We start from the raw sequence: 93,811 nt of genomic DNA, 5'->3' as shown, positions 1-93,811 counted from the left end.
AGGAGTACAGTCAACATGCCGAAAATGATCATACCGATCTCACCCCCTTTCATGAGGGGATGAGCCGACCGCCCTTGAGGAGCCTATTCAGTTGTGCTGATTGTATTCTATCATAGGAGATTTAATGAGGGAACGCTTGTTCTTGAGACCGAGATGGAAAATGTCGTCGGTTGAAGGTTGTGTATTACTTGTGATACGGTGAACCTTATCATCGTTAAGTGCGAAATATGTAGTAGAGGGGAGACCTCAGCCAACAGCTATGTCCTGTTGGCTGAGGTCTTTTTCTGTTGGGGTCTTGTGTGGGATTTCTATATTGAAGTTGATCTCATCGAGCGTGCGTTGCGGGGTTAGTGTAGTGTCCTTGACCAGTGTCTTAAGGAACATCTTTTTCCTGTCTGGGTCTTCTTGCAAGGAGCTTTTCAGCTTCGTTTACGACCAGCGTCCCTTCTACATTGTCGTAGCCGAGGATAGTTCGGCCGTTCCATTCATCTTCCTTAGCTTTTTGCTTCATCCCCTAGCCTGACGTTTTAACCAAGGGTTTCCCGCTCCAATTGGGCAAACGTACCGAGCAAAGAGAAGAAGGCACGACCGTTAGGCGTAGTGGTGTCAAATTGCTCGGTGATTGAGCAAAATTCCACGTTGTGACGTTGAAGCTGTTTCACGATTGTCCATTGATCGTGCTAGTTACGGGAAGGCGAGACAGTTTCCAGCAGATAACTTTGGAGAACAACCGTTATTCAGGGCTTCTTTTTTGGAACTGACTATGCTGATCTGGTATTCACTTGTAGCGGGCTTGGCAGGGGCAACGATAGGTTCAACTTCTCCAACGTCACCGAGTACCTTGATAAAAGGGCTTTTGAGGAAGAGTTGGAAGAAGATCGGGGAGATGACCGCGCCCTCGACTGGTGCCGGAATCATAGGTCATGTCATCGACGATGATCTTCAACAGAGTCGATTTGCCAGCCCCGATGACGCCGATCAAGACGACGCGCTCGCGGTCTTGCACGATGATCGACGCCCCGTCGAGGATGACGTCGGTGCCGTAGGATTTTTTTTATGTCGTTCGCTTGCATGAGTATCATCTTGGTATCACCTTATCTCCTAAAACTAGTTTTTTTAGTGTACCGTACAAGGGGGGGAGTAAAGAAGGGCGGCCTTTTTGGCTGACCGTGTAACCAATAAGCATTGGGATACGTCATATCCTATAGAAAACGAAATGGAAAAAGTTATCTGAAGTATATTTAAATTGAAATCTCTATGTTACTATATGAAAGGGGTGTTAAATCTTTTCATAAGGAGTAAGAGACATGAAAAAGGGATTCTTAGCGGTCGTGGCTTCTGCCTTGATTGGGTTCGTTCTCGTCGGTGATGTGCAGGCGGCGTATGGGTACAACCTGTTTGGCTACACTCTGAACGGCGGCGTCGGCAGTTACGGGAACGCCAAGCGGTATTACTTCGTGGATTCCTCTGCATCGGGAAGTTCCAGTGTTATCGACACCGGGATGAGTGAATGGGTCAACTCGACGGCGCGGACGGGGGTGACCACTTCGGTTTCGTACCGAAGCACGACCACGCAATCATCGAGTGTGATGGACTGGTATGCGGGGAACTACTACGATGCGTCTCAGGGTGTCATCGCGGAGACGGAGTTCTGGATATACAGCACGAAAGTCGCCCCCACGGCGCAAAACTGGGGTTGGAACAAGGAAAAAATCAACTCTGTCACATACAGCCCGCTGTCCGATTGGGACGAGCGCGGTTCCGTCGCCCATGAAATTGGCCACGCCTTCGGTCTCGCGCACAGCAACAGCAATCCTTATGCCATCATGTGCCAACTCTCAAATGGGCGTCAAGTGCAGTCGGCGACGGCAGATGACCTGAACGGGGTCAACGCTCTGTACCATTAATTGAAGGGAGATTCAAAAAATGAGCAAACTTCTCCTCGCCGTATTGGTCGTTGCTGCGATGGGTGCTGGCGTGTACTTTACAGGAGCCCACACGAAGGCTTCCCCCAACGTGCAGCCGGCGGTGACTGCTGCGTCCGCGTCGTCGGTCGCTTCGCAAGAGCAGGGGCAAGACATCGAGCGTGTCGAATCCCAAGCGGATTTTGCCAAGCTGTACAACTCGTACGAAGATCTGGCACAAAACGCGGAGATCATTGTGGTCGGCAACGTGCTGGAGACGAAATCTGTAGATTACACGCCGCAGGGCTTGAATGAGGCACAACCGCAGACGGTCTCGTACGTGAAAGTCACGAAGTCCTTCAACTCCAATGCCAAGGAGGGCGATCTCTTGACCTTCGTGGAAGCGGGCGGCGTCACCACGAAGAAAGCGGTCGGCCTCGACAAAAAAGTCGACCTGCCAAAAGAGAAGTGGAATGACAAAATCCAGATCGACTTCAACGGTGTTCCGGCGATGAAACCCACTGAAACCGTGTTGTTGTTCGGGGTGAAGCCGCAAAGCGACTTCCGTGTGATCGACGAGCCGTACTACTACGTGCTGGGTGCGCACCAAGGCAAGTTTTTGATCAAGGGCAATTCGGTGGAACGTGCGGTACCGGGCCACATGAAGGACGAACTGAACCCGTTGTCCGCACAGCTCTCCGATCTCGACGTCAAGCTGAAGGGCTTGGCGGCAAAGCAAGGCCTGAACTAAGTTTCGAAAAAATCCTCTGCCTTTTTGTGGGCTGCGCCCATCTGACGGCACAAAAAAGGAGCCTGTCCGCCCCACGGGCAGATTCGCGTTTATCACGTAGAGCGATACGGTGAGCCTTATTACAAATAGGGAAACGGTGGCGTTGAGAAGTTGTCGCAACATGTGGTAGAATAAACTCACATGAAACGCATAGAATAAAAAGGGACCGCAGGTGCTGGAAACACCTACGGTCGTTTGCACAACTGATACCCATCAAGGGTGTCGACTCAGGTTACTAAGAAATAGATCTCCTAAGCCGCCAAGCTCAAGGGAGGTCTATTTCTTTTTTGTCAGGTTGAGTATGGCCAGGAGTACAGTCAACATGCCGAAAATGATCATACCGATCTCACCCCCTTTCATGAGGGGATGAGCCGACCGCCCTTGAGGAGCCTATTCAGTTGTGCTGATTGTATTCTATCATAGGAGAATAAATGAAGGAACGCTTGTTCGTTAGACCGATATGAAAATGTCATTGGTTGAAGGTTGTGTATTGCTTGTGATACGGTGAGCCTTATCATAATGATATTAGCAACTACTGCGATACATTGTATCTCATAACTATTAGAAGTATAATAATTACGGAAGTATATTATTATACAACTGGGAGTTGTGTGTGAATGTTTACTGATATTGCTAAATTATCGTGCGGAGCGTATGAGCAACATGATAACTGTATTGAAATTTTCACAAACTTATATAACGTGATTTGTAACTTTGAGGACCGTATATTAGAACTCCCACATGAGGATGATGAAACAATACGACTCCTTGGCCCTTTTTATGGTAGGTCATTACTAGAGAATGTTTGTACAACTATCGTGGGGAGATTTGATCCATTCAGAATACTCTTTGTTGGGGAAGTGCAAAAACAGGACAGTTTCGGAATAGCTAGTAGGTCAAAGTCTGCTATTCAATGGTTCGGTGACATTTACGAGAAAGGACTCGAAAATGCAGAGCTAGTTCCCGAGAAAATGTGGAGTTCTAATAAGGATTTTGGTAAGGTTGGAAGGGGACTACTTGGAGATTATTATGGAGAGCTTTACTGGCGGCCAGCTTTCGTTTCATTACTTGACGATACAAATGATTATATCGGAAAACCATATTTATCTGACGAAATTCGAAGTATACCACCGGAACACTTCGTAAAACAAACTAGAGAAGGATTATCTAAACTTTATTCCAAATTAAGTAAGGGAGTCCATAGTGAATTAGTTATTAGATCAGAGTTAGTTTTTGATAGGCCAACTGTTCTACTATTAATGAGCGAAGTAATGCAGTATTGTGCACTTCTTTCATTGTTAAGCCACAAAGTAAAAACAACAATTGGTGCAATGGAATTTGAGGACGCAGTTAAAAGATACGACTCAATTATGGAGCGGAGTGAGAGATATGGAGGATAAATATTTCGATAGTTCACTAATCTTGGCAGCAGAGGACTTTCCAGATGATGAATTTGAAAAATACCATACATTTTCGGAATATGAAAACAAGATTTTAAGAAAATTGATCGCTCATGGTCCAGTCTTATTAAGAGGTGGACGTGGGAGCGGGAAAAGCACGTTAATGAAAGAGGCTTACTTTCGAACCAATAGAGTGCCTGTTTCAACTTCAACACTCGGAGTGTATCTTAGCTTAAGATATCTCCCCTTATTAAAATCTGAGGGTCTAGAATATGAGAAGATATTTTGCAAATTGTTAATTGAAAAAATAAAGAATGTTATCCAAAAGTATATTGAAACAGAGGTTTTCTTTGAACCTGAGCCTAATGTAGGAAATCTCCAACAAGCACTTTTTGATTTATCATCGAAAATCAATAAGAGATTTGTGCTATTTTTCGATGACGCAGCCCATATTGGACGTGAAACACCTTTGAAGGACTTTTTTGATATATTTAGGACGATTTCTAGTAGTTATGTTTCATGTAAAGCCGCAATATACCCGGGCGTAACAGAGTTCGGTACACGTTTTGATTTGTTTAACGACGCTAGTGTAATTGATATAGCTAGGAATGAAGAGGCGAATTCTTTTACTCCATTCTTCGTAGAGTTACTAAAGGTGAGGTATCCAGTTTTAATCACAGATTACGCCTTGAGAACTATTAGTTTAGAACATTTTGCAAGGTTTATGGGTAGAGCTGTAACAGGAAATGTTCGGGCATTTATTTTTGCGTGTAATTATCTTTTGGATATAAAGTATAGTGAAGTTATAGCATTAGCTGACATTGAGGCTACATTAAAATACCTTGCCTCAGAATACTATTGGCCATTATTAGAGGAACTTGAACCTAAGTTAGGTGGTTACGAACCTTTAATTGAACCTACAAGAATTTTAGCTGAAAAGTTATTTCATCTTGTTTCCGAAACACTAGATAAGCCTGATTATGGCCCGTCTTGCCTTGTGCATCGTGAGCATGTCGAGAGATTAAAGAAATTATTTGAAATAATGGAATACGCTGGTTTTATAGTCAAGCGTGATGCTTCTAGAGCGATGAAGTCAGGGGGACGAGGGACTCGCTATATATTGAACTTATGTAATTTAATAGAGGTTATACCCAATAGTAGGCTAACACATGACCTAGTAGAGAAATGGGCTAGCACAGAGAAGGAATATTGTCAAATATTTAGAGGTGGAGAACTCGATAAAATAATTTTGCCAGAAACCAGCGAGAAGAAGGATTTGGGCATATTGGAAATGTCTGTTGAAGTACTCAAGAAGTCAAAGGTCTATCCGTATGGGTTAACAGACCATAAAATCGATATCCTTAAAGAAGGGGAAATAGTAACAGTAAGTGATCTTGCAGAAGCATCAGACGATAAATTATATAGCTTACCTGATATCGGTGAGTATTGGGTTAATCGAATAAGAAGCGTATTAGGACAAGCGATCTGGATGTAAAGGAATCCCGGATCGTCTACTTAGAGCGTCCTTCCAGGATTTCATGCGTGGTGACGGCGCACTCGTCAATATTGTTGATCTTAGTACCTCTTGCTATACACAATCTTACACGCAGCTAACCGTCGAAATAAGCGGTCTACGCGTGGACGACCAACCTATTACCGCTGCAACAGGCGCGATAGAACGGGTTCGATAGGGCCAATTCAATTGTGCTTGTTGTATTCTATCTAGAGGAATTTAGTGTGGAGCGCATGTTCTTTAGATCGAGAGAAAAACTTTACCTGTGTGCCCGAAAGTTTGTGCTTGCTACCACCACAGTGAACCTTATCACAAATAGGGAAACGGCGGCGTTGGGAAGTTGTCGCAACATGTGGTAGTATAAATTCACATGAAACGCATAAAATAAAAAGTGACCGCAGGTGCGGGAAACACCTACGGTCGTTGCACAACTGATACCCATCAAGGGTGTCGGCTCAGGTTACTAAGAAAGAGATCTCCTAAGCCGCCAAGCTCAAGGGAGGTCTATTTCTTTTTTGTTAGGTTGAGTATGGTCAGGAGTACAGTCAACATGCCGAAAATGATCGCGGTAACAAACCAAAGCCTTAACTCTTGCAAGAAACTGAGTTAAGGCTTTTTGTGTGTACGCCCTTGCGGACGGAGTCATCACCCTTCTTACCATCTTAAAATATTTTATAATTATTATATAATAATATATATTAGAATCTAAAGAAATTACAATAAGCAATGATATGGTATAATCGAGATAGAAAAAGGTGTGTTCCAAGGTGGCGCCTTGCTTTTTGTAATCCCTAAGCGGCAGCGCCTATTCTTTTTTTCAAATATTGGAGAAATGGAGAGGTTAAAATGAGCAACATACAGAGAAAAACAGACGTTATCCTAATAGGGGCCGGAGTCATGAGCGCGACTTTGGGAGCATTACTGAAAGAGTTAGCACCGGAATGGGAAATCAAAGTGTTTGAGAAACTCGCAAACGCAGGGGAAGAAAGTTCTAACGAATGGAACAATGCAGGTACGGGCCATGCTGCACTGTGCGAGCTTAACTATACATCCGAAAAAGCTGACGGATCTATAGATATTAGCAAAGCTATAAACATTAATGAACAATTTCAGATTTCAAGACAGTTTTGGGCTTATCTTGTAAACCACAACCTGATCCGTAATCCGCAGGACTTTATCATGCCGTTGCCTCATATGAGTTTCGTACAAGGTGAAAGTGATGTAACGTTTTTGAAAAAACGTTTTGAAGCGTTGTCACACAACCCTCTATTTGAAGGAATTGAATTTTCCGATGATCCTGAAAAACTGAAGGAATGGATGCCGCTTATCATGGAGGGCCGTACATCGAATGAACCGATCGCGGCAACAAAAATCGACTCTGGAACAGATGTCAATTTTGGCGCTTTAACCCGCATGCTGTTTGACCACTTGCAGACTAAGAACGTTGAGATCAACTACAAGCATAGTGTTGAGAATATTAAACGTACTAGCGATGGCTCGTGGGAACTGAAAGTGCATGATATCGATAACGGGAAAATCGAATACCATACTGCAAAATTCGTCTTTATCGGGTGTGGGGGCGGAAGTCTTCCTTTGCTACAAAAAACCGGTATTCCTGAGTCAAAACATATTGGAGGATTCCCGGTAAGCGGACTCTTTATGGTTTGTAACAATCCGGAAGTGATTGAGCAGCACCATGCAAAAGTATACGGGAAAGCTAAAGTTGGTGCTCCTCCCATGTCTGTTCCGCATCTTGATACACGATATATCGACAACAAAAAAACATTGCTATTTGGACCGTTTGCCGGTTTCTCACCGAAGTTCTTGAAGACAGGTTCGAATTTTGATTTGCTAGGTTCTGTAAAACCCAATAATGTCGTCACAATGTTGGCAGCAGGCGTAAAAGAGATGGCACTGACCAAATACCTGATCCAGCAAGTTCTCTTATCGAACGAAAAGCGCATGGAAGAATTGCGCGAGTTTATTCCGAACGCCCAAAGCGGGGATTGGGAGATCGTGATGGCGGGCCAACGTGTGCAGGTGATCAAAGATACTGACACCGGCGGTAGAGGAACACTTCAATTTGGTACGGAAGTTGTTAGTGACGCTGATGGCACGATCGCGGCCTTGCTCGGCGCTTCTCCAGGTGCGTCCACTGCCGTTCACGTTATGCTTGAGGTATTAGAGAAATGCTTCCCACAACATATGATCGAGTGGGAACTGAAAATAAAAGAAATGGTTCCTTCTTATGGCATGTCACTCGTGGAAAGCCCTGAGCATTTCCAAGAAATTCATACTTCCACAGCGCAGACGCTTGGTCTATGCGAAAAAGAACTGGTTTATTAATGAATTATATTATTGGATGACAGTATACATTCGGAATTCGGAAGGTCACAGAAAGTAGTTTAGACATTGGTGTTGAGACAAAGCCACCCTATATAGGAGTGGCTTTTGTGTGTATAAACTGTGGTTTCATCCACTCATTTCGACAGAGGTCATTTTCGTATTGACTATTTCTTTGTCCATTATCAACCTAACAAAAAAACAGACCTCCCTTGAGCTTGCACGCCAGAGAGAGGTCTATTTCTGATTGAACCGAGCATGCAACCTTCATAGGAATCAGTTGTGTAAACGACCGTAGTTGACCAAAACCTACTGTGTTTCCCCCACTGTAACAAGTGAACCGAATGCTTTTGTCAGGCGATGGCCACGAATACGTCTGTGCGAAGTACCTCGGCGGTGAGTTCATCCATCAACAACTGTTCTTCTTCTGCCTAGATGTGGCGTAGAAGAGACTTCAAGTAGCTCAATGGCACGACAGACTTTCCTTGTCCGTAGGAAGTACACGGAGGAAAGAGAGGAGGAGATGAGGGAAGCGGTCAGGCTGAAATATTCGCGGTCCTCCTCCAGCACGAAAAATCGGATGTAATTCTCATCGAGAGAGAACAAATCATGTGCAGTTTCGGAACTGAAAGCTGGCATTAGGAACTGGAAGTCTGCTTCAATGATGTCCGCCAGTACCATAGGCAATTTGTTACTCATCATTAACTCTTTGGATTGGGCATGCATAGAGATGATATAAAATTCGGAGGTGCTGTTATGTTGGACAAGTTCGAGAGGTTTGTGGCCGAACCGGAGATTGTCGAGATGAAGGAGAAAATGCTTGTGATCGAAGCAAATATCAAGGAAGCGGCTGAGGAATTGACATGGGGTGCGTTTTTGGAATGGGAGTTACTATGGGCGGGCAGGTAGGGCTTTGTATAAGAAAATTTCTTATAGTAAAGGAGTATCTTTAGTAATTGAGATTCCTATGTTATAATACTCAAGGAGAAAATAGATGAACATAAGGAGTTTTATTAATGAAAATAATATCTTTGTTTAATAATAAGGGCGGTGTGGGTAAGACTACTCTTGCTTTCCACCTTTCCCATAGTCTCTCTGAGATGGGCTATAAAGTATTAATGATTGATGCGGACCCACAATGCAATCTTACTATTAGCTCTTTGTTTGATGACAAAATAGCAGAGATTTGGGAAAAAGAGGACCAATTTATCGAGGATTTTAAAACAACCAAAGAAAAAATAGGTATTGATAAATTTGATGAAATCAACAGCGAGCCAAGAACGATTCATTATCTACTAAAGACAACGGAGGAGGGGACAGGAGATCTCGAAGTTTTGCCCCCTCCAGTTCAGGTTACTGCAAACTTAGGTTTAATTCCTGGTAGATTATCAATGCATATGTACGAGGATAAAATTGCGGAAAGATGGAATGGGGTTTATCGAGGGGATCCTCTTTCTATAAGAACAATCACCAAAATTCGAAGTTTGGCTGAAGACTATGGCTCAGAGTATGGTTATGATTTCGCTATCATCGATACCTCTCCTAGTTTAGGGATCCTAAATAAAGTAATCATTTCAACAGTCGACGGCTTTCTTATTCCTTGTCTACCAGATATGTTTTCTTTATATGGAATTCGAAATATTGGTGATTATTTATCGAGGTGGAAGAAGGAGTTTGAAACGATTTACAGTTTGATATCAAATGAAAAAAGGGCTCAATTCCCGAGCAGTTTCGTTAGTTTCCTAGGCTTTACAATCTATAATGCAAAAAAATATACGGCTGTAACACCACTTGATCTTGCGCAGGCACACTATAGTTATGCGCTCCAGATTCCAGAAACAGTAAAGGGTTATATCCAACAAGATGTTAGAGCGCATTTAGATGAAACGATGCTTAGCACACCAATTGGCGGAAAAGCAATAATGCATACTCATAATACATTACCTAATATTACTCAGAAGTATAAAAATCCAATGTGGAAAGTGCCCTCTCTTGAATTTTTAGAACAGGAGGATATCGCTACAATTCGTGGAGGCAGTAGAGCTACTTATGAAGGGACAAGGGGTAAGTATATTGAATTTACAGAAGATTTATTGCTAAGAATAGGTACTTTGGAGGCGTAGGGAAAACGATGAGTAAAGAGGTGGCAATTCAAAGCTGTGTGGATGAATACAGTCGGATTCATCATAGGTTTAATCAATTCCTGAACGGCGTTAGAGATTTTTTTGAATTAGAACCTCCATTTAACGATAAGCACACATCAGTGATACATTCAATTAAATATAGACTAAAGGATCCTGATCATCTCAGAGACAAACTTGATAGAAAATGGAAAGACGAAGACCCAATTGTTATTGAAAATCTATTTACTAGAATCACAGATTTTGCTGGGCTACGCGTTCTGCATCTGTACCATGATCAATTTCCAATAATACACGAAAAAATTATTGAAAAAGTAACGTCTAGAGATTGGGTATTTGCAGAATCACCTAAGGCATATACATGGGATCCGGAAATGGTGAAGTTTTATGAAACTTTGGGAATTACAAGTCAACACAAAGAAAGTTATTACACAAGTATACATTATCTTGTAAAGCCTCGTGAGGATAGCTCGATTACATGTGAAATTCAAGTCAGAACACTATTCGAAGAAATTTGGGGTGAAATTGATCATACGATAAATTATCCCCATCCAATTGATAGTGTACCTTGTAAAGAGCAAATCAGAGTTCTATCAAAGTTAGTATCAACTGGGACAAGGCTGGCTGACTCAATATTCAGAACCTACAACAATCATTTAGAAATAAAAGGAGAATGACTTTTCGAATATGTAGACGGGTTATTCTATTAGACATACAGTAAAAGCGATATGGTGCCCCTTACCATAAGCAATATAAGACTAATGAAATAGCCTCTCCGAGACGGTTCAAGGGAGAGGCGTTCTCTATAAGAATTCCAAATATGAAGAACACCCTCACGTAATGTGAGGGCATGCGCTGAGATCATATTGGGCTTTGGCTGGTAACTTTCAGCAACTGCTCCACTTTGTCTTTTAAAAGGCTAAGAACGATCCCCCTGAAATTAATTGCACAAACCAACACCTGAATTTGTTGATCAGGTGTTAGTGCATGAAACCTTGGCTCGTTTTTCAGGAGGTTTTTAATTATTTTCAAACTATCCTGGGACAATCGTTTTGCATTGCCTTTCTCCAATCCAGCCCTTTCGAAAAGAAAGTATTTAACATCGGTGCTGACTGGTAAGCTCTCGATCCAGTTCATAGTTTTTTCTGAAGTATTACTGTTAATAAACATGGCGGGTATATTGTTGTCATATTCGTAGTTGGTGCGGAGGAATTTGATCGAAAAACCAATTTTCTTTCTGTGGGCATCAAGTTGAACTTGAGCTTGTTTTAGCAAATCTAGAACGGATTGCCTGTTTGGTTTTGTCGAGTCGCCTCTGTTGGACAGACGATGCAGTAATTTAAACAATCGTTGATTTCCTAGTTCACTGTCATCTTCAACAATACAGGGAGCTAGTTTTTTATTTGTGTGGTTACAGAGAAAGTCATAACGATCATAACCACCAACAAGGTAGAAGAAATCCTCGTTCTGATCTTTCTCAACAGCTAGCAAGAGATCGTAATCAAGCAAGTCTTTTTTCAATTTACTCATTCTTTTGAGGTAAGCTGCTGTGGTTTCAAGTTGAAAAATAGGTCTTATTTTATCTAGAGGAATATATTGGATTCTGGTATTCATCAAACATCCCCCCCTTTAAGGGATGTATATGATTAGAATAAATTGTCCAATTCCCTTGGATATTGATATTCTAAATAACAAATGTACACACAAATTCATGGTGGAACTTTGGTAGGGAAAAAGAGAATACAATGTGGATTCAGGAGGACAGAACTTACATGTACGATGGCAAATACATTAAACTATATCATTACATCAAACGAATAGATGACGAAGTAGATGCAATCACGTTGACGTGCAGACAGATTGAAGAAATCCTTCAGTTTAAACTCCCAGCTTCAGCCTACAAACATCGAGCTTGGTGGGCGAATGAACAAAAGGGGACTCACACGCATTCCCGTGCGTGGAGGTATGCGGGGTGGAAAACCACTGACGTAAGAATTGGTGAAAAAATTACATTCGTTAGAGAATGATAATAAGAACGTGCGTTCTGTTTTTCTGTATGCTACAATAGCAGTATGAAGGAGGCGGGGAGAATGGTAACGATTTTTGATGTAGCGGATTATTTTCGGTCGCGTGTCGACTATGAGGCCGGTGACAACATCACTCCTTTGAAACTTCAGAAGTTGTGCTACTACGCGCAGGCGTGGCATGCGACTTGGAACCAGGGTGAACGTTTGTTTGAGGAAGATTTTGAGCACTGGGAACATGGACCTGCGAACTATACCTTGTACGATAAATATCGAGATTATAAATGGCAACCGATAGATCCGTCTGACTTGGTCGATTTTAACCCGGCTGAGACGTTTACATTGCAACAATTGGAAAGCCTCGGGGAAGTGTGGGAAGCCTATGGTGACTATACGGCCAAGCGGCTTGAGAACCTGACGCATCAAGAAGACCCGTGGCTGAACACAGCATCGAATGAAACGATTACAGTTGAATCAATGGTTGAGTACTACTCCCAACTGACCGAGGACTAACATGGGAAAGATCAAGCAACCACTCAACAAGAAAGGGAAAGTTCCATCCAGCGCCACCGTCGTGAAAACGACTGCCAAACCGTCTGTGGGATGGGAGCTTTTGGACGAGACTGTGGTTGCGCTGACTGATGTGGAGCGGGAATTTTTCCAGACGATGGTCAAGACGCTGAAAATTCTCTGCAGTCTACCTTGGACTGACGTATCCAGTTACAAAGGACTTGGTTTGGATCGAGTACCTGAAAGTTCGATGAAGTTTCCTATCCCGGCGAAACTGAACAAAGACCATCTTTATCACATCAAGGTGAGCCGTGGTGGTCGTCTGTGGGGATATCGGGATGGGGATGTATTTGAACTTGTTTGGCTTGATCCGCTTCATCGGGTAACTCCGGAATAACCGACGACCGCACCCGGTCGTCTCTTTTTTTACCTAGCTCATTTCCAATTTGAGAAACGAGAACTTGTCAGATACAATACTTATAGGCTCGACGCTGAAGCATGCAGTGAGGGTGGCCTACCCTCCGTCTAATAAATGACACATCCAAAGAAATGGCTCTCACTGAAGGGGAATAGTTGAGATGAATGTGAATCAAAACGTAGCAACACCTCGTTCCAAGGGAGCGCGCATCCTGATCATGGTCGCTGTCTCCGTTGAGCGAGATGCGATCCTGCGCGGACTCCAAGGCGACACCCGATTCGATGTCCAACTAGCCGGCGTCGGTCCCGTCGCCGCTGCCGTCAACACCACCAAAATTCTCGCGACAACTCCATACGACCTCGTCATCAGCGCGGGCATCGGCGGTGGATTTCCGAGTCAGGCAGAGGTGACTTCCCTCGTCGTCTCCACCGAGATCATCGCCGCCGACCTTGGGGCCGAAACCCCAGACGGCTTCAGCTCTTTGGACGAGCTGGGCTTTGGTTTCACCCGCATCCCGGTGGACGCAAGCCTCGCGAACCAGCTAACAGAGGCGCTACAACTTGCGGGCCTGCCTGCACACAAGGGCCCGATCCTCACCCTCGCCACCGTAACCGGCACCGCCGAAACCGCCGCTGAACTCCAGAGACGAGTCCCCGGTGCCACCGCCGAGGCGATGGAAGGTTTCGGCGTCGCATCTGCCGCCCACGATCTCGGCATCCCCGTCCTCGAAATCCGCGCCATCTCCAACGCAGTCGGCCCCCGTGACCGTTCCGCCTGGCGTATCAAAGACGCACTAGACGCTTTAGAAAAAGCCAGCACAGTTCTCCTGGAGGTCCTCTAAATGAAAATTGCCTACTCTCCCTGCCCCAACGACACGTTTGTGTTTCACGCATGGGCACACGGACTGATCCCAGATGCACCCGCACTTGACGTCACCTTCGCAGACATTGACATCACCAACGGTTTGGCAGCCAACTCCAATGAGCTGGATGTCCTCAAAATTTCATACGCAGCCCTACCCTACATCTCCTCCGAATACGCCCTGCTCCCCTGCGGTGGCGCATTGGGTCGCGGCTGTGGTCCGCTGGTGCTCACCAACCAAGCAGGCACCCAAGACCCCGCCGCTCTCGCCGGGAAAAAAGTAGCCGTGCCGAGCGAACGCTCCACCGCCTACTTGCTGTTCCGCCTCTGGGCTGCACAAAACATCCCCGGTGGCGTTGGCGAGATCGTCATCCTGCCCTTCCACGAGATCATGCCCGCCGTTCGCGATGGCAAAGTCGATGCCGGGCTCGTCATCCATGAAGCGCGCTTCACCTACCCAAACTTCGGCCTGACGCTCATGGCCGACATGGGCAACTGGTGGGAGTCGGATACGGGCCTGCCGATCCCACTGGGCGCGATCATCGCCCGCCGCTCCCTCGATCTGCAACAGATCGCCGCGTGGATTCGCGAGTCTGTCGAGTACGCATGGGCACACCCGGAAGCTTCGCAAGACTACGTGATGTGCCACGCCCAAGAACTCTCGCCCGAAGTCGCCCAACAACACATCGACCTGTATGTCAACGAGTTCACCGCCGACTTGGGGGAAGCTGGGTTTGCGGCGATCACCGCCTTGCTCAGCCGCGCTGCCGAGGAAGGTCTCGTGCCTGAGATGGACTTGGCAAGCCTTCGATTCTAATCCCCCTATGAAAAAAGCGACCGGTACGCATGCGCACCGGTCGCTTTTTATTATCTTAGTAGTTGCCATTGCGGAGCTTCACCATCAGAGCGGTGACGATGAGGGCACCTACAACAAATACGGACAGACATGCAGCTGTGAAGAAAGTCATTACAATTCACCCCCTCATGAAAATTTTACACCATACCGTCAGGATTGTCTTGGTGTAAACGATGGGTTTTTCGCCTTATTTCTGGTTGGCGTAGGCGACGGCGATCTGCGCGCCGACGAGGGCGTTGTTTTTGACCAGCTCGATGTTGGTTTCCAGCGACTTGCCGCCGGTGATCTCCTTCATTTTTGCCAGCAGGAACGGGGTCGCGTCCTTGCCTTTGATTCCTTGTGCCTTGGCTTCAGCCAGCGCGTTGTCGATGTGTGCCTCCATCTCCTCGTGCGGCATGGCATAGGCTTCCGGCACCGGGTTCGCGATCACGGCACCTCCACGCAGGCCGAGGCCCCACTTGGTGTGCAGGAAGCTGGCGATCTCCTCCGGTGCATCGAGGCGGTAGTCCACGCCGTGTCCGCTCTGGCGGGTGTAGAACGCCGGGAAGTCGGAGGTCTGGTACCCGATGACCGGAACGCCCGAGGTTTCGAGGTATTCCAGCGTCCGGCCGAGGTCGAGGATCGACTTGGCACCAGCACAGATGACGGCGACGTCCGTTTGCGCGAGTTCGGTCAGGTCAGCCGAGATGTCCATCGTCAGCTCGCCTTCGCGATGCACGCCCCCGATCCCACCCGTGACGAACACGCGAATGCCTGCCAGTTGTGCGCAGATCATCGTCGCGGCGACGGTGGTGGCACCGTGTTTTTTCGCGGCGACGACGTAGGGGAGGTCGCGGCGGGAGACTTTATGTACGTCAGACGTTTGGCCGAACGATTCCAGTTCGTCGTCGGTCAGGCCGATTTTGATCCGACCGTCGATGATGCCGATCGTCGCCGGCGTCGCGCCTTGTTCGCGGATGATCGCTTCCACCTCACGAGCCGTCTGAACATTTTGCGGGTACGGCATGCCGTGCGAGATGATCGTGGATTCCAGAGCGACGACCGGACGGCCTTCGCGCAGGGCAGTTTCAACGTCTGGGTGGATGTCTAAGAAGTTTTGCATGGTGTGTGGAGCCCCTCTCTAGATAAGTGCGTCAAGTTTGGCGGGCGTGAGGTCTGGGTGGACGGTCTCCGCCGATTGGATCGTGATCGTGGCAGCTGCGATGCCAGAGCGAATCGCCACCTCGACCGATTGCGACCGGCTGTAGGCATAGAGAAACCCTGCGATCAGCGAGTCGCCGGCACCTGTCACATCGCGGACGGTGGTCGGCAGGGCAGGGAAGTGACCTGTAAGTTGCTCGCCAGTCACGTACACGCCAGCCGCACCAAGGGTGAGGATGACGTTTTTGACCCCGCGTTGGCAGATGCGTTCAGCAGCGCGGAGCAGGTCGTTCTCGCCGGAAATGGGGATGCCGCTGAGAACTTCCGCCTCGTCCCGATTGGGGAACAGAAAGTCGATGCCGTCGAGCAGCCCGAGCAGTTTGTGTGACTTCGGGACGGAGACGGGATCGAGGAGAACGCAATGCGCAGCGGAGCGTTTTTGCAAAAGCGCTCGCAAGGTGGCTTCCGGCAGGTTGGTGTCGAGAAACCACAGCGGACGATCGAAAAGCGGCGCCGGAACGTCCGCGAGCACCTCCGGTGTGAACTCGTCGTAGATGTCCATATCGGCCAAGCCGAGCACCATCTCGCCGCTCCCGTCGAGCAGTGCCGTATAGGACGCTGTGCTACAGGTCGTCGAGCGGGTCAGGCCGCTGATGTCCATCCCGAGCTCTGTACTGTGGGTATGCACCCAGTCGCCCTGTGGATCTGCGCCGAGGCGCGAGACGAGCGCGACGGGGCAATGCAACCGCGCCAAGTTCTCCGCGACATTGCGTGCGACGCCGCCCAACGTGTGATGCGAGGAGACGGGGATCGAGGTGCGTAGTTGGATGTCCGTCTTGGCCGCAGCCTTGCGGTCCACGTGCGCCGCCCCAATGCACAAAATACCCTGCGACATGTTCCTTCCTCCCAACGTGTGGTGCAGTCTATGACTAGGATGAAGGTTTTTGTGGTGGATTGCAAGATCGTGTTTTCTGGTACAATAATTCCCAAAGGAGGGGAACGCTATGACCTCTGCTGGGGAACATCCCGCGTTTCGACGGATGTATGGACAGGATCGCTTGACGCTGGGCGTGTTCATGTCGATCGAGGCATTTGACGGCGACGAACGGAAGCGGGAGCAACAAGAGCGCCTCGCACGCTACGCCGATGACCGAAATTTCGCGGCGCTGTGGTTTCAGGATGTCGCCGTGCGCGATGTGGAGTTTGGCGATGTCGGCACCAAGTACGATTCGTTTGTCTACCTCACCTACATGATGGGCCTCACGCGCCGCATCGCACTCGCCACCGCCTCGACTGTGCTCACCCACCGACACCCGCTGCGCTTGGCGAAGGAGGTCAACACGCTGGACCAACTCTCCCGTGGACGCTTCGTGATGGGCATCTCATCGGGAGACCGCGTGATCGATTTCGAAGGCTTCGGGGTGGCGTGGGACGGGCGAGGCGAGCGCTTCCGTGAGTCTTTTGAAGCATACCGGCGCTTGACGGAACCCCCGCATCCGGGCGTGACCTCTGCCCTCTATGGCACTGTGCCCCCAGGCGTGATGGTGCCGCAAGCGAGCATCCCTGTGCCGAACATCGTCGTCGGGATGGCGCAACAATCGATGGAATGGATCGCCGAGCATGCGGATGGCTGGCTGAATTACTCGCGCCCCGCCTACATGCAGGAGAACCTCGCCCAGCAGTTCCGCACGCATGTCGAACAGGTCCACCCGGGCGCGTTCAAGCCGTTCTCCCAACCCCTGTTCGTGAACCTGCTCGAAGATCCACAGGCCCAACCGTTGTACGTGCGCGGCGGATTCCACGCGGGCCGTGAGTTCCTGCGCGAGTACTTGGAGCAGTTGCGTCAGTATGGCGTGAACCATGTGCTGTTCGGCCTCAACTCGACGGAGGAGCAGACGCGCCCTGTGCTGGAGGTCTTGCAAGAGATTGCAGAGGAAGTGCTGCCGTACTTCCCGACATTGGAGGTTGAGGTGTGAGGTCAAACGGGTGCAAGGAATTTCCAGCGCTGAGTTGCAGACGATCGTCAATGCTGGGCATCTTTCGAACCTCGAACAGCCTCATGAATTCAGCCGAATTTTGGAGCACTTTTTGCAAAAGACTCTCTAGCGTCGAAAAAAGACGGTTCTCGCGACCCACGCGAAACCGTCTTTTTTTTGATACATTGGTGGAAGTCTAATGGAAAAAGGAGGACCCTGCATGTTTAGGAGAGGGCGACTCTTTCTGGTGGTCTTGTGTTTCGCGATGATTGCCCTGACCGGGTGTGATCTACCGCTGACCAGCAAGCCGGACAACTTCATCGCGTACGAACTTGTCAAAGGCGATGACGCTGTCACCGACGACCAGCAAGCGCAAGTGCAACGTCTGCTTGAAGACGGCAACCTGCTCCAGAAAGTCGGCAGTGAGTACGGCTTTACCTATCAAGAAACCATTCGCGTCCAGCTCGCATCCGGGGATGACGGCTATCGCAGTTTGCTGACCCGCGAAGGCAAAAGCTCCGAAACGTTGGACAACGAAGTCAAATACACCGATGCCTCCGTCTACCGCAGCAACATCACGATCAACCTCGCCAAGCGCAAGACGGACGGGGAACTGAGCTCCACGCTCGCCCATGAGTTGACGCACATCCTGTTCAACCAAAACGCCTTGCGCGTCCCCAGTTGGATCAATGAAGGTCTCGCTCAACGCATGGGATTTGCCGAGGATGCGCGTGACCAGAGCCCGCTGATGAAAAAGTCCGAGCGGTTGAAGGTGTACAGCCACGTCTTGAAAAACAAGCAAGAACAAGGTCACTTAGAACTGCTCGTCGACAACCTCGAAACCATTCACACGATGACCAGCACCTACAACGTCGAATGGCTCGACTATCTCGCCGTGCAATGCCTCTGGGATCAGCAGGGCGCGGAGAAATTCCGCCAGTATCTGCAGAAGATCAAGGACAACCCCCTCAACAAAATAGACCCGTTCGAAGAAAGTTTCGGCGTGAAGCAGACCGACTACGAGTCCACGTTTAACCAACGGCTCGCCGGCGACCTCGCACACCCGGACAAAGGCGTGACGATCTCCTACACGCTCCATGAGGATAGCCCAGGCAAACTGTTGATTCGCCAAGCAGGGGCGGAGGAGTACAATATTCTAGCCCTGGAGCAAGGGTCGCATCAGCTGACGGTGTTGCCAGATAACACGGTGACCGGTCTGCCTGTTGCTCGCATGGTGAAGGGCAAGTCTGAAGTGCGGCCGAACGTGCTGTTTTTCATCGTGTCGCTCGACAAGCCGGAGGAGATCGAGGGACAGATGGTCAAAACATACGGATTTGCAATTGCACGGTATTTTGGGAGATACTATTATATGAACAGCTTTTTGAACACCGAAGACGGTGCTTCGAGCACCCACCACGACCTGAAACTTCCTAGTTTGGAGTTAACAGGTCTCGAAGTGCCTTCCTAAATTGAGAAAAACGTAAGGGCCGTTACTTTCGAAAAGCAACAGGCATTCTAAAATAAAGTATTCAAGTCTGATCGAAAGGACGGGACCTAGATGATGCAGCAACAGATCAGCGATCGAATTCAGGAAGTCTTGCCTGTGGACGTCGCCAAGTGCTTGGAACAAGGGGATCGCCCGAAGATCATCGACGTGCGCGAGGACTTCGAAGTCGCGGAAGGGATGATTGACGGGGCTTTGCACGTGCCGATGCGCGACCTCTTGGAACGCTACCAAGAGTGGAAACCAGAGGAGGAATTGATCTTCGTCTGCCGCTCAGGTCGTCGCAGCCTCGCCGCCTGTCAGGTGATGAAGATGATCGGTTATCACAATGTGAAGAATCTCGCGGGCGGGATGCGGGCGTATGGACAGTAAAGTGAGGAGACCGTTGCGTAGACAGTAGACGCAATGGTCTTTTTTACGGAGAGGGCGGGTGCGGGTCTTGATGAGGAGAGTAGTGCAGGTGGAGGACGGGCAGTTCCTCGATGTGGAACGGTGCTCGCGGGTAAAGCGGAAGCGGAAGCGGGAGGTTGGGAGATGACGCTGCCTCTCGTTCGCACGGTGTTACAACGGAAGGGTTGGCGTCTGATCGAGGCGCAACCAATGCTCGGCGGGTATGCGGCGACGCTGTATCGGTTGCGTGTCGTCGATGAGCAGGGGCAGGCGCGCGAGGCGATCTATAAACGCTTCGATCCAACGCGCACGGCGGAATTGGAGCTGTACCGCACGGTGTTGCCAGAAGTGCCGCATGCGATTCCTGCGCTGTATGGCATCGTGGACGAGGATGGCGAGCAAGGCTTGATCCTCGAAGCGGCAGGCGTAGCGGTGAAGACCGTTTTTGCCGGGGAGCGGGAGATGTTGCACGAACTCGTGACCTTGTTGGCGCGTCTGCACAGTGCGCTTGCAGAAAAAAGTCAGCAGTGGCTTGCGGAGGGACGGGCCTCCGCGTATCCGTTCGAATCCTCCGCAGCGTGGGCCGATACGGCGCTGGCGGAATTGACGTGGCTGGCGGGGCAGGAACGGATGCATCTGCATCCACAACGCGTTGACGAAGTGCGGGACATGGCGGCGCAGTTCTACCCTCGCTATCCAGAGTGGGCCGTCGGACGCACGACCTACACGCATGGCGACCCGCATCTGGAGAATGTGCTGGTGCAGGCCGCCGGACAGTATCGCTTGATCGATTGGGAGTGGGCGTGTGTGTCCCTGCCACAGCGGGACTTGTCGATCCTGTTGCAGGATGTGTTGGAGGAGGAGTTGCACGAGTTTGCCTACGACGCGTTTCAAACTCGGCTCGTGCAGCAGGGCTTTGCCATCCCCGATCCGCTTGCGTTCCGGCGGGCGTTTCGCGCCTGTCTGTTTGACAACACGCTGATGATGCTCGGCTGGGAGATCGGCAAGTACCGCAACGGGTTCTTGACGGAGAGCGAGATGGAACGGATTCTGACGGCGAAGTTGCGGTGGTTGCACGAGTGCCATCGGGAATTGCTCACCTAAAAAAACGACTCGGGAGTTGGGCTCCCGAGTCGTTTTTTTACAGATAATCGCGCAAGGATTCGCAATGATGCCCGTCGCGTCCCGTCACCGGATCGGCGGCGACGAGGGAGTTGAGGATCGCTTCCTCCGTACACTCAGCAGCCGCACGGAAGGCGGGGTCGAGAAAGTGATCGTGGAGGAGCGGGAGCATGAGGATCGGCTCTGGCGACTCATGCGGAAATCGCGTCGCCGTCGAGAACGCCAGCACCAGATCACCACTGCCATGTCCAATGTAAGAGCCTGTCCGCACCAAGCCCACACCTGCACGGGTGGCGACGCGCTGCAATTGCCGATCGCTCAGCGGCAGATCGGTTGCCATCACGATGATGATCGAACCTTGATCCCGGTCGGGAACAGGGGGGAAATCGCACGTGTCCGTCGAATTCGTCGAAGTAGAAGCTGCGGGGGCAGCCTGTTCGGTCGTAGTTGTCGACTCGGGTCTAGTTGCGTTTGCCACCTGCTCACGAATTCGCGGACCCACAGACTGACCTGCAACCTGCAAATCATCCAAGCGACCGAAGTTGGACAGCACCAACACGCCAACCGTGTACGATTGCTCACCGATCCGCACCACCCGCGAGGAGGTCCCAATCCCGCCCTTCAATCCATAACAGGTCATGCCCGTCCCGGCACCGACCGCGCCTTCCTCCACAGCCTCACCTGCACGCTTCAGCGCCGCCTCGACATGCTCCGCCTGCACATGCAGTCCACGGATGTCATTCAGCCAACCATCGTTGCACTCACAGACCACCGGGTTCACCGTCCCTGTCGTCACGCCGATCTCCGGGGTCTGCTCCAGCATGTAACGCACCAACGCCTCGCTGACCGTCCCTACGCTCAACGTATTCGTCAGCAGGATCGGCGTCTCCAACGTGCCCAACTCTGCGATCTGCACCGTCCCGACCGTCTTGCCAAAGCCATTGATCACCTGCACCGCCGCCGCGACTTTTTCGCGGAAGAGATTTCCCGGATGCGGCACGATCGCCGTCACGCCGGTCTGCACCGAGCCTGCACGCAGGGTCACATGCCCCACGGTCACGCCGGGTACGTCTGTGATCGCATTGCGCACGCCGGGCTCCAGACTCCCGATCTGCACGCCAAACTCACGGATACGCTTTTTCACGGATACCACCTCACTATTCTCTAGTATAGGCAAAATACAGCGCCTCTGAATAGTGTGTCTATACCTAGTCTTGCCTTAGAGAGGAGATCTGAGATGGCTGTTGGAATCGTAACACCCCAGAGCTTATACGTTCGCATCGCCGATGGAGAGGAGTTGTTGATCCTCGACGTCCGCCTGCTGGAGGACTTTGAGAGCTGGCATGTGGAGGGGCCGACGGTGACGTCTGTCAACATCCCGTACCTAGACTTTCTCACGGAGGAAGCGGCGCCTGCTTGGAAAAAACTCCTCCCGGCCGACCAGCCGATCCTCGTCAATTGTGCGCGCGGACGCAGTGCTCAACTCGTCGCAGAAGTCCTCGACCGCCACGGCTACGAAGTGGCCTACCTCGAGGGCGGCATGAGCGGCTGGAGCGAAGTGTACGCGCCCGTCACGGTGATCGAGGAGCCCGATTGGAAACTGATCCAGCTCAACCGCGTCGGCAAAGGCTGTCTCTCCTACCTGATCCACTCTGGCGGTACGGCGCTGGTCGTCGACGCCGGACGACATGTCGAGCAGTACCTTGCACTGGCCCGAGCGGAGGGGGTGAGCATCGTCCATGTGGTCGACACGCATCTGCACGCCGACCATATCTCGGGCAGCGTGGAACTGGCCGCACGCACCGGGGCGCACTACTACATCTCCGGCAGTGAACTGCAAGGCTCGGACATTGCGCATACCGCGCTGGAGGATCACCGCATCTGGACATTCGGCGCGGTCACGGTCTGCGTGCTGGCGATCCCGACGCCCGGGCACACGCCAGGCAGTGTCTCGCTCCTGTTGAACAACCAGTACTTGTTGACGGGCGACACGGTATTTGTCGGGGGCTTGGGTCGACCCGACCTCGGGGGCAAGTCGCGGGAGTGGGCGCAATTGCTCTACGACACCGTGTTCACGACGCTCGCACCGCTGGCGGACGATGTGTTGGTTTTGCCAGCCCATTATGCCAGCCGTGCGGAGTACCATGCGGACGGGTATGTCGGCGCGAAGCTCGGTCTGATCCGCGAGACCAACGACGCCCTGCGACTCACCGACCGCGAGGCGTTCGTCGAGCGGTTTGCCTCCGAGAGCGGTGCGACCCCGCCCAATTACACGGAGATCACCTCGATCAACCGGGGTGACAAGCAAGTCGATGCCACCCGCGCCTTGGAACTGGAAAACGGACCGAACCGCTGTGCCGCCAAACATGCCAATCGATAGCAAAAAAGACTTCACCCGCAACCGGGTGAAGTCTTTTTTGCTGCCAGCAGGTCTGCCCAAGGCTCACGATCGTTTTCGCTTGCCCTTCCCACGCGGGCGCAAAGGCCAAGCGATCACCGCGACGGCGAGCGATTTCAACACATCGCCCACGAGATACGGGATACACGCCGACTGCCAGGCTTGCACGAGGCTCACGTGTTGGAGATGTGCGAACCAGAGCAGACCTGTCGTGTAATCGAGCAGACTGCCAAGCCCGAACGCGGCGAGGAACAGCAGCCCCACGGACGCCAGATCGCGTCCTGTAATCCGTGACACGGCCAGACCCAGCAGCCCAGCGCACACCGGGTACATCCAGAGAAATCCCCCTTGCGCCCCGAGCAACAAATCCATTCCGCCCTGTTGCCCGAGCAGCGGCAAACCGACCGCCGTCAGCAACACCACAGAGAGCACGCTAAAAAAACCGTAACTCGCTCCTAACAGCGCCCCAGCCAGCATCACGGCGAAGGTCGCGAGGTTGACCGGCACGCGGGAGAGCGGTGCGAGTTGCAGAAACACATTGCTCAGAATCACCAGCAGCACCGCACTGAGCAGGGCGAGCGCGAGTTTGAGCAGAGTTGGTTTGGCTATCATGCTGTCCACACCTCGATACATCAAAGACTCTGTGCAAAAATCGCTACAGAGCCTTCGGTTGTGCTGCTTTGACTTGTCGGTAGTACTCCGCTGCTTTTTGGAACTCGCCTTGGTCGAAATAGACGTCGGCCATCCGGCGCAACACTTCGTTGGCGAGCAACGGATAGTCGTGCTTGGCGAACAGGTCGAGCGATTCGGTGAAGTTCTCCAGCGCTTTTTCCAAATTCCCACGCGTGACTTCGACAGAACCGAGAATTTTGTTCGCGGTGCCCTTGTGCTTGTACTCATGCTTCGCGGAGAGGATCTGGTAGCAGTACTTCGCCGCTTGGTCATAGTCCTCATGGGCAAAAAACGCTTCGGCGATCTCGGCTTTGGCGTTGACCAGCTTTTCTTCCTTGTTCAAGCCTTCATAGAGGTGAATCGAGGTCAACAGCGCTTCGATCGCTTTCGGGTAGTCCTGCAACGTGACATACAACTTGCCGAGGTTGGTGTACACACCTGCTTTGTTGTTGAGGTTCTCTGTCGCTTCGTGGATCGCCAGCGCACGGTGGTAGTAGTGTTCCGCTTGGCCGAGGTCACCGATCTGGAAGTAGCAGTTGCCAAGCCCCATCACGATGTGCCCTTGACGATAGAACGCCCGCATCGTGTGATTCAGATCGTTCGCCTCTTGCCAGAAGCGGATCGCCGAGTGGTTCTCACCGAGCTTGCCATGAGCCATCGCGAAGTTGATCAACAGCGAGACTTTGGTCAGGCCGCCGATCTGGTAGTGAATCAACGTCTGGTAGGCTTCGTTGAGCGTGACCAGCGCTTTGTCGTTGTGATTCATCAGCAAATAGACATACGCCAGCGAGTCCATCGAGCGGATGCGCTCCCGCACATAGTTGTTGTTCTCCAAGTGCAGGATGCTTTTTTCAAAAAGTTCGGCGGCCGCAGCGCGGTCACCACGCTGCTCTGCCAGGCGGCCGTTTACCCAGGCCAGCAGACCGTGATCGTATTCGTTGAGCTCATCGGGCGAATCGATGTTCGCGTTGTCGAGCGTTTTTTGCGCTTGATCAAAATGGCCGGACTCGACGTGTTGCTCTGCGAAGCGGATGAATTTCTTCCACTCCGAGACGAGCAGTGCTTTGTTTTCCGGTTCTTTAAAGAAGTCCTCTACGGTGCAATCGAGCTTCTTCGAAAGCTTATCCAAAGTATCGTAAGAGGGCTGGATCAGACCTTTTTCTATCTGACTGATATAGCTCCGCGTGACGACTCCTTCGGCCAGCTCTTGCTGAGTCAGATTTGAAGCCTTCCGCAGTTCTTTGATTCGTTGTCCTACAGCTCCCATAGTGTAATTCTCTCCCATTAGTTGACTATCTAATTGTTTCGAATCTTGCAATTCGAAAACAACCCACTTTAGAAGCAGTATACCATAACCGCAACTTATTGAGAGCACCCCTTGAGCTTAATAGGCGCGTAGTCCTAGAGGTTTCGTGCAGGTGACGATTTTCTTGTTGTGTAAAGTCAGTGAAATCTATGCTTTCTGGAAAATTAGGGAAGCGAATTGAGAACGTGAGTAACTAAATTGAACTAACCAAATGCATTTTGCGTAAAAATGTTCACGAATGTTATTGACGTGGAGGGAAATGTGATTTACCATAGGGTTAACAAAGATGCACAAAACGCTTCAAGCGAAATAAATGTGCATACATAACTAGGAGGTAATCACATATGAAAAAGAACATTCTCAAAGCAGTAATCGGCGGTTTTGTAGGGACAGCACTGGTAGCAGGTCTGTTTGCGGTCGTGGCTCCGTCCGTACAACAGAACGCGGATCTGGTCTGGCCGGAAAACTCTCCGGTCTTCGCTCGCTAACCAGCCAGCACCTAACATATGCATACAAAAAAGGACGGGGTAAGTACTCCGTCCTTTTTTGTGTCTGCGTGAAAAATGTAAGTGACATTGTAATTGCAGTTCCGCGGCAAAATTGAGTCTAAAGGCTCAGAGGAGATGATCGATTTTTAAATAGAAGTCAAAGAGGGTCAAGTTTTACTCGTGTAGTAAGGTTGCAATAAACGAAGATTGGGTGCGATTTTCATGAAATAAATGTCGAATAAAAGGTTCAGAAGATTTGCAGGAATTGGGAAGCCATGCGTCTAATATGATCTAGCAGATAGCTGAAACCGCTTTCGAACCCATGAGAGGATGCTGACCCATGATCACAATCTATGACATCGCCAAACGTGCGAACGTCTCCCCAGCCACTGTGTCTCGCGTCCTGAACGGATACCCAGATGTGTCTCAGAAAACTCGTGAGAAGGTGCAACGCATCACGACCGAGCTCGGCTTTCAGCCGAATGCGGCAGCGCGTGGCCTCGCCACGAAGCGTTCTTGGACGATCGGTGTGTTTTTCCAAGACCATGTGAACAGCGGCTTTAAGCATCCTTTTTTGCAAGACGTTTTGAAAAGTTTCAAGGACGTGATGGGTGCCAAGGGCTATGACTTGCTGTTTTTTGCCAACCACATGTTGGAGAAGGAACATGATAGCTTCGCAGCCCGTGCCCGTCACCGCAATGTAGATGGCGTGTTATTGCTCGGCGTACCGCGCACCGAACCGACGCTGAACTCCTTGGTGAGCACGGGTATTCCTTGCATGTCGGTCGATCTCGATCTGCTCGGCCCGCGCGCTGGGTACCTCTGTTCGGATAACAAAGGGGGCGCGCTCAAAGCGATGGCGCATCTCGTCGAGATGGGGCACCGCCGGATTGCGTTCATCGGCGACCGCTTCTCCACCAAGCCCGGTCATGACCGGTTGCTCGGGTATCAGGAAGCGTTGTCCCAGCACAGCCTCACGTTTCGCCAAGAGTGGATCGCCTACGGGGACTTCACCGAGGAGGGCGGCTATGCAGCGATGCAACAACTGCTGAGTTTGGAGGAGCGTCCGACAGCCGTATTTTGCGCCGGGGACATGATGGCGATCGGCGCGATGTCTGCGCTGCGTGAAGCAGGACTGCAACCAGGGCCGGACGTTTCGGTCATCGGTTTTGATGACATCGCGTATGCCAAGTACCTTGGGTTGACCACGGTTGCCCAACACAAGGACCAGATGGGCATGCAGGCAGCCCAAGCGCTGTTGCAGTTGATCGACGATTCTGCCCAGTCGCCGGCGGTGCTCACGATCGGGACAGAGTTGGTTCTACGCCAGACGGTTCATGCGATTTGACCGTCTGGAAGCGTTTTTTTCTCTCATTTCCGAAACCGGTTTCGGAAATGGAGGGTATCGTCCTTGGTAGTACTCGATTTTTACCAAAATTACCGGAACCGATTCCGGTACATCAGGGGGTCACTCATATGTCGATTTCGAAAAAAACGATCACCACGGCAGCGGCAGTCTCGATTGCACTTACCACCGTCTTGACGGGATGTTCGGATGACAAAGCCACCACGGCGACAACGGAAACGGTCACGACCGACAAGCCGGTCACGCTGACGGCGTGGATCATGCCCAATAGTCCCAAGCCAGACGCAGATTTTCAAACGCTGATGAAGCCCTATCTCGACAAGCACCCGAACGTGAAAATCAATGTCACCGTACTCGACTGGGGTTCTGCATGGACCAAGATCACGACAGCTGCGACGTCGGGGACGGGCCCGGACATCATGCAACTGGGCACGACGTGGGTTCCGGCGATCGCGGCGATGAACGGCATTGACAAGATCACGGATAAAGTGGCAGACGTCGGCGGTGCCAACGCGTATCTCCCGGCAAGTTGGAAGACGACGCAGATCGAGGGACAGCCGGACGTGTATGCGGTGCCGTGGTTCGTAGACGCCCGTGCTGTGTATTACCGCACGGACGCTTTTGCCAAAGCGGGCGTCGATCCGAAGGAAGCGTTTAAAACCTGGGATAGCTTCAAGGCCGCTCTGCAAAAAGTCAACAAGGTCAACATCGACGGACAAGAGATGGCGGCGTTCACGATGCCGGGCAAAAACGACTGGAATGTCGCGCACAACATCTTCCCGTGGATGTGGGAAGCGGGCGGCGAGGTGCTGTCCCCGGATAACAAAAAGTCGGTGTTCAACTCCGACCAAGCGCTCAAAGGCTTAACGTTCTACACCAGCCTCGCCCGCGAAGGTCTGGTTGACAAAAAATCGTTGGAGGAGAACTCGTCGCAAGTCGAAGGCGACTTCGCAGATGGCAAAGCGGCGGCGATCATCGACACCCCGGTGCTCGTCAAAAGCTTCACCACCTCCAAAGCGGATGGCGGGTACGCGGAGAAGCTCGCTGCGAAAAATTATGCGGTCGCTCCGTTGCCGGCGGGCCCGTCTGGACAAGCGACGTTTTTTGGCGGCAGTGACCTGACCGTGTTCGCAGGGTCGAAGAACAAAGGCAATGCGTGGGATGTGATCAAGTACCTGTCCGGCGACGATGCGCAATTGGAGTACGCGAAACTGTCGGGCATGATCCCGGCGAAAAAGACGGTGCTCGACTCCTCCTACATCAAGGACAACCCGAACCTCGCGCAGTTCAAGGCGGCGACCGAATCGGGCCGCTCCTACCCGTCGATCCCGCAATGGGGTCCGACCGAGACGGTGCTCGTCAAGCATTTCGGCAACATCTGGGACATCGTAGCGGGCGTCAACGGCACCTACAGCGATGCGTCCGTGAAAAAAGAACTCGATGCAGCGGCCCAAGAAGTGGACGCGATTCTGAAGCAATAGCAGCGCTGAACCCGTAGACGAAGGAAGGGATGACGATGCAAGAACAACCGCAGCTCCACCACGCTCCGCATCCTCACCCGCCTGTCCGCCGCCCCACGCGTTGGGCGCGGCTGCGACGGGGGTGGCGGGAATACCGCTTCGCCTATGCGCTGGTGCTGCCGGCCCTGGTGTTCATGGTGGCGATTCACTTTTTCCCGATGGTCCAAGGGATTTGGATGTCGTTTTTGAAACTCAACCAATTTACGCTCGCTCAGTATCTGAACGCGCCGTGGGTCGGTTTGCAGAACTACAAGGATGTGCTGTTCGACCCGGGCAATCCGGTGCGGGCGGGACTGGGCATCGCGGTGCGCAACACCGTGCTCTACAGTTTCGCCGTGACGATCGGGACGCTCGCGGTGGGGATGATGGGAGCCCTGCTGATGAACCGCAAGTTTCCGGGGCAGGGATTTGCCCGCACCACGCTGTTGCTGCCGTGGGTCGTGCCTTCCTATGTGGTCGGGATTCTCTGGGGCTTCATGTGGCAGAAGGACAATGGCGTGATTAATACCTTGCTGGTCGATGTCCTGCATCTCGCCAGCGACAAGCCGTTCTGGTTGATCGGCTCCAACACGCTGTGGGCGATCATCATCCCGACGATCTGGCGCAGTTGGCCGTTCCTGATGGTGGTGTTCCTCGCCGGGTTGCAGACGATCCCGGAGGAGCTCTATGAAGCGGCGAAAATCGACGGAGCGAATGTTCTGCGGCAGTTCTGGCACATCACCCTGCCTTTGTTACGTCCGATCATCGCGATTCAACTGCTGTTCCAGATCATCGCCAACGTGTACTCCTACAACATCGTCGCGATGATGTTTGGCAATGGAGCCGGGTATCCCGGTGAATGGGGCGATCTGCTGATGACCGCGTTGGTGCGGCAGACGTTCGGATACTGGGCATTTGGCACGGGTTCTGCGGCATCGTTCATCCTCATGCTGTTCATGCTGATCGTGGTGAGCATCTGGTACCGCGCATTCCGAAAGGAGATGATGATGCAATGAACACCTTGACGGCAAAACGTGCGCGGAACCTGACGCTCAATGTGGTCACCTGGCTGTTCGTGCTGGTCAACCTGTTCCCGATCCTCTGGATGGTTTGGACGTCGATCCACTCCAACGAGGAGATCCTTGGCGGCGTGCGCGCGATGACGCTCGATCACTTGCAATGGGGGAACTACCTGCAGCTTTGGCAGACGATCAATTACTTTGGGTATTTCAAAAACAGCCTGCTGATCTGCGGCGCGACCACGATCCTCTCGACCGCCTTCGCGGTGATGGCCGGCTATGCGCTGGCACGCTTCAAGTTCCCCGGTTCCAATCTGTTTGGCATGAGCGTGGTCTCGACACAGATGATCCCCGGTATTCTGTTCTTGGTTCCGATCTATCTGCTGTTCTGGCAAATTGATAAAAACATCGGCCTGCCGATGATCAATACCTACTGGGGCATGATCTTGATCTACACGGCCTTCTATACACCGATGAGCATCTGGATCATGCGGAGCTTTTTCGTCTCGGTGCCCCGCGATCTGGAGGAGTCGGCGCTGATCGACGGATGCACGCGCTTCCAAGCGTTTCGCAAAGTGATCCTGCCGCTCTCCGTGCCGGGCATCATCGCCACTGCTGTGTACGTGTTCCTCACCGCATGGGATGAATTGATGTTCGCGTGGGTGATGACGACGACTTCCGATGTGCAGACCATCCCGGTTGGAATCCGACTGTATGTCGGGCAGTACCAGAACCGTTTTGACCTGTTGATGGCGGCCGCCGCTGTTTCGACGCTGCCGGTGCTGCTGACGTTTTTCCTGACGCAGAAGTACTTCATTCGCGGGATGACAGCAGGGGCGGTCAAAGGCTAGTTTTTTGAACTGATCGAGAAGGAGTGTGGCCGTCATGAAACAATTTCCGAAGGATTTTCTGTGGGGTGTGGCAACCGCCAGCTATCAAATAGAAGGAGCGGCGCAGGAAGGGGGTCGCTCACCCTCGATCTGGGATGACTTCGCACGCACACCGGGCAAGGTGTTCGAAGGTCATACCGGTGACGTGGCCTGCGACCACTACCACCGCTATCCAGAAGATGTGCATTTAATGAAGGAACTTGGCGTGCAAGCGTACCGTTTCTCGATTTCGTGGTCGCGTCTGTTCCCGGAGAAGGGCGTGTTCAACCAAGCGGGCTTGGAATTTTACAAGCGGCTGATCCGCGAGCTGAAGGCCAGAGGCATTCAACCTGCCGCCACGATCTACCACTGGGATCTGCCGTCCTGGGCGCAAGCAGAGGGCGGGTGGGCCAATCGCGATACGGTCCTGCACTTTGTGGACTACGCGACGACGCTGTTCCGCGAGTTGGGTCGGGATGTTGGAGTCTGGATCACGCACAACGAGCCGTGGTGTGCGGCATTTCTCGGCTACGGGGAAGGCGTCCATGCGCCAGGGCATCAAGATTGGCGAGAAGCGTTGATCAGCTCCCACCATCTGCTGCTCTCGCACGGGTTGGCGGTGCAAGCGTATCGCGACATGGGGCTGACGGGCGAGATCGGGATCACCTTGAATTTCACGCCGACGGATGCGGCGAGCGACGCTCCGGCAGATGTGATCGCGGCCTCGCGTTGGGATGGGTATGCCAACCGTTGGTTCCTCGACCCGCTGTTCAAGGGGCACTATCCTGTGGACATGATTGAGTGGTTCGGGGAGCAGTTCGGGCCGTTAGCTTGCATCCAACCGGGTGACCTCGAGACGATCGCGGTGCCGATCGACTTCCTCGGCGTGAATTTCTACAGCCGCAACATCTCGAAGGCAGGCGCCGACAACGCGCTGCTCGGCATCTCCTTTGACGAAGCCCGCGGGCCTGTCACCGACATGGGCTGGGAGGTGCATCCTGAATCGTTGTATCGTCTCTTGAAACGCTTGGAACAGGAATACACCGGACGCCTGCCGTTGTACATCACGGAAAATGGTGCGGCGTATCCGGATCAGATAACCGGCGATGCTGTGCATGACCCCGAGCGGGTGCGCTACTTGCATGAGCATCTCGAAGCTTGCCAGCAGTTTGTCGCGGAGGGCGGCAATCTGAAAGGCTATTACGTCTGGTCGTTCCTCGACAATTTCGAATGGGCATTTGGGTATTCGAAGCGATTTGGCATCGTGTATGTGGATTATGAGACCCAGCGACGCATCCCGAAGGACAGCGCGCTGTGGTTTGCGCGAACGATTGCGGACAACGGAGTCCAACCAACCAGAGCGACATCGGACGCGCCATCCTCTTGAAAGGGGTGATGCTGTGATTGATGCCGGGGCAAGGCGGATGTGAACATAAATAGAAAAAGGGAGGATTTCACATGAAAAAGAAAACGCGCAACTGGGTGGGAGTCGGTACGTCGTTGATGACGGTGGCGGCGCTGACGCTGCCAACAACAGGAGCATGGGCCGGAACGGTCACGGTCGGAGCTGGGAGTTACACCAACACGCTCCCCGCTGGACAGACAGGCGTGCAAGGCGCGATCTACAAGACGGCCAATGTCACGGGCGCGATGCCGACCAACGATTGGTGGAGTTCGGTGGCATGGGAGCAGTACTCAGATGCGATGTTCCCACACCCGCTGTCGGTGCAAGCGGCGCAAGCAGGCTTGAAACTGGGCTATCCCACACAAGTCGGATCGACGAACACGATGTTCGGCTCGATGGCGAATGACCTGACGCTTAGCTCCTCGGCGGGGACGTATCCAGACACCAAAGTCGATGGCTATTCGGACTGGACGGTCTCGATGTTGTTCAGCAACGGCACCAACTCGATGCGTGTGACGTCGGGACACGGCTTGCCGTTCGTCTACAGCACGTTCGTGAACAGCACGCCGAAGCTCACCTTTGCCAGTGCGCCGACCGTCTGGTCGGGAGCCAACGGTTCGAACGTGCTCGGGATCACCATCAACGGTCATCACTACGCGCTGTTCGGCCCGACCGGTTCGGCTTGGTCGGGGGTCGGCACATCGACTTTGAGCAACAATTTGGGTGGCAAAGACTATCTCTCGATCGCCCTGCTGCCCGACAATACGGCGGCGACCTTGAATGCGTACAAAACCTACGCGTACTCGTTTGTCACAGACACCAAAGTCAACTGGTCGTACAACGCCGCCACGTCGAAAGTCAACACCACCTACAACATCACGACGACAGCCAAAGAAGGCACCCAGACCGGCACGATCATGGCACTCTACCCGCACCAATGGAAATCCGCGACCACGCCGCTGTCCAGCTACACCTATGACAGCATCCGAGGCACGCTGAAGACGATCACCGGTTCCTCCTTCAACACCGCGCTGACCTACCAAGGGATCACCCCGTACTTGCCACCCGTCGGCACGTATGACAATGCCACCCTCAACAGCTACGTGGAACAAGTGCGCACGGAAGCGAACAACCACAACGCAGGCACTTCGCCCGACACGTACTGGGGCGGTAAATACCTGCAACGCATCTCCAACCTGATCCCGGTCGCGCAACAGCTCGGCAATACAGCGGCGGTCAGCAACTTCGAGTCGTTCCTCGAGAGCACGCTCAGCACGTACTTGAAAGCGACCGACAGCAGCGGGGCTGCCAAAGCGAACAACCTGTTCTACTACGACAACAACTGGGGCACGCTGATCGGCTACCCAGCAAGCTATGGATCGAACAACGAATTGAACGATCACCACTTCCATTATGGCTACTGGATTCGCGCGGCGGCCGAAGTGGCGCGCAACAACCCGAGCTGGGCGACAACTGCCAATTGGGGCGGCATGGTCAATCTGCTGATCAAGGACTTCGCGAACTGGGATCGCACCGATACCTCGTTCCCGTTCCTGCGCAACTTTGACCCGTATGCAGGTCATTCGTGGGCAGCGGGACACGCGATGTTTGCAGATGGCAACAACCAAGAATCCTCTTCGGAAGCAGCCAATGCATGGGCGGCGCTCATCCTCTGGGGCGAGCAGACCGGCAACACGCAGATTCGCGACCTCGGGATCTACCTGTACACGACGGAGACCCAAGCGATCAACCAGTACTGGTTCAACATCGACGGCACGAATTTCAAGCCGGGCTTCAACCACAACTACGCTTCGATGATCTGGGGTGGCAAGGCCGACTATGCAACCTGGTTCACCGCAGACATTCAGAAGATTCGCGGCATCAACGTCCTGCCGGTCACACCTGCGTCCAACTACCTCGGGTACTCGCCCGCGTACTCCAGCAACTGGATTACCCAGTTGAAAACGGAAAACGGCAACTCCAATGCGTGGAGTTCCTGGGCCGACATCCTCTGGGAGTACCAAGCGATGTACGATCCGGCAGGTGCGATCGCGCTGTACAACGCCAATCCGGGGTACATCCCGGAAGAGGGCGAATCGAAGGCGCACACCTACCACTTCCTGCATGAGATGAACGCGCTCGGACAGATCGATACCTCGGTGACGGCGAACACCCCGCTCTATGCCGTCTACAAAAAAGGCACCACCCGCAATTACGTCGCCTACAACGCCAGCAGCACGGTAAAAACCGTCACGTTCTCAGACGGGAAAACGCTCAGCGTCCCGGCGAATTCGATCGCGACATCTGCGGCTGTCAACGGTGGCGGTGGCGGCGGTGGTACCACCACGGGCAACGTGCTGTATGTAAAAAGCGGCGGTGTGCTCAGCACGACCGCCGGGTCTGGCGCATCGTCCGACACGATCGCCTCGGGTGGCGGGGTCAACCACGATGGCACGCCGACCAATCCTTCGATCTACACGATCACCGGTCTGAACGGCACCTACGATTCCACCAAATCCACCGGGTTTGACCTGTTCGTCGATGCTGGCGTGAACATCGCGGACGGTGTACAGGCACAAGTTCAGTATGATTTCACTGGCGACGGAACGTGGGATCGCACGGAAACGTTCCAGTACTTCCCGACCAATGACGTGGCAAACTGGGAGGACTACACGCAAGCCCAAGGTCTGAAGTCCGCGACCGGTGCCTTCTCCAACCTCAGCAACGGCAAGGTTCGCGTCCAAGTCTGGAACGCGATTGGCAACACGGCGACCTCCTTGCGCGTGAATGCAGGCACGACGGAAGGCTCCGTTTCCAAAGTCAACATCCCGTTCAACTAAGCGCAGAAAAAAGGGAAGTTCCCGCACGCGGGGACTTCCCTTTTTCGAGGAGGAGTGTGATACGATGGAGCCATGAGCCTGACAGCAGGAGAGGGATGAACAGGATGGAGCATCTAGTCAATCAGCATGTGCGGGAGATTCAAGTCTCCGGCATCCGTAAATTTTCAATGCGCGTCGCCGCCTACGAGGACGCGATCTCGCTGACCCTTGGGCAGCCGGACTTCCCGACGCCTGAGCATATCAAGGAAGCGGCGAAGCGAGCGATCGAGCAGAACCAAACGGTCTACACGCTCAATGCGGGCCTGCTCGATCTGCGTCGCGCCGCTTGCCAGTTTGTCGCCACGCGCTATGGTCAACACTACGACCCGGCGACAGAGGTGATCGTGACCAATGGAGCTTCGCAAGCCATCGACGTCACGCTGCGCACCATCCTCGAACCAGGGGTGGAAGTGATTCTCCCCGGGCCGGTCTATCCGGGCTACGAGCCGATCGTCAAGCAATGTGGTGCGATCCCCGTCTATGTCGATACGCGGGAAACCGGGTTCAAGCTGACAGCGGAAGGGATTCGGGCGAAACTGACCGACAAGACCCGCGCTGTGCTCCTGCCCTATCCGTCCAATCCGACGGGTGTGGTGCTGGAGCGCGCTGACTTGGCAGCGATTGCAGACCTGTTGCGCGACCGCGAGATTTTCGTGATGTCTGATGAAATTTACAGCGAGTTGGTGTATGGGGAACAGGGTCATCATTCGATTGCCAACGAGCCGGGGATGCGGGTGAAGACGATCGTCATCAACGGGCTCTCCAAGTCACACTCGATGACCGGCTGGCGGATCGGGTTCACATTGGCCCCGGCAGAGATCTCGCAACATCTGATCAAAGTGCATCAGTACAGTGTCAGTTGTGCGTCCTCGATCTCGCAGTTTGCCGCGTTAGAGGCGCTGACGAACGGTGTGGATGACGCGCTTCCGATGCGTGCGGAGTATCTCAAGCGCCGCGACTATGTGTATGACCGTCTGCTTGCGATGGGGCTGGCGTGCGAGAAGCCGGAGGGGGCGTTCTACTTGTTCCCATCGGTGCAGGAGTTCGGTCTGCCGTCATTCGAGTTCTGTCTGCGCATGCTGGAGACGGAGAAACTGGCCGTGGTGCCGGGGGATGCCTTCTCAGATTATGGCGAAGGGTACATCCGGTTGTCCTATGCGTACTCGATGGAAGCGTTGCAGGAAGCGTTGGATCGGATGGAGCGATTTGTCCAGTCGTTGCGCTAGTGGAAAAAAGGCTCGACCCTCGATGCGGGTCGGGCCTTTTTTTAGGAAGAGGAGCCTTGTAGGTACTGGAAGATTCCTGAGGTGATGCAGGCGAGCAGGATCACTTGCAAGACGGCGATCTCGACGAACAATTCATAGAGGGTGACCGCTGCTAGGGCATACGCGACGGTGTACCAGATTTTGCGATGGCGTTGGTGCATCCGTTCGGCGACGAGGCGTTGGAAGGCTTCGTAGATGTCTTGGAGGTTGAAGCGCAGGTAGGGCGAGAGGAAGTCGCTGCGCAGGGAGTTGCGCGTGATCTTGATGTTCAATTTCTGGGTCAGCTCATAGAGGATGTCGAGCGTCATTTTTGGCTCGGGCGCGATGTCGTGAACGAAGGTGACCGGTTGGAGGTCGAGGGAGCGCAGTCCGTAGGCCGCGCGGCGTTCGTTGAGCAGGTCGAGAAACCGGACGAGCGATATGTTTTTCATCAGCGGAGCCTCCTTAGCATGTTCAGAAATGTTGTATAATTTGACCCAGATGGGACAGAGTGGTTACAGGGGAATGATTGCAGTTCTGTGACAAAATTGACAAGTGTGTGGGGAAGGCATATGATCGATTTAGATGATTCTCTAAATGTCTAAGGGAGAGGGATCGTATGAACGAGTCGTTCAAGGCGTTGTCCGACCCGACTCGCCGACAGATTATCAAGTTGTTGCGGGAGCGGGATCTTACAGCGGGCGAGATCGCGGAGCAGTTTTCGATGACGAAGCCGAGTATCTCTCACCATTTAAATTCTCTCAAGTCTGCAGGGCTCGTCCTCGATGAGCGACGCGGGCAGCACATCGTCTATTCGTTGAACACGACGGTGGTGCAGGAAGTGGTAGGCTGGTTTTTAGAAGTTCTGGGTACTGATGATGAGAAGAAAGGGGATGTGAGCCGATGAAGTCGCAGATGAAGTGGGGCGTCACCGACATCATGCTTGCCGTGATCGGGCTCCTGCCGTTTGGATATGGAGTGCTGGTCTATGATCGACTGCCCGAGACGATGGCGACCCACTTTGGCATGCAGGGGGAGGCGGATGGGTGGCAGGGGAAGGGCTCATTTCTCGCTCTGATGGCGTTGTTGACGTTGGGGTTGCCGATGTTGATGAAGGTGACGCGACGGATTGATCCGCGTTCGGAAAACTATGAGAAGTTTGAACATGTGTATGATATTTTTCGACTCGGGATCACCTTGATCCTGTCGGCGGCGATGGGGGCGACGATTTTTTTCAATCTCGGGTACGCGTTCTCGATGCAGATGTTCGCGCTGGTCGGGCTGGGGTTGTTTTTTATCGTGATCGGGAATTACATGGGGCAGGTTCGCTACAATTATTTCATTGGGATCAAGACGCCGTGGACGCTTGCTGATGAGGAGGTCTGGCGCCGGACGCATCGGGCGAGCGGTCCGTTGATTGTGGTGACGGGGTTAGTCTCGGTGATCGCTGCGTTCCTGCCGAATGTGGTGGCGGCGTGGGTGTTTGGGACGGTGTTTGCCGGGTCGATGTTGGTGTTCCCGATGGTGTATTCGTATCTGCAATTCCAACGGTTGCGGGGGGATGGGAAGTAGCATGGGCATTTTATTTGTCGTCGGTTTGTTTGCGGTGTTGAATGTGTATTCGTTTGTTTTGATGGGCTATGACAAGCGGCAAGCGAAACGCCACGGGCGGAGGGTGCCGGAACGGACGCTGTTCTTGCTCTCGTTTGTCGGCGGGTGTATCGGGATCTCGCTCGGGATGGAGAAGTTTCGGCACAAGACCCAGCACAAGTCGTTTCGGATCTTGGTGCCGCTGTCGTTTGTGGTGGTGGCGTTGGTTTATGGGTCTTTGTTGAAGTTGATGTTTTAAAGGGGATTGGGGGAAAAGCCTGCCGAGCAGATGTGTCTGCTTGGCAGGCTTTTTTAGTGATGGAGCAGGTGGTGCAGGGCGGGTTCGAGGGTCGGGTAGCGGAATTGAAACCCGTGGTCGAGGAGTTTCTGGGGCAAGACTTTCTGCCCTTGGAGCAAGAGGACGGATAGCTCGCCGAACAGCAGTTTCATCATGAACGCGGGCACCGGTAGCCAGTGCGGTCGCCCAGCTACTTGGCCTACGACCCGGCCGAAGTCGTCGTTGCGCAGTGGGGTGGGGGCGGTTCCGTTGACAGGGCCGGTGATCTGCGGGTTCTCGATGCAGAACTGGATGAGGCGCACCATGTCCTCTACATGAATCCATGACAACCACTGGCGACCACTCCCGACTTTGCCGCCGACGAACAGTTTGTAGGGCATAAACATTTTGGGAAATGCTCCTCCGTCCATGCCGAGCACGATGCCAACTCGCAAGGTCACGACGCGGGTAGCTGGGATCTGGTGGGCGGCTTGTTCCCACTGCTCGACGACGTCGGAGAGGAAGTGGTCGTGGACATGCGGGCTGGTTTCATCGAAGGTCGCAGTTTCGGAGAGGCCGTAGATCGACATGCCGGATGCGTTGATGATCACTTGTGGTTTGCGGGTTAGTTTCGCGACGAGGTCGGCGATCTGCCCGGTTGTTTCGAGTCTGGATTGCAGGATACGGTGTTTCGCGTCGGCTGTCCAGCGCTGGTTGATCGACTCGCCGGCTAGGTTGATAATCGCGTCAACCCCTTCGAGGAGGTGCGGGGTTAGTGCGAGGTCGCTCCAAGTGAGGGAGGTGAGCGAGGGGTCGTGGGTGGGCTGTTTTTTACGCGAGATGAGGTAGATTTCGTGCTGGTCACGCAGGAAACTCTCGATGAGATGTTGGCCGATAAAGCCACTTCCACCTGCTATGGCGATTTTCATGGGGGGGCTCCTTTGCAGTTTGTGTGTTTGGGTTGCATGGGGGCTTTGGTGGACGGGTGCGTTGCTTGGGTGGTGGCTCCGGGCGGGGATATCGTTGCCCCGCTCAGACACCCCAATGAGGAAAATCACCTCATTGGAGAACTCGCTCCTCCAACGATATCCCCACCCTCCGCAAAGGTGGCCTGTTCGTTGGCGATCTAGCGAATTAGCGGAGTAGGCGCAGGATTTGTTCGGTGCGCTCGGTTGCCCAGACTGCAGCATGTTGCAACGCTTCGTCGAGGGTGCATGGGCCGGGGACGAGGGAAAATGCGGCCTGCAGGCCGAGTTCATCCATCTCCCCACCCGTCAGGATGGCACTTCCACAGAGGGCAATCACCGGGACTTGAGATGTCGCAGCCGCTTGGCAGACACCGGCAATCGTCTTGCCCGATAAGGTCTGGGCATCGAGGCGACCCTCACCCGTCAGGACGAGGTCCGCATCTTGCAGGTGCTGCTTGAAGTGCCCTGCTTCCAGCATCACTTCAATGCCAGAGCGCATCTCGCAGGGGAAAAAGGCCAGCAGTCCGGCGCCAGCGCCGCCTGCTGCTCCTCCACCAGGGTGGGTGTGCAGGTCTTTTTTGTCGGTGGTGTTTTGGTGTTGGGTGGTGTGGTTGAGGTGGTTGGCAAAGTGCCAAAGTGCCTCATCTAGTTGGGCGACCTGCTCTGGGGTCGCCCCCTTTTGGGGACCAAAGATAGCAGAGGCTCCGGTGGGGCCGGTCAACGGGTTCTGGACGTCGGTCGCGATTGTGAAAGTGGACTCTTGAAGGCGCGGGTCAAGCCCGCTCGCGTCGAGCTGCTGCAAGCGGGCCAATGCCCCGCCTCCGCGCGGGAGGGGCTGACCCTGTGCATCCAGCAAGCGCAGTCCCAACGCTTCCAAGAGTCCTGCCCCACCATCGTTGCTCGCACTTCCTCCGAGCCCGATCAGGAAGTTTCGATGCCCAGCATCCAACGCATGCCGGATCAGCTCCCCCGTCCCATACGTGGTCGTGACCAGCGGGTTCCGCTCCTCTGGAGCCAGCAACGGCAGCCCCGAGGCTTGTGCGAGTTCGATGACAACCAGACTTGGGTTGGTGTGGGCAAGCCCATTGCTACTGTCGCTGTTGTTGCCGTTTCGGGCAGTGAATTCACCGAGTGCGCCATAGTGGGCCTTGAGGGGCCGCCCGAGTGGGTCGGTGACCTCGACTTGTACGGAATGGCCGCCTGTGGCTAGAATCAGCGTCTCCATCGTACCTTCGCCGCCGTCCGCAAGCGGCAACATGACGACGTCGGCATCTGGGAAGACGCGCAGGATTCCAGTGCGCATCGCTTGGCAAAGTTCACGGGCAGTGAGCGACCCTTTGAAGGAGTCGGGGGCGACGACGACTTTTTTCATGGACGAAGCTCGCGGGTGATCAGGTTGATGTTGTCTTGGTGGAAGCGCGGGAACGTGCGCGCGAATGTCCAGTGCTCAATCATGGTGCGCAATTCCTCTGGACGGTCGTGGAGGATGCAATCCCGGACTTGGGCGATGTAGGAAAGTGACTCCTGTTGACGGCGGCGAATCTCGCCGCAATCCTCGGTGATGGAACCGTGTCCAGGGACGAGCAACGAGACTTCGTGGTGCTGGAGGATGTGCTCGACTTTGTGCATCGTGCGCTCGTAGTCTGTACTGCTGTAATAGATGAAGGGAAACTCCGCGTCCGACAAATAGTCGCCCGCGAGGAAGACACCAAGCGGCTCCACGATGGTGAACAGTCCATCGAATGTATGTCCGTGTGCATGGTAGAAGGTAATCGTCGTCTCCCCGATCGTCAGTTGCTGACCCTCGTGTTCGATGATATGATCGACGGTCGGGAATTCGACCGGATAGGGCGGGACGATGTAGTTCTCACTGTAAAAGTCTTCGATTGCGGAGAGTTTGCGTTGGCGCTGGGCTTCTGGATAGGTATGTACGGCGGCGCTGGCGATGACGAGCGCATCCGGGAAGGCTCGGTAGCCGATGATATGATCCCAGTCCGCATGGGTGAACAACAGGTAGAGCGGGCGCGTACCACGGATCGCTTCCACGTGTTGACGAATCGTCTCGACTTCCTCGGGTAACCAGCAAGGATCGACGACGAGCACGAGGTCTGGTGTGACCAGTACGGTGGAGGTCGTTTGTTGCAATTGGCTTTGGAAAACGGTGATGTCTCTTGCGCGATAGGAAATCATAAGTCTCCTCCTCACGTGGTTTCTTGTTAGTTTCATCTTAGGGTACGTGGAAGATTGGTGCAAGACCTACAGGTTTTTACAAAAAATTACGTTCCCTTATTTTTCATTTTCTACGATTGAAGGAATGGTTAAAGGAAAGGTATAATTAGAGTGTAGGAGTATGATCGTTATTCTAAAGTCTTTTAGGAGCGTGAACTTATGAAGATACAAATGGCAAAATGGCTGGTGGCGACGCTTGTGCTGACCACGACGATGAGCCCGTCCGCAGCCTTGGCTGAACATACATCAAAATCGAGCTCGTTTGTGGATGTAGGGGATGTCGCAAAAGCCAAGCAGGATGCAATCCTCCAAGCGTCGCAACAAGGTCTGCTCGATGGCGACCCGAACGGACAATTCCGACCGAGGGAGACCTTGACTCGTCAAGAATTGGCGGCGCTGTTGGTGCGAGCACTGAACTTGCCGCTGCCAGCAGGCCCGAAGTCGTCCTATCAGGACGTTGCACAAGGAGATTGGGGCAGTGCGTACATCGAAGCTGTGAAGCAAGCGGGGCTGATGAACGGTGATGGCGGGTCGTTCCGCCCGAATGATTCGTTGACTCGTGAAGAGCTGGCGACCGTGTTTGCCCGCGCTGTCCATGCCGTTGGCACGCATGGCGGTCTTGATACGCAGTTGCGTGACCAAGGCAAGGTCAGCTCGTGGGCAGGGGACGCGGTCGATGCGGCGGTACGGCTCGGTTTGATCGACACGCCCGATGAGCAGTTGAATCCGACCGGCTTGGTACAACGCCAAGACATCGCGGGCTTCCTGTTGGACATCTTCCAATCAGGGGAACGCTCGGCGACGATCACCAAGGTCGAGGGCGATGTGGTCACGATCGATGGCAAGCCGTTTTTGGTTGACGACAAGCTCAAGAAGTTGTTGGGGGATCGCAATCAGCAAGCGCTGGTCGGGGCGGTTCTGAAGTACAAATCCACCAACCGCAGTGTCGGCGACCTTTCGGAACTGGAGATCGTGCAGAGCGGGGTCACGCTGGACACCAGTGGGGCCACTTTTGACGGAAGTTTGCGAATTGCGGCTGACAAGGTGGCGGTCAAAGGGAACGCCTTGCAACAAGTCGTTTTGAAAAAGGGCGTTTCCAGCGTAACTCTGGATTCGGCTGTCAAACAGGTCGTGCTCGACACCGATCAAAAAGTCACGTTGAACGGAACCGGGAAACTGCAAGAATTGCAAGTCACGAATATCCATGCGCAAGTGGTCGTGGGCAACTCCGTTTCCATTGAGAAAATTCAACTGCCGGACAATGTGAAACTGTCGCAGGTGATTCAGAATCTCGATCAGGTGAAGCGACAGATCAAGGACGTTCAGGGTGGTGTGGATGATCGTTCGAACCAGACCCCATCGCCAACCCCGACTCCTGCACCGACGCCGGTCAATCATAAACCGACTGTGGTCACCCAACCGGGCGATCTGACGAAAGTGGTAACAGGCGGCCCGATGACGGTGAGCGTCGCGAACGTATTTGCTGACGCGGACGGAGATGCGCTGACGTATACGGCTGTGTCCTCGGCCACCAATGTTGCGACGGTGGTTGTGAACGGAAGTCAGTTGGTGATCACGCCGGTCAACGCGGGCACTTCCGAGATTGCGGTCACTGCGGATGATGGCAAGGGCGGTACGGAACAAGTGAAGTTCCATGTCACCTTCGAACCGGTGGTGCTCCCTCCAGTCAACCATGCGCCGACGGTGCAAAATGTGATCACTCCGGTCACGGTGACGGTGGGGGATAACTCGCAGTCGGTCAGCCTCGCGAATGTGTTTACAGATGCAGATGCCGACATGTTGACCCTCGATGCGGTGTCCTCCGCAACGGACGTCGCAACGGTCTCCGTAGATGGAAACGACTTGGCCATCACTCCGCTTCAAGCAGGCACGACAACGATCACCGTCTCCGCTAATGACGGCAACGGTGGCGTTGTACAGACCACGTTCACGATCACGGTCGAAGAGATCAAGACTCTGTTCTTCTCCGAACTCGTCTGGGGTCAGGATGACCCCAATCTGCAAATTATTGAGCTGTTCAACCCGACAGGCCAGCCGCTCGATGCCTCGAAGATTCGCATCGAGCGCATGAACGGTGGCGCTCCCATCGTGATCGAGAATTCGACGGTCCCTGCTAGCGGTACGTTCACGATCGGTGAATCCTTCTATTTTGGCGACGTAGCTGTGGATTACAATTCGATGATGAATTTCTACGAGGATGACTCCCAACCGGTTGAACTTCATCTCTTTTATGATAACGTGCTTGTCGACATCGCGATCTTCACGCCTCACAAGTCCCTGGGTCGTGTCAGTGGCACTGTTCATGGAACTACGTCTGCCTATGATTCGGCGCAATGGAACGATGAAGGGGTCGACAATGTTGATGACCTCGGCCAGTACACCCCCTAAGTCCGCAAGCCACTCTCTTTCAAAAAGTACAAGTTGGGGTGAGGAATCTCTATGAAAAATCAACGAACCAACTGGCTGATTGCAACTCTCGCAATGAGCACGATCTTGGCACCGAACAGTTTCGTATCCGCCGCCTCGGCGGCAACAGATGCCACGCAGAAAACGGTCACGTCCGCCACACCTAGCCTGTTGTTCCACGACCTGCAAGGCGTGTCAGCCGAACGTCAGGACAGCATCCGACGCGCGGTGCAAGCGGGCCTCCTGCACGGTGATTCGTCCGGCAGTTTCCGCCCTGCTGACACTCTGACCCGCGAGGAGATGGCGGTCCTGTTGACCCAAGCGCTGCAACTTCCGCTCGGCTCGACAGCATCCACCTACTCGGACGTTCAGCCGAACGGGTGGGCAAGCCGCTACATCGAAGCGGTGCGCAACGCGGGCATGATGGTCGGTGACGGCAACGGCTCGTTCCGTCCCACAGACTTCATCAATCGCGAGGAACTGGCGGTGCTGCTCATGCGCGCCGCCCAGCTCCCGCTGTCCGCAGACGCTACCGACAGCTCCTCCATCAAGGATTGGAACGGCATCAGTCCTTGGGCCCAACCTTTCGTCAACACCGCGCTCCAAGCAGGTGCGATGCAGGCGGTAGAAACTGGCTTCCAACCGAGCACGCCCGTACAACGACAGGACATCGCGGAGATGCTGCTGGCGACGTTTTTCCCCACCGAACGTCCCGCGTTTCTACAGCGCGTGGAGGACGGGAAAGTCTGGATCAACGGTGTGGCCTACCAGCTCTCCGACTCGGTAAAAGGCGTGTTGCACCCGGAGAATTCCGCCATTTTACAAGGGGCCAAGGTACAATTCACAGCCGTTGACCGCACGATCAAGTCGATCACCAAATTGGAATTGCACGCCAGCGGTCAGGCAGCAGCCGCGCAATCCGCCGAATTCAGCGGCAACCTCACGCTGGACGGTCACGGTGCAACCCTTGACGGGGACTTGATTCTGGCCGGGAATTACCTGACTGTCAGCAACCTAACCGTAGCCCACGACTTCCAGATCACACCGGAACTCACCAACGATTTCTCCGCCCATCATCTGCAGGTGCAGGGCAAGACCCTGATCCAAGGGGGCGACCAAGATACCGTCCTGTTCGAAGCTTCACAATTGCAGAGTGTCGAGGTCTCCAAGCAGGATGTCCACGTGGTGGCACTTGGAAACAGCTCCGTGCAACAGATGACACTCTCCTCCGATGCCACGATCACCAACGATTCCACTTCGACCCTGCAACAAGTCACCCTCGCCACGGGAGCCCAACAAGTAAACTTGCAGGGCTCCGTGAAACAGGTTGTGATCAACAGCGCACAAGCGACCACGCTGACCGGACAGGCGGAGATCGGCAATGTCGTCGTCAACAGCTCGGCTCCGGTGACTCTGAACAGCACAGGAACCGTCGGAAACCTGCAAGTGAACAACGCGGCCTCCTCTGTAAAAGTCAGTAGCAACACGAAGGTGTCCAACGTTTCGCTGGCGGCCGGCGTACCAGCCGCTGCTGTGAGCGGCGCAACACCTTCTGTTGGAATCACCAACACCGCGCCGATTTTGCTCTCGTCGATTCCCAATCAGTTCTTCACGGTAGGAGACAGCGATCTGCAGATCGATGCCAGCGCCTACTTCACCGATGCAGAACAAAGCGCCTTGTTATACGGGGTGTCGCCGACGAACAGCACGATCTGTAAAGCAACCGTCACTGGCACGATCATCAACTTGACCGCACTCAGCAAAGGCACCGTGACGATCTCGGTCATCGCCGACGACCAAGTCGGGAAGAGAACGGGCACGAACTTTAAAGTGACGGTCAACGCGCCACCTGCGTCTGCCGGAATTCTGGATCAGACGAAAATCCTCGGCACGGGCGATGTCTCGCTATCGTTGAACACGCTGTTCACGGATGCTGACAATGACCCCCTGACTTATCAGGTCACGGTGGCAGACCCGACGATCGCGACGTTCAATCTGACAAGTGATCAACTCACGCTCACTCCAGCACAGGTGGGCTCCACGGCCGTCACGGTAAAAGCGACCGACGGTCGCGGCGGTGTATTGACCAAGACGTTCCAACTACAGGTCGCCCCCGTTCCGAACCAACAACCGGTCGTCCAACAAACACCGAGCAACCAAGCGCTCACCGTAGGCAGCGCAGACTACACGCTGGATCTGGCTCCGCTGTTCCAAGATCCAGACAACGACGCGCTGACCTACGAAGTCGTTTCGTCCGACCCGACGAAAGCAACCGTCAGCGTGACGGGCACCCAAGCCACTGTACACGCGCTGACTTCCGGCACGACCACGATCCAACTGAAAGCGAAGGACGGTCGCGGCGGAGAAGTCACCACTTCGTTCGATGTGACGGTCAATGACGTTCCAGCGATCAGCGCGCTCCCTGCACAAACGCTGCAAGTCGGGGATGCACCGACCGTTCTGGACTTGAGTTCCTACCTGTCTGACCCGGACAACGACACATTGACCCTGTCGGCAGTTTCTGCGAACACCAACATCGCGACTGTCTCTGTCACGAACCAACAACTGACGCTAACTCCGCTGGCTGCAGGTCAAACGACCGTGACGGTAACTGTCGACGATGGGCACGGAGGTGTCACCTCGGCACCGATCTCCGTGACCGTCACGGCTGCACCGGGCCCCGTCGGCAACAACCAAGCGCCTGTGGCGGTCAGCACAATCTACGAGCAAGTCTTGACCAGCGGCGTGACCAACGCCCGTAGCTTTGACCTGACGAATTTGTTCCAAGATGGAGACGGTGACACGATGACGTTCACCGCCATAGCAGACACGCCGCAAATTGCCAACATCAGTGTCGCGGGCTCGATGCTCACGCTCACACCGGATAGCGTGGCAGGCAGCACCACCGTCACGATCACGGCCGACGACGGACATGGTGGCACCGCGACGTACAACTTCGCCGTGCGCAACGCTCCCACCGTATCCAACGGCTACATCGAAATCGCCACCAAGCAAGGTGTGGCAGATGTGAGCTACGACCTGTCGACCCTCTTCCCCGGACAAACGTCCTTCAAAGTGTACGAAGGGACTCCCGATTCCACGTTCACCGGGCCGACGACGTTGAGCGGCAAGGTCTGGACAGGCACCGCTGCCATGCCGTATGTCTGGCTGGTCGGTGCGGACGGCAGATCGGTCGTCCTCCACGTGACTTCGACACCACAAGGCGCGCCAGAACTGTTCTTCTCCGAGTATCTCGATGGGGGAGACGGGCGCATCGCCATCGAACTGTTCTACAAAGGCGACGGCGATCCTGCACACAAGGCAGAGGGCTACGAGATTGAAGTTCATCAGTATATGAAGGCTACGAACAGCATGAACGTCTGGACGAGAGCGATCTTCCCGACTTGGCCGAACATGCCGTACATCTTCATCGATTCGATTTTCTACGATGCTTTTGATATCACCAACATCACCTATTACAACGATGAACTCTCGCTGTACAACCCGCAAAGCTTTAACACGGTCGCGTTGGTGTTGAAGAAAAACGGTCAGGTCGTCGACGTGCTGGGCGACCCGAACTCGCACAATCAATTCCTGCCAAACGGCGGCACGATCATCCGCAAGCAAGGCATTTTCACCGGCTCGCAAGCCTTCGGACTCTACGGCGAGTGGAACCTCTTCCCCAAAGACACCTATCAATTTCTGGGGCGCCACACTCTGTAAGCAAAAAAAGACCCAGCCGCCAAGGCTTGGGTCTTTTTTTGGCTACCCGTTGATCACTTCGCCGCCGTTGATGTGCAGGATCTGCCCTGTCATATACGAGGCATCCTCAGATGCGAGGAACACGTAACCGGGGGCCAACTCCTCCGGTTGCCCGGCGCGTTTCATCGGGGTGTCGGTCCCAAACTTCGCCACTTGTTGCTCCGTGAACGTCGAGGGAATCAACGGCGTCCAGATCGGCCCTGGTGCCACGCCATTGACCCGGATGCCTTGCCCGACCAACATCTGCGACAGCGAGCGGGTGAACGTCACGATCGCTCCCTTGGTCGCGGAGTAGTCCAGCAGTTCCTTGTGCCCGTGGTACGCGGTGATCGAGGCGGTGTTGATGATCGCACTGCCCGATTTCAGATGTGGGAGCGCCGCCTTGGTCAGATGGAAAAAGGAAAAGATGTTCGTCCGAAACGTCCGCTCCAATTGCTCCGCCGTGATGTCGAGGATGCTTTTCTGCGGATGTTGCTCCGCCGCGTTGTTGACAAGCACATCCAACCGTCCGAATTCCTGAACAGCTTGGGTCACGGCGGTCTGGCAAAACGCTTCCTCTCCGATATCTCCGGCGATCAACACACATCTGCGGCCTTCTGCTTCCACGGCCCGCTTGGTCTCCTCGGCATCGCCATGTTCACTCAAGTAGACCACCGCGACGTCCGCACCTTCCTTGGCGTACAGCACGGCGACCGCGCGCCCGATACCGCTATCGGCCCCTGTGATCAGCGCCACCTTGCCCGTCAATTTGCCCGCCGCTCGGTAGTTTTGGTTTGCATACTGCGGGCGCGGGTTCATCTCCGACTCGATGCCCGGTCGCTGATTTTGATGTTGCGGTGGGAATCCGTTGGCTTGCTGACTCATGAAAAAAACCTCCTCTGGTCCGTGAATGGCTGTCTCTCTCAAAGTTCCCCAAATGCGATTCTCTTATCAATTACCGATAATGATTCTCAACCTCATTGACAAATAGGCACGAGATTGCATATGATTGAGAAAGGATATCAATTGGACGAGAGGAGGGACAGCGATTATGAGTCAGGAACTGGTACGCGTGCTCGACGACCTGCGCGAGAAAGGTGTGCATCTGCCGCTCTCGATCAACGCAGCGCCAGCGGGATTGGAGACGGTGCGGGTGAGCGAGTTGCTGGATGGCGGACCGCGACTGCGCGAGATCGTCGAGCGCATCGCTCAGCGCAAGGGAACCGACGATCTGGCAGCCGCTGCATCGCTTTTTCAAAAGCGCTACTGCGGGCAATTGCTCGCATCGATCCTGACCCCGCTGACCCACCTCGGACTCGGATTGTCGGCAACGGCCGAATGTATGGAGATCGTCCTCGTGGAGGACTTGCCCGCTGGGCTGGTCTTGCATGTTTCAGCAGCTCCGACCGTTCTGCGAGAACGTTTGGCACAGGAGGACGCTCTCGGTGCATTCCCCCGCGCTCAGAGCGAGGAACAGCTGCGCCAGATGGTTTTCCACGCGATGTTTGATGAGAACATCGGCCGCCTGTCGATGCAGATTGCGACAGAGATCGGGCTGTCCCTGCGCGTGATGTGGGGCAACATCGGCAACTACGCCTGCTATCTCTGCGATGAACTTTGCAAAACGCCCGACCTCAAGCAACACGCGATCCGCGATCGTGACGCGCTGCTGAATTGCACAGGTTTTGAAAGTTCCCAGCCGTTGTCCTGTGCCTGTGACAGCATCTATCTGGAGGAAGCGAATCCACCGCGTTGGTTGCGCGTGCGTTCGACCTGTTGCCTCGCGTACAAATTTGCAGGACATACTCCGTGCTACACCTGTCCGCGCCTCAGTCGCGAGGAACGGGTGGCCGCATTGGGCGAGAAAGCCCTTCATAAAGCCTGAGCCAGCGAACTGATGTCCAGAGGACGACAGTTCGCTTTTTTGCGGGTACAATGGGGGTATTATCTTGGGAGTTTTTAACTGGAGGGATCTGAGATGAGTTTCAAATATGCGGGGTTGGATCACGTACAAGTCGCGGTGCCGCAGGGTGTGGAGGACGAGGTGCGTCGTTTTTATGGGGAGTTGCTCGGCATGCAGGAGTTGGAGAAGCCGGAGAGATTGAAGGTGCGCGGCGGCGCTTGGTTCCAATGCGGTGCGCAACAACTGCATATCGGTGTGGAAGAACCGTTCGTTCCAGCGAAAAAAGCGCACCCGGCGTTCGCGGTACACGCGATTGGCGACTTGCGAGACCAACTGCTCGCAGCAGGGGTTAAGGTGCAGGACAACGACGAGATTCCCGGCGTGGTCCGCTTTTTTGTGAGCGATCCGTGGGGGAACCGTTTGGAGTTTACGGAGGTAGGCGCGTGAAGCCGATCGAGATTGTCGCGTTGTATGTGGGGAAGCCGGTGACCCTGCGTGTGCAGGAGTTGGAGGTCGCGACGGGGATCGGGAAGCAACTCGTGGCCGACAGCGTCTGGTTGTCGTTTGAACGGCTGGCAGGCGATGATGTCGCGAACACCAAGTACCACGGCGGCGAGGCGCGGACGGTGTGCGTGTATCCACAGGAGCATTACGCACACTGGGAGCAGGAATTTGGCGTGGAGTTGACGCCGGGAGCGTTTGGCGAGAACTTGACGGTGCGCGGGCTGACGGAGGAGGACGTATGCATCGGCGATACGTTCCAACTCGGGGAAGCGGTCGTGCAAGTGACGCAGGCGCGGATTCCGTGTGGCACGATTGATTTGTACAACCAACTGCCGGGCCTGTTCCGACAGACGGCGGTGCAGGCGAAGAGCGGGTACTTTTTCCGAACGGTGCAGGAGGGCGCGATTGCGCGGGACAGCGAGTTGCGCTTGCTCGAACGCGATCCGCACGGGGTGACCGTGCGTTTTTGCCTGCAGACGTGGTATCACGATCAGGACAATCGGGAAGCGATTCAGCGCATCCTCGCGGTTCCGGCCTTGGCGGATAACTGGCGGGGGATGTTGCAGAGGCAACTCGACGCGTTGCAGTAGGATGAGCGGCGGCGTTGCGGGACAACCTACGACAAGATCATTGGTCAAAAGGGGGCTTGTACCGTGACAAAGGGTGAAAAGCAAAGCTTCAAGGACTTCACCAACCAAAAGCAACTGCGAGAGACGGACGACCCGAACTACCCCGTTCAGCATCTGTCTGGGGACGCCTCTACCGATAACCGCCAGTACATCACGGAACCGAAGGAAAACACGATGGCGCTCGAAGCGATCCAAGCGAACAGCGGGATGTTCATGCATCCGATGCATGATGTCACCCAGACGGATCACATCAACGGCGACAAAGTGCTGGAGCAGCTGCAAACCGACCTCGACAAGCTGGAGCAAGGCTTTGAAGTGGACGAGGATCGTCACGACCCGAACGAACGGCAAGACTCATAAACCTTGCATGCGTGGAAAAAAGCCGGAGCTAAGTGCCCGGCTTTTTTTGCGGTGTCGGTATGGGGGTTGTGGGCATCGTGTTACTAGGTACGAGCTTGGTGAAGGAAAAAGCCAGCCTGTGTGACATGCTGGCTTTATTTACTACTTTCGGCCCTTCGGACCTTTCTTCTTGCCGGAAGATTTCTTGCCGGAAGATTTCTTTCTGCCAGAGGAGTTCTTTCGACCGGAGGAGTTCTTTCGGCCGGAGGAGTTCTTTCTGCCGGAGGAGTTCTTTCTGCCGGAAGAGTTCTTTCTGCCGGAGGAGTTCTTTCGACCGGAAGAGTTCTTTCTGCCGGAAGAGTTCTTTCTGCCGGAGGAGTTCTTTCTGCCAGAGGAGTTCTTTCTGCCAGAGGAGTTCTTTCGACCGGAGGAGTTCTTTCGGCCGGAGGAGTTCTTTCTGCCAGAGGAGTTCTTTCTGCCAGAAGAGTTCTTTCTGCCAGAGGAGTTCTTTCTGCCAGAAGAGTTCTTTCTGCCGGAGGAGTTCTTTCTGCCGGAGGAGTGCTTTCTGCCAGAGGAGTTCTTTCTGCCGGAGGAGTTCTTCTTGCCAGAGGAGTTCTTCTTGCCGGAGGAGTTGCTTTTGCGGTTGTCGTGGTCGACGGGATCGTTGTGGAGGAAGGTACCCCCGGTGATCGTCTGAAGCAGGTTCGAGAGATCTTCCTTGTTCAACTTATTCAAAATGTTTCCCCCCATTGGATTCGAGTTGCTGTATCTTACGCACAGGTGTCGACATTTGCTTTAGACACCAACATATTTCTTGGCGCCTGCATACCCTTTATTGGAAAGCTGGAAAGGTGGATGGTGATGACAACCAATCAAGACCTCCCGCTCTATTCGCTGTTCTTGCAACCTGCCGACCTGCGCACCTTGTTGCGCGACCCACAGAGCGAAGAATATGTACCCGGTCGGTTTAAATCGGGCAAGCAAGCCTACCGCATCGAGGCCTGCATTCGTGGCGCGCACACCCGCCGCTACCCCAAAAAATCCTACTCTCTCTACTTCCCCTCCCAACCCTTTCAAGGTGCTCGCGAACTGCATCTCAACGCTGAATACGCCGATCCCTCGATGATTCGCAACCGGCTCTCCTTCGCTTTTTTTGAACAACTCGGCGCCCTCGCCCCTGCAGGGCAACATGTCCGCCTGCGCCTAAATGGATCTCCAGCGGGCGTCTATCTCCAACTGGAATCGGTCGACGATCTGTTTCTTCGAAAAAGGGGCCTGCCCCCGGGCCCGATTTTCTACGCCATCAATGACGATGCCAATTTCTCGCTGCTCAGCACGATCACCGAAGACGTCAAAGACGATCTCGAAGACGGGTACGAGGAAAAAGTAGCCACCGAGGAAGACTGGGCCAGCCTCCGCCAATTCCTCTATTTCATCAACGCCAGCTCCCCAGCGGACTTTTCCCGCCATGTCGAGCAGCACGTTGACATTGAGTCCTACTTCAATTGGTTGCTCGGCGTGGTCTGCACCCAGAACTTCGATGGGTTCGTGCAAAACTACGCGCTCTACCAAAACCGTCAAAACGGGCGTTATCACTTGATCCCGTGGGACTACGATGGCACGTGGGGCCGCAACTTGCGCGGCAAACCCTTGCGCGCCGACTTCATCCCGATCACCGGATACAACACGTTGACCGCACGCCTCCTCGCTGACCCGATCCTGCGCGGCCGTTATCGCCAGCGAGTCGAGGAAGTTTTGCAAACCCTCTTCACCACCGAGGCGTTGGAGCCGCTGGTGCGAAGTCTGCTCGCCGCCGTGCGACCCGCCCTCGCCCAAGACCCGCACCGCAAGCAAACGATGGAGGAGTTTGAAGGTGAGTACGAGGTGATCCTGCGCTACATCTCGGAACGAAGGTCGTACCTGCTCGCACATCTACACGAACTCAAGTAAAAAACAGCCGGTTCCTGTCGGATCGGCTGTTTTTTTTCTGGAAATCGCACGTTGGTCTAGTCCCATCTCTGCACCTGTTGCGTACCATGAACTACGGAACAAGCAGGGGGGATACTTGACGTTCCCGGTCAGCTGTCCCCCAATGACAAGCGCGGACAAGTTGACCTGTTCTCTTGAAGGAGTGGTTGTGCGGAATGTCCACCTCAGTAGCTTTGTTAACCAGTTGTACGTTTATTTTGACGACACTGCTGATCTTTTGGCGACCTCGGCAGTTACATGAAGCGTATCCGGCCGTTGTGGGGGCAGTGTTGATGTTGTGCTTCGGCGCGGTGCCTTGGGCGGATTTGGGGTACATCCTGAACACCGTGAGCGGGGCGGCGGTGACGATCATCGCCACGATCGTGATGGCGAATGTGCTGGAGAGTTTGGGTTTTTTCCACTGGGTGGCCGAATGGATGATGCAACTCGCCAAAGGCTCAGGACGACGGTTGTTCATGTACGTGAATTTGTTGTGCTTTTTGATGACGTTGTTTTTCAACAATGATGGCAGCATCCTCATCACCACACCGATCCTGCTGATCCTGTTGAAGAAATTTTCGCTCAAGCCCAAGCAACAGATTCCCTACCTGATGAGCGGTGTCTTGGTCGCGACCGCATCCTCTGCACCGATTGGGGTCAGCAACATCGTCAACCTGATCGCGCTGAAAATCGTCGGGCTCGATCTCTATATGCAGACCGCGATGATGTTTGTACCGACCTTGCTCGGACTGGTGTTTATGGTCGGGCTGTTGTTGTGGGTCTTTCGTCGAGACCTCCCTCGAACACTCACCCCGATCGCACCGCATCATCAGATGCGTCAGGCTTCAATGTTGCACCGCGATCGCACCAAGTTCATGCGCAACGTGTTTCTGTTTGTGTTCGGCGTGCGAATCAGTTTGTTTGTCGGCTCCTATTTTGGTATACCGGTCGCGGTCGTGGCGGTTGTCGGGTCGCTGGCGCTGCTGCTCTGGCGTTGGGTGCAGATGAAAATCCCGCCGACCGACCTGTTTCAAAAAGCGCCGTGGCACATCTTTCTCTTCGCATTCGGTATGTATGTGCAGATCTACGGTTTGCATCACATGGGCTTGACCGATGGAATCATTTCCTTCGTCGAACCGCTCGTGCAGCAGGGTCGCTTGGATGCGACACTGACGATGGGGGGCTTGGTGACGGTGTTGTCCTCGCTGTTCAACAACCACCCAGGGTTGATGATCGGGACGTTGACGCTCACCAACATGCACCTCGATCCGATGACGACACAGTTGATTTATCTCGCCAACGTGATCGGGAGCGATGTCGGGTCGCTGCTGTTGCCGATCGGGACGCTGGCGACGTTGATCTGGTTTCATCTGCTCAAGCAAGCGAACATCAAGCTGGCGTGGCGCGACTATGTGCGAGTGACCGTGCTCGTCATCCCGCTGACCTTGTTGTTCATGTTGGTTGGCTTACATCTATGGGTCGAATGGTTGTTTGTTTCGTAGAGGAGGTTCGAAAGGTGAACAGTCTGCGTAAGTATGTAGGGTTTTCCGTCCTCCTAGAAATCTCAGGAGGCAAAACGATCACGGGAGTTCTGTCCGATTTGGGGCCGGACTTGCTGATCCTCGCTGTGGGGGAGCGTTTCTATTACATCCCGTTTCTCCATGTCAAATCTGTGGAAAAACTGTCGAACGCCGTGGCGTCGCCCGTGCAAGAGATCCCATCCGCACCGGTCGAAGTCGAGGCCGACTTGATCTCCTACCGGAACCTGCTGTTGCACGTCCGGGGGCAGTTCGTGGAGTTGTACGTCTCGGGTCACGAGTCGATACACGGGTATCTGACCAGCGTGATGAACAACTACTTCGTTTTTTACTCACCGGTCTACAAGACGCTCTACATCTCGCTGGAGCATCTGAAGTGGTTGATCCCGTATCCGGCACAGGACACTCCGTATGCGTTGAACCAGTCGTTGTTGCCAGTCAATCCGAACCCGCTTCCCCTGTCGCGCAACTTCGACGAACAGGTCAAGAAATTGGTCGGCAAGCTGGTGGTGTTCGATCTCGGGGATCATGAGGAGAAGATCGGGCTGTTGACCGCTGTCGACAAGAACGTGATTGAAATGATCAATGCCAACGGCGAGGTGCGGTACTGGAACCTGCGCCATCTGAAATCGATCTACTCGCCGTGATACAGATACCGATAGAGCAAGGTGGCAGCCAACGCCCCGCAACTGGGGGCCGCCATGTAGATCCACAGCGCATCGCCCTGACCCGACAGCAAGGCCGGGGCGAGCGTGCGCACCGGGTTCAAGGAAGCGCCGGTCAGCGGTCCACAGATCAGGGAAGCCAGCGCCACCATCCCGCCCACGGCGAGTCCGGCGAATGACTTCGTAGCCTGTCCATGCACAGACGAACCGAGGATCACCAACAACAGCCAAAACGTGAACAGAAATTCCAAGCAGAACGTCTGGTGCCAAGGCCCGATCGGAATCGTGGCCCCGAGATGTGCGACCTGACCGAACAACAGCCAAACAGTCGCACTCGCCGCCAATCCCCCCAGCAGTTGTGCGACGATGTAGGAGAGCGTGAGGCGAGCAGGCAGGATGCCGAGCAACCAAAATGCCAGGCTGACGAGCGGGTTGAAATGTGCCCCTGAGAGGTGACGCAGCGCATAGATCAGCGTCATGACGACCAACCCGCTGACCCCCGCCATGCCGACAGGGGTCAGGGAGTGCGTCAGGTTGTCCACCACGACCGCACCGCTACAGGCAAAAATCAGAAAGTAAGTTCCGAGGAATTCCGTGGCTACTAAGCGTCTCATGCTACCAACCTATTCAGCGGGTGTTCGGTCTAGACGCAGAAAAAACGAGCATGACCTGCAACCACTGCAGGTCATGCTCGTTTTGCTTCAGGAGTGCGACATCCGTAGATTCTTCGCTTTTTTGCGGGTGAGAAAGGGGTAGATGTTCGGCAACCGTTGCGAGCGGGGGTGGTCTGTCGCGAACCAAGTGGAACTCAAGCGGAGGATGCTGAAGCAGTCTCCTGACACATCGCCTTCGCTCTCCTCGTAGAGTTTCGTATCATACTTGGAGACGAGCAGCACTTGGGGCGGCACGTCAGCCTGCACGGAGAGTTGAGACTCCGGTGGCGAATCCGCGAGCGCAGCCGTTGGTGAGGCTGTTGGTGAGGCTGTTGGTGAGGCTGTTGGTGAGTCCGCGAGCGCAGTCTGCTGTGTTTCCGGTTTGCGTGGCTGCCCAGTGCTCGATACTTGTCGCGGCTTCTGCTTGAGCGGTTCGGAGAGCGAGTAGGTGGTGAGCCGTGGTGAAACGTTCTCCGGCGCTTTTTCGGTGCGTGCCGAGGTCTTCTCGGGTGCGGAGGCCGATGTCTCCACAGCCGATGTGACCGAGGCAACCTCCGGGGTACTTGTGTTCTCCGCCGTCACAGCAGATGCTTTGGCGGTGGTTTCCGTTGTGATCTCCGGCTTTTTGTAGCGGATGACGGGCGAGAGGTTTTTTAGTTGTCCGATTGGGTAGTAGATCATCTGCCGGTCGGACTTCACGATCTGGATCATGCCTTCTGGAACGGAGATCAACAAGCCAGTGAGCGTGCCTTCACCGTTTTCGATCTTGACCATCTGGTTGCGCAGGGATGCCAGCACCTCTTGGAAGGACGGTGGGAAGGATTGATCCATCCACGACACGTAGGAGCCATACTCTGCGATGTTGGTGCAGATCGATTTGATCTGGGCGTAGGGATAGTGCACCAATTGCTTCCCATCCGTGTACAGCGTGGCATAGTCGTCTTGGACGTTGATGAGGATCCCTACTACTGCGGTGTCACCGAATTGGTCGAGTGTGATCTTGTGACCGATCCGTTCTTGCAAGAGGTTTCGCATGCCCTCACCCCATTATTTATTCTTCTTTTTTGCCGCCATCAGAACCGTTTTTCTTTTTGTCATCATTTTTGACTGGGGCGTTGATTACCCAGGTGATGGTTTTGATGTGGTACAGCGGGTAGTGGACATAATCTTTCATGTTGTGGACGATCGTCACCGCATCTTCATGCACGGTCAGGAGCACACCTTCCAGTGCGTTCGGGCCGTTTTGGTTGATTTTGACCAGTTTGTGCGTGAGTTGTTCGAGGAGGTCACAGAGATCTACAGCATCGATGATCGCCGGGAGCACGCCCTCCGGATCTTCCTCGGCGCAATCGTTTTGTACGACTTCGACGAGGATCGGTTCGCTGATCGTCTTGATGTGTTGGTTGTTGACGTAGACGATTCCATCGGCCGTTTCCACGATCAGGTGGTCACCTTTTACCGCCAGCAGTTTGCCTTGCAGTTTGTCAGGACCGCCGCGCTCAACTTGAATCAACTTGCCAACCGAGTTTTTCAGATAATCAAAACTCATGAATGTTCCCTCCAATGTATTTAGAAGTTAGGGGAATGCCCTGTTGTCGATACACCATATGAGAAAAGGGCGGGCTCGGTGATAGGCGTTCGTCTATAATTGACAAAACTGGCTGGCGTGCAACAAAAAACCTCTGTCCACAACTGTGGACAGAGGTTTTTTTAGGAGCTAGGCAGTACGTTCGTATCGATTTCATCGCTCAAATCGGCGATCAATGGTGACACGACCCCAGTGTGCAACAGCCAGAGGTGGTGCAACGCACGGGTACAGCCTACGTAGAGCAATTTGGCATCCTGCGGGGTCAGTTCATAGCGAGTCTCGTCCACATCGGTCAGCAACACGGCATCGAACTCCAGCCCTTTGGAGAGGTAGATCGGCAGGACGGACAGGCCGCCACGGTATTGGCGCTGGCCAGAGTGGATCAGCGTCGCTTCAAAACCGGCTGTTGTCAGATGCTCATGCAGGATGCGGGCTTCGTCGTCGGTGCGGGCGATGACGGCGACCGTGGAGGAGTCGCCACTTTGCAGCAGGTGCGCAACAGACCGGGTGATCGTTTCGAGACGCTGGTCGGGCGCAACCGCGTGTACGACCACTTTTTCCCCGGAGCGAAAAACGGGCTTGGCGAGTGTGACCGGCTCGCCGGAGCGCTCCAAGATCACGTTGGCAAAGTGAATGATCTCCATCGTCGAGCGGTAACTGCGGTCGAGGCGGAAGAATCCAGACGCCTCCTCTCCGAACAGCGAGAGGAACTCGTTCCAATCTCGGATGCCTTGGTAGGCGTGAATCCCTTGCGAGAGGTCGCCTAAGATCGTGAAGGAGTCGCTGCGTGTGCGTTCCTTGAGCACGGCGACTTGGAACGGCGAAAAGTCTTGCGCTTCGTCGATCACGGTATGGTCGAACACGTCGTTGCTCTCGATCCCATGTAGGCGGTCGCGGATGTAGAGCAGCGGGGCGAGGTCTTCGAGCTCGACCCGCTTTTTCTTGAACAGCTTGACGGAGGACTGTTGCAAGGCTTCTGGCATCGTCTGTGAATTCGCGACGAATTGCTTGTAGAGTTGGAACTGCGTCTGGGCGGGCCAGTGCTTGAAGAAGGTGCGGAGCTTGGCGCTGCCCGATTTTTTGAAGTCCTTGCGCAGGTGTACCTCCCAGACTTTGTCAAGCTCCATCGCCATCCAGCGCTTGATGCGGGCGTGGACGCGGTCACGGCGTTTGGCGAGCGGGTAGTGTTTGTATTCGGTGTAGAACCACTCCTGCATCGTCTGGTAGCGAAGCGTTGCGCCTTCCCAAGCGGTAAAGTCCACCTCGGGGACGAACGTTTTTTCATAATGGTGCAGTTGTTCATCGAGTTCGTGCAAGAAACTCAGGCGACCTTTCCAACGGCCAGGTGCATCGTCGGTGAGGACTGGGCGTTTGGCGCCGATGCCAAACCATTCGGAGAGGCGGTCGGCGGGGTCGGTCAGTTGGATTTCGTGGTCGAGCAACTCCAGCGCCCAATCGGTAAAGGTGGTCTGCTGGATGCCGCCGACGCCGAGTTCAGGCAGGACGCTGGAGATATAGTCGAGGAACATCGAGTTCGGGGCGAAAATGATCATGCGCTCCGCACGGATGTTTTCGCGGTATTGGTAGAGCAGGAAGGCGAGACGGTGCAGGGCGACGGTGGTTTTGCCGGAGCCTGCGACGCCTTGGATGACGAGGGCGAGGTTTTTGGCGGAGCGGATGATCTTGTCCTGTTCCTCTTGGATCGTGGAGACGATGTCGCGCAGTTTGTTGTCCTTGTTCTCCGACAGGCGGTAGAGCAGGAATTCGTCGGTGACCGCGAGATTTTCACCCCCGCGTTCGTAGGCATCGACGACGCGTTGGAGGATCTGCTTGCGGATGACGAGATTGCGTTTCAAATAAATAAGCCCTTGGATCACCCCGTCCGGGGAGTCGTAGGAGGCGGCATCCTCACCGCCGGTGAAGGAGTAGTACATGGAAGCGACCGGTGCGCGCCAGTCGATGACGAGCAATTCGCCGGTGTCGATGTTCTCCACACCGACCTTTCCGATATAGAGCGGGGCGGGGGCGTCCTTGCCTTCCTCTTCAAAGTCGAGGCGTCCGAAATAGGGTTCGGGGCCAGCGATGGCGAGTGCGTGGCGTTGGGACTCGCGGATGTTGTCGAGGACTTGCTCGGTCAGGTCATCTCCGTAATAACGTGGGATGTTTTGGAGGGTCTGCAATTGGCTATCGATCTCGGCAGCGGTTTGTTCGAGTCGCTGCAACTCTTGTTGATAGGCACTTTGAATCTCCTCTTCCAAGATCAGTTACCTCCGTTTTGAGAATTTTTCGCCCGAATTGTAGACGAGAGGTTCCCAATATATCACAGCAATAGGTTGCAGGCAAGGAGAGGAAAGGGTACGATGAAATGTAGGACATTTGGCAACAGACGGGAGGTGAAGGGCCTCTGGAACTTGGGGAACTAAAAGCCATGCAGTTTCGGGAAGCGGTTCGTCGCTATCGAGATCAACACGGCACGGCGGCCCCCGAAGTAGAGTTTTCGCACAACTGGCCCAAGCATGAACATCTCGACCCTGCGCAGTTGCGCTGGTTTTTGTACTGGCGAACGCTGTGGGAGGGAGGAAGTGTGCAGAAGACGGGCCTCTCCTATATGATGATTCACATCTACGAACTGTTGAGTTTGGAATATATACAGGAGCCCGAACAAGCGGTGGAGCGGCTGGTCAAGTTTTACACCGAATTCCGTGACATCCAGCCGCGTCTCGATGTGACGGTGGTGCGCTGGATCGGCGATCTCTATCTCAAGATGGGGGAGATCGACAATGCGCTGTACTGGTACACGCATGGAACCGCGGGCGATCTGTTTGAAAAACTGTCGTGGTACCGCTACGGGCACCGCGACATCCCGCTCTGGCTGTTTCAAAAAATAGCCGGCGTGCCGAAGTCGCAGTTTTACCGCGAGCACTTGCCGGAGATCGAGTCGGAGCTGGAGTGGATGATGCAGGCGGTGTTTCGGAAGTTCTACGAACTCGAAGGCATGCATCCGCTGGATAAGTTCGCACGCTACACCGACGAACCGACAATCTACTTGTTTTCCAGCACGCCGATCCATGAGAAGTACTATCTCGATGGCTTCCGGCGGTTTGAGCAATCGGGCCCGTTCGTCCACTTCGTCAAGCACGCCTTGCGCTACGCAGAGAACCTGCTTCGCCGGGGAGAACGCAAGCCCCGCTTGAAGTGCGACGAGTCGCTGGCCGTGTACTTCCAAGACCTCGAAGCGCGCTATCCGCTGCCCGAAGTTGTGGAGAAGGAAAAAAAGAAAGAGCCTCGCATCAGCAAGGCAGCCGCCATCGTGGAAGAACCGATGCCGACGCTTGCGGTGGAGATGCCGGTTGAGCGCGTAGAGATCGACTTCTCGCGGGTGCAGGCGCTGACCAACGAGACGGAATGGCTCGTCGATATGATGTCGGAAGGAACAGCGGGCGACGAACTGCTGGTCGGTGATCGCCTCGGTCGGAAGTCTGCGGAACTAGCGAACCCTGAGGAGAGCGCGCCGCAGAGCCAGTCTGCTGAAAACGGGACCTCCGGTACCCGCTCCTCGCCCTTCGCGTTTGCCGAAGACGAGAATTCAGGAGCCACGCTGATGAATTCGCTTTTTTCCGATGCGGAGGCGGGAGAATTGGCGGAGTTTTTGGCAAGCCTGAGTGAGGGGGAGCAAGCGTTTCTGCGACACCTCGCCCAGAGCGGGGAGCGAGCGAGACGCAGCTTGGCGGAGTGGTTGAAGGCCAAGCGGATGTTCCTCGATGCCACGGTGATGCGCCTGAACGAAGCGGCGATGGACGCTGGATTTGAGCCGCTGATCGAGGAGGGCGATGACGAGCTTTCCATCAGTGAGGAGCATGAAACGGCCCTGCAGGAGTGGGCGTTGCGTTGATAGAGAAGGAGTGACGGCAGATGAGTCAGATGGTGAACAACAAGCTCACGCGCAAGGCGGCCAATGCGATCATCCAATCGATGGGCGGCGGCGTCGTGCCGCAGGAAGGCATCGAGCATGTCGTCGTCGGTCGCGTGCGCGAGATACGGCAGTTGGTGGAAGACCTGAATCTGACGGCTGACGGGCTGTCCTGCATGAAGTTTTTGATCGGTGACTACGGGACGGGCAAAAGCTTCATGGCCACGCTGACCCGCTACATCGCCTATCGAGAGAATTTTGTGGTCGCCTACACCGACTTGACGGCCAATCGCCGCCTCTACGCCCACGATGGCAAAGCGGTCGCGAGCTACTCCGACCTGATCCAAAACCTCTCGACCAAATCCAAGCCCCACGGCAATGCCCTGCGGTCGCTGATCGAGCGCTGGCTGTCCGACCTGCAACAAAAAGTCGCGCTGGAGCACGAGTTCGACGGCATCCCGGATGCCAGCGACGCACGGTTCACCCGCCTCGTCACCGCCGAAGTGCAAGCGGTGATCCGCGATGTGCAGGAGCTCTCCGGCGGATTTGATTTCGCGACGGTGCTGGGCAAGTACTACAACGCTTACCTGAGCGGCGACGAGCAGATTCAGGAGTACGCGATCAAGTGGTTGCGCGGGGAATACCGCACCAAGACGGAGGCGCGTGCAGATCTAGGCGTGCGCGAGATCATCAACGACGACAATTGGTTTGATTATGTGAAGGTGCTGACGAAGTTCATCACCTCGATCGGCTACCGAGGGTTGTTGGTGCTGTTCGATGAGGCGATCAACCTCTACAAGATCGACCACCCGCAGGCGCGGAGCAAAAACTACGAACGCGTCCTCGAATTCTACAACGAATGCACGCAAGGCCGCGCCCCGAACTTGATGTTGATGTTCATGGGCACGACCGACTTTTTGGAAGACGAACGGCGCGGTCTGTTCTCGTACAAAGCCTTGAAGTCGCGCTTGCAGACCAACCAATATGAAACGGATCAATTCCGAGACCTCCGCCAGCCGGTGATCAAACTCGCCCCGCTGTCCGGGGAGGAACTGTACGTCCTCTTGCAAAAAATGCGCGACATCTACTCCGCGCTGTACCAAGTGGAGGATGTCACGCGCCTGATCACCGATGACAACATCATGGAGATTGTGCAAAAGGCGCTGGCCCGTCCGGGCGGCGCGCAGTTCATCACACCGCGGGAGTTGATCCGCGAGTTTATCGGCATCCTCAACCTGCTCCACCAGAACCCTGACATGGAGCGCGGCGAGATCTTCACCGAACGCCTCGAACTGGCCCAAGCCGAAACCCGGAGATTCACCGGGCGGATGCTGGAGTAGGAGGTCGCGCCGATGACGTTTTCTCTCCTCAGCCCCACCATTCAGAAAAAAGTCTGGGATATGGGATGGCGCAACTTTACGCCGATTCAGGAAGCCTCGATCCCAGCGATCACCGACAAGCGCCCTTGCATCCTGATGGCGGGCACAGCCTCTGGCAAGACGGAGGCTGCTTTTTTGCCGATCCTGAGCGTGCTGGAGCGCGAGGGTGTACAGGGCTTGAAAGTTCTCTACCTCTCGCCGTTGCGCGCCTTGATCAACGACCAGTTTGAGCGCATCGAACAACTGACCGACACGCTCGACATCCCGCTGATCAAGTGGCACTCGGACGTCTCTCGTTCGAAAAAAATGACCTGGCTCGCCAACCCGCGCGGTATCCTCCAGATTACGCCGGAGTCGCTCGAAGCCTTGCTCGTCAACCAAACGGATCGCATCTCGGACCTGCTGCGCGAGGTGGAGTTTATCGTCATCGACGAACTGCACGCCTTTCTTGAAGGTGATCGTGGGTTGCAAGTGCAGTCTCTGCTCGCCCGCATGCGGCGCTACATGCGCCACACCCCCGTGATGATCGGCCTGTCTGCAACGATCGGCGCGCCGGAGGTGGCGCAGGCGTTTTTGCACCCGGAGCAGCCGGAAGCAGTCGAGGTGATCAATCCGGGTGATGGCAAGCGGCAGATCTTTTTGCAGGTGGAGTTTTTCGCCAAAGTGAACGGCACGTTCCCGTCCACGCTCGTCCAAGACCTCTACGACTTGACCAAGGACAAGAAATCCATCCTGTTCTGCAACTCGCGCGGGCAAGTCGAAGAGTTGACCCACCGCCTCAATGAGACCGGGCGCTCGGTCGGTGGGCCTAGCTATGTGCAGAAGTTCTACCCGCACCACTCCTCGCTCGACAAAGCAGAGCGCGAATGGGTCGAGGAACAGATGAAAAACACGCGCCAGCCGCTCGCGGTCGTCTCCACGAACACGCTTGAACTCGGGATCGACATCGGGTCGCTCGACCTCGTCGTCCAAGTCGATGCCACGCAATCGGTCTCGTCGCTCAAGCAACGGCTCGGGCGATCGGGTCGTCGCGAGGGCACCGATTCCTACCTGATGATGTACGCGACGGTCGACGAGGATTTGGTGCAAGCGGTGGCGGTCACGGAGTTGCTTTTTGAAAAATGGATCGAGCCCGCCATCCCCCGTCGCGCCACCTACGATCTGCTGTTCCACCAAGTCCTCTCGCTCTGTACGGAACGGCGCGGGATCTTCCGTGACGAACTGCTGACGGAGATCGGCGACAACCCGACCTTTGCCCACTTGCCGATCGCCCGCGTGCGGGAATTGTTGGAGTGGATGCTAGCGGAGGACTGGATGGAGATCGTCGAGGGCAAGTGCATTCCCGGCACGAATGGGGAGAAACTGGTGCGCTCACGAGATTTCTACGCCGTGTTCCAATCACCGGCGCTCTATAAAGTCCTGCACGGCAACCGCCAAGTTGGCAGCATCGAGGCCAATCCGCTCGTGATGGTCGGTGAATCGCTACTGCTCGGCGGTGCGACCTGGACGATCACCACGCTCGATGAAAAAAGGGGCGTCGTCTACGTCGAGCCCGCTTTTGACGGGAAAAAACCGATCTGGCTCTCAGGCAGTCGCTACATTCATTCGGAGATCGCTGACCGCATGTACGCCGTGTACACCTCGGAGCAAGACCTCGACTATCTCAGCCCACGCGCTTGGCACCGGCTGAAGGAGGTTCGCCACATCGCCACCATGCTCGGCTGGACGGCAGGAGCGCGGATTATCCAAGAAGGCAGCCGCACGCTGACTTTTTACGACTTCGCCGGCACGCGTCGGCAGAATGCGATGGCGACCCTGCTGCGCGGTTGGTTGCGCGAACAGGACCTGACGCTGACGGTGAAGCAGAGTGCGTTCTCTGTCGCCCTCGAAGGTGGCGAGATCGAGAAAGGGCTCGGCAAGCGCGCCTTGAACTTCCTCGTCGACACGTTGCACCGCGGCGACGAGGAGCGCTACCTGCTGATGGGTCGCGGCGTGGAACCGGAAAAAAGCCCGCCGACCAAGTTCGCGGGCTATCTGCCGAAAAACTTCCAGCTCTGGATCGAAGACGAGATCGAGCGCGATCTGGAAGGACTGCGCAAGTGGTTGCAAGTCCAGAAGTGGAAGATTCTCCGCTGATGCATGGCTTGTCAAAAAGCGCCCTGTCCGCAATGCGGAGAGGGCGCTTTTCTCATCGGGTTACAGGCTTTCCAATTGGTAGAGCAGTTCTGAGGGTTCCAGACGGACGGTGAAGTCCGGGTTGACGTAGGAGTAGCGGACGATGCCTTGCTCGTCGATCATGATCGTCGCCGGGACGGGCAGAATCCAGCGATCGCTGGCGTTGTACTCAGCGAGGTCGAGCGGGAATTGCTTGTACATTTCGATCAGGTAGTCCGGCACGTCGTACAACAGGTTGAACTTGGAGGCGACGATCCCGCGGGTGTCGCTGAGGACGTGGAAACGAAGTTCCAGTTTCTCCTGTTGGCTGAGCGTGTTGTCCGGGCTCTGCGGAGAGATCGCGATCAGTTGGGCACCGAGGCGGTGGATGTCCGGCAGAATTTTTTGGTAGGCAAGCAATTGCATGTTGCAATACGGGCACCACGATCCCCGGTAGAATTGCAGGATGACCGGGCCCTTTTTCCACTCGTCAGACAGGCGAACTTGGGTGCCGAGCGCGTCGGTCAGCAGGAAGTCACGGGCAGTACTGCCGACTTCCAGACCGGAGGCGAGGCCGGATTTTTGCAGGTCTTCGATAATTTGAAACAGCACGCTGTGCACTTGGACGGGGGTCGAAGCGACGAACGCTTCACGTGTCGCTTGGAGTTCAGCATTGAGGCTCATCAACAGGTCTCCTCTGGATCAGATAGTACTAGGATAACGTATTTATCTCGTAAAAATCCACTGGAAATGTAATATATCACCTGCGGCGTGCCGTTAAAAAAACGGGAAGCCACAAAGGGCTGCCCGCTTTTGCTTAAAACGCTTGTGCCAGCATCGAAGCGACGAGGTGTACTGGCAACTGGCTAGGTTGTAAAAACGACAACACCACCGGGAAATTGCGCCCCTTGATGCTGGAGAACGGCGAGAGTTCCTTCACCAGCATCCACTCGCCATCTGCTGTTTCCAACTCTTGCAACTTGCGAACGACACGCTCTAGCGGCGGATGACCATAATAGTGTCCGTTTGTACTGCCGCTGAACGCAAAGCCCGGCGCGCGCCAGGCGTGTGGCGTCTCTGCCCACATGTAGCCGGGGTACCAGAGGTCGTAGTAGGTGCCGCCATCAGGAGCTTCAACGGAGACCAGATGGACTTTGTCCGGGTCGAGTTTGTGGCGGACTTGTGGCAGGAGGAGCACGTCGTCGGTGAGCAACGCATTGAACGCCGGGATGTGCAGCGCCTGCTCATAGGCCCCGTTCACGACCGTGGCTGGGAGGTGGTAGTGGACGAAGTGCTGCCCGAGGACTTCGCGCTGCACCTGCCCCGACTCGACCCATGCGAGCGAACGATCCACGACCGCATAGACTTCCTGCGCTCGCGGGTCAGCTTGCAAGTCGGTCTCCAGCAAACGGATCAGCAGGTCGAACGAATCGGCGTATATGTTTCGGATATCCACTTTGTCTTTTTTCGCCCCGAACATGAAGCGGGTCAGTTCTTGGTAGGCCACCTGTGCCTGACGATCGCCCCAGCCCATGAAGTCGCCCATCTCCGCGATCTGGATGATCGTCTCGCGGTGTTGCAAGGCAAACTGAGGATGCACCAGCGTGAAGATCGACAGCACGCCATCGCAATCCAAGTGGTTGTTGATCGCCAGTTCCCAGCCGTCTGTCGCGTGCTCTGCGACGAAATTCATGCAGATCTCCGTCGAGGTGTTGGCTTTGTAGCGCTCTGGCGTGCGGTTGGGAATCCAATGGCTCAGTTCCAGATCCACACCTTCACGGTAGGTCGCATCTGCTGAGCCATCGGCAAAAATCGTCCGTGCGCTGGCAGGTCGAACGTCCGAACTCCCAAGTACAAAAAATTGTGGGATCATGCCCAAGCCCCCTGTTTTCATATACTTTTTATACATGTAAGTATAGGATTGGGATTCGCATAACGCAACTGCTTTTGTTATAATAACCAGTGAAGGAAATGTTTGAGATCGTGGCGAATACATAGGCGTTACAGAGGTACAGTATCGGAGGGATCTACATGCAACTTGACAAGCTTCGGGACAGATCGGTTGACCAGCTCTTCGAAGCGATCCTCCAAATTAAGACGCTGGAGGAGGCGTATATTTTCTTTGACGATCTGTGTACCGTCAACGAAATCCAATCGCTCGCCCAGCGACTTGAGGTCGCCCGCATGTTGCGCAAGGGTCACACATACAACCAGATCGAAGCGGAGACGGGGGCCAGCACGGCGACGATCTCCCGGGTCAAGCGTTGCTTGAATTACGGCACCGACGGGTACAAGATGGCGTTGGAACGCTTGAATCGATAAGGAACGGCATGGCAGACCTTCGCTTTTCATTGAAGCGGGGGTTTTGTTAGGTTTTGGCACCTGTACATTTGCGCACCTTAGAGGAGGAAGTCCGTGTGACGAAGCCTAGTGAGCCGCCGTGGCGCGAGTGGCGGCACGTGGTCAAGCTCGACCCCGACCGACCGCTCGCTGACGAGGTGTTAGCGGCGATTCATCGCGCTGGCACTGACGCGGTGTTGCTCGGCGGAACGCAGCGGATTACATATGAGAAAGTCAACGCCTTGCTCGGTCGCCTGCGTCGACTCGCACCCGACTTGCCCGTCTGGCAGGAAGTCTCGACGGAGGAAGCGGTCGTCGATGGCGTCGATGGTTACGCAGTGCCGGTCGTGCTCAACGCCGGCAACCCGCGCTGGCTGATCGGTGAGCACGTTCGAGCTGTGCTCCGCTACCGCCCGTTCATCGACTGGTCGCGTGTGCTGGTCGAGGGCTATCTGGTCTTGAACCCAGACTGTGCCGTCGCTGAACTGACGCAGGCTGACACCACGCTCACCGTCGAACAGGCCGCCGCCTATGCGGTGGCCGGCGAAGCGTTGTTCTCGATGCCGGTGATCTACTTGGAATACAGCGGGGCCTACGGAAACCTGGCGACGGTCAAGGAAATTTGCCGTCTGGTGGAGCAGGCCCATCTGTTTTACGGTGGAGGCATCGATTCCTATGAAAAAGCGGCGGAGATGGGGGCGCACGCCGACACGATCATCGTCGGCAATGCGCTGTATGGCGAGAACTGGCGCGCAGTGTTGACCGATACCGTCCGAGCAGTAAAAGGGTAAAAAGATAAAAAGATAAAAAGGCACGATCTCTGCAAGGAGATTGCGCCTTTTTTTTAAAATGAGGGATGACCGACATGAGAATCCATATCTTGATCGCAGACGATGACCCACATATCCTCACCTTGGTCCGATTTTATCTGCAAAAGGAAGGCTATGCCGTGCTACAGGCAGAGGACGGCAGCGTTGCCTCTCAACTGTTGGAGGAACAAAAAGTTCATCTGGCGGTGGTCGATGTGATGATGCCGGGCAAGGACGGGCTCGAACTCTGCCGTGAAATTCGCGATGTGTACGACATCCCCGTGATCTTGCTGACGGCCAAAGGCGAGATGGAGGACAAGGAGCAGGGCTTTTTGGCGGGCACCGATGATTATCTGGTGAAGCCGTTCGAACCGCGAGAGTTGTTGTTTCGGATCAAAGCCCTCCTTCGTCGCTACCAGTTGGTTTCCGGAGAGGTGATGCAGTTCGGCCAGACGGTGATCGACCTGCAGACCTATGAAGTGCGGGTTGGCGAGTTGGTGCTGACATTGCCGCGCAAGGAATTTGAACTGCTTGCCCTGCTCGCCAGCAATGCAGGGCGCATCCTCACCCGCGAACAATTGATCCAACGCATCTGGGGGATCGATTACGCAGGAGATAGTCGGACGGTCGATGTTCATATCAAACGCCTGCGCGAACGGCTGGCGATCTCCACAGATCTCGCCATCGTGACCGCACGCGGGCTTGGCTACAAGTTGGAGGGGCAGGAGGCATGAGAACGCTCTACTTTCGCATCGTGATCACGATGATCTTGATCGTGGTGAGCAGCAGTGCAATCGCGTTTCTGCTGTCCAATTTTTACTACCAGCACTACCTCAAGGCGTACAACGAGCAGAAACTGATGAGCGTTTTGGAGAGCGCGGTTGAAGCGTATGAGGCGCACCCGACCCTTCCAGTCGACGAGTATCTGACGAACATCTCCCACTATAACTATCAGGTCTACGCCGTCGACGAACATGGGCATGGCGTGTGGTATGGGGCTCCCTTTCACGGCGAAGCGTTGGACCCGGCGATGGTGCAACAGGTGCGCGAGGGCGAGAAGTACCACGGGATCTTGGAGCACCAGCACGGATGGCTGGTGATCGGCTTTTTTCAAAACACGTTGGCGAACTCCGTCGGGATGCCGTTGCACGCAGAGGGGCAGACCTACGCGGTGTTTCTGCGGCCGAACATCGAGCGGATGTTTGGCGAAGTGCGCGACTTGCTGCGGATGATGGTGGTATACACCTCGCTGCTCAGTGTCGCGTTGCTGATCATCGGCACCCGCTACTTGGTCAAACCGATCAAGCGGCTGACCGGGGCTACGCAACAATTGGCGGCGGGAGAATTCGACATCCGCTTGGACTTGACGCGCCGTGATGAGATCGGGGAACTGGCGCAACACTTCGCCCAGATGGCGGAGCAGTTGAAAAAAGTAGATGCGATGCGCCAAGAGTTTGTGGCGAACGTCTCGCACGAAATCCAATCTCCGCTAACCTCGATCAAGGGATTTTCGCAGGCGTTGCGCACCGCAGGCTTGGAGCGTGAGGAACAGGAGTCCTACTTGGCGATCATCGAAGCGGAGAGTGAGCGGCTGTCCTCGCTGAGCAAGCAACTGCTCACCCTCGCCTCTCTGGAACAGGAGACGATGCAACTGGAGCGATCTCCCTATCGACTCGATGAACAGATCCGCCAAGCGGTGTTGATGCTGGAATGGCAGTGGCGGGAGAAAGGCATTGAGTTGGAACTGCACCTCGCAGAACTCACCGTGCAGGCCGACTCCCAGATGCTCCATCTCGTGTGGATCAATCTGTTGACCAACAGCATCAAATTTACCCCTGCAGGCGGGGTGATTACCGTCCAGTTGACAGCGGACAGGACACCGGTACACGTGCAGGTGCGGGACACGGGGGTCGGAATCCCGCCCGCCGAACTGCCACGCGTTTTCGAGCGGTTTTACAAGGCGGACAAGTCGCGCAATCGCACGCGTTCCGGTAGCGGGTTGGGGTTGGCGATCGTCCACAAGGTCATCAGGTTGCATGGGGGAACGGTCGAGGTCACGAGTGAACTCGGGGTGGGGACCGAGGTTCAGGTCAAACTGCCTCGGCTGTAATCTAGAGTTCATCTTTTGTTCATCTGCGGGTTTTAGTATTCGGGTTAGCAACGAATGCTGCAACCGCAGAGGAATGGGAGGTAGAAACTTATGTATGCCCTACTAGAGGCTGTCACATCGTTTGCCAGCAGCAAGCGAGGTTCCAAACTCATCATCGGACTATGGGTGGCCGTGGTGCTCGTGCTGTCTGTCTTCGCACCCGCAAGCAAGGAGTTTGCCGTCAATTCCAACGCGTCAGATCTTCCATCTGACCTTCCTTCTGAAGTATCGCGGATGGCTTTGGAACGTCACTTTCCCGTCAGCAGTGGTTTGCCTGCCCTGTTGGTCTTCCATGACCAAGCGGCGTTGACCGCGGTCGAAACCCAACAGGTTCAGCAGATCAGCCAGTGGCTCGCAGCGTCGCCGCCGGAGGGTGTGGCACAGTCGACGCCCTTGCACAGCATGCCGCCTGCCGCATGGGGAACGTTTTTCTCCGAGGACAGGACCACGCTGATGCTGCCGATCCTGCTGGAAAAAGGACTTGATTCGCATCAAGTCCACGAGGTCGTCAAAAAGCTCGATGAATCTGCCAAGCTGATGGCGATCGGGTCGATGCAAGTCCACCTCACAGGTCCGGCCGGGATCGCGTCAGACGCCATCAGCGTGTTTGCCAAGGCGGACTTCGTGCTGATGCTGACCACGATCATCCTGATCTTGGTCCTGCTGATCGTGCTGTATCGGTCACCGCTGCTGGCGGTCGTGCCGCTGGTCATCGCAGGGATTCTCTATCAATCTGCAGATCGCTTGCTCGGAATTTCCGCCCAAAACAACTGGTTTGTCGTGGAGAGCCAAGCGACTTCGATCATGATGATTCTGTTGTTTGCGGTTCTGACCGACTATTGCCTGTTCGTGTTCTCTCGCTACCGTGAGGAGCTCCGCACCACCGAGTCGCAATACGAAGCCATGCGCAACGCGATGAAGCACATGGGGGAGCCGATCTTCTTCAGCAGCAGCATCATCTTGGTTTCGGTCATCACGCTGTCTGTCGCGTTCTTCAAACCGTACCAACACTTCGCACCTGTTTTCGGAGTTGCGCTGCTCGTCGTCGTGCTCGGTGGGTTGACCTTGATTCCCGCGCTGTTCGCCCTGATCGGGCGCAAGGCATTCTGGCCGTTCATTCCCCAAGTCGGAGAAGCTGTGCGGGAGAAGGCAGGACTCTGGGACAAAATGGGCGCGCTCGTCATTCGCAAACCACGCGTGATCGCGGCCACGCTCTCCGTGATTCTGTTAGGGGTCGCACTGTTCGCCGGGAACATTCACTTCTCGTTTAACCTCATGAAGTCACTCCCGGCAGATATGCCGTCGCGTGCGGGATTTGAAGTGTTGGAACAGCACTTCCCGAAAGGCTCGCTCGCACCTGCTACCGTGGTTCTCCAATCGTCGCAACCGCTCCAAGCAGATGCGAGTTTCCAGACTGCACTAGGTTCCTTGGAGCAAGCTCTAGGTCATCTTTCAGGTGTCCAAAACGTTTCGATCACAACTCCAGCAGCGGCGCTGTCAGAGGATCAGCAGGCAGCCCGCTTCCAACTCGTGCTCGTCGACGATCCCTACGATCCGGCCGCGATGCACACGGTCGAAACGATCCGCGAGCAAGCGACCCAACTGTTGCAGGACAGTGGCTTCGATCCCGCAACGGTCTCGCTGCACATCGCCGGACAGACGGCAACCCAAGTGGATACCCGCGATGTCAGCGCACATGACACGAAACTGGTGCTGACGATCGTCATCATGCTGATCACGATCCTGTTGGTTTTCCAATCCCGGGCGCTGATTGCTCCGCTCTATATGATCGGGACGATCCTGTTGACCTATGCGACAGCGCTCGGGTTCAGTTGGTTGATTTTCCACAACGTGCTCGGATACGAGGCGTTCTCCTATCGCATCCCGCTGTACACGTTCGTATTCCTCGTGGCACTGGGTATCGACTATAACATTCTGCTGTTCTCCCGCGTGCGAGAGGAAGCGGCGATTCGGCCGTTGCCAGAAGCGATTCGCCGTGCCGTCTCGTTGACGGGCAAGACGATTTCCTCGGCAGGCTTGATCCTCGTCGCAACGTTCGCCGTGTTGATGACACAACCGCTCCAAGAACTGATGCTGTTTGGATTCGTGGTCGGGATGGGCGTGTTGATCGATACGTTCCTCGTCCGCGGCTTGCTGATGCCTGCATTACTGGTACTGCTCGGCCAGTGGAACTGGTGGCCGGGTCGCAAACAAAACAACGAGAGAGCAGGAGGAACATTCCATGGAAACTGAACTGTTACTGTTTTTGCACCTGTTAGGACTGAGTTTCTGGATCGGCTCGATGGTGTTGCTCGTGATCTTGTTGCTCGCCGTGCGCCGGAACTTGACATCGTGGAACGGAACCCCGCTGTTCCTCTGGATCACCCGGCTGGTCACCCGATTTTTGAATGTGGCGGCGCTGGTCGTACTGGTTTCAGGTGGCGGCTTGATTCAGATGTTGGGGTACACACAAGCGTCGAAACCGCTCTGGATCAAACTGATGGAACAGGGCGGCGGGTTGACCCTGCTGCTGTTCATCGTGGTCATGACGTGGTTTGGCAACCGGGCCAGAAAGCAACTGCGCGCTCCACAAGACCCTGCCCGCAGTGACGTACCGAAATGGATGACCCGCTACTCGACAGCGCTCAGCCTGTTCGCAACGCTCGCTGTCCTCGTGCTCATGGTGGTCAGCTTCCGCGTGAGTTAAAAAAGAGACTCCCAACGCATGCGTTGGGAGTCTCTTTTTATCTGAATAGCAAGCAGAGCAATACGCAAAAAAACCACCGATCCGAAGATCAGTGGCTTTTATCTGGTCGGAATGCAGGGATTCGAACCCTGGACCTCACGCTCCCGAAGCGTGCGCGCTACCAAGCTGCGCTACATTCCGATATCAAGTTGTGGTAGGGAGAAAATGGTCGGAATGCAGGGATTCGAACCCTGGACCTCACGCTCCCGAAGCGTGCGCGCTACCAAGCTGCGCTACATTCCGATGGTCTAAAAAGAGTGTCAGGCGTTGCCGACAAGAGATAATATAACACGTTCGATTTTGCGGGTCAAGCAAAAAATTCACAAGGAGCGCAACATGAAAAAATCCCCTCGCAGCGAGGGGATTTTGTGATACGTTATTATTGGTTGAAAATCTTGAATACGTCCTTGAACGTTACAATCACCATCAACGTCAGCAGGAACAGAATCCCGATGAAGTTGATGCTTGCCTCGCGCTCCAGCGGAATCCGCTTGCCGCGACGCAACCATTCGATGACGAGGAACACCAAGCGACCTCCATCGAGCGCCGGGAACGGCATGATGTTCAGGACGGCGAGGTTGCAACTCAGGAACGCGACGATATACAGGAAGTCGGGCACGCCCGTCTGCGATGCTTCGCCGGTGATGCGCACGATCTCGACCGGACCGCCGATTTCTTTGAGTGAGACGTGACCACTGATGAGCATCTTGAAACCTTCGAAGACTTTGCTCGTGATCTTGCCCGTGTCGACGAACGCGTCCGATACGGTTTGACCGAAACTGCCCGTCTTCACCCATTGCGTCGATTGTTGCGGCACGACGCCGATCGCGACGTTGTCGTTGGTTTTCTTAGGCGTAACCGTGATCGGTAACATCTGTCCGTCGCGGTTGAGTTCCAGCTTGAGCGGTTGTCCTTCATGAGCCTTGACCGTTGCTGAGAATTGCTCGAACGACGAGAACTTCTCTCCTTCGATCGTGGCGATCTGATCGCCTGCTTTGACGCCAGCCGCTTGCGCCGGAGAATCAGCGACAACTTGCTCGATGACGTTGGTCACCTGTGCGGTCGGATGACCGTAGACGTTGTACATCAACAACAGGATCAGGAACGCGCCGATCAAATTCATGATCACGCCCGCCACGATGACGAGAATCCGCCCAGCTAACGGACGGTTGTTGAAAGCATCTGGTGCGTCTGCTGCTTCGGGATTGTCCTCTCCGAGCATCTTCACGTATCCGCCGAGCGGAATCCAGTTGAGACGGTAGGCGATGCCTTTGCGTTTGTGCTTGATGATCGCCGGGCCGAAGCCGATGGCGAACTCCTCAACGCGAACGCCTACGGCGCGTGCAGCCCAAAAGTGTCCCAACTCGTGAATGAAGATGAGGAACCCAAGTGCGAGTAGGGCCATCACGATATTCATTCGTTCCATCACTCCCGTATCTAATATGTAGGCGGTTGCATCCAATCATACTTATGTTACGCAAATTGCCGATATTCCTTATTATAGCATAAAAAATCCTCCTACTGTGAGGGCACGATCGACCCGTTTCTGAGCATCCTATGACCGAAGGAGGGACGCGCCCATGTCCATGTTGACGTTGTGTATCGGGTTCCCGACCCAGAGCAAGACGGCGCTGGCCCAGCAGCGAGCCAACGCTTCGGACGCACTCCTCGTCCGAGCAGACGATGAGTTGATCCCGCGTGAATGTACGGAAGCGTTGCAGGCTGGACGACCGGTCGTCGTCGATGCCCCGCACCGTTTGCCGAAGCATAGAAAGCTGTACCTCGACCTCGCCCGGCGCCACAACTACCGGACGGAGGCGTTGTTTTGGAACGTTTCCTTGGAACAAGCGATCCCCGACAGCACGCTCTCGAAACGCGCCTTGCAGAAATACCAGCGCCATCTCCAAGTTCCCACCACGGTGGAAGACTTCGACCACTTCGAAGTGCTGACGACGGAGCCGGTGCAGGCAGCGGCGCAGGCGTTTTTCCAAGAGCAGGAAGGCCGCTTGATAAACAATCCCACCGAACTGATCCGCGACTTGGAGCGCGAGGGTTCCTTGCAGGCATGGTTGCCAGAACTGCACGCGGCCATCCCTGTCGACCAGCACAATCCGCACCATCGCTTCACCGTCTATGAACACATCATGAAGGCGACCGCTGTCATCGGCGGCACCTCGCTGAAGTACGTCTGGACGATGCTCCTGCACGACATCGGCAAAGCCTACCCTGGCATCAAGCAGTTCACCGGCAGTTTCAAGCAAGACCACGGCAAGTGGCGCAAAAAGGACTTCGTCCTCATCGAAAATGGGGCCGACATCCGCGAGGGTCGCGATTCCGGTGACTTCTACGTGGTGCAAGGGGCGAAAGTTCCGCGCGAATTGATCAACAGTGACCTCAACGGACACTTCTACCAGCATGAAAACATCGGCGCACAGATGGCGTTTCGCGTGCTGACCCGCTTGGGCTACCCGCATGACTTTGCGCGGGAAGTGATGACCTTGGTCCAGTTCCACATGTTGCTGCCCTATGAGACAGAAACGGCAGACCTCGGGGAGTTGCGCAAGTTTTATGAGAGAGTCGGGCCCTATGCGGCCGATCTGTTGTTGGTGCGCTTGGCAGACTCCAGAGGGAAATAAATCGCGTATACGAAGCAAGAGCCCAGAGTTTCAGATTCTGGGCTCATTTTTGGTGATGTTTGGAGAACGGATGTTTGCTATACTGGAGAGAATGACAAAGAGACTTCACATGAGGTGTTGCACATGTTTTCCATACAGAACGCAGATTCGATTCTCCAAGGAATGAATCCGCAACAACAAGAAGCGGTCAAGCATGCAAACGGTCCGCTCCTGATCATCGCAGGGGCTGGGACGGGCAAGACATCGGTACTGACCCGCCGCATCGCCTACATGATTCAGGAAAAACGCATCGCGCCGTGGCACATCCTCGCGATCACGTTCACGAACAAAGCAGCGGCGGAGATGCGCGAGCGCGTCGAAGGGCTGATCGGGCCGACGGCGTATGACGTCTGGATCTCCACGTTCCACTCGATGTGTGTGCGCGTGCTGCGCCGCGACGCGGTGAAACTCGGCTACACGAACTCCTTTACGATCCTCGATGCTGGGGATCAGTTGACGGCGGTCAAGCAAGTGCTGAAGGAACTCAACCTCGACCCGAAAAAGTTCGACCCGCGCGGCTTGCTCGCGACGATTTCGAACGCCAAAAATGAACTGCTCACGCCGGAAGCGTATGCGAAAACGGTGCGGGAGGGCGACGTTTTTGGCAAGACAGCGGTAGAGGTCTATGTTGCGTACCAGCGCAAGTTGAAGGGAAACAATTCGTTTGATTTCGACGATCTGATCATGAAGACCGTCTATCTGTTCGAGCATCATGAGGATGTGCTGACCTACTACCAGAACCGCTTGCACTACCTGCATGTGGACGAGTATCAAGATACGAACCGTGCCCAGTACAAATTGGTGCAATTGCTGGCGAAAAAGCAGCGCAACATCTGCGTCGTCGGCGACTCCGACCAATCGATCTACGCATGGCGTGGGGCGGATATCTCGAACATCCTCAATTTTGAAAAAGACTACCCGGAAGCCACCGTCATCAAGCTGGAGCAGAACTACCGCTCTGTCGGCAAAGTGTTGAAGGCAGCCAACGAAGTGATCCGCAACAACAATGAGCGCAAGGAGAAAAACCTCTGGTCGACCAAGCCGGAGGGTGAGGCGATCAAGTTGTTCAAAGCGTATGACGAGCACACCGAGGCGCAATTTGTCGTGGGCCAAGCGATTCAGCATGTCAAACAAGGTGGAAAATACTCCGATATCGCCGTGTTGTACCGCACGAACGCCCAGTCTCGTGTAATCGAGGAAGCGATCATCAAGTCGGATGTGCATGTTCCGTACCAGATCTTCGGCGGCTTGAAGTTCTACGAGCGCAAGGAGATCAAGGACACGCTCGCCTACCTGAAACTGATCGCCAACCAGAGCGACGACTTCTCCTGGGAGCGGATCATCAATGTTCCGAAGCGCGGTGTCGGGAGTACGAGCGTGGAAAAAATCCTGTCCTTCGCCCGTCAGCAAGGCATCTCTGCTTTTGAAGCGTGCAAGGAAATTGATCACATCGGCATCAAAGGCAAGGGAGCAGCGGCGATTCGCGAGTTTGTGGCGCTGGTCTCGATGTTCGCCGAGCAAGTGAAGTTCATGCCGCTGACCGACGTGACCCACGCGGTGTTGGAAAAGACTCTGTACCGCCAAGAGCTGGAGCTGGAGAAGACCTTGGAAGCGGATTCGAGGCTGGAGAACTTGGACGAATTCCTGTCGGTGACAGCAGAGTTCGACCAGAAGCACGAGATGACCGAAGAGGATCGCCTGATCGAGTTCTTGGGCGAAGTCGCGTTGCTTGCCGACAGCGAACAAGGCCAAGGCAATCTCGAAGACGGGCAGGAGAAAGCAGCGCGGGAGTCGGTCACGATGATGACCCTGCACGCAGCGAAAGGGTTGGAATTCCCGGTTGTCTTCCTCGTCGGCTTAGAGGAGGGCGTGTTCCCGAGCGCCCGCGCGATGATCGAAGACCCGACCGAAGTGGAGGAAGAGCGCCGCTTGATGTATGTCGGGATCACGCGTGCGGAGGAGAAGCTCTACATGTCCTACGCCCAATCGCGGATGCAGTACGGCCAGACGAAAATGAACCCGCCGTCGCGCTTCCTAAAAGAGATCCCGCCGGAGCTGGTCGATGACGTCGGGGCGATGCGCCGCCAAGCGGTGGCCACCAACCCCAACCGCGAGAAACCGACCACCAACCTCGGCACGCGCATCCCGGCAAACTTCGGGGCGGACATGAGCCTGACGTGGGAGGTCGGGGAGCACGTCGAGCACCGCAAGTGGGGAACGGGCAAGATCGTCGACACGGAAAATAGCGGGGATGATCTGGAATTGTACATCGAGTTCCCGGATCAAGGTGTGAAAAAACTCTTGGCGAGATTCGCACCGATTACAAAATCGTAGCCTCATGTGATCGCGGTCATAGTTCAACACGCGGATATTTTCTACACTCAGAATAGAAGCTATAGCTAGCAGAGGTAGTTTGAGGAGGCAGTGAGAGATGGCGAAGTTTCACTCCATCAAGGAAGCGTTAGAAGACCTGCGCAACGGAAAAGTCGTAATCGTCGTGGATGACGAGGACCGCGAGAACGAAGGCGATTTTATCGCGCTGGCGGAGCATGCAACCCCGGAAGTGATCAATTTCATGATCACGGAGGGACGTGGCTTGGTCTGTGTGCCGATCACCGAAAAACGTGCCCGTCAGCTCGGGCTCACCTCGATGGTTGAGGAGAACACGGACTCGCACGGCACCGCATTTACCGTGTCTGTCGATGCGAAGGACGGCACGACCACGGGAATCTCCGCTTACGAGCGTTCGGTCACCGTGCAACGACTGATCGACGAAAAGCTCGTCGGTGCTGACTTTAAAAAACCGGGTCACATCTTCCCGCTCGTCGCCAAGGACGGAGGGGTTTTGCGCCGTGCCGGGCATACCGAAGCGGCGATCGACCTCGCGCTGCTGGCCGGCTCCTACCCATCTGGCGTGATCTGCGAAGTTCTCAATGCCGACGGCACGATGGCGCGCGTCCCGGACTTGGAAAGCATCGCGACGAAGCACGATCTCAAGATGATCACGATCGCGGACCTGATCGCCTACCGCAAAAACAACGAGACCTTGATCCACCGTGCGGCCGAAGTGCGGATGCCGACCGAGTTTGGCGAGTTCCGCATGGTCGCCTACACGAACGCGATCGACGACAAAGAGCATGTGGCGATGGTCAAGGGCGACATCTCCCCGGACGAAGCGGTGCTCGTGCGCGTACATTCCGAGTGTCTGACTGGCGATATATTCGGCTCCTGCCGCTGTGACTGTGGCCCGCAAAAAGAAGCCGCGCTGCGCCAGATCAACGAAGCGGGCAAAGGCGTGCTGCTCTACATGCGTCAGGAAGGCCGTGGAATCGGCTTGATCAACAAGCTCAAAGCCTACCAGTTGCAAGACCAAGGCTACGACACGGTCGAAGCGAACGAACAACTGGGGTTCGCCGCTGACCTGCGCGAGTACGGCATCGGTGCCCAGATCCTGCGCGACTTGGGCGTGCGCAAGATCCGCCTGCTGACCAACAACCCGCGCAAGATCGCCGGGATCGAAGGTCACGGCCTCGAAGTAGCCGAGCGCGTGGCGATCCAGATGCAGCACAACCCAGACAATGAAGACTACCTCAAAACCAAGAAAAACAAGCTCGGACACATGCTGAATATCTAATTATCTGATGAGAAAAAGGCATGCGGCCGCGGGCGCGGATGCATGCCCTTTTTCAGGTACATACGAGGTGAGAACCTGTGCAGGAGAGAATGCGCGAGTTGATCGAACTGTTGAATGATCTGGACTTCCACTACTACAACTTGGACCGGCCGAAAGTGACCGATGCGGAGTATGACCGTCTGTATGACGAACTGACTGCGCTCGAAGCGGAAAGTGGCATCGTGTTGCCCGAATCACCCACACAACGGGTGGGCAACGGCGTGGTCATCGAGTCGTTCGAGGAGCACAAGCATCTGGCGCGGCTGTGGAGTCTGGACAAGGCGCAGAGTGCGGATGTGCTGCGCGAGTGGGATAAGCGCGTTCGCAAGTTGATCGAGGATTACAACCAGAAAAACCCGGAGGCAGACCCACTGCCGGCTCCGACGTATATCTTGGAGCAGAAATTTGACGGGCTCACGATCAACCTGACCTACGACGGCGGCTCGCTGGTCCAAGCGGCGACCCGTGGGCGCGGTGTGGTCGGAGAATCGGTGTTGCCGCAGATTCGGACGATCCGTTCGGTGCCGCTGGCGATTGAGTACCAAGGCTTGATCGAAGTGCAAGGCGAAGTGATCATGCCGCTATCTGAGTTGCAGCGCTACAACCAAAAAGCGGTCGAAGTCGGCGCGGAACTGTTGAAAAACGCCCGCAACGCGGCGTCCGGTGCGATCCGGCAGAAAAACGTGAGCGAGACGGCCAAGCGCAACCTGAGCGCGTTTTTCTACGGCATCGGCTATGCGGCGGAGCGCGAGTTTGTGACGCATGAAGAGATGACCGAATTTTTGCGTGCCAACCGGATCAAGGCGGGGGCGTACAGCAAGTCCTTCACTGATCTGGAGGAATTGATTCTGGAGATCGACCGCTTCGACCGCGAGGATCATCCGCAGCTCGACTATTTGATCGACGGGATGGTCATCAAGTTGAATGACATCCGCACGCGCAATGTGCTCGGGTACACCGACAAATTCCCGCGCTGGGCGGTGGCGTTCAAGTTTGAAGCGGAGGAGTATTCGACGATTCTGCACAGCGTGGAGTGGGATGTCGGACGCACGGGCAAGATCACGCCGACGGCGCTGTTGGAGCCGGTGGATATCGGCGGTGTGACCGTACAGCGAGCCACCCTGAACAATTGGGGCGACATCCAGCGCAAGGGTGTAGACATCGGGTGCCGTGTGGCGATCCGTCGGTCGAATGACGTGATTCCCGAAGTGCTGTACAAACTCGATGATGAGACGTTGGAGACGCGACCGATTGAGAAGCCGGAGCAATGCCCGAGCTGTGGGGCTGAGTTGGTGGAGAAGGGCGCGCACATGTTCTGCCCGAACGTGACGGGGTGTGCAACACAGGTCATCGAGCGCGTGTCACACTTTGCGAGTCGCGGTGGGATGGACATCGAGACATTCTCGATCAAGACGGCGGAGCAGTTGTTCCGAGAGTTGGGGATCAACGATCCGGCGGACCTGTATGACCCGGAGAAGTTGTCGCTGGACCAGTTGGTCGGCCTGCCGCGTTTCGGGCAGAAAAAAGCCGAGAACTTGATCAAAGCGCTGGAGAAAAGCAAAGACTGCGATCTGGCCGCGTTCTTGAACGCGCTTGGAATTCCGAATACGGGGACGCGGATGTGCCGTGATCTGGCGGAGACATTTGGGTCTTTGGAAGCGGTGCGTGCGGCGGAATTTGAGCAGTTGGTGGCAATTCCGGGGTTTGGCGACATCGTGGCGGAGAGCGTGGTGAGCTTTTTTGCGATGGAGCGGATCAACGAGAGCCTCGACCGGATGCTCGCAGCAGGAGTACGTCCACACTTTGAAGCTCCGCAGATTGCAGAGACGGCAGCGGAAAGTCCGTTTTTTGGCAAGACGGTCGTGTTGACGGGCACGTTGCAGACGATGGGTCGCAACGATGCCAAAGCCAAGCTGGAATCGCTGGGAGCCAAAGTCACAGGCAGTGTCAGCAAAAAAACCGACTTTGTCGTCGCAGGCGAGGAAGCGGGGTCCAAGTTGGACAAGGCGCAAGAACTCGGCGTGACCGTGCTGACGGAAGCCGAGTTTATCGAATTGGTGAAATAAGCAACACAAAGCAACCGCAACCCCAAACAGCCCGGTGCAAACCGGGCTGTTTGGCACAAGTTCCAGACCTGTAACTGTCGAGTTCAAGCTGGGAATCCGCAACTTCAAACTTCTGCTCGACTCTGCCTCTACACTAGTTCTTGATTAGTTCAAATCCACTTGGAGGTTCTCTGCTATGCGTTCTCGCCTACTGTTCGCGATCATCTGTTGTCTATCATTCCTCACCCTAGCAGGTTGTGGGTCCCAATCGGACACCCCAAAAGCAACCGTGGTCAAAGCCGGCTCCCCGGCTCCCGACTTCTCGCTCTCCACTTCTAGTGGGCAAGAGATCTCGCTCGCCGCCCTGCATGGCAAAAAAGTCGTGCTCAACTTCTGGGCCTCATGGTGCGGGCCGTGCAAAACGGAAATGCCCGACCTGCAGGCGATGTCTAAAAAGTACGAAGACCACGTGCAACTGATCGGCGTCAACTTGACCTCCGACGACGACCGGGAACGCGCTGTCCAGTTCATGCTGGAAAATGGATTGACGTTCCCCAGTGTCCTCGACGTTGAGGGAACGGCGAAAAAATCCTACAACATCATCGGTCTCCCCGTCACGATCTCCATCGATGGCAACGGCACCGTCGTCGAACGCCGTGATGGACAACTGACACATGAAACGATGGACGCGATGTTCACGAAGCTCCTGCAACAACCATAAGCATCACTTATCATTGGCATCACAAACGATCATTTCTCTTGCTCTGACTCCGGGCGTATGATGGAGTCAGAAACGGGGGATATCGGACATGAAACTCACATCCGTATACATGTGGCTCGGGATTGCGATGACAGCAGCACTCGCGTTGATCGGCAAAGGATTGGCGCTGGTACCGGGGCTGTCGATGATCGGCCCGATGGTGCTCGCGATCCTGCTCGGCATGTCTTGGGCCACATGGGGTCCGCAACCTACACCATCACAACCTGTCGCAATGGCCGGTGGATATACATTCGCTTCCAAATACTTGCTGCGCGCCGGGATCATCCTGCTCGGCGTGCGGCTCGACCTCCTCGCGCTGGGTCATGCAGGTGTGCGCGTGCTCGGCACGGAGATTGTTTTGGTAACCCTGACGTTGCTCGTCGGCTATTGGATCGCCCGGCGCTTTGGCGTGGATCAGCGCCTCGCGATGGTGATCGCGGCCGGGACGGCGATCTGCGGAGCGGCGGCCGCCGTCGCGATCGCCGTGCAAGTGCGCGCCCGCTCCGAACAGACGGCGCTCGGCGTCGCAACCGTCGCGGTGCTGGGAACGGTGTTCACCGTGCTCTACACGCTGCTGGCACCGTGGCTCGAACTGTCAGATGCGGCATTTGGCGCTTTTTCCGGAGCGACGCTGCACGAGATTGCGCATGTGATCGCAGCGGCTACTCCGCACGGTGCGGACAGCCTCGACAACGGTCTGCTTGTGAAACTTTCCCGCGTCGTGCTGCTCGCTCCTGTTGCGCTTTTTGTCGGTTGGAAGTTTGATCGCAAGCAAGCCTCTCCAGAAGGTCCGAAGCAACGGACCGCTCCGATTCCGTACTTCGTCCTCGGCTTCCTGCTGGTCGGTGCCTTGCATACTTGGCATGTCCTGCCTGATGCGTGGACGCAACCGCTGATCCAAACCTCGCTGTTCCTGCTCACGATGGGCATGGCCGGATTGGGCCTGCAAGTCAACATCCGGGCGCTGCGCGGCGGTGGTCGTGCTTTCCAAGCGGCGCTGATCACCTCGCTCTTGCTCGCGTTTGTCGGGTACGGTGCGACCAAAGTCCTGCTCTTTCCATAAAGAGCAGGACTTTTTTCGTCTACCCCCGCTTGTCAGGCTCCTGTGACGAAACTCTATAGTTCACGACATGTCATTCTCTCCACCACTGTGGTAAAATGTGTCTAACGAGCCAGTAAGATAATGATGAGGTGTACAACATGGAGCTACTTCGTGTGAAAGGCGGGCAACCGCTTCACGGCGAGATTCAGGCATCGGGGAGTAAAAACTCCGTTCTCGCCATCATGTGTGCCGTCCTGCTATGCGACGGCGAAACCATCTTGGAAAATGTACCTGAACTCAGCGATGTCAACACGCTGATGCAGATCTTAGAAGAAACCGGTCTCAAGTGCGAATGGATCGCCAAAAACACCGTGCGCATTCAAAATGACGGGATCACCAATTCCGAGGTCTCCGAAGAACTCGTTCGCAAAATGCGCGCGTCCTTCTCCGTCCTCGGCCCGTTGCTGGCGAAGTCCGGCAAGTCCGTGATCCCGCTTCCAGGCGGTTGCGTCATCGGCGCACGCCCGGTCGACCAGCACTTGAAAGCGATGCGTGCGCTCGGCGCCCACGTCACGATGACGGACGGTGCTGTCTCCGCCGAGATCAACGGTCGTCTCAAAGGGGCCGCGATGTTCCTCGGCACCCGCTACGGGGCAACCGTCGGCGCCACCAATGCCGCGATCTCCGCAGGCGCACTGGCCTCTGGCACGACGATCATCTACAACGCAGCACGTGAGCCCGAGATCGTCGATCTGGTGATGTTCCTCAACAAAGCAGGCGCGCGCATCCGCGGCGTCGGCACGGACATCATCACGATCGAAGGTGTCGAAAGCCTCAAAGGCGTGCGCTACAGCGTGATGGGTGACCGCATTGAGTCGGGTACCTACCTGTGCGCCGGCGTCATCACACGCGGCAAAGTCACCGTCTCCAACATCGCACCGCAGACGCTGGCGGGCCTCCCGTCCCTGCTGTTCGACATGGGCTGTGGCATCACGATGGAGGGGGACAGCATCACCGTCGATGCGTCCAACCGCGAACTGCGCCCGACCAACGTGATCACGTTCGCGTACCCTGGTTTCGCGACCGACCTGCAACCGGCGATGCTGACCTTGCTCACCGTTGCCAACGGGATCTCGTATGTGAAGGAAACCGTATTTGACGCTCGCTTCGGCTTCACGCAAGAGCTGACCCGGATGGGCGCTGACATCAAGATCAGCGGCGATACCGCGATTGTGAACGGCGTAGATGCCCTGACTGGCGCGCGCGTCGTCGCAAGCGACTTGCGGGCAGCAGGTGCGTTGATCGTTGCGGGTCTGGCTGCCAAAGGCTCGACCAACATCGAAGGTTTGCAATACCTCGACCGTGGATACGAGAACCCGGTCGAAAAGTTCAAAAGCCTCGGCGCCCACATCGAACGCGTCCAGTCTTGAACAAGAATAGGAGGGACCCCGACATGTCCAACCTCGACAAGACGATGATTTTCCGACCCGATGAACAAAACGACCTCTTGAACGAAATTCTCGAAACCGTAGTGCCGGCTCTGCGTGAACAAGGCTATGAACCGGCCCGCCAATTGGCTGGTTTCATCGTGACCGGCGAGTCCAACTACATCACTTCGTCTGGCGGTGCTCGCGCGGCGATGGCCAAGATGGACCGTCTGCTCGCCGTCGAGCAAGTTCTGCAAGACTATCTCAAAATCAAAGGCTTTTAAGCAAAAAAGACGCGTCCCGCATGGGATCGCGTCTTTTTCTTTGATCTTAGTAATGACCCGGCCAGGAGGACGGAGCGTAGCCCCAACCTGTGTAGCGGGAAGAGAAGTAGGAGGAAGTCGCAATGTTGTCTGCACGAACAACTGCTTGTGCGTTGATCATCGTGTTCTGGCCGATGTAGATGCCGACATGACCATAGTAGCCGTTGTCAGAAGCAGGTGCGAAGAACACGAGCGAACCGATCGGAGCCGAAGCCAGCGAACCGCCGGTGTTCAGGTTGTTCGAAGCCGCGATTGCGGAAGCGTACTGTCCGGTGGTGCCATAGGTGTTCTCGACGAACATCTGGCAGTACCAGTTGTAGTCGGTGCGGCCTTGAGCATCAACCGCCCATGCAACGGCGCGGTCCTTGGGACGGATGCTTGCTTTCGGAGGGAGGCCGTCGACAACTGCCGATGCGATGTATTTCTTTTGACCGCCTTCGATGTAGTAGAACCAACGCGGGTCCGGTTTGTTAAACCAAACGTCCGGGGTGATCGTGCCGTACTCGAGACCGGAGAAATACACCGTAACGTTGCCCGGCTTGGAAGCGATGATCGGATAGTTTGTACCCGGACCGGAACGAACGTTGACACCAGCGGATGCTGTGACGCCGGAGAAGCTGACGCCAAACGGGTCGACCGCATGTGCTTTTTGAATCGTGAGTTCTTGCACGCCGACAAATGCGCTCATTGCGAACGTTGCAGCTAAAGCATAGGAAACTAGTTTCTTCATACTTGATAACACTCCCTCTCTATTAATATACTGCAAATATACCATTTAAATAAAAGAATTGCAAAATAAATAAAATTCCCTTAAAACGAAAAACCCCCGACAGTCATAAAACTGTCGGGGGCTTCTCATCCTCGTACTCTAGTCGCGACTGCTGCGCATGAACTCTGACACGCTAGAACCACGGGGGGCTTTTACGCGCAGGAATGCAATTTTATTCGACAGGCGACCCAGCATGAAGACCAGGGGGATGGCGACGACGTGGAACAGGATGATACCGTTCATTGGGGAATGTCCTCCTTTAGGAAACTCGCAATTTGGCTTGGTTGCTAGAGTCTATGAGCAGAACGCGGTTGCTAGAACCACACCTTTGCCACCGACACAAAAATGTCCACTCCCACGACACGTATAGGGGAGGAAGTCCCTTCTTTTCAGGGAACAGTAATGGTATAATGGGGACGATTGTTTTCTGGGAGAATTGCGCACACTAAGGCTCAACCTGCTCATGTGGCGCAGAGGGAGGCGTACGAACTCAACATGCAATCCCTGACGCAAGGATTGATTTTTACATTGATTGTCTCGTTTGCGCTTGTATTTGTGATGATGCCAGTCTTGCGCAAAATCGCGTTGAAAACGGGTTTTGTCGACATGCCTAATGCACGGAAACTGCACAAGGAACCGATTCCCGTACTGGGCGGGGCCGGGATCTTTTTCGGATTCTTGATCACGGTAACAGCGACAGAAGCATGGTTTGGCGCACTTGATGGTCGCTACTACGGGATCGTCATCGGCGGATCGCTCCTGTTCTTGATCGGGCTCGTCGACGACTTCTACAAGACCCGGGGCAAGGACTTCCCGGCTTGGCCGAAGTTTCTCACTCAGATTGTGGCAGCCTGTGTGCTGATTAAGTTTGGTGTCAAAGTAAGTTCGATCACGATTCCGTGGATGGACCAACCGTACTATTCGTTTGCCGATCACGGCATGGAATGGCTGTCGTGGTTGGTCACGATCTTCTGGATCGTCGGGATCACCAACATGTTAAATTTCCTCGACGGTGTCGATGGACTCGCGGCGGGCATCGCCTCGATTTCTGCAACCACCTTGTTGTTCGTTTCGCTGTTGACCAGCAACAACGATGTGGCGTTTTACGCGGTGGCGCTGATCGGGGCTTGCCTGTCCTTCCTGCGTCACAACTTCCACCCGGCGCGGATCTTCATGGGCGACGCCGGTGCGACGTTCCTCGGCTTCACGCTGGCGGCGATCGCGGTGGACGGTGCCTTCAAATCGGCGACGTTCGTCTCCGTGATCGTGCCGGTGCTGGCGTTGGGCGTGCCGATTTTTGACACGGTGTTCGTGATCATCCGCCGGATCAAGGAAAAGCGACCGATCCACCATGCCGACAAGTCGCACACGTTCCACACGCTGATGAAGAGCGGGATGACACAAGTACAGACCGTCTCGTTCATGTACCTGCTGGGCATCTGCTTCTCATTGGCTTCGATCGTCGTGCTGCTCGTCAACAAGTAAGCGAAAAACTCCTCATGCACAGGCGTGAGGAGTTTTTTTTTCGCCCAAAAATTCCGCTTGCCAGCAAGACAGGAGAGGGAGTATGATAAGCACATCAAAATTGAATCACGGCCTAATTCCGGGACAGCTCGGAAACGGAGGAACCAATCCATTTGGGGTTAATCCTGCGCCTGTTGTGCGCGGGAGGGATGAGTGAAGTGCAATCTTCTCTGCCATCCTACCCGTCAGCTAACTTCGTCGGCTAAGCAGGGAAGGTCAGGAGACCTTCTGTTTGGATGGTCTTTTTGTGCGGTATACGTGCAGAATTTCCATAGAGACAGAGGCGACAGATGCGTCTTGTAACGGGTGACAGAGAGCTCAGGTGCAACTGGGCGTTCGGTAAACCGATGCAGACTTTGACCTTCTAGGAGTAGTAGGTCAAAGCCAGCATCGGTTTTTTTATGTTGTGGAGGTTGTTGAATGGGGCAGAGTTTGAAGACCAAGATCGAAGCAGATGTCAGTGAAGCCTACATCAAGTTTCAGCGCGAAATCCTCGGGCGTGGCCCGCAGGAGACCAAGACCTACCTCATGCGCGACATGATCATCGTCCGTTTGAAGGGCGTGTTGACCCACGAGGAGAAGACGCTGGTCAAAACGGACAAAGGCAAGCGACTGGTCAAGGAGATGCGCCAGACGATCCGCGAGCACTTCAGTGCCGACACGGAAGCGCTGATCTCGCAGATCACTGGGTGCAAGGTGATCTCCAGCCACAGTGATATCTCGACCAAGATCGGGGAATTCGTCGAGATGTTCATCCTCGACCGCGATCTGGAAAAATGCATACGCGACTCAGAAGTACTGGGGGATTAGACACAGGGCAGCGCGAGAGCTGTCGGGTGTTTCATAGACCGGTGTAGACTTCTGTCGTCCATCTCGGCGTGTTCTGAGGTGGAGGGCAGCAGTGTACATCGGTCTTTTTTGGCTAAAAATGAAAAATGAAAGCAAAAAAAGGTGGTATCTGCTATGATTCGTGAGCTAAAACGGTTTCTGATCGGGCGTCCGATGCGGAGTTCACAGTTGGAACATGAGCGACTTCCGAAGTGGAAGGCACTCCCGATCCTCTCGTCTGATGCACTCTCCTCTGTCGCCTACGGATCAGAGGCGATCCTCGGCGTGCTCGTCGCGGTCAGTGCGGCGGCGATGTGGTATAGCCTGCCGATTTCGCTGGCCATCGTGCTGTTGTTGACGACGTTGATTCTGTCCTACCGCCAGATTATCTATGCCTACCCGAACGGGGGCGGGGCCTATGTCGTCTCCAAAGATCACTTGGGCAACAAGTTCGCGCTCGTCGCGGGGGCTTCGTTGCTCGTCGATTACATCCTCACGGTCGCTGTATCGGTCACAGCCGGGGTGGCGGCGATCACGTCTGCGTTTCCCGCGCTGTTGCCACATACCGTGGGATTGTCGGTGCTGATGGTCTTGATCATCATGGTCTTGAACTTGCGTGGCATCACGGAATCAGCCACCGTGTTCAGCTATCCGACCTATGCGTTCATCCTCGGGTTGCTCGTGCTGATCGGCGCCGGGTTGTTTTCGTTAAAAACCGGCAGTGTGCCGGTCGACGTATCCCGCCCGCATGAGTTGGTGATCAGCGGCGTGACGTGGTTTGTGCTCTTGCAAGCGTTCTCGTCTGGCTGTTCGGCGTTGACTGGTGTGGAAGCGATCTCGAATGCCACGCCGGCATTTCGCGCGCCAGAGAGCCGCAACGCCGCGAATACGCTGGGCATCCTCGGGATCTTGCTCGCGGTGCTGTTTGGCGGTACGTCGATGCTGGCCTACCTGTTCCACATCGCACCGCATCCGCATGTCACCGTCCTCTCGCAAGTCGCGGAGCATGTGTTTGGCAGAGGCGGTCTGTACTTCTACATCCAAGGCACGACCGCTCTGATCCTCGTGCTGGCGGCGAACACATCCTTCACCGGGTTTCCGCTATTGGCAGCGCTGATGGCGAAGGATGGATTTGTGCCGCGCCAGTTCACGATGCGCGGAGACCGCCTCGGCTACTCCACCGGGATCATCGCGCTCTCGGTGGCGGCGATCCTGCTGATCATCGCGTTCAACGGCGACACCGACCTGTTGATCCCGCTCTATGCGATCGGCGTGTTCCTGTCCTTCACCCTGTCACAGACGGGGATGGTGCGTCGCTGGTTCCGCCTCAAGGAACGCGGCTGGCAAGGCAAGGCGCTGATCAACGGGATCGGCGCTCTGGTATCGCTGGTCGTGCTCGTGATTTTCGCGGTAACCAAGTTTGAAGAGGGCGCTTGGGTCGTCCTGCTGGTCTTGCCGATTCTGGTGATCATCTTCCTGAAGATCCGTCATCACTATGATGACATCGCCACCGAACTGCGCATCGACATTGACGCCATCCACCCTGAACCGTGCGGCAACTTGGTGATCATCCCGATTTCCAGCATCTCGCAGGTCGTCAACGAATCGCTCGCCTATGCCCGGTCGCTGACTTCCCCGGACAACATCATCTGCGTCTACATCGGTTTTGACTTCGATCAGATTCACGCGATGGAGGAGAAATGGGAGCGTTGGAATCCAGGTGTTCGCTTGGTGACGATGCGTTCGTCGTACCGTTCAGTGTTGCGGCCGTTGTTCCGTTTCATCAACTCCGCAGAGGCGCGCGTTTCCGAAAACGACTTCGTCACGCTGCTCGTGCCGGAGTTCGTCACCCGCAAGTGGTGGCATCGCATCCTGCACAACCAGACCTCGCTACTGATCAAGGCGTGGGCGCTGCACAGCAAGGATATCGTCGTCATCTCCGTCCCGTACCGCCTCAAACACTAGCTTGTGATCAAAAAGGACCGTGCCCTCTGGCAACGGTCCTTTTTTCCAAATAAAGAAATGATCGAATAAGACAGGAATCGACACGAACAGCGTCGAAATAATTGGCAAAAGAAAAAAATCAGATTTCTATGGAGTATAGGCCATTATCCGGAGATGGGGGAGGGTAGGCTGCATGAGTTTTATGTACATCTTGTCAATCGTCATTCGTGCGATTGCAACGATTTGGACGTTGCGGGCTGTCACGAGGCTGCGCGATTGGCGCCTCGCCACGGTAGCGACTGCGGTAGGGTCTGTGATGGTGTATCAATTGTATTTGTTGTTCGGTTGGTACTGGGACCGTCCGTGGAGTTGGACAGGGACGAGCACGGATACGTATTGGATGTTCGACAGTTTCATCACCAGTTTGGCGGTCTACTACGTCGTGCGGATCATCTCCGATCAGCGAGGGATCGAGCAACAACTCAAGGACAAGGAACAGCAATACCGCTCCCTGTTTGAACATAACCAAGACGCTGTCTACACACTGGACTTGGCGGGCAACTTCCTCAGTTCGAACCCGGCCTGCCAGCAAGTGACGGGATATAGCTTGGATACGTTGCGTCAACTCGAGTTTCAAAACCTCGTCGTCACCGAGGATGTGCCGATGGTGGAGCGACAATTTCGTCTGGCTGCACGAGGGGAAGCGACGGAGTTTGAATGCCGCATCCACAACCCGAGCGGCGGTCCGACCGATTTTTTGGTGAAATTCGTTCCGATGCTCATCAACGGTTCCATCGTCGGTGTGTACGGGATTGCCAAGGACATCACGGAAAGCAAACTGGCGGGCGAACGGGTGCGCAGGATGGCGTTTTACGACATGTTGACCGACCTGCCGAATCGCGTGCTGTTCGAACAGCGCTTGGAACAAGAATTGGAACGCGCACGGTTGCAGGGACAGCTCCTGGCGGTGTTGTTTTTTGACCTCGACCGCTTCAAGTTCATCAATGATACGTTCGGCCACAGCCTTGGGGATCGCCTGTTGCAAGCGGTCGCGCAGCGGTTGGTGTCCTCGGTACAGGCTGAGGCGATTTTTTCCCGGATCAGCGGGGATGAATTCACCGCGCTCCTGCCCGACCTCCGCAATGTTCACCAAGTGACAGAGGTGGCGCAACAGATTCTCGTGGCGTTAGAACGACCGTTTGTGCTGGAGGGGCATGAGATTTTTATCACGTCCAGCATCGGGATCTCGCTGTACCCGGATGACGGGTGCAGCGCGGATAAACTGGTTCAGCATGCGGATACCGCGATGTACCGGGCGAAGGAGAACGGGCGCAACAACTACCAACTGTTCCAATCGGCGATGAACAAAAAAGTCACCGAGCGGCTCACGCTGGAGCATGATCTGCGCAAAGCTTTGGAACGGAACGAGTTTGTCGTCTACTACCAACCGCAAGTCAACGCCGCGACCGGCGAGGTATTTGGCTTGGAGGCGTTGGTGCGCTGGCAGCATCCGACGCGTGGCATGATCTCTCCGGCGGAGTTCATCCCACTGGCGGAGGAGAGCGGTCTGATCGTGCCGATCGGCGAATGGGTGCTCAAGACGGCGTGTCAACAAGTCAAGCGCTGGCAGCGTGTATTCCCGAACTTGCGAGCGGCCGTCAACCTCTCCGCCAGACAGTTCCAGAGTGACAACCTCGTGGAGATCGTGGCACAGGCGTTGGAAGAGGCGGAACTTCAGGCGCACTGTCTGGACTTGGAGATCACGGAGAGCACGACGATGCACAACGTCGACCGGGCGATTGCGACGATGCATGATCTGAAGAGTTTAGGCATTCAGATCTCGTTGGATGACTTCGGGACGGGGTATTCGTCGCTCAGCTATCTGAAGCACTTCCCGATTCACATGCTCAAAATCGATCGATCGTTCGTCCGCGACATCACGACAGACGAGGACGATGCGGCGATTGTCGCATCGGTCATCGCGATGGCGCACAGTTTGAAGCTGAACGTCATCGCCGAGGGTGTGGAGACGGAGGAGCAGTTGGCGTATCTGATGGAGCGCCGCTGTGACCAGATGCAGGGCTATCTGTTCTCACAACCCTTGCCTGTTGAGAAGTGTGATGAACTTCTGCACTTCATTAATAAGACCCAAGTAGGGACGGTATAGGACGATACGAAAAACAGCCTGTCACGATCAGTATTGATCGCGGACAGGCTGTTTTGGTGTAGGCTTTTTTGGCAAATCTCCTTCTACAAGCCAGTCGCATCCAGTTTATAGACATGATCAATCGGGTACTTCCCATTGGACGTGTAGCTGCTCGCCGCCGACTCGAACAGCACGTAGAGACTGCCGCTCTTGTTCGTCAGCCCTTCGGCCATCGGTGGGGCGGTCAGTGCGGTGGTGCAACTGTTGTGGTCGAGGAAATAGGACGGCACAGAAGTCCCGTTCACCGTCGAGTAGTAGTGCGGTGTTTGACTCAGCACGTTTTCATAGACCCAGAGGTCAGAGTCGTTCGTTCTGCCATACGAAGCGCTCAGAATGAATCGACCGTCCGTCATGACCGTCGCACCTTGCACGCGGTCTGCGATGGAGAGGATGTAATCTGGCGTGACAGGAGTGGAGCCACCGGTGTACTTGCCAGTGGGGAGGCGCCCAGTGTTCGGGTCGAGTTTGTAGCCGGCCATCCATGCGTGGTGGGCGGTGCCAGTCCGCGTCGTTTTGTAGTGAGTGGTGTCGGTCAGGTAGTCAGGGTCTTCGTAAAACTCGCCGACCCACAGGATGTTGTTCGCCGCTGTCGCAAAAGACGCTTTCGTCACAGCCGGGAACTTGTCCGCGATGTAGAGGCGGTCCCGATTTGCGACGTTGATCACATCAACTAACGGGATGCGCGCCATCGAACTGCCAACGGTGACCCACACGTCCGTCGCCGTCGCGGCCAGTCCACCGACATGTCCGGTGCTTGGGGTCTTGTCCGCGTTGTAGAGCGTCATCGACTTGACGAGTTTGTTGGTGCTGGCATCGATCGCGGTGATCATGGACGAGTTGCCGTCCTCGCGATAATGCGAGACGAGGAACCAGTTTTTCGAAGCCACATACGTCATACCCTGCGGCGTCAGGTCTTGCGCCAGCGCCGGAATGATCGGGCCAGCGGTGCTCTTGCTGAAGAAGGTCGAGTACTCCGGGAAACTACCTGCAGGGGTGCCGACGACCGATGCTTGCGTGACAGGGATCGATAGGGCGGCCGAGGTGATCGCGGTCTTGGCCGAGGCGTTGTTGGAGGTATCGACAGCTGTGATTTCAAACGTATGATTTTCCTCTGGGTTCAATCCAGTTACCACGGCAGAGCGGGTTTCTGAACGGTAGGTGTGGTCGAAAACGCCGTCCACGTAGACCCGGTAGAAGGCGAGATCAGACGACGTGCTGGCGTTCCAGGACAGTGTCACTTGGTTGCTACCAGACTTCGCGGTCAAGCCCGTCGGTGCGGCCGGTGCGACATCCTCCCACGTCGCGGGCGGAACTTGTCCGGCAAATACGGAACCGGGAGATGCCTTGCTGGTATCGGTCGTCAGTTTGCGCATCACATTGGTGCCGTCCGTCGGGTACAGATACGGGATGCCGATGTTTTCCGAGACGTCCTCGGGGTTGTAGCTGCTCGTCGAGATCTTCACATTGTCAGCACCGGCAATCGACAGCGTGCGCGCTGCGGTATTGGCCATGCCGCTTGCCGAGACTTCGAAAACTTGACTTGCGGTCAAGTTCGTGCCATAGTTCGCATTGAAGTCAGCGAGTGTGGCGCTGGCGTCCGACTTGATCCAGACGACGAACGTGCTTTTCGGCGCGATGTACTTGTCGCTGGTGATCGTCCACTTGTATGAGGTCGGGGTTTCGTAGAGGATGCTGTCATTTTTCAGGTTGATCGTGGCACTGGTGGTGTTGTAGAGTTCGACGAATTCGAAAGCGTCCGGCGTACCCGTCCCACCGCCGACGATCTTGCTGTCGGGCGTGACTTCGGTGATCAGCAGTTTGGGTACCGAGTACGAGTTGGCGTAGGCCGAGTGGACAGCGGGCAACAGCAGCGGGAGTGCCAGCAAGACGGCACCCAACTTGGTCAGCGTGCTCTGAAATTTTTTCATCAGACCCCTCCTAGTATCGAGAAAATGTGAGTGTTGTGAAAATTACATATATATATTATGGTATTTTATTTAAATAGAAAAGTCAAAAAGAGTTGCGAAACGAGTCTGGAGAACTTGCCGCATT

The 93,811-nt window shown here is 55.0% G+C and carries 84 protein-coding genes, 2 tRNA genes and 1 riboswitch; of the genes, 60 read left to right on the top strand and 26 right to left on the bottom strand.

Annotated elements, in window-relative coordinates:
• Positions 1-527: 527 nt before the first annotated feature.
• A complete protein-coding gene (locus tag C7459_RS24125) occupies positions 528-665 on the bottom strand; it encodes a recombinase family protein (protein WP_109687369.1) in 138 nt (45 codons plus the stop codon).
• Positions 666-829: 164 nt separating this feature from the next.
• Positions 830-1,030: an ATP-binding cassette domain-containing protein gene (locus C7459_RS05955; RefSeq protein ID WP_109687367.1), complete on the bottom strand. Its 201-nt coding sequence runs from the start codon at positions 1,028-1,030 to the stop codon at positions 830-832.
• Positions 1,031-1,307: 277 nt separating this feature from the next.
• Between C7459_RS05955 and C7459_RS05950 the strand changes: the two genes are divergently transcribed.
• From C7459_RS05950 to C7459_RS05930, 5 genes are all read left to right on the top strand, one after another.
• Positions 1,308-1,907: a matrixin family metalloprotease gene (locus C7459_RS05950; RefSeq protein ID WP_109687365.1), complete on the top strand. Its 600-nt coding sequence runs from the start codon at positions 1,308-1,310 to the stop codon at positions 1,905-1,907.
• 19 nt (positions 1,908-1,926) lie between these two features.
• The gene (locus C7459_RS05945; protein ID WP_109687364.1) at positions 1,927-2,655 is read left to right on the top strand and encodes a hypothetical protein; all 729 of its coding nucleotides are present in this window, start codon (positions 1,927-1,929) and stop codon (positions 2,653-2,655) included.
• Between the two features lie 656 nt (positions 2,656-3,311).
• The gene (locus tag C7459_RS05940) at positions 3,312-4,094 is read left to right on the top strand and encodes a hypothetical protein (protein WP_109687362.1); all 783 of its coding nucleotides are present in this window, start codon (positions 3,312-3,314) and stop codon (positions 4,092-4,094) included.
• Positions 4,084-5,589 (top strand): ATP-binding protein, encoded by a 1,506-nt coding sequence (locus C7459_RS05935; protein ID WP_109687360.1) that lies wholly within the window; start codon positions 4,084-4,086, stop codon positions 5,587-5,589. The genes C7459_RS05940 and C7459_RS05935 overlap by 11 nt, the downstream gene beginning before the upstream one ends.
• Positions 5,590-6,453: 864 nt before the next feature.
• On the top strand, positions 6,454-7,953 hold the full coding sequence (locus tag C7459_RS05930; RefSeq protein WP_109687358.1) for a malate:quinone oxidoreductase: 1,500 nt from the start codon (positions 6,454-6,456) through the stop codon (positions 7,951-7,953).
• A 399-nt stretch (positions 7,954-8,352) separates the two neighbouring features.
• On the opposite strand, the gene C7459_RS05925 is transcribed toward C7459_RS05930, so the two are convergent.
• Positions 8,353-8,649 carry a hypothetical protein gene (locus tag C7459_RS05925; RefSeq protein ID WP_109687356.1) on the bottom strand — a complete coding sequence of 99 codons (297 nt, stop codon included), beginning with the start codon at positions 8,647-8,649 and terminating at the stop codon, positions 8,353-8,355.
• A 57-nt stretch (positions 8,650-8,706) separates the two neighbouring features.
• On the opposite strand from C7459_RS05925, the gene C7459_RS23195 reads away from it, so the two are divergent.
• The 3 genes from C7459_RS23195 (at position 8,707) to C7459_RS05915 (ending at position 10,768) form a co-directional block, all read left to right on the top strand.
• Positions 8,707-8,859 carry a hypothetical protein gene (locus C7459_RS23195; protein ID WP_170119299.1) on the top strand — a complete coding sequence of 51 codons (153 nt, stop codon included), beginning with the start codon at positions 8,707-8,709 and terminating at the stop codon, positions 8,857-8,859.
• A gap of 107 nt (positions 8,860-8,966) precedes the next feature.
• The gene (locus C7459_RS05920; protein ID WP_109687354.1) at positions 8,967-10,073 is read left to right on the top strand and encodes a ParA family protein; all 1,107 of its coding nucleotides are present in this window, start codon (positions 8,967-8,969) and stop codon (positions 10,071-10,073) included.
• Between the two features lie 8 nt (positions 10,074-10,081).
• Positions 10,082-10,768, top strand: coding sequence for a RelA/SpoT domain-containing protein (locus C7459_RS05915; RefSeq protein ID WP_109687352.1), 687 nt, complete (start codon positions 10,082-10,084; stop codon positions 10,766-10,768).
• Between the two features lie 184 nt (positions 10,769-10,952).
• Here C7459_RS05915 and C7459_RS05910 read toward each other — a convergent pair whose 3' ends face one another.
• Positions 10,953-11,705 (bottom strand): hypothetical protein, encoded by a 753-nt coding sequence (locus C7459_RS05910; protein ID WP_109687350.1) that lies wholly within the window; start codon positions 11,703-11,705, stop codon positions 10,953-10,955.
• Between the two features lie 131 nt (positions 11,706-11,836).
• Here C7459_RS05910 and C7459_RS24120 point away from each other — a divergent pair, with 131 nt between their 5' ends.
• From C7459_RS24120 to C7459_RS05885, 5 genes are all read left to right on the top strand, one after another.
• Positions 11,837-12,118 (top strand): DUF7662 domain-containing protein, encoded by a 282-nt coding sequence (locus C7459_RS24120; protein ID WP_425450718.1) that lies wholly within the window; start codon positions 11,837-11,839, stop codon positions 12,116-12,118.
• Between the two features lie 63 nt (positions 12,119-12,181).
• A complete protein-coding gene (locus tag C7459_RS05900) occupies positions 12,182-12,628 on the top strand; it encodes a Panacea domain-containing protein (protein ID WP_109687345.1) in 447 nt (148 codons plus the stop codon).
• A 1-nt stretch (position 12,629) separates the two neighbouring features.
• Complete coding sequence (locus C7459_RS05895) at positions 12,630-13,022, top strand: MAG6450 family protein (protein ID WP_109687343.1); 393 nt, start codon at positions 12,630-12,632, stop codon at positions 13,020-13,022.
• Positions 13,023-13,203: 181 nt separating this feature from the next.
• Positions 13,204-13,884 carry a futalosine hydrolase gene (locus C7459_RS05890; RefSeq protein WP_109687341.1) on the top strand — a complete coding sequence of 227 codons (681 nt, stop codon included), beginning with the start codon at positions 13,204-13,206 and terminating at the stop codon, positions 13,882-13,884.
• Positions 13,885-14,721, top strand: coding sequence for a 1,4-dihydroxy-6-naphtoate synthase (locus C7459_RS05885; protein ID WP_109687339.1), 837 nt, complete (start codon positions 13,885-13,887; stop codon positions 14,719-14,721).
• A gap of 226 nt (positions 14,722-14,947) precedes the next feature.
• Here the strand turns inward: C7459_RS05885 and C7459_RS05880 are convergent, their stop codons facing one another.
• Together C7459_RS05880 and C7459_RS05875 are read right to left on the bottom strand one after the other, a co-directional pair.
• On the bottom strand, positions 14,948-15,862 hold the full coding sequence (locus C7459_RS05880; RefSeq protein WP_109687337.1) for a pseudouridine-5'-phosphate glycosidase: 915 nt from the start codon (positions 15,860-15,862) through the stop codon (positions 14,948-14,950).
• Between the two features lie 18 nt (positions 15,863-15,880).
• Positions 15,881-16,795, bottom strand: a complete 915-nt coding sequence (locus tag C7459_RS05875; protein WP_170119298.1) for a carbohydrate kinase family protein — start codon at positions 16,793-16,795, stop codon at positions 15,881-15,883.
• 109 nt (positions 16,796-16,904) lie between these two features.
• Between C7459_RS05875 and C7459_RS05870 the strand changes: the two genes are divergently transcribed.
• The 4 genes from C7459_RS05870 to C7459_RS05855 all read left to right on the top strand — a co-directional run bounded on the left by C7459_RS05870 (position 16,905) and on the right by C7459_RS05855 (position 20,874).
• Entirely contained in the window at positions 16,905-17,876 is a 972-nt protein-coding gene (locus C7459_RS05870) for a TIGR03571 family LLM class oxidoreductase (RefSeq protein ID WP_109687333.1), read from the top strand.
• Positions 17,877-18,096: 220 nt separating this feature from the next.
• On the top strand, positions 18,097-19,344 hold the full coding sequence (locus tag C7459_RS05865) for a hypothetical protein (protein WP_146200952.1): 1,248 nt from the start codon (positions 18,097-18,099) through the stop codon (positions 19,342-19,344).
• 90 nt (positions 19,345-19,434) lie between these two features.
• Positions 19,435-19,752, top strand: a complete 318-nt coding sequence (locus C7459_RS05860; protein ID WP_245884406.1) for a rhodanese-like domain-containing protein — start codon at positions 19,435-19,437, stop codon at positions 19,750-19,752.
• Positions 19,753-19,914: 162 nt separating this feature from the next.
• Positions 19,915-20,874, top strand: a complete 960-nt coding sequence (locus C7459_RS05855) for an aminoglycoside phosphotransferase family protein (protein ID WP_170119297.1) — start codon at positions 19,915-19,917, stop codon at positions 20,872-20,874.
• A gap of 37 nt (positions 20,875-20,911) precedes the next feature.
• Here C7459_RS05855 and C7459_RS05850 read toward each other — a convergent pair whose 3' ends face one another.
• Positions 20,912-22,036 (bottom strand): DmpA family aminopeptidase, encoded by a 1,125-nt coding sequence (locus C7459_RS05850; RefSeq protein ID WP_109687328.1) that lies wholly within the window; start codon positions 22,034-22,036, stop codon positions 20,912-20,914.
• A gap of 93 nt (positions 22,037-22,129) precedes the next feature.
• Here C7459_RS05850 and C7459_RS05845 point away from each other — a divergent pair, with 93 nt between their 5' ends.
• Positions 22,130-23,272: an MBL fold metallo-hydrolase gene (locus tag C7459_RS05845; protein WP_109687326.1), complete on the top strand. Its 1,143-nt coding sequence runs from the start codon at positions 22,130-22,132 to the stop codon at positions 23,270-23,272.
• 63 nt (positions 23,273-23,335) lie between these two features.
• Here C7459_RS05845 and C7459_RS05840 read toward each other — a convergent pair whose 3' ends face one another.
• Positions 23,336-23,902, bottom strand: a complete 567-nt coding sequence (locus C7459_RS05840) for a biotin transporter BioY (protein WP_109687324.1) — start codon at positions 23,900-23,902, stop codon at positions 23,336-23,338.
• Positions 23,903-23,945: 43 nt separating this feature from the next.
• Complete coding sequence (locus C7459_RS05835) at positions 23,946-25,229, bottom strand: helix-turn-helix domain-containing protein (RefSeq protein ID WP_170119296.1); 1,284 nt, start codon at positions 25,227-25,229, stop codon at positions 23,946-23,948.
• 383 nt (positions 25,230-25,612) lie between these two features.
• Between C7459_RS05835 and C7459_RS23190 the strand changes: the two genes are divergently transcribed.
• The 8 genes from C7459_RS23190 to C7459_RS05800 all read left to right on the top strand — a co-directional run bounded on the left by C7459_RS23190 (position 25,613) and on the right by C7459_RS05800 (position 36,019).
• Positions 25,613-25,756 carry a hypothetical protein gene (locus C7459_RS23190; protein ID WP_170119295.1) on the top strand — a complete coding sequence of 48 codons (144 nt, stop codon included), beginning with the start codon at positions 25,613-25,615 and terminating at the stop codon, positions 25,754-25,756.
• Positions 25,757-26,096: 340 nt separating this feature from the next.
• Positions 26,097-27,104, top strand: coding sequence for a LacI family DNA-binding transcriptional regulator (locus C7459_RS05830; protein WP_109687319.1), 1,008 nt, complete (start codon positions 26,097-26,099; stop codon positions 27,102-27,104).
• A 128-nt stretch (positions 27,105-27,232) separates the two neighbouring features.
• Positions 27,233-28,603, top strand: a complete 1,371-nt coding sequence (locus tag C7459_RS05825; RefSeq protein ID WP_109687317.1) for a sugar ABC transporter substrate-binding protein — start codon at positions 27,233-27,235, stop codon at positions 28,601-28,603.
• A gap of 35 nt (positions 28,604-28,638) precedes the next feature.
• Positions 28,639-29,637 carry a carbohydrate ABC transporter permease gene (locus C7459_RS05820; protein ID WP_109687315.1) on the top strand — a complete coding sequence of 333 codons (999 nt, stop codon included), beginning with the start codon at positions 28,639-28,641 and terminating at the stop codon, positions 29,635-29,637.
• Positions 29,634-30,491 carry a carbohydrate ABC transporter permease gene (locus C7459_RS05815; RefSeq protein WP_109687313.1) on the top strand — a complete coding sequence of 286 codons (858 nt, stop codon included), beginning with the start codon at positions 29,634-29,636 and terminating at the stop codon, positions 30,489-30,491. Before C7459_RS05820 ends, C7459_RS05815 begins: the two co-directional genes overlap by 4 nt.
• A gap of 34 nt (positions 30,492-30,525) precedes the next feature.
• Complete coding sequence (locus C7459_RS05810) at positions 30,526-31,896, top strand: GH1 family beta-glucosidase (protein WP_109687311.1); 1,371 nt, start codon at positions 30,526-30,528, stop codon at positions 31,894-31,896.
• A 71-nt stretch (positions 31,897-31,967) separates the two neighbouring features.
• Entirely contained in the window at positions 31,968-34,754 is a 2,787-nt protein-coding gene (locus tag C7459_RS05805) for a glycosyl hydrolase (protein WP_211320346.1), read from the top strand.
• Positions 34,755-34,858: 104 nt separating this feature from the next.
• A complete protein-coding gene (locus tag C7459_RS05800; RefSeq protein ID WP_211320345.1) occupies positions 34,859-36,019 on the top strand; it encodes an aminotransferase A in 1,161 nt (386 codons plus the stop codon).
• A gap of 41 nt (positions 36,020-36,060) precedes the next feature.
• Here the strand turns inward: C7459_RS05800 and C7459_RS05795 are convergent, their stop codons facing one another.
• Positions 36,061-36,489 carry a hypothetical protein gene (locus C7459_RS05795; protein ID WP_109687307.1) on the bottom strand — a complete coding sequence of 143 codons (429 nt, stop codon included), beginning with the start codon at positions 36,487-36,489 and terminating at the stop codon, positions 36,061-36,063.
• Between the two features lie 167 nt (positions 36,490-36,656).
• Here C7459_RS05795 and C7459_RS05790 point away from each other — a divergent pair, with 167 nt between their 5' ends.
• From C7459_RS05790 to C7459_RS05780, 3 genes are read left to right on the top strand one after another with little or no spacing between them, the layout of a single operon-like run.
• Positions 36,657-36,944: an autorepressor SdpR family transcription factor gene (locus C7459_RS05790; RefSeq protein ID WP_109687304.1), complete on the top strand. Its 288-nt coding sequence runs from the start codon at positions 36,657-36,659 to the stop codon at positions 36,942-36,944.
• Positions 36,941-37,609 carry an SdpI family protein gene (locus tag C7459_RS05785; RefSeq protein WP_109687302.1) on the top strand — a complete coding sequence of 223 codons (669 nt, stop codon included), beginning with the start codon at positions 36,941-36,943 and terminating at the stop codon, positions 37,607-37,609. The genes C7459_RS05790 and C7459_RS05785 overlap by 4 nt, the downstream gene beginning before the upstream one ends.
• Before the next feature lies 1 nt (position 37,610).
• The gene (locus C7459_RS05780; protein WP_245884405.1) at positions 37,611-37,886 is read left to right on the top strand and encodes a DUF1294 domain-containing protein; all 276 of its coding nucleotides are present in this window, start codon (positions 37,611-37,613) and stop codon (positions 37,884-37,886) included.
• A gap of 53 nt (positions 37,887-37,939) precedes the next feature.
• On the opposite strand, the gene C7459_RS05775 is transcribed toward C7459_RS05780, so the two are convergent.
• From C7459_RS05775 to C7459_RS05765, 3 genes are all read right to left on the bottom strand, one after another.
• Complete coding sequence (locus tag C7459_RS05775) at positions 37,940-38,833, bottom strand: TIGR01777 family oxidoreductase (protein WP_109687298.1); 894 nt, start codon at positions 38,831-38,833, stop codon at positions 37,940-37,942.
• Between the two features lie 205 nt (positions 38,834-39,038).
• On the bottom strand, positions 39,039-40,244 hold the full coding sequence (locus C7459_RS05770; protein WP_109687296.1) for a glycerate kinase: 1,206 nt from the start codon (positions 40,242-40,244) through the stop codon (positions 39,039-39,041).
• Complete coding sequence (locus tag C7459_RS05765) at positions 40,241-41,062, bottom strand: MBL fold metallo-hydrolase (RefSeq protein WP_170119294.1); 822 nt, start codon at positions 41,060-41,062, stop codon at positions 40,241-40,243. Before C7459_RS05765 ends, C7459_RS05770 begins: the two co-directional genes overlap by 4 nt.
• Positions 41,063-41,260: 198 nt before the next feature.
• On the opposite strand from C7459_RS05765, the gene C7459_RS05760 reads away from it, so the two are divergent.
• Both C7459_RS05760 and C7459_RS05755 read left to right on the top strand, forming a co-directional pair.
• Positions 41,261-43,510, top strand: coding sequence for an S-layer homology domain-containing protein (locus tag C7459_RS05760; protein WP_109687292.1), 2,250 nt, complete (start codon positions 41,261-41,263; stop codon positions 43,508-43,510).
• A 51-nt stretch (positions 43,511-43,561) separates the two neighbouring features.
• Entirely contained in the window at positions 43,562-47,251 is a 3,690-nt protein-coding gene (locus tag C7459_RS05755) for an S-layer homology domain-containing protein (RefSeq protein WP_109687289.1), read from the top strand.
• A 42-nt stretch (positions 47,252-47,293) separates the two neighbouring features.
• On the opposite strand, the gene C7459_RS05750 is transcribed toward C7459_RS05755, so the two are convergent.
• Positions 47,294-48,154, bottom strand: coding sequence for an SDR family oxidoreductase (locus tag C7459_RS05750; RefSeq protein WP_109687287.1), 861 nt, complete (start codon positions 48,152-48,154; stop codon positions 47,294-47,296).
• A gap of 166 nt (positions 48,155-48,320) precedes the next feature.
• Between C7459_RS05750 and C7459_RS05745 the strand changes: the two genes are divergently transcribed.
• The 8 genes from C7459_RS05745 (at position 48,321) to C7459_RS05710 (ending at position 54,797) form a co-directional block, all read left to right on the top strand.
• On the top strand, positions 48,321-49,154 hold the full coding sequence (locus C7459_RS05745) for an IucA/IucC family C-terminal-domain containing protein (protein ID WP_109687285.1): 834 nt from the start codon (positions 48,321-48,323) through the stop codon (positions 49,152-49,154).
• Positions 49,155-49,247: 93 nt separating this feature from the next.
• Positions 49,248-49,619, top strand: a complete 372-nt coding sequence (locus C7459_RS05740) for a VOC family protein (RefSeq protein WP_109687283.1) — start codon at positions 49,248-49,250, stop codon at positions 49,617-49,619.
• Positions 49,616-50,266 carry an MOSC domain-containing protein gene (locus C7459_RS05735; protein WP_245884404.1) on the top strand — a complete coding sequence of 217 codons (651 nt, stop codon included), beginning with the start codon at positions 49,616-49,618 and terminating at the stop codon, positions 50,264-50,266. The genes C7459_RS05740 and C7459_RS05735 overlap by 4 nt, the downstream gene beginning before the upstream one ends.
• A 63-nt stretch (positions 50,267-50,329) precedes the next feature.
• A complete protein-coding gene (locus C7459_RS05730; protein ID WP_109687279.1) occupies positions 50,330-50,665 on the top strand; it encodes a hypothetical protein in 336 nt (111 codons plus the stop codon).
• A gap of 169 nt (positions 50,666-50,834) precedes the next feature.
• Positions 50,835-51,341 (top strand): hypothetical protein, encoded by a 507-nt coding sequence (locus C7459_RS05725; protein WP_170119293.1) that lies wholly within the window; start codon positions 50,835-50,837, stop codon positions 51,339-51,341.
• Between the two features lie 164 nt (positions 51,342-51,505).
• A complete protein-coding gene (locus C7459_RS05720; protein WP_109687275.1) occupies positions 51,506-52,594 on the top strand; it encodes a CotH kinase family protein in 1,089 nt (362 codons plus the stop codon).
• Between the two features lie 194 nt (positions 52,595-52,788).
• Positions 52,789-54,114 carry an arsenic transporter gene (locus tag C7459_RS05715; RefSeq protein ID WP_109687273.1) on the top strand — a complete coding sequence of 442 codons (1,326 nt, stop codon included), beginning with the start codon at positions 52,789-52,791 and terminating at the stop codon, positions 54,112-54,114.
• Between the two features lie 14 nt (positions 54,115-54,128).
• Positions 54,129-54,797: a DUF2642 domain-containing protein gene (locus C7459_RS05710; RefSeq protein ID WP_109687270.1), complete on the top strand. Its 669-nt coding sequence runs from the start codon at positions 54,129-54,131 to the stop codon at positions 54,795-54,797.
• Here the strand turns inward: C7459_RS05710 and C7459_RS05705 are convergent.
• The 4 genes from C7459_RS05705 to C7459_RS05690 all read right to left on the bottom strand — a co-directional run bounded on the left by C7459_RS05705 (position 54,785) and on the right by C7459_RS05690 (position 59,314).
• A complete protein-coding gene (locus tag C7459_RS05705) occupies positions 54,785-55,429 on the bottom strand; it encodes an MIP/aquaporin family protein (protein ID WP_109687268.1) in 645 nt (214 codons plus the stop codon). The genes C7459_RS05710 and C7459_RS05705 overlap by 13 nt on opposite strands.
• Before the next feature lie 87 nt (positions 55,430-55,516).
• Positions 55,517-56,503 (bottom strand): hypothetical protein, encoded by a 987-nt coding sequence (locus tag C7459_RS05700; RefSeq protein WP_109687265.1) that lies wholly within the window; start codon positions 56,501-56,503, stop codon positions 55,517-55,519.
• 16 nt (positions 56,504-56,519) lie between these two features.
• On the bottom strand, positions 56,520-57,017 hold the full coding sequence (locus C7459_RS05695; RefSeq protein ID WP_109687263.1) for a DUF2642 domain-containing protein: 498 nt from the start codon (positions 57,015-57,017) through the stop codon (positions 56,520-56,522).
• Between the two features lie 161 nt (positions 57,018-57,178).
• On the bottom strand, positions 57,179-59,314 hold the full coding sequence (locus C7459_RS05690) for a HelD family protein (protein WP_109687261.1): 2,136 nt from the start codon (positions 59,312-59,314) through the stop codon (positions 57,179-57,181).
• Between the two features lie 170 nt (positions 59,315-59,484).
• On the opposite strand from C7459_RS05690, the gene C7459_RS05685 reads away from it, so the two are divergent.
• The 3 genes from C7459_RS05685 to C7459_RS05675 are packed head-to-tail and all read left to right on the top strand — an operon-like array spanning position 59,485 to position 64,481.
• Complete coding sequence (locus C7459_RS05685) at positions 59,485-60,948, top strand: TerB N-terminal domain-containing protein (protein ID WP_109687258.1); 1,464 nt, start codon at positions 59,485-59,487, stop codon at positions 60,946-60,948.
• Positions 60,949-60,968: 20 nt separating this feature from the next.
• Positions 60,969-62,306: an ATP-binding protein gene (locus tag C7459_RS05680; protein ID WP_109687255.1), complete on the top strand. Its 1,338-nt coding sequence runs from the start codon at positions 60,969-60,971 to the stop codon at positions 62,304-62,306.
• Positions 62,307-62,318: 12 nt separating this feature from the next.
• A complete protein-coding gene (locus tag C7459_RS05675) occupies positions 62,319-64,481 on the top strand; it encodes a DEAD/DEAH box helicase (protein WP_109687253.1) in 2,163 nt (720 codons plus the stop codon).
• 60 nt (positions 64,482-64,541) lie between these two features.
• Here C7459_RS05675 and C7459_RS05670 read toward each other — a convergent pair whose 3' ends face one another.
• The gene (locus C7459_RS05670) at positions 64,542-65,183 is read right to left on the bottom strand and encodes a peroxiredoxin-like family protein (RefSeq protein WP_109687251.1); all 642 of its coding nucleotides are present in this window, start codon (positions 65,181-65,183) and stop codon (positions 64,542-64,544) included.
• Positions 65,184-65,316: 133 nt separating this feature from the next.
• Positions 65,317-66,372, bottom strand: a complete 1,056-nt coding sequence (locus C7459_RS05665) for a DUF6687 family protein (RefSeq protein WP_109687249.1) — start codon at positions 66,370-66,372, stop codon at positions 65,317-65,319.
• 158 nt (positions 66,373-66,530) lie between these two features.
• Between C7459_RS05665 and C7459_RS05660 the strand changes: the two genes are divergently transcribed.
• The 6 genes from C7459_RS05660 (at position 66,531) to C7459_RS05635 (ending at position 72,504) form a co-directional block, all read left to right on the top strand.
• Complete coding sequence (locus C7459_RS05660) at positions 66,531-66,821, top strand: YerC/YecD family TrpR-related protein (protein ID WP_109687247.1); 291 nt, start codon at positions 66,531-66,533, stop codon at positions 66,819-66,821.
• Between the two features lie 95 nt (positions 66,822-66,916).
• Positions 66,917-67,630 (top strand): geranylgeranylglyceryl/heptaprenylglyceryl phosphate synthase, encoded by a 714-nt coding sequence (locus C7459_RS05655; protein ID WP_109687245.1) that lies wholly within the window; start codon positions 66,917-66,919, stop codon positions 67,628-67,630.
• Between the two features lie 74 nt (positions 67,631-67,704).
• Positions 67,705-68,382 carry a response regulator transcription factor gene (locus C7459_RS05650; RefSeq protein WP_109687580.1) on the top strand — a complete coding sequence of 226 codons (678 nt, stop codon included), beginning with the start codon at positions 67,705-67,707 and terminating at the stop codon, positions 68,380-68,382.
• On the top strand, positions 68,379-69,758 hold the full coding sequence (locus C7459_RS05645) for a sensor histidine kinase (protein ID WP_109687243.1): 1,380 nt from the start codon (positions 68,379-68,381) through the stop codon (positions 69,756-69,758). Before C7459_RS05650 ends, C7459_RS05645 begins: the two co-directional genes overlap by 4 nt.
• 90 nt (positions 69,759-69,848) lie before the next feature.
• On the top strand, positions 69,849-72,050 hold the full coding sequence (locus C7459_RS05640) for an MMPL family transporter (RefSeq protein ID WP_109687242.1): 2,202 nt from the start codon (positions 69,849-69,851) through the stop codon (positions 72,048-72,050).
• Entirely contained in the window at positions 72,040-72,504 is a 465-nt protein-coding gene (locus C7459_RS05635; RefSeq protein ID WP_109687240.1) for a hypothetical protein, read from the top strand. The genes C7459_RS05640 and C7459_RS05635 overlap by 11 nt, the downstream gene beginning before the upstream one ends.
• A 103-nt stretch (positions 72,505-72,607) precedes the next feature.
• Here the strand turns inward: C7459_RS05635 and C7459_RS05630 are convergent.
• The 3 genes from C7459_RS05630 to rseP all read right to left on the bottom strand — a co-directional run bounded on the left by C7459_RS05630 (position 72,608) and on the right by rseP (position 73,960).
• Positions 72,608-72,684: transfer RNA gene (locus C7459_RS05630), tRNA-Pro, on the bottom strand.
• A 25-nt stretch (positions 72,685-72,709) separates the two neighbouring features.
• Positions 72,710-72,786: transfer RNA gene (locus C7459_RS05625), tRNA-Pro, on the bottom strand.
• Between the two features lie 136 nt (positions 72,787-72,922).
• Positions 72,923-73,960 carry an RIP metalloprotease RseP gene (gene rseP / locus C7459_RS05620; protein WP_170119292.1) on the bottom strand — a complete coding sequence of 346 codons (1,038 nt, stop codon included), beginning with the start codon at positions 73,958-73,960 and terminating at the stop codon, positions 72,923-72,925.
• Between the two features lie 163 nt (positions 73,961-74,123).
• Here rseP and C7459_RS05615 point away from each other — a divergent pair, with 163 nt between their 5' ends.
• The 8 genes from C7459_RS05615 (at position 74,124) to C7459_RS05580 (ending at position 84,449) form a co-directional block, all read left to right on the top strand.
• Positions 74,124-75,179, top strand: coding sequence for an AAA family ATPase (locus C7459_RS05615; RefSeq protein ID WP_109687236.1), 1,056 nt, complete (start codon positions 74,124-74,126; stop codon positions 75,177-75,179).
• A gap of 123 nt (positions 75,180-75,302) precedes the next feature.
• A complete protein-coding gene (pcrA, locus tag C7459_RS05610) occupies positions 75,303-77,552 on the top strand; it encodes a DNA helicase PcrA (protein ID WP_109687234.1) in 2,250 nt (749 codons plus the stop codon).
• Between the two features lie 97 nt (positions 77,553-77,649).
• Positions 77,650-78,852 carry a bifunctional 3,4-dihydroxy-2-butanone-4-phosphate synthase/GTP cyclohydrolase II gene (locus tag C7459_RS05605; RefSeq protein ID WP_109687232.1) on the top strand — a complete coding sequence of 401 codons (1,203 nt, stop codon included), beginning with the start codon at positions 77,650-77,652 and terminating at the stop codon, positions 78,850-78,852.
• A 77-nt stretch (positions 78,853-78,929) separates the two neighbouring features.
• Positions 78,930-80,957, top strand: coding sequence for an NAD-dependent DNA ligase LigA (gene ligA / locus C7459_RS05600; protein ID WP_342766656.1), 2,028 nt, complete (start codon positions 78,930-78,932; stop codon positions 80,955-80,957).
• Positions 80,958-81,132: 175 nt separating this feature from the next.
• On the top strand, positions 81,133-81,657 hold the full coding sequence (locus tag C7459_RS05595) for a TlpA family protein disulfide reductase (RefSeq protein ID WP_109687228.1): 525 nt from the start codon (positions 81,133-81,135) through the stop codon (positions 81,655-81,657).
• A gap of 88 nt (positions 81,658-81,745) precedes the next feature.
• Complete coding sequence (locus C7459_RS05590; protein WP_109687226.1) at positions 81,746-82,759, top strand: YeiH family protein; 1,014 nt, start codon at positions 81,746-81,748, stop codon at positions 82,757-82,759.
• Positions 82,760-82,896: 137 nt separating this feature from the next.
• Positions 82,897-84,168, top strand: a complete 1,272-nt coding sequence (gene murA, locus C7459_RS05585; RefSeq protein WP_109687223.1) for a UDP-N-acetylglucosamine 1-carboxyvinyltransferase — start codon at positions 82,897-82,899, stop codon at positions 84,166-84,168.
• 23 nt (positions 84,169-84,191) lie between these two features.
• Positions 84,192-84,449: an IreB family regulatory phosphoprotein gene (locus C7459_RS05580; RefSeq protein WP_109687221.1), complete on the top strand. Its 258-nt coding sequence runs from the start codon at positions 84,192-84,194 to the stop codon at positions 84,447-84,449.
• A 46-nt stretch (positions 84,450-84,495) separates the two neighbouring features.
• Here C7459_RS05580 and C7459_RS05575 read toward each other — a convergent pair whose 3' ends face one another.
• Positions 84,496-85,218, bottom strand: coding sequence for an NlpC/P60 family protein (locus C7459_RS05575; RefSeq protein WP_109687219.1), 723 nt, complete (start codon positions 85,216-85,218; stop codon positions 84,496-84,498).
• Positions 85,219-85,356: 138 nt separating this feature from the next.
• Complete coding sequence (locus C7459_RS23185; protein WP_170119291.1) at positions 85,357-85,500, bottom strand: hypothetical protein; 144 nt, start codon at positions 85,498-85,500, stop codon at positions 85,357-85,359.
• Positions 85,501-85,752: 252 nt separating this feature from the next.
• Here C7459_RS23185 and C7459_RS05570 point away from each other — a divergent pair, with 252 nt between their 5' ends.
• The 4 genes from C7459_RS05570 to C7459_RS05555 all read left to right on the top strand — a co-directional run bounded on the left by C7459_RS05570 (position 85,753) and on the right by C7459_RS05555 (position 91,720).
• Positions 85,753-86,742 (top strand): MraY family glycosyltransferase, encoded by a 990-nt coding sequence (locus C7459_RS05570; RefSeq protein WP_109687217.1) that lies wholly within the window; start codon positions 85,753-85,755, stop codon positions 86,740-86,742.
• 99 nt (positions 86,743-86,841) lie between these two features.
• Positions 86,842-87,000, top strand: a riboswitch (cyclic di-AMP (ydaO/yuaA leader).
• A gap of 201 nt (positions 87,001-87,201) precedes the next feature.
• Positions 87,202-87,591: a Na-translocating system protein MpsC family protein gene (locus tag C7459_RS05565; RefSeq protein ID WP_109687215.1), complete on the top strand. Its 390-nt coding sequence runs from the start codon at positions 87,202-87,204 to the stop codon at positions 87,589-87,591.
• Positions 87,592-87,744: 153 nt separating this feature from the next.
• Positions 87,745-89,574 carry an APC family permease gene (locus tag C7459_RS05560; protein ID WP_109687213.1) on the top strand — a complete coding sequence of 610 codons (1,830 nt, stop codon included), beginning with the start codon at positions 87,745-87,747 and terminating at the stop codon, positions 89,572-89,574.
• Between the two features lie 172 nt (positions 89,575-89,746).
• The gene (locus C7459_RS05555; protein ID WP_109687211.1) at positions 89,747-91,720 is read left to right on the top strand and encodes a putative bifunctional diguanylate cyclase/phosphodiesterase; all 1,974 of its coding nucleotides are present in this window, start codon (positions 89,747-89,749) and stop codon (positions 91,718-91,720) included.
• A gap of 83 nt (positions 91,721-91,803) precedes the next feature.
• Here the strand turns inward: C7459_RS05555 and C7459_RS05550 are convergent, their stop codons facing one another.
• Entirely contained in the window at positions 91,804-93,687 is a 1,884-nt protein-coding gene (locus tag C7459_RS05550) for a lamin tail domain-containing protein (protein WP_109687209.1), read from the bottom strand.
• Between the last annotated feature and the right edge of the window lie 124 nt (positions 93,688-93,811).

The sequence above is a fragment of the Tumebacillus permanentifrigoris genome, from assembly GCF_003148565.1.
Taxonomy (GTDB): Bacteria; Bacillota; Bacilli; order Tumebacillales; family Tumebacillaceae; genus Tumebacillus; species Tumebacillus permanentifrigoris.
Note: the sequence above shows the minus strand (reverse complement) of the source record. Positions and strands in the feature narration are given on the sequence as shown.

What these genes read in the sequence shown, in the direction of transcription:
- C7459_RS05950 (WP_109687365.1), top strand. Translation starts at nt 1,308, where the DNA reads ATGAAAAAGGGATTCTTAGCGGTCGTGGCTTCTGCCTTGATTGGGTTC.
- C7459_RS05945 (WP_109687364.1), top strand. Translation starts at nt 1,927, where the DNA reads ATGAGCAAACTTCTCCTCGCCGTATTGGTCGTTGCTGCGATGGGTGCT.
- C7459_RS05940 (WP_109687362.1), top strand. Translation starts at nt 3,312, where the DNA reads ATGTTTACTGATATTGCTAAATTATCGTGCGGAGCGTATGAGCAACAT.
- C7459_RS05935 (WP_109687360.1), top strand. Translation starts at nt 4,084, where the DNA reads ATGGAGGATAAATATTTCGATAGTTCACTAATCTTGGCAGCAGAGGAC.
- C7459_RS05930 (WP_109687358.1), top strand. Translation starts at nt 6,454, where the DNA reads ATGAGCAACATACAGAGAAAAACAGACGTTATCCTAATAGGGGCCGGA.
- C7459_RS05925 (WP_109687356.1), bottom strand. Translation starts at nt 8,649, where the DNA reads ATGAGTAACAAATTGCCTATGGTACTGGCGGACATCATTGAAGCAGAC.
- C7459_RS23195 (WP_170119299.1), top strand. Translation starts at nt 8,707, where the DNA reads ATGTTGGACAAGTTCGAGAGGTTTGTGGCCGAACCGGAGATTGTCGAG.
- C7459_RS05920 (WP_109687354.1), top strand. Translation starts at nt 8,967, where the DNA reads ATGAAAATAATATCTTTGTTTAATAATAAGGGCGGTGTGGGTAAGACT.
- C7459_RS05915 (WP_109687352.1), top strand. Translation starts at nt 10,082, where the DNA reads ATGAGTAAAGAGGTGGCAATTCAAAGCTGTGTGGATGAATACAGTCGG.
- C7459_RS05910 (WP_109687350.1), bottom strand. Translation starts at nt 11,705, where the DNA reads ATGAATACCAGAATCCAATATATTCCTCTAGATAAAATAAGACCTATT.
- C7459_RS24120 (WP_425450718.1), top strand. Translation starts at nt 11,837, where the DNA reads ATGTGGATTCAGGAGGACAGAACTTACATGTACGATGGCAAATACATT.
- C7459_RS05900 (WP_109687345.1), top strand. Translation starts at nt 12,182, where the DNA reads ATGGTAACGATTTTTGATGTAGCGGATTATTTTCGGTCGCGTGTCGAC.
- C7459_RS05895 (WP_109687343.1), top strand. Translation starts at nt 12,630, where the DNA reads ATGGGAAAGATCAAGCAACCACTCAACAAGAAAGGGAAAGTTCCATCC.
- C7459_RS05890 (WP_109687341.1), top strand. Translation starts at nt 13,204, where the DNA reads ATGAATGTGAATCAAAACGTAGCAACACCTCGTTCCAAGGGAGCGCGC.
- C7459_RS05885 (WP_109687339.1), top strand. Translation starts at nt 13,885, where the DNA reads ATGAAAATTGCCTACTCTCCCTGCCCCAACGACACGTTTGTGTTTCAC.
- C7459_RS05880 (WP_109687337.1), bottom strand. Translation starts at nt 15,862, where the DNA reads ATGCAAAACTTCTTAGACATCCACCCAGACGTTGAAACTGCCCTGCGC.
- C7459_RS05875 (WP_170119298.1), bottom strand. Translation starts at nt 16,795, where the DNA reads ATGTCGCAGGGTATTTTGTGCATTGGGGCGGCGCACGTGGACCGCAAG.
- C7459_RS05870 (WP_109687333.1), top strand. Translation starts at nt 16,905, where the DNA reads ATGACCTCTGCTGGGGAACATCCCGCGTTTCGACGGATGTATGGACAG.
- C7459_RS05865 (WP_146200952.1), top strand. Translation starts at nt 18,097, where the DNA reads ATGTTTAGGAGAGGGCGACTCTTTCTGGTGGTCTTGTGTTTCGCGATG.
- C7459_RS05860 (WP_245884406.1), top strand. Translation starts at nt 19,435, where the DNA reads ATGATGCAGCAACAGATCAGCGATCGAATTCAGGAAGTCTTGCCTGTG.
- C7459_RS05855 (WP_170119297.1), top strand. Translation starts at nt 19,915, where the DNA reads ATGACGCTGCCTCTCGTTCGCACGGTGTTACAACGGAAGGGTTGGCGT.
- C7459_RS05845 (WP_109687326.1), top strand. Translation starts at nt 22,130, where the DNA reads ATGGCTGTTGGAATCGTAACACCCCAGAGCTTATACGTTCGCATCGCC.
- C7459_RS05840 (WP_109687324.1), bottom strand. Translation starts at nt 23,902, where the DNA reads ATGATAGCCAAACCAACTCTGCTCAAACTCGCGCTCGCCCTGCTCAGT.
- C7459_RS05835 (WP_170119296.1), bottom strand. Translation starts at nt 25,229, where the DNA reads ATGGGAGCTGTAGGACAACGAATCAAAGAACTGCGGAAGGCTTCAAAT.
- C7459_RS23190 (WP_170119295.1), top strand. Translation starts at nt 25,613, where the DNA reads ATGAAAAAGAACATTCTCAAAGCAGTAATCGGCGGTTTTGTAGGGACA.
- C7459_RS05830 (WP_109687319.1), top strand. Translation starts at nt 26,097, where the DNA reads ATGATCACAATCTATGACATCGCCAAACGTGCGAACGTCTCCCCAGCC.
- C7459_RS05825 (WP_109687317.1), top strand. Translation starts at nt 27,233, where the DNA reads ATGTCGATTTCGAAAAAAACGATCACCACGGCAGCGGCAGTCTCGATT.
- C7459_RS05820 (WP_109687315.1), top strand. Translation starts at nt 28,639, where the DNA reads ATGCAAGAACAACCGCAGCTCCACCACGCTCCGCATCCTCACCCGCCT.
- C7459_RS05815 (WP_109687313.1), top strand. Translation starts at nt 29,634, where the DNA reads ATGAACACCTTGACGGCAAAACGTGCGCGGAACCTGACGCTCAATGTG.
- C7459_RS05810 (WP_109687311.1), top strand. Translation starts at nt 30,526, where the DNA reads ATGAAACAATTTCCGAAGGATTTTCTGTGGGGTGTGGCAACCGCCAGC.
- C7459_RS05805 (WP_211320346.1), top strand. Translation starts at nt 31,968, where the DNA reads ATGAAAAAGAAAACGCGCAACTGGGTGGGAGTCGGTACGTCGTTGATG.
- C7459_RS05800 (WP_211320345.1), top strand. Translation starts at nt 34,859, where the DNA reads ATGGAGCATCTAGTCAATCAGCATGTGCGGGAGATTCAAGTCTCCGGC.
- C7459_RS05795 (WP_109687307.1), bottom strand. Translation starts at nt 36,489, where the DNA reads ATGAAAAACATATCGCTCGTCCGGTTTCTCGACCTGCTCAACGAACGC.
- C7459_RS05790 (WP_109687304.1), top strand. Translation starts at nt 36,657, where the DNA reads ATGAACGAGTCGTTCAAGGCGTTGTCCGACCCGACTCGCCGACAGATT.
- C7459_RS05785 (WP_109687302.1), top strand. Translation starts at nt 36,941, where the DNA reads ATGAAGTCGCAGATGAAGTGGGGCGTCACCGACATCATGCTTGCCGTG.
- C7459_RS05780 (WP_245884405.1), top strand. Translation starts at nt 37,611, where the DNA reads ATGGGCATTTTATTTGTCGTCGGTTTGTTTGCGGTGTTGAATGTGTAT.
- C7459_RS05775 (WP_109687298.1), bottom strand. Translation starts at nt 38,833, where the DNA reads ATGAAAATCGCCATAGCAGGTGGAAGTGGCTTTATCGGCCAACATCTC.
- C7459_RS05770 (WP_109687296.1), bottom strand. Translation starts at nt 40,244, where the DNA reads ATGAAAAAAGTCGTCGTCGCCCCCGACTCCTTCAAAGGGTCGCTCACT.
- C7459_RS05765 (WP_170119294.1), bottom strand. Translation starts at nt 41,062, where the DNA reads ATGATTTCCTATCGCGCAAGAGACATCACCGTTTTCCAAAGCCAATTG.
- C7459_RS05760 (WP_109687292.1), top strand. Translation starts at nt 41,261, where the DNA reads ATGAAGATACAAATGGCAAAATGGCTGGTGGCGACGCTTGTGCTGACC.
- C7459_RS05755 (WP_109687289.1), top strand. Translation starts at nt 43,562, where the DNA reads ATGAAAAATCAACGAACCAACTGGCTGATTGCAACTCTCGCAATGAGC.
- C7459_RS05750 (WP_109687287.1), bottom strand. Translation starts at nt 48,154, where the DNA reads ATGAGTCAGCAAGCCAACGGATTCCCACCGCAACATCAAAATCAGCGA.
- C7459_RS05745 (WP_109687285.1), top strand. Translation starts at nt 48,321, where the DNA reads ATGAGTCAGGAACTGGTACGCGTGCTCGACGACCTGCGCGAGAAAGGT.
- C7459_RS05740 (WP_109687283.1), top strand. Translation starts at nt 49,248, where the DNA reads ATGAGTTTCAAATATGCGGGGTTGGATCACGTACAAGTCGCGGTGCCG.
- C7459_RS05720 (WP_109687275.1), top strand. Translation starts at nt 51,506, where the DNA reads ATGACAACCAATCAAGACCTCCCGCTCTATTCGCTGTTCTTGCAACCT.
- C7459_RS05715 (WP_109687273.1), top strand. Translation starts at nt 52,789, where the DNA reads ATGTCCACCTCAGTAGCTTTGTTAACCAGTTGTACGTTTATTTTGACG.
- C7459_RS05705 (WP_109687268.1), bottom strand. Translation starts at nt 55,429, where the DNA reads ATGAGACGCTTAGTAGCCACGGAATTCCTCGGAACTTACTTTCTGATT.
- C7459_RS05700 (WP_109687265.1), bottom strand. Translation starts at nt 56,503, where the DNA reads ATGCGAAACCTCTTGCAAGAACGGATCGGTCACAAGATCACACTCGAC.
- C7459_RS05695 (WP_109687263.1), bottom strand. Translation starts at nt 57,017, where the DNA reads ATGAGTTTTGATTATCTGAAAAACTCGGTTGGCAAGTTGATTCAAGTT.
- C7459_RS05685 (WP_109687258.1), top strand. Translation starts at nt 59,485, where the DNA reads ATGCAGTTTCGGGAAGCGGTTCGTCGCTATCGAGATCAACACGGCACG.
- C7459_RS05680 (WP_109687255.1), top strand. Translation starts at nt 60,969, where the DNA reads ATGAGTCAGATGGTGAACAACAAGCTCACGCGCAAGGCGGCCAATGCG.
- C7459_RS05675 (WP_109687253.1), top strand. Translation starts at nt 62,319, where the DNA reads ATGACGTTTTCTCTCCTCAGCCCCACCATTCAGAAAAAAGTCTGGGAT.
- C7459_RS05670 (WP_109687251.1), bottom strand. Translation starts at nt 65,183, where the DNA reads ATGAGCCTCAATGCTGAACTCCAAGCGACACGTGAAGCGTTCGTCGCT.
- C7459_RS05665 (WP_109687249.1), bottom strand. Translation starts at nt 66,372, where the DNA reads ATGATCCCACAATTTTTTGTACTTGGGAGTTCGGACGTTCGACCTGCC.
- C7459_RS05660 (WP_109687247.1), top strand. Translation starts at nt 66,531, where the DNA reads ATGCAACTTGACAAGCTTCGGGACAGATCGGTTGACCAGCTCTTCGAA.
- C7459_RS05650 (WP_109687580.1), top strand. Translation starts at nt 67,705, where the DNA reads ATGAGAATCCATATCTTGATCGCAGACGATGACCCACATATCCTCACC.
- C7459_RS05645 (WP_109687243.1), top strand. Translation starts at nt 68,379, where the DNA reads ATGAGAACGCTCTACTTTCGCATCGTGATCACGATGATCTTGATCGTG.
- C7459_RS05640 (WP_109687242.1), top strand. Translation starts at nt 69,849, where the DNA reads ATGTATGCCCTACTAGAGGCTGTCACATCGTTTGCCAGCAGCAAGCGA.
- C7459_RS05635 (WP_109687240.1), top strand. Translation starts at nt 72,040, where the DNA reads ATGGAAACTGAACTGTTACTGTTTTTGCACCTGTTAGGACTGAGTTTC.
- rseP (WP_170119292.1), bottom strand. Translation starts at nt 73,960, where the DNA reads ATGAATATCGTGATGGCCCTACTCGCACTTGGGTTCCTCATCTTCATT.
- C7459_RS05615 (WP_109687236.1), top strand. Translation starts at nt 74,124, where the DNA reads ATGTCCATGTTGACGTTGTGTATCGGGTTCCCGACCCAGAGCAAGACG.
- pcrA (WP_109687234.1), top strand. Translation starts at nt 75,303, where the DNA reads ATGTTTTCCATACAGAACGCAGATTCGATTCTCCAAGGAATGAATCCG.
- C7459_RS05605 (WP_109687232.1), top strand. Translation starts at nt 77,650, where the DNA reads ATGGCGAAGTTTCACTCCATCAAGGAAGCGTTAGAAGACCTGCGCAAC.
- C7459_RS05595 (WP_109687228.1), top strand. Translation starts at nt 81,133, where the DNA reads ATGCGTTCTCGCCTACTGTTCGCGATCATCTGTTGTCTATCATTCCTC.
- C7459_RS05590 (WP_109687226.1), top strand. Translation starts at nt 81,746, where the DNA reads ATGAAACTCACATCCGTATACATGTGGCTCGGGATTGCGATGACAGCA.
- murA (WP_109687223.1), top strand. Translation starts at nt 82,897, where the DNA reads ATGGAGCTACTTCGTGTGAAAGGCGGGCAACCGCTTCACGGCGAGATT.
- C7459_RS05580 (WP_109687221.1), top strand. Translation starts at nt 84,192, where the DNA reads ATGTCCAACCTCGACAAGACGATGATTTTCCGACCCGATGAACAAAAC.
- C7459_RS05575 (WP_109687219.1), bottom strand. Translation starts at nt 85,218, where the DNA reads ATGAAGAAACTAGTTTCCTATGCTTTAGCTGCAACGTTCGCAATGAGC.
- C7459_RS23185 (WP_170119291.1), bottom strand. Translation starts at nt 85,500, where the DNA reads ATGAACGGTATCATCCTGTTCCACGTCGTCGCCATCCCCCTGGTCTTC.
- C7459_RS05570 (WP_109687217.1), top strand. Translation starts at nt 85,753, where the DNA reads ATGCAATCCCTGACGCAAGGATTGATTTTTACATTGATTGTCTCGTTT.
- C7459_RS05565 (WP_109687215.1), top strand. Translation starts at nt 87,202, where the DNA reads ATGGGGCAGAGTTTGAAGACCAAGATCGAAGCAGATGTCAGTGAAGCC.
- C7459_RS05560 (WP_109687213.1), top strand. Translation starts at nt 87,745, where the DNA reads ATGATTCGTGAGCTAAAACGGTTTCTGATCGGGCGTCCGATGCGGAGT.
- C7459_RS05555 (WP_109687211.1), top strand. Translation starts at nt 89,747, where the DNA reads ATGAGTTTTATGTACATCTTGTCAATCGTCATTCGTGCGATTGCAACG.
- C7459_RS05550 (WP_109687209.1), bottom strand. Translation starts at nt 93,687, where the DNA reads ATGAAAAAATTTCAGAGCACGCTGACCAAGTTGGGTGCCGTCTTGCTG.